This is a genomic window from Streptococcus sp. 151470009-6, from assembly GCF_053628175.1.
This window is the reverse complement of the sequence record NZ_JBSEZF010000002.1, coordinates 1-115343: the sequence shown is the minus strand read 5'-3', so window position 1 is coordinate 115343 and position 115343 is coordinate 1. Positions and strand designations below refer to the sequence as shown.

Sequence of the window (115343 nt, the reverse complement as noted above, 5' to 3'; positions counted from 1 at the left end):
TGCTTGGTGCTAGTACCTTATCTCTTCTTGCCTGTCTCTGCTTGGTGTGGTTCAGTCTCAAACGCTGGATCGCCCCTTTGAAGGACCTAAGAGAAACCATGCTGGAAATTGCTTCTGGTACACAAAATCTTCGAGCCAAAGAAGCTGGTGCCTATGAACTGAGAGAAGTGACTCGCCAGTTTAATGCTATGTTGGATCAGATTGATCAGTTGATGGCAGATGTGCGCAGGCAGGAAGAAGCAACCCGGCAGTATGAACTTCAAGCACTGTCGAGCCAGATTAACCCCCATTTCCTCTATAATACTTTGGACACTATCATCTGGATGGCTGAATTTCAGGATAGTCAGCGAGTGGTTCAGGTGACCAAGTCCTTGGCAACCTATTTCCGCTTGGCGCTCAATCAAGGAAAGGATTTGATTTCTCTTTCTGATGAAATCAATCATGTCCGCCGGTACCTCTTTATCCAGAAACAACGCTATGGTGATAAGCTGGAGTATGAGATTGATGAAGAACCTGACTTTGATAGCCTAGTCTTACCCAAGTTGGTGTTGCAACCTCTTGTAGAAAATGCTCTTTACCATGGTATTAAGGAGAAGGAAGGTCAGGGCCATATTAAAGTCTCTGTTCAGAAACAGGATACAGGGCTTGTCATCCGCATTGAGGATGATGGTGTTGGTTTCCAAGCTGCTGGCGATAGTAGTCAAAGTCAGCTCAAACGTGGGGGAGTTGGTCTTCAAAATGTCGACCAACGACTCAAACTTCATTTTGGAGACAATTACCAGATGAAGATCAATTCTGTACCCTCAAAAGGGACGACAGTTGAAATATACATAAATGGAATAGAAACTAGCTAACTCCCAGTCAATTCTGGGAGTTTTATGCGTAATTGGGCAAGCTTTCTAGGTTGTCTATCTTGCTAAAACGTAGAAAAAACGATATGATAGATAATGACAAAAGAGGTATCAAGTATGAAGGAAAAAGATATTCAAAGAGCAACAAGCCAGATTGTTGAAGATGTATTAGAAAAGGCCAATTTGAAGCAGGGATCCATCTTTGTTTTGGGCCTTTCTTCTAGTGAGGTGATAGGTGGTCAGATTGGCAAGGAATCCAGCCAAGAAATTGGGGAAATTATTGTGAAGACTATCCTAGATATCCTAGAAGAAAATGGAATTCATCTAGCCGTTCAAGGTTGTGAACATGTCAATCGGGCCCTCGTCGTTGAACGTCAGGTGGCAGAGCAGTTTGGTCTGGAAATGGTCAGCGTCCTTCCTACTCTCCATGCAGGAGGTTCAGGTCAGTTGGCAGCCTTCAAGTTTATGCAAGATCCAGTTGAAGTTGAATTTATCAAGGCTCATGCTGGATTGGATATCGGAGACACTGCAATTGGTATGCATGTCAAGCATGTTCAGGTTCCGATTCGCCCTGTACTGCGTGAAATTGGGTATGCCCATGTAACGGCTCTAGCTAGCCGTCCAAAACTCATTGGTGGTGCGCGTGCGCAGTATCCAGAAGATTCTATCAGAAAGTCATGAGAATGAAAAAAACAAAACAACAACTAGAAAAAATTACCAAATATTCCATTCGTAAGCTAACTGTTGGGGTAGGTCCTGTAGCCATTGGTGCCTTCCTTTTTGGTGCCAGTACCCTTTCAGTAGATAAGGTGCACGCCAATGAAGTCGGTGGTGCTCATAGTGTTCATTACCGTTATTTGGCGGAGCAGGAATTGACCGAGTCTGATAAAGCCTTGATTCATCATGAGGTTCCTACAGAATTTCAAGATGAAGATATTATTTATGTAGTTTATCGCAAGAAGGAGACTAACAGTCAACAACTTCCATACACAGGAAGTAAGGAGCTTGCTTTGGCAGGTCTTGGATTGGCAACAGCCTCACTAGCGGTTCTATTAGTTTCTAAGAAACACCGTAGTAAAGTACTTGGGATTCTGTTAATCAGCTCTATCGGCATCAGCAATTTTGTACCTTTTACTGCCTTTGCATTTGAAAATAAAGAATTGCTTTCTTATAACCAAACTATTTCTGCATCTACACATGAAGGTTTGGCTAAAGGTGTTATTCATATTGAAGGATATGAGTATGTTGGTTACTTTAAAGAATCAAAATCGACTATCAACACAAGCAGTAAAAAAGGCGAATCTTTAGTTCAAGAACCGCAAGCAGCATATACTGGAAAGGTTGAGGCTAAAGGCACTCAAGAACCTGGTAAAGAGGGCGAGTCTTTAGTTCAAGAACCACAGGAAGCATATACTGGAAAAGTTGAGGCTAAAGGTACTCAGGAACCAGATAAAGAAGGAGAATCCTTAGTACAAGAACCACAGGCGGAATATACAGGCAAGCTTGAAGCTAAAGGTACTCAGGAATCAGGAAAAGAGGGTGAGTCTTTAGTTCAAGAAGTACAGGCGGAATATACAGGCAAGCTTGAAGCTAAAGGTACTCAGGAACCAGGCAAAGAGGGAGAATCCCTAGTTCAAGAGTCACAGGCGGAATATACAGGTAAGCTTGAAGCTAAAGGTACTCAGGAGCTAGGAAAAGAGGGCGAGTCTTTAGTTCAAGAACCACAGGCAGAACATACAGGAAAGATTGAAGCCAAAGGTACTCAGGAAACGGGTAAAGAAGGTGAGTCGATAGTTCAAGAAAAGTTACCTGAATATAAAGTAGCTGAGGGTGCGGTTACGAAAGAAACCACTACGGAGATTGACTATAAGATAGAAATTATCGAAGATCCAACCAAGTATACGGACGAAGAAACTGTCATCCAAGATGGAGAAAAGGGTAGTCAAATTACCAAAACGACTTATAAGGCTCTCGACGGTATTGAGACCGATCAAGTTTTAAATACAACAACCATTGTCATCAAAGAACCAGTCATTAAAAAAATAAGCCGTGGTACAAAACCAATTGATGGAACTCTGGTAGAAGAAAGTCTTGAAAAGATTCCATTTAAGGAAGTTGTTAAAGAAGATGACCAACTGAAAAAAGGTGAAAGAATTACTGTCAAAGAAGGAAAAGACGGACAGAAAAAGGTTATAAAGACCTATAAGACAATTAAAGGGCTGAAGACTGAAGAAGCACCGAAAGTTGTCGAACAGGTTTTGGAGTTGGATCAAGATCGTATCGTCAAATTAGGAACTAAAAACTTTGAAAAACCAGTATTGACCATCACAGCAGTTGAGTCTAAGGATTTGAAGCGTACTTCAGATGTTAAGTATAGTCTAGAAAATCCAAGTAAAGCAGCCATTAAATCTATCACCTTAACTCTGAAAAAAGGTGATGAGATTGTCAAAACCTTGACTATTTCACCAGACAACTTAACAGCTAGCCTGACAGATTTGCAGTACTACAAGGATTATAAACTCGAAACCAAAATGGTTTATGACCGTGGTGAAGGTGATGAAGAAGAAGTTCTAAGGGAAGAACCGCTAAGAATTGACCTCAAAAAAGTTGAAGTCAAAAATATTAAAGAAACAAGCTTAATAAGTGTTGATACTGATGGTGTTGAAACGGATAGTAGCTTCTTAACTTCTGTTCCAACTGATGTAAAACCATACTATCTAAAAATCGCTACGCATGATAATAAGGTGACCCGTCTTGCTGTGGATAAAATCGAAGAAGTTACTGTCGATGGAAAAACACTATATAAGGTCACTGCTAAAGCTCCTGATCTAGTTCAGCATACTAATGGTAATGAACTCAGTGAAGAATATGTTCATTATTTTGCCAAGCCAAAATCTCATGAAGAGAATGTCTACTACGATTTCAATGAATTGGTAAAAGCAATGCATGCTAATCGTAAGGGGACGTTTAAGCTTGGTGCAGATTTGAACGCAGCAAATGTTCCAACTCCAAATAAACAATATGTACCAGGTGTATTTAATGGTCATTTAACAAGTGTTGATGGAAAACAGTATACCATTCATAATATCGCTCGACCATTGTTTGAGCGTATTGAAAATGCTTCTGTGAAGAATATCAATCTTGGCAATGTGAATATTAATATGCCTTGGGCAGAAAATATTGCACCCGTTGCAAGAATTGTTAAAAATGCTGTAATCGAAAATGTCAAAGTTACAGGCCATATTATTGCGAAAAATGATATTGCTGGTGTGGTTAATAAATTAGATGGTGAGGGCGCTAAAGTTAATAATGTTGCTTTCATTGGTAAAATTGATGGTGTTGGGGATAAAGGATGGAATCTTGCTGGTATTGTGGGTGAGATTTGGAAAGGCCATGCGAATAAAACATATGTAGAAGCTGATATTACAGCAACTAAGGCTCGGGTTGCTGGTCTTGCGTCTACTGTTGACAATAGTTCGGACCCTAATGGCATCGGTAAATATGGGACTGTACGAAATTCAGTTGCTAAAGGAACAATTAAAGTTAAATCACCTGTAGATGTTGGAGGTTTCATCAGTAAGAACTGGGTATGGGGCAAACTTGAAAATAATGTTTCAATGATGAAAGTTGAGAACGGTGAAGAATTCTATGGTTCCGGTGATATTGATTACGATGGGGGATACTTCACGAATAATGCTCTTGAAAGAAACTTTGTTGTAAAAGATGTTAGTGCGGGTAAACATTCGTTCAAATATTCTCGTTCACATAGAATTAGGGAAATTAGTCTCGAAGAAGCTAATACCAAGATTGATGCAATGGGAATCACTGCTGATAAGTTTGAAATTAAACCTCTAATTGAGGACACTCTTAACAATACGAAATCATTAGATAAGACCTATAAAGATACTCAAGACTACAGAATTGACCGGGAACTTGCTTATCGCAATATCGAAAAATTACAACCTTTCTATAATAAGGAGTGGATTGTCAATCAGGCCAATAAATTGGAAGCTAGTTCAAACTTGGTTACGAAAGAAGTTCTTTCTGTTACAGGTATGAAAGATGGGCAATTTGTAACTGACTTGTCAGATGTTGATCATATTATAATTCATTATGCTGATGGTACTAAGGAAGAAAAAGTTGTCACACGTAAAGCTGATTCTCAAGTCCAACAAGTTCGTGAATATAGTATTGAAGGATTAGGTGATGTTGTCTATACACCAAACATGGTTGTTAAAGATAGAACACAATTAATCAACGATATTAAAGCAAAATTAGTAGGTGTTGAATTGATTTCACCTGAAGTGCGTGCGTTAATGGACAAGCGGAACAAACCGCAAGAAAACACGGATGAACGAAAAAATGGTTACATTCGCGATTTATTCTTAGAAGAAAGTTTTGATGAAGTAAAACAAAATCTTGGAAACTTGGTGAAACAAATTGTTGAAAATGAAGATCATCAACTAAATGATGATGAAGCAGCTCAACGTGCTTTCATTAAGAAAGTTAAAGACAATAAGGCCAACATTATGATGGGGCTTGCTTATTTGAACCAATACTATGGCATTAAATATGATGAATTGTCGATCAAAGATATTATGATGTTTAAACCAGATTTTTATGGTAAGAACGTGAATGTCTTAGATCGCTTGATCACTATCGGCTCAAAAGAGAACAATCTTAAGGGCGACCAATCCCAAGATGCGTATAGTCGAGTGATTGCAGGTGCTACAGGTAAAGGAAGCCTTCATGAGTTTCTAACATATAACATGAAATTGTTTACAAATGAAACCGATATGAATGTTTGGTTTAAAAAGGCAATTGAAAAGAATGCTTATGTGGTAGAACAGCCATCACTGAACCCCGATTTTGCTCATAAGAAGTATCGTCTGTATGAAGGGATTAATAATGGCGTGCATGGTCGGATGATTTTGCCTCTATTAAACTTGAAGAACTCGCATCTCTTCATGATTTCGACCTATAATACCATTTCTTTTAGTGCTTTTGAAAAATATGGTAAAAATACTGAGGAGGCTCGTGAAGCCTTCAAGAGTGAAATCAATAAGAGAGCAAAAGAGCAGGTGAACTACTTAGACTTTTGGTCAAAATTAGCTGCTGATAATGTACGTAATAAGCTCCTCAAGAGTGAAAATAGTGTTCCAACACCTGTTTGGGACAATCATGATGCGCCTGGTATCGGTTGGGCAAACCGATATGGTCACAAGGATGGGAAACCAGATTATGCTCCGATTCGAGAGTTCTTTGGACGGATTCATAAATATCATGGCTATCAGTATGGATATGGTGCTTACGCATATATCTTTGCAGCTCCAAATCAGCAAGATGCTGTCTACTTTGTTATGACAGAGTTGATAAGTGATTTTGGTACATCGGCCTTCACGCATGAAACGACTCATGTTAATGATCGTATGGCTTACTATGGCGGTTGGTATCATCGTGAAGGGACGGACTTAGAGTCCTTTGCGCAAGGTATGCTCCAGTCACCATCGTTGACAAATCCAAATGGTGAATACGGCGCCTTAGGTTTGAACATGGCTTATGAACGTCAGAATGATGGCAATCAAATCTACAATTATGATCCAAATAAGTTAAAGAACCGTGAAGAAATTGATCACTATATGAAGAACTATAACGAGGCTCTGATGATGCTGGACCATCTAGAAGCAGATGCAGTTATTGGAAAACACTTGGACGACAACAGTAAGTGGTTCAAGAAGATGGACCGAGAATGGCGTACGAACGCTGAACGAAACAATCTGAAAGGCGAGCCACATCAATGGGATAAATTACGTGATTTAACGGATAATGAGAAGAAATTGACGATTACGAGCATTGATCAATTGGTTGATCATAACTTCGTTACAAAACATGGTATGCCAGGGAACGGACGTTATCGTTCGGAAGGTTTTGACAGTGCTTACCAAACCGTAAATATGATGTCGGGTATCTTTGGTGGTAATACTAGCAAGAGTACAGTTGGTTCGATTTCATTCAAACATAATGCTTTCCGTATGTGGGGATACTATGGTTATCTTAACGGATTTATTGGTTACGCTTCAAACAAATATAAGGCGGAAGCTAACAATGAAAACAAAGGGTTGTTGGGTGATGACTTCATTATCAAGAAAATCTCTAATGGGCAATTTGATACTCTTGAAGCATGGAAGAAACATTGGTATAAAGAAGTCTATGACAAAGCTCAAAACGGCTTCACTACAATCGAAATCAATGGCAGATCTATCTCTACTTATGCTGAGTTAAAGTCCTTATTTGATGAAGCTGTTCAAAAAGACCTAGATAGCTTGGAAAATCCAAATATAAAGAATCATTATAAAAATACTGAAGATCTTAAATGGAAGGTTTACAAACAGCTCCTTCAAAAATCAGATGGATTCTCTGGAAATTTATTTACCAAAACATCGTTATAAAGTCGAAATGACTAAAAAGGTAGATCAGCTTTGTCTGTATCTGCCTTTTTGTGCTATACTTAAGATATGCATAGAAAAACAGTGATTGATTTTAGGGCTTTGGGGGAGAGATACACCTTTACCCAGCCGATTAAAGAGTTAAAAACGAGAGATTTAGCAGAAGTGGCGGACTTGCTAGCACAAGTGGAAAGCTACCAAGAGCAAGGCTATTATGTCGTGGGCTATGTCAGCTATGAGGCTGCACCTGCTTTTGAGGAAAAGCTAGCAGTTCACAAGCTTCCTCTACTGGGCGAATATTTGCTTTACTTTACCGTTCACGATAGGGTGGAAACATCCCCTATTCCACTGACTTATGAGGAAGTAGATCTGCCTTCAAAGTGGCAGGAAGTAACGTCTGAAGCAGACTATGAAAAGGCTATTGGGCAGATTCACCATCATTTGCGTCAGGGGGACACCTATCAGGTCAACTACACCGTCCAACTCAAGCAAGACCTAAGTGCCAATCCTTTTGCCATCTACAATCGCATGGTGGTAGAACAGGAGGCGGGTTACAATGCCTATGTTGAACATGATGAGATGGCAGTGATTTCCATGAGTCCAGAACTCTTTTTTGAGCAAAATGACCGAGAATTAACGACTCGTCCAATGAAGGGAACAACCCAGCGGGGAGTGACTGACCAAGAAGACCTTGCCCAAGCTAGTTGGCTAGAACAGGATCCTAAAAATCGCTCTGAAAATATGATGATTGTAGACCTTTTGCGCAATGATATGAACCGTATTTCTGAAGTTGGATGTGAGCATGTAGAACGTCTGTGTCAAGTGGAGCAGTATTCAACCGTTTGGCAAATGACTTCGACCATCAAGAGTCAGTTACGACCGGATGTGGACTTGGTTGCCATTTTTCGCTCCCTCTTTCCATGTGGATCCATCACAGGAGCACCGAAAATTGCGACTATGGAAATCATCAAGGACTTGGAGCCACAACCCAGAGGAGTCTACTGTGGAACGATTGGTCTCTTACTTCCAAATGGGCGACGAATTTTCAATGTCGCCATTCGGACTATCCAACTGCATCAAGGGAAAGCCATCTATGGAGTTGGCGGAGGGATTACATGGGATAGTACTTGGGAATCTGAATACCGAGAAGTTCATCAAAAGGCGGCTGTTCTCTATCGTAAACAAGCTCGTTTCAAATTGATTACTACAGGAAGAGTTAGCCAGAAGAGCCTGCTATTTGAAGATCAACATCTGGAAAGACTGACAAAGGCGAGTCGTTATTTTGCTTATCCTTTTGATCTAGAAGAACTGAGACAAAAGATAGAGGAAGAGTGTCAAGCTTGTGATTCCCACAAAGACTACCGTTTACGAATTAGTCTCAGCAAATCTGGAGAGATAGAACTCAGTCGCCAAATCTTAGCCCCCCTCAGTCCAAGTTTCTGCAAAGCCAAACTTTGTCTGCAAGAAGCAGATTTGAATCAATCATTTACCTACTTCAAAACCACTCACAGACCGCACCTGAGCTTAGGGGAACAGGAAATCATTTACCATAATGTGGCAGGAGAGCTATTAGAAACCTCTATCGGGAATCTAGTTCTGAAAATTGCTGGAAAACTTTACACACCGCCTACCAGTCTAGGAATTTTACCAGGAACTTATCGTCAGCATTTGCTGGAAAGAGGACAGGTAGAGGAAAAAGTTTTGACTTTGGCAGACTTGAACCAAGCGGAGACTATCTATGGCTGTAATGCAGTCAGAGGCTTGTATGAGTTGGAATTAATAGTATTGTGAGTTTTATAGATTAATAGTTTTTAGTATATATTAATACATATTTGTGTTATAATGTAACCGTAAACAATAAAAATTTAAAGGAGATTTTTGATGAAAAAATCAAAAAAAATTTTAGTAACTAGCTTAGCAACTGCAACACTGGGACTTATTTCATTTGCGGATACAACTGGAGACTTTCCTTTTTCGGCTCAGCATGTTTCTGCTCAAGAAAAGGACGCATCTAAAAATGGTAAGGTTGTAAAAGAGAATACAACTTCGGCGCCAAATCAAGCTGAGAAACCGAAAACACCAGCGCCGAAATCAGCACCGAAACCAGAGCCAAAGCCAGCACCAAAACCAGCGCCAAAACCAGCTGAGAAACCGAAAACGCCAGCTCAAAAACCTGCTGAGAAACCTAAAAATATAAGTCCTAAAGAGGATAAGTCCAAATCTACAGCTCAGTCTGGTTGGGTAGGCTCATCGTACTATGAAAATGGTGCTAAAGTTACTAATAAGTGGATTTTTGATAAAAAAGCTAATTCTTATTTCTATCTAAATTCTTCGGGAAACTATGTCCAAAATGCTTGGGTAGACAATTACTATCTTAAATCAGATGGTAAAATGGCCAAGAATGAATGGATTTATGATAAAAACTATGGGTCATACTATTATCTAACAGCAGAAGGTAGCTACGCTCGCAACACATGGGTAGGTAATTACTATCTCAAATCAAATGGTAAGATGGCTAAAGGTGAGTGGGTTTATGATAAGAACTATGGTTCGTACTACTACCTAACCGCAGAAGGTAGCTATGCTCGTGACGCTTGGTCAGGCAACTACTATTTGAAATCAAATGGTAAGATGGCTAAAGGTGAGTGGATTTATGATAAGAACAATGGTTCATACTACTACCTAACAGCAGAAGGTAGCTATGCTCGCAATGCTTGGTCAGGCAACTACTATTTGAAGTCAAATGGTAAGATGGCTAAGAGTGAGTGGGTTTATGATAAGAACTATGGTTCGTACTACTACTTGACTTCAGAGGGAAGTTACGCTCGTAGTACTTGGGTAGGAAATTACTATCTTAAATCAAACGGTAAGATGGCTAAAAGTGAATGGGTAGATGGTAGTCGTTACTATGTAGGAGCTAATGGATTATGGGAAACCAAATCATCAACCAATAGTGAATATTCTGCTGCTTTAGAAAAGGCAAAGAGTTATAACTCGCTATTCCATATGTCAAAAAAACGTATGTATAGACAATTAACTTCTCAATTTGATAAATTTTCAAATGATGCAGCTCAATATGCTATTGATCATCTAAAAGCTGATTATAAGTATAATGCATTGTTTAATGCTAAGAACTATAGAAAATTATTTAATATGTCTAAATCTGGTCTTTTCAATCAATTGACTTCTTATATAGATGGCTTTACAGAAGAAGAAGCTAATTATGCCATTCAACATCTTGACGACTAATTATTTAGAATAACTATTTTAACACTGATTGACAAGTCAAGTGCAACAAAGTTGTTCCTCTAATTAAGAGAGTATCTTTAAAGCTGTTTGAGTGAACTCAAACAGCTTTTTTTGCGGACTATAGCCAAGTTCAAAATAGAAGGTTCTCCTATTGTCTTTCCACTTAGAACAGAATGGATTTTCCAATTTCAAAAAGGGGTTGGAGTTTATAGGTGTGAACAAAGGCATCTATGCTATGTCCCGTTGGTTTCTCTCCCATTACTTCTGTAAATTCTTTCAGAAAGTCGTCCGATAAACCATCTAGTTTCAAATAATAGCTGGCTTCTCTAGTATACTGATAACGGTTAGGGGTAGCATCTGCATAATGGTGTAGGTAATAGATCTTCTGCCCATTGACTTATTTCACTTGTGTTATGGAACCACGATTCATTTTACGAGTAATAGTAGAGCAGTTTCCCCCAGTCTACGAGAAAACTCAGCAGATTTGAGTCCTACGTTTAAATAAGATTCAATTTCTAGTCGCTCAGCTTCAGATAAGTGCTTGTATGAGAATAATGAGTGGACATGTTCATCTTCCTTTATACTGTTTTTCGCAACTCTAGTATATCAGATGAACATGTCTTTTGTGTTGCACTTCATTTTAAAATAGGGCTTTCATAAATAGTTATTATTTGAGTGTAAAAAAAATTAAGCATATGGTATACTATAGGTATAAATCATTAAAAACAATGGAGATTTTTATGAAAAAATCAAAAAAAGTTTTAGTAACCAGCTTAGCAACTGCAACACTGGGACTCATTTCACTTACAGATACAACTGGAGCCTTTCCTTTTTTGGCTCAGCATGTTTCTGCTCAAGAAAAGGATGTTTCTAAAAACGGTAAGGTTGTAAAAGAGAATACAACTTCGGCGCCAAATCAAGCTGAGAAACCGAAAACACCAGCTCAAAACCCTGCTGAGAAACCAAAAACACCAGCACCGAAACCAGAGCCAAAACCAGCACCAAAACCAGCACCAAAACCAGCTGAGAAACCGAAAACACCAGCTCAAAAACCTGCTGAGAAACCTAAAAATACAAGTCCTAAAGAGGATAAGTCCAAATCTACAGCTCAGTCTGGTTGGGTAGGCTCATCGTACTATGAAAATGGTACTAAAGTTACTAATAAGTGGATTTTTGATAAAAAAGCTAATTCTTATTTCTATCTAAATGCTTCGGGAAACTATGTCCAAAATGCTTGGGTAGGCAATTACTATCTTAAATCAGATGGTAAAATGGCTAAGGGTGAATGGATTTATGATAAAAATTATGGATCCTATTATTATCTAACCGCAGAAGGTAGCTACGCTCGAAACGCATGGGTAGGTAATTACTATCTCAAATCAGACGGGAAAAGAGCTAAAAATGAATGGATTTATGACAATAACTATGGGTCATACTATTATTTAACAGGAGAAGGCAGCTACGCTCGCAACACATGGGTAGGCAATTACTATCTTAAATCAGATGGTAAGATGGCTAAAGCTGAGTGGATTTATGACAAAAACTATGGATCCTATTATTATCTAACCGCAGAAGGAAGCTACGCTCGCAACAAATGGGTAGGTAATTACTATCTAAAATCAGACGGTAAGATGGCCAAAAATGAATGGGTAGATGGTGGTCGTTATTATGTAGGAGACGATGGTGTGTGGCAACCAAAGCCAGCACCAAAACCAGCTGAGAAACCGAAAACGCCAGCTCAAAAACCTGCTGAGAAACCGAAAACACCAGCACAAAGCCCTGCTGAGAAACCAAAAACCCCAGCACAAAAACCTGCTGAGAAACCGAAAACGCCAGCTCAAAAACCTGCTGAGAAACCAAAAACACCAACACAAAAACCTGCTGAGAAACCGAAAACCCCAGCACAAAAACCTGCTGATAAACCAAAAACACCAGCACAAAAACCTACTGAAAAAGCTAAAGAAACAACTCCTAAACAGGATAAATCACAATCTAAAGTTCAGTCTGGCTGGGTAGGAAATTACTACCTCAAATCAGATGGAAAGAGAGCTAAAAATGAATGGGTAGATGGTGGTCGTTATTATGTTGATTCTGATGGAAAAAAGGTTAAAAGTGACTGGATTTATGATAAAAACTATGGTTCATATTACTATCTCACAGCAGAAGGCAGCTACGCTCGCAACAAATGGGTAGGAAATTATTATCTCAAATCAGATGGTAAGATGGCCAAGAATGAATGGGTAGATGGTGGCCGTTACTATGTTAATTCTGAAGGCAAAATGGTAAGGGGTAAATGGGTAGATGGTGGTCGTTACTATGTAGGAAACGATGGTGTGCGACAACCAAAACCAGCAGCCGGGAATCCATACTCAGCAGCTTTAAAGACAGCACAAGATTATAATAGGATTCATTTGTCAAAAAAAAGAATTTATGAGATGTTAATTTATGAAGGTTTTAATAGTGACACTGCACAATATGCTATCAATCATTTGCAAGCAGACTATAAGGCGAATGCCTTAGCTCAAGCAAGAGAATACCGAAAGAATGCCAATTTATCAAAGACAGAAATTTATGAGAGGCTAACTTCTCCTTATTTTAGAAAATTTACAAAAGAAGAAGCAGACTATGCCATTCAAAAACTAGATTTAACACCAGAAGGAAGCACTGCCCGCAATAAATGGGTAGGAGACTATTATTATAAATCAGATGGAAAGGTGGCCAAGAATGAATGGGTAGATGGTGGCCGTTACTATGTTAATTCTGAAGGCAAAATGGTAAGGGGTAAATGGGTAGATGGTGGTCGTTACTATGTAGGAAACGATGGTGTGCGACAACCAAAACCAGCAGCCGGGAATCCATACTCAGCAGCTTTAAAGACAGCACAAGATTATAATAGGATTCATTTGTCAAAAAAAAGAATTTATGAGATGTTAATTTATGAAGGTTTTAATAGTGACACTGCACAATATGCTATCAATCATTTGCAAGCAGACTATAAGGCGAATGCCTTAGCTCAAGCAAGAGAATACCGAAAGAATGCCCATTTATCAAAGACAGAAATTTATGAGAGGCTAACTTCTCCTTATTTTAGAAAATTTACCAAAGAAGAAGCCAACTATGCCATTCAACATTTAGGTGACTAATTTTTACAAATAGTGAAGTAAATGAGATGTTTTAATTTTGGCTTGTAGCCTGCAAACCTTTGCACAAAAGAGACGTTTTTGTTATACTATATCTGTAAGCATTTTCAATTAAAAAGGAGAAGACGATGAGTCAAAAGATTATTGGGATTGACCTTGGTGGAACATCTGTCAAGTTCGCAATTTTAACTCAAGAGGGAGAAATCCAAGAAAAATGGTCTATTAAGACCAATATTTTGGACGAAGGAAGCCATATTGTAGATGATATGATTGAGTCTATTCAGCATCGTTTGGACTTGCTTGGATTGTCAGCTACGGATTTCCGAGGTATTGGAATGGGATCACCTGGTGTGGTTGACCGTGAAAAAGGGACTGTTATTGGTGCCTACAACCTCAACTGGAAAACCCTTCAACCGATTAAAGAAAAGATTGAAAAAGCCTTGGGGATTCCATTCTTCATTGATAATGATGCCAATGTAGCTGCTCTTGGTGAGCGCTGGATGGGTGCTGGTGACAACCAACCAGACGTTGTCTTTATGACACTTGGTACCGGTGTTGGTGGCGGTATCGTGGCAGAAGGAAAACTTCTCCACGGTGTTGCTGGAGCGGCAGGTGAGCTTGGCCACATCACTGTTGACTTTGACCAACCAATCGCATGTACCTGTGGTAAAAAAGGCTGTCTTGAGACAGTTGCTTCTGCAACAGGGATTGTCAACTTGACTCGTCGATATGCAGATGAATACGAAGGCGATGCGGCCTTGAAACGCTTGATAGACGACGGTGAAGAAGTAACTGCTAAAACTGTTTTTGACTTGGCTAAAGAAGGGGACGACCTTGCTTTGATCGTTTACCGTAACTTCTCACGTTACTTGGGAATCGCTTGTGCTAACATCGGATCAATCCTAAACCCATCAACAATCGTTATTGGTGGTGGAGTATCAGCTGCGGGAGAATTCCTTCTCCAAGGCGTGCAAAAGGTTTATGATGAAAATACCTTCCCACAAGTACGCACATCAACTAAACTAGCTCTTGCAACTCTAGGAAATGACGCTGGAGTTATCGGAGCAGCATCGCTTGTATTGCAGTAAGATCATAAAAAGGGGAAAACACTACTTTAAAGCCAGTGATTTTCCTCCTTTCTTTTTTTATGCTATACTAGTTAGGACAATAAATGAGGTGAGAGTAAATGACAAAAGCAGATACGATTTTTAAAGAAAATATTGAACGAATCCTCAAAGACGGTGTCTTTTCTGAGCAGGCTCGTCCCAAGTACAAAGATGGAACTATTGCCAATTCTAAGTATGTGACTGGTGCTTTTGCAGAGTATGACTTGGCAAAAGGGGAATTTCCCATCACAACCCTACGTCCTATTGCAATCAAATCCGCTATCAAGGAAGTACTCTGGATCTACCAAGACCAGTCTAATAGCCTAGAAGTGCTAAATAGCAAGTACAATGTTCACTACTGGAATGACTGGGAAGTGGGAGAAACGGGAACCATCGGTGAGCGCTATGGGGCAGTCGTTAAGAAACACGACATCATCAATAAGATTCTCAAACAATTGGAAGAAAATCCTTGGAACCGTCGAAATATCATCTCGCTCTGGGATTACCAAGCATTTGAGGAGACAGATGGTCTTCTTCCATGCGCCTTTCAGACCATGTTTGATGTCCGTCGGGTTGATGGGGACATCTATCTGGATGCGACCTTGACCCAGCGTTCGAATGATATGCTGGTGGCCCACCACATCAATGCTATGCAGTATGTGGCTCTTCAAATGATGATTGCCAAGCATTTTGGCTGGAAGGTTGGGAAGTTTTTCTACTTTATCAACAATCTCCATATCTATGATAATCAGTTTGAACAAGCAGAGGAATTGCTTTGTCGTGAACCGTCAAACTGCCAACCTCGTTTGGTCTTGAATGTGCCAGATGGGACCAATTTCTTTGATATCAAAGCCGAGGACTTTGAGTTGGTTGACTATGATCCGGTCAAGCCACAGCTGAAGTTTGATTTGGCTATTTAATACTCTTCGATAATCTCTTCAAACCACGTCAGCGTCGCCTTACCGTAGATATATGTAACTAACTTCGTCAGTCTTATCTACAACCTCAAAGCAGTGCTTTGAGCAACCTGCGACTAGCTTCCTAGTTTGTTCTTTGATTTTCATTGAGTATAAAAGAATAGAAAAAAGAAGTTGAGATTTCTCAACTTCTTTTACTTCTTAATGTGATACGCGTCGGCGAGCTGCTTTTTTGCGGTTTTCTTCGATGAAAGCTGCTTTTTGCTCTTCTGGCTCAATCACTTTCTTTTTAATTGCGTATACTGCACCTGCAACGGCAGCGACAGTTCCTGCGACACCTGTTACAAGACCTTTAGCGAATCCTTTAGCCATGAGTCTTCCTCCTTTATCTTCCCGATCAGCCAGGCTCCTCAAGAGGTAGCATTTTTCTGACCAACCTTTTTGTGATATAATAATAGTAACGAAAAAATGGGAATTTTTCAAGGAAAAAAGATGAAAACAAAAATAATTGTGATTGTTGGACCGACTGCTGTTGGGAAAACTGCCCTTGCTATTGAAGTGGCCAAGCGCTTTGGTGGAGAGGTAGTCAGTGGTGACAGTCAGCAAGTATACAGAAGGCTAGATATTGGGACAGCAAAGGCTAGTCCAGAGGAACAAGCTGCTGCTCCTCATCATTTGATTGATGTCAGAGAGGTGACCGAGTCTTACTCGGCTTTTGATTTTGTTTCAGAAGCTAAGAAAGCTATTGAGGATATTCAAAGCCGTGGCAAGCTAGCCATTATTGCTGGTGGAACAGGGCTTTATATCCAAAGCTTGCTGGAAGGCTACCATCTAGGTGGGGAGACACCTCATGAGGAGATTGTAGCCTACCGGGCTAGTTTGGAGCCTTACTCAGATGAGGAATTAGCCTATCTCGTGAAGCAAGCAGGTCTTGAAATTCCCCAGTTTAACCGTCGTCGTGCCATGCGTGCCTTGGAAATTGTCCATTTTGGTCAGGATTTGGAAAATCAGGAAAGTCCTTATGAACCACTGATTATCTGCTTGGATGATGAGCGAAGTCAGCTTTATGAACGTATCAACCACCGAGTGGATCTGATGTTTGAGGCCGGGCTTTTGGCCGAGGCTAAGTGGCTTTTTGACCATTATCCAGATGTGCAGGCTGCCAAAGGAATTGGCTACAAGGAACTTTTTCCTTATTTTCGTGGGGAGCAGACTCTCGAGGAAGCCAGCGAGAGTCTCAAACAGGCAACGCGTCGTTTTGCTAAGCGTCAGCTGACCTGGTTCCGTAATCGCATGCAGGTGACCTTTTATCAGATCGGAGAGTCTGGCGTGAAGGACCGCATTTTAAGTCAGATTGAGGAGTTTTTAAATGATTGAAACGGAGAAAAAAGAGGAACGAGTCCTGCTGATTGGTGTTGAGCTGCAGGGCATGGATAATTTTGACCTCTCCATGGAAGAGTTGGCCAGTCTGGCTAAGACTGCTGGAGCAGTCGTAGTAGATAGTTACAGACAAAAACGTGAAAAATATGATTCCAAGACTTTTGTTGGATCTGGTAAGTTGGAAGAAATTGCTCAAATGGTGGATGCAGAAGAAATTACGACTGTCATCGTCAACAACCGTCTGACACCTCGTCAAAATGTCAACTTAGAGGAAGTGTTGGGTGTTAAAGTTATTGACCGTATGCAGTTGATTTTGGATATCTTTGCCATGAGAGCTCGAAGCCATGAAGGAAAACTCCAAGTTCATTTGGCTCAGCTTAAATACCTCCTACCTCGTCTAGTCGGTCAAGGGATTATGCTTAGCCGTCAGGCAGGGGGAATTGGTTCCCGTGGTCCAGGTGAAAGCCAGCTGGAACTGAATCGTCGTAGTGTTCGCAACCAAATCACAGATATCGAACGCCAACTCAAAGTGGTTGAGAAAAACCGGGCGACAGTTCGAGAAAAACGCTTGGAGTCAAGCATCTTTAAGATTGGCTTGATTGGTTATACCAATGCTGGGAAATCGACCATTATGAATACTCTGACCAGTAAGACCCAGTATGAGGCAGATGAGTTGTTTGCGACTTTGGATGCGACGACTAAAAGCATCCATCTGGGAGGCAATCTTCAGGTAACCTTGACAGATACTGTTGGGTTTATCCAAGATTTGCCAACAGAATTGGTGTCCAGTTTCAAGTCAACCTTGGAAGAAAGCAAGCATGTGGACCTTCTGGTTCATGTCATTGATGCTAGCAATCCTTACCACGAAGAGCATGAAAAAACGGTTCTGTCTATTGTGAAAGACTTAGACATGGAGGATATTCCTCGCCTGACTCTTTATAATAAAGCGGATTTGGTGGAGGACTTTATGCCTACTCAAACGCCATATGCTCTGATTTCAGCAAAGTCTAAAGATAGTCGAGAACAGTTGCAGGCTTTACTGCTAGATAAAATCAAGGAAATTTTTGAATCATTTACCCTGCGCCTGCCTTTTTCTAAATCTTACAAGATTCATGATTTGGAAAGTGTTGCGATTCTTGAAGAACGTGACTACCAAGATGATGGAGAAGTCATCAGAGGCTACATTTCCGAGAAAAATAAATGGAGATTAGAAGAATTTTATGACTGATATCAAATCATTAGCTCTCAAGTATGGTGGCTATACAAGTTTAGACAAGGTCTATCTGGACCAGCTTTTAGCTGGTAGGTCTGAAGAGGAGCAACTAGTTCTCATTACACCTCCACCCAGCGTAGTGAATGCCTACTTTGCCGAGCTGTACCAGAAAAAGAGCCCAGAGGCTGCGACCGATTATTTTGCGGAAGTCAGTAAAGAACTAAATCTTTACAATGTTGAACCAAGTTTCACGGAAGAAAGCAAGCCCTTTATTCGCCTCAATCTATCTGGTAAATCCTTTGGATTTTGCTACGAGAAAGAAGGACTAGGTCGCATTTTCTCAGAGACTGAGGAAGCAATTACGGATGAATTACTCTTTGAGATAGCGCAAATTTTTCCCCATCAGCTAGTTTTTGTGGAGTCTGGTAAGATTTACATGAAGGCTTTAGGAGATGAGGAAGTTGTTAATGTAGAAAGTCTTACAGTTTTGACAGACCTGGAAACCTTAGCAGATGGTCGTAAGCGTCTAAAGGGCTACAGCCAAGAGGATTTACTACAAGAAGCTAGAGCTTTTTCTGGCAAGCTTTATTATCGCTCGGAAAACCGCACTGCTATGTTATATATTGATTAATTAGAAAGCATCGAATGGATATTCAATTTTTAGGAACGGGGGCAGGTCAGCCCTCTAAAGCCCGCAATGTTTCAAGTCTCGCCCTGAAACTCTTGGACGAGATTAACGAAGTTTGGCTCTTTGACTGCGGAGAAGGAACGCAAAATCGCATTCTGGAAACTACAATTCGACCACGAAAGATCAGCAAAATCTTTATTACTCACTTGCATGGAGACCATATCTTTGGTTTGCCAGGCTTTCTCTCTAGCCGTGCCTTTCAGGCTAATGAAGAGCAGACAGATTTGGAAATCTATGGACCGCAAGGCATTAAATCTTTTGTTTTAACCAGTCTTCGTGTGTCAGGTTCTCGTCTGCCTTACCGCATTCATTTCCATGAGTTTGACCAAAATTCTCTAGGGAAAATCCTTGAAACCGATAAATTCACTGTGTATGCAGAGGAGCTGGACCACACTATTTTCTGTGTTGGTTATCGTGTCATGCAAAAGGACCTAGATGGAACCTTGGATGCTGAAAAACTTAAGGCTGCTGGTGTTCCATTTGGCCCGCTTTTTGGAAAAATCAAAAACGGTCAGGATGTTGTTTTGGATGATGGGACTGAAATCAAGGCGGCAGACTATATCTCAGCTCCCCGTCCTGGTAAGATTATCACCATACTTGGTGACACCCGCAAAACCAATGCTAGTGTGCGTCTGGCTGTTAATGCCGATGTCCTGGTCCATGAGTCCACTTATGGCAAGGGTGATGAAAAAATTGCCCGTAATCACGGTCACTCAACCAATATGCAGGCTGCACAAGTAGCGGCAGAAGCAGGAGTCAAACGCCTCTTGCTCAACCATATCAGTGCCCGCTTCCTCTCAAAAGATATTAGTCAACTTAAGAAAGATGCTGCAACTGTTTTTGAGAATGTCCATGTGGTTAAAGACTTGGAAGAAGTGGAAATCTAAAAGATCGAAAAAGGATAAGTATGCGAACAATTCTCATTACCGGAGCTAGCGGTGGCTTAGCCCAAGAAATGGTCAAACTCTTGCCAAATGACCAACTCATCTTACTAGGTAGAAACAAGGAAAAACTAGCTCAACTCTATGGAAATCATGCCCATGTGGAATTAATTGAAATCGACATTACTGATGACTCAGCCCTAGAATCTCTGGTAGCTGACCTCTATCTCCGTTATGGCAAGATTGATGTTTTAATTAACAACGCTGGTTACGGAATTTTTGAAGATTTTGACAAGATTTCTGATCAAGACATTCATCAAATGTTTGAGGTTAATACCTTTGCTCTCATGAATTTGTCTCGTTTGGTTGCTTCTCGTATGAAGGAGATTCGAAAAGGTCATATCATCAATATCGTCAGCATGGCAGGTTTGATAGCGACTAGCAAGTCTAGTCTTTACTCAGCAACCAAGTTTGCGGCTATTGGATTTTCAAACGCTCTGCGTCTCGAACTGATGCCCTATGGTGTCTATCTAACGACGGTCAATCCAGGACCGATTCGTACTGCCTTTTTTGACCAGGCAGACCCAGATGGGACCTACCTCAAGTCGGTTGACCGCTTTCTCTTAGAACCAGATGCAGTCGCTAGAAAGATTGTCAAAACCATAGGAAAAAACAAACGCGAGCTCAATCTCCCAGCCTTGCTAAATTTAGCTCATAAATTTTATACCCTCTTTCCTAAGTTAGCAGATAAGTTGGCAGGGGGAATCTTTAATTATAAGTAAAAGAAGTTCCTTACAAAAGGAACTTTTTTATAATATTGAACTGAGTGTCAAACATTTGTTTGTTCTTGTTCTAAATCTACATTCACATTTTTTGAATCTTCTACAAATTTTAGAAAAAACAATCAAAAATATGATTTTTTGTGTTTAGGGTATTGAAATTTCCTATATTATTTTATAAAATAAGGATAAAAGGCTATGAAAAAGTAATACGCTTACAAAAGAAATGGAAGCGGTTACTAAAGGAGGATTTTATGGAAAAAGGCCATTGGAATCGTAAAAGAGTCTACAGCATTCGTAAGTTTGCCGTAGGAGCTTGCTCTGTCATGATTGGAACCTGTGCGGTTCTATTTGGAGGAAGTGTCATTGGAGAATCACCAGTTTTCGCGGATGAAACTCCAATTACTCACACTGTTGAACAAGCAAAAGAGGAAAGTCCGGCAGTGGAGGAAAAAGAAAATCAAGCTGTAGAAGAGCACAAGGATGCTGCAAGTGCCGACCAAAGTCAAGCTGCTCCAATTGAAGCAAGCAAAGCCGAGAAGAAAGAAGAGGAACCTGTAGCTCAAAAAGAGGAGAAAGCATCTCTAAAGCCTGAAGAAACAGCTCCAAAGGTAGAATCTCAAGCTTCAAGTCAAGAAAAGCCTGTCAAGGAAGAGTTGAAAGCTGCGACAAATGAAGAAGTGAATCAAATGATTGAAGATAGAAAAGTGAATTTTAATCAAAATTGGCACTTCAAAATCAATGCGAACTCTAAAGAAGCTGTGAAACCAGATGCAGATGTATCAACATGGCAAAAATTGGATTTACCACACGACTGGAGTATCTTTAACGATTTTGACCATCAATCACCTGCTCAAAACGAAGGTGGACAGCTAAATGGTGGTGAAGCTTGGTATCGCAAGACCTTTAAACTTGATGAAAAAGATCTCAAGAAGAATGTTCGTGTGACATTTGATGGTGTCTACATGGACTCTCAAGTCTATGTCAATGGCCAGTTAGTGGGACATTATCCAAATGGTTATAACCAGTTCTCATATGATATTACCAAATACCTCCACAAAGATGGTCGTGAGAATGTGATTGCTGTCCATGCTGTCAACAAACAACCAAGTAGCCGTTGGTACTCAGGTAGTGGTATCTACCGTGATGTGACCTTGCAAGTGACAGATAAGGTTCATGTTGAGAAAAATGGGACAACCATCTTAACACCAAAACTAGAACAACAGCAACATGGCAAGGTTGAGACTCATGTAACCAGCAAAATTGTCAATACAGACGATAAAGACCATGAACTTGTAGCAGAGTATCAAATCGTTGAACGAGGTGGGCAGGCTGTTACTGGATTGGTTCGTACAGCGAGTCGTACCTTGAAAGCGCATGAATCTACAAGTCTTGATGCTATTTTGGAAGTCGAACAACCAAAACTCTGGACAGTTTTAAATGACAAACCTGCCTTGTACGAATTGATTACGCGTGTATACCGTGATGGTCAGTTGGTAGATGCTAAGAAAGATTTGTTTGGTTACCGTTACTATCACTGGACGCCAAATGAAGGCTTCTCTTTGAATGGTGAACGCATTAAATTCCATGGTGTTTCTTTGCACCATGACCACGGAGCGCTTGGAGCAGAAGAAAATTATAAAGCAGAATACCGTCGTCTCAAACAAATGAAGGAGATGGGTGTTAACGCCATCCGAACAACTCATAACCCTGCAAGTCCACAGACCTTGCAAATCGCAGCAGAACTTGGTTTGCTGGTTCAGGAAGAGGCTTTTGATACGTGGTATGGTGGTAAGAAACCTTATGACTACGGACGTTTCTTTGAAAAAGATGCCACTCACCCAGAAGCTCGAAAAGGTGAAAAATGGTCTGACTACGATCTTCGTACCATGGTCGAAAGAGGCAAAAACAACCCTGCTATCTTCATGTGGTCAATTGGTAATGAAATCGGTGAAGCTAATGGGGATGCCCACTCTCTAGCAACTGTAAAACGTCTGGTCAAAGTTATCAAGGATGTTGATAAGACTCGTTACGTTACCATGGGAGCAGATAAGTTCCGTTTCGGTAATGGTAGTGGTGGACATGAGAAAATTGCTGATGAACTGGATGCGGTTGGATTCAACTATTCTGAAGACAACTACAAAGCTCTTCGTGCAAAACATCCTAACTGGTTGATTTACGGTTCTGAGACATCTTCAGCTACGCGTACACGTGGAAGTTACTATCGCCCTGAACAGGAATTGAAACATAGTAACGGACCTGAGCGTAATTACGAACAGTCCGATTATGGAAATGACCGTGTTGGTTGGGGTAAAACTGCAACCGCTTCATGGACTTTTGACCGTGACAATGCTGGTTACGCAGGACAATTTATCTGGACCGGTACAGACTATATTGGGGAGCCTACACCATGGCACAACCAAAACCATACACCAGTTAAGAGTTCTTACTTTGGTATTGTAGATACAGCGGGTATTCCAAAACATGACTTCTACCTCTACCAAAGCCAATGGGTTTCTGTCAAGAAGAAACCAATGGTTCACCTCCTTCCTCACTGGAACTGGGAGAATAGAGACTTGGCCTCTAAAGTAGAAGATGCACAAGGAAAGATTCCAGTTCGTGCTTATTCTAACGCTGCAAGTGTTGAATTGTTCTTGAACGGTCAATCTCTTGGAGTTAAGACTTTCAACAAAAAACAAACTAGCGATGGACGAACTTACCAAGAGGGTGCCAATGCCAAGGAACTCTACCTTGAGTGGAAGGTTGCTTACCAACCAGGTACTTTAGAAGCAGTAGCTCGTGATGAAGCTGGTAAAGAAATTGCACGTGATAAGATCACTACTGCAGGCCAACCAGCAGGTGTTCGTCTCGTCAAGGAAGAACACGCAATCGCAGCAGATGGAAAAGACTTGACCTACATCTACTACGAAATTGTTGACAGCCAAGGGAATGTAGTCCCAACTGCTAATAATCTGGTTCGCTTCCAATTGCATGGTCAAGGTCAACTTGTCGGTGTAGATAATGGGGAACAAGCCAGCCGTGAACGTTATAAGGCACAACCAGATGGTTCTTGGATCCGCAGAGCCTTTAACGGTAAAGGGGTTGCCATTGTTAAATCAACTGAGCAAGCAGGTAAATTCACCCTTACTGCCCATTCAGATCTCTTGAAATCTAGTCAAGTAACGGTCTTTACTGGTAAAAAAGAAGACCAAGAAAAGACTGTTCTCGGGACAGAAGTACCAAAAGTACGTACTGTTATTGAGAAAGAGCCAAAAATGCCGAAGACAGTCGGTTTTATCTACAGTGATGGCAGTCGTGAAAAACGTCCAGTAACTTGGTCTTCAGTTGATGTGAGCCAAGCAGGAGTTGTGACTGTTAAAGGTATGGCAGATGGACGCGAAGTTGAGGCTCGTGTCGAAATTCTAGCAATCGCAAATGAGCTTCCAACTGTTAAGCGTGTTGCTCCAGGAACAGACTTGAGCGCTGTTGACAAATACGTTTCTATTGCTGTTACGGATGGAAGCGTTCAAGAATACGAAGTTGATAAGTGGGAGATTGCGGAAGCAGATAAAGCTAAACTGTCAGTTGCAGGATCACGTATTCCAATGACTGGCCAACTAGGTGGTGAGACTATTCACGCTACCCTTGTAGTGGGAGACGGTGATGTTGCAGCACCTGTAGTGCCAAATGTAACTATAGGTGGCGAATCTGTCACTGGTCTTACTACTCAAAATCCAATGCAATATCGAACTCTTGCTTACGGTGCATCCTTGCCAGAAGTTGTAGCAAGTGCTGAAAATGCGGATGTTACTGTAGTCCAAGCAAGTGCAGCAAACGGCATGCGTGCAAGTATCTATGTTCAACCAAAAGATGGTGGTCCTCTTCAAACCTATGCAATTCAATTCCTTGAAGAAGCACCAAAAATTGACCATTTGAGCTTACAAGTAGAGAAAGCTGACGGTCTTAAAGAAGATCAAACAGTGAAATTGTCTGTACTCGCTCACTATCAAGACGGAACCCAAGCAGTTTTACCAGCTGATAAAGTAACCTTCTCTACAAGTGGTGAAGGGGAAGTCGCAGTTCGTAAGGGAATGCTTGAATTGCATAAGCCAGGAGCAGTCACTCTGAAAGCGGAATATGAGGGAGCTAAAGGCCAAGTTGAACTCACTATCCAAGCCAATACTGAGACGAAGGTTGCGCAATCTATCCGTCCAGTAAATGTAGTGACAGACTTGCATCAAGAACCTACTCTTCCAACAACAGTAACTGTTGAGTATGACAAAGGTTTCCCTAAAACTCATAAAGTCATTTGGCAAGCTATTCCGAAAGAAAAACTAGACTCCTATCAAACATTTGAAGTACTAGGTAAAGTTGAAGGAATTGACCTTGAAGCGCGTGCTAAAGTCTCTGTAGAAGGTATCGTTTCAGTTGAAGAAGTCAGTGTGACAACACCAATCGCAGAAGCGCCACAATTACCAGAAAGTGTTCGTACTTACGATTCAAATGGTCACGTTTCATCAGCTAAGGTTACTTGGGATACGATTCGTTCAGAGCAATACGCCAAGGAAGGTGTCTTTACAGTTAATGGTCGCCTAGAAGGTACGCAATTAACTACCAAACTTCATGTTCGTGTGTCTGCTCAAACTGAGCAAGGAGCAAATATTTCTGACCAATGGACCGGTTCAGAATTGCCACTTGCCTTTGCTTCAGACTCAAATCCAAGCGACCCTGTTTCAAATGTCAACGATAAATTGATTTCCTTTAATGACCGACCAGCCAACCGTTGGACAAACTGGAATCGTACTAATCCAGAAGCTTCAGTCGGTGTCCTATTCGGAGATTCAGGTATCTTGAGCAAACGTTCTGTTGATAATCTAAGTGTCGGATTCCACGAAGACCACGGAGTTGGTGTACCTAAGTCTTATGTGATTGAGTATTATGTTGGTAAGACTGTTCCAACAGCTCCTAAAAATCCTAGCTTTGTAGGTGAGGAAAACCATGTCTTTAACGATCCTGCAAACTGGAAAGAGGTAAGCAATCTCAAAGCACCAGCTCAATTAAAAGCTGGAGAAATGAATCATTTCAGTTTTGATAAAGTTGAGACCTATGCGGTTCGCATTCGTATGGTTCGACTTGATAGCAAGAAAGGAACATCTATCACAGAGGTACAAATCTTTGCGAAACAAGTTGCGGCAGCCAAACAAGGACAAACGAGAATCCAAGTTGACGGTAAAGACTTAGCAAACTTCAACCCTGATTTGACAGACTACTATCTTGAGTCTGTAGATGGAAAAGTTCCTGCAGTAACAGCAAGTGTTAGCAACAATGGTCTTGCGACGGTTGTTCCAAGCGTTCGTGAAGGTGAGCCAGTTCGTGTCATCGCGAAAGCTGAAAATGGTGACATCTTAGGAGAATACCGTCTACATTTCACTAAGGACAAGGACTTACTTTCTCGTAAACCTCTTGCTGCGGTTAAACAAGCACGTTTGGTACAAGTAGGTCAACCACTTGAATTTCCAACTAAGGTTCCGGTTTACTTCACAGGTAAAGATGGCTATGAAACAAAAGACTTGGCAGTTGAATGGGAAGAAGTTCCAGCAGAAAATCTGACAAAAGCAGGTCAATTTACTGTTCGAGGTCGTGTCCTTGGTAGTGACCTCGTTGCGGAATTCTCTGTACGAGTGACAGACAAACTTGGTGAGGCCCTCTCAGAAAACCCTAACTATGATGAAAATAGTAACCAAGCCTTTGCCTCAGCAACTAATGATATTGACGACAGTTCTCATGACCGTGTTGACTATATCAATGATAGAGATCATTCTGAAAATCGTCGTTGGACAAACTGGTCTCCAACACCATCTTCTAATCCAGAAGTATCAGCGGGAGTGATCTTCCGTGAAAATGGTAAGATTGTAGAACGGACTGTTGCTCAAGCTAAACTTCACTTCTTTGCAGATAGTGGTACGGATGCACCATCTAAACTCGTTTTAGAACGCTATGTCGGTCCAGAGTTTGAAGTGCCAACCTACTATTCAAACTACCAAGCCTACGACGCAGACCATCCATTCAACAATCCAGAAAATTGGGAAGCTGTTCCTTATCGTGCGGATAAAGACATTGAAGCCGGTGATGAAATTAACGTTACCTTTAAAGCTGTCAAAGCCAAAGCCATGAGATGGCGTATGGAGCGCAAAGCGGATAAGAAGGGTGTTGCGATAATTGAGATGACCTTCCTTGCTCCAAGCGAATTGCCTCAAGAAAGCACTCAATCGAAGATTCTTGTAGATGGAAAAGAACTTCCTGATTTCGCTGAAAACCGTCAAGACTATCAAGTAACTTATAGCGGACAACGTCCAAAAGTTTCAGTTGAGGAAACAGACCAAGTGGCTTCAACAGTTGTAGATAGCGGAGACGATAGCCTTCCAGTACTTGTTCGTCTTGTTTCAGAAAGTGGAAAACAAGTCAAGGAATACCGTATCCAGTTGACCAAGGAAAAACCAGTTTCTGAGAAGACAGTTGCTGCTGTACAAGAAGAACTTCCAAAACTCGAATTTGTTGAAAACGATTTGGCCTACAAGACAGTTGAGAAAAAGGATTCAACGCTGTATCTAGGAGAAACTCGTGTAGAACAAGAAGGAAAAGTTGGTAAAGAACGTATCTTTTCAGCGATTAATCCTGATGGAAGTAAAGAAGAAAAACTTCGGGAAGTGGTAGAGGCTCCGACAGACCGCATCGTCTTGGTCGGAACAAAACCAGGAACCTCTCTTCCAGAAGACGAAGTGAAGAACCTAGTCCTTAACAGACCAGAACTTGTAGTTGAAGAAGAAACCATCGACTTCAAGGTTCAGGAGCGTAAGTCTGATAAGTTGTACCTAGGAGAAACTCGTGTTGTCCAAGAAGGTCAAAAAGGTATCCGTCTTCACTTGATTGAAGTGGAAAATGGAAAACGTCAGCTTAAAGAAACTTACGATAAAGTCGCTGTTCAAGATCGTATAGTAGAAGTTGGTACTAAACCAGGAACTTCTCTTCCAGAAGACGAAGTTAAGAACCTCGTTCTTAATCTTCCTGAGCTTATCTCAGAAGAAGAAATCATTGATTTCAAAGTTCAGGAACAAAAGAATGACAAACTTCCAGCAGGTCAAACTCGCATCCTTCAAGAAGGAAGACAAGGTATCCGTGTTCACTTGATCGAAGTTGAAAATGGCAAGCGAACTGAAAAAGAAAGCTATGATAAAGTCATGGCTCAAGATCGCATCGTCGAAGTCGGTACAGCTGGTGAAATGATCAAACCAGTACCTCAAGAAATTACAAAACCACAAGTATCAGAAAAAGCAGATACAAAAGAAATTGCTTCAAGTAAAGCTAATCAAGCTCAAAAAGAGCAGTTGCCAAATACAGGAAGTGCAGCAAGCCAAGCAGCAGTAGCAGCAGGCCTAGCTCTTCTCGGTTTGGGGGCAGGATTAGTCGCCACTAAAGGCAAAAAAGAAGATTAGAGTTTAGTATTTTCAGGCTGTAGAATGCCTTATAGCTTAAAAGAGGCTGAGACAAAAAGACCAGAGATTTCCTCTGGTCTTTTTAAGTATAGGAGTAAAAGAAAAACCCGGTAATTAAATACAGGGTCAGTGATCATTTTACCATCATCAATTCGACAATCATAGCTATGTAGATGATTAAGGTAAGGAGAAAACCTGCTCTCCAGAAGAATTTGATAAATTTAGGGTAGTAAAAACTTCTTTTTTTGAGGAGAAAAAAGATAACTAAGAGGATTGCTAGGAGAGAAAGGGCAACACCAAGTCGCGGTAGAAAGTTGTGGGTAAAGGCTTTAGCAGTGATAAGGTAGTACTCGAATACCAAAAGTGGAAAAGCTAGATCCGCGAAATTAAATCCTATTTTCCTAAGTCCGAAAAGCTTGGTGACAATAAAGCAAACCACCAAGGTTAATATCAATAATAAAATAGATGCTATTTTCATTAAAATCATACCCATATTGTATCATAAAAAAACGCTAAAGGAAATGAGAAACAAGGAAATTTGTTGGAAAGTCAGGCTTTTGAGATTGTTGGTGATTTTTGTTATAATGAAATTTATGAGATCTTATAATACCTTGAATGATTATTATCGAAAACTCTTTGGAGAAAAGACTTTTAAAGTTCCTATTGATGCGGGATTTGACTGTCCCAATCGGGATGGAACTGTAGCCCATGGTGGTTGTACTTTTTGTACGGTTTCAGGTTCTGGAGATGCTATCGTGGCACCGGATGCCCCTATCCGTGAGCAATTCTATAAGGAAATTGACTTTATGCACCGCAAGTGGCCAGATGTTCAGAAGTACTTGGTTTATTTTCAAAATTTTACCAACACCCATGAAAAGGTGGAAGTGATTCGGGAGCGATATGAGCAGGCTATCAACGAGCCAGGTGTAGTAGGGATCAATATCGGAACACGGCCAGACTGTCTGCCAGACGAAACCATCGAATATTTGGCTGAGCTAGCTGAACGCATGCATGTGACGGTAGAATTGGGCTTACAGACTACTTTTGAAGCAACCTCTGACCTGATTAACCGTGCCCATTCCTACGAATTGTATGTGGAAACGGTCAAACGCTTGCGGAAATATCCTAAGATTGAGATTGTTTCCCATCTAATCAATGGACTACCTGGGGAAACTCATGAGATGATGGTCGAAAATGTCCGTCGCTGTGTCACAGATAATGATATTCAAGGTATTAAGCTACACTTACTCCATCTTATGACCAATACACGGATGCAACGAGATTACCACGAAGGACGCTTGCAACTAATGAGTCAGGACGAATATGTCAAGGTCATTTGTGATCAGCTAGAAATCATTCCCAAGCATATCGTTATTCATCGGATCACAGGAGATGCACCTAGAGATATGTTGATTGGCCCCATGTGGAGCCTCAATAAATGGGAAGTGCTAAATGCTATTGAAACTGAGATGAGACGTCGAGGAAGTGTTCAAGGATGCAAGGTTGTAAAACAGGAGTTTGGAAATGAAAAGACCACTTGAGATGGCACATGATTTTTTGGCTGAAGTCGTGACAAAAGAGGATATCGTTGTGGATGCGACCATGGGGAATGGACATGATACGCTTTTTTTAGCCAAGCTAGCCAAGCAAGTCTATGCCTTTGATATTCAAGAGCAAGCTTTGGAGAAAACCCAAGACCGTTTAAATGAAGCAGGTTTAGAAAATGTCCAGTTGATTTTGCAAGGGCATGAGACACTTGACCAGTTTGTGACAGAAGCTAAGGCAGGGATTTTTAATCTGGGTTATTTGCCTTCTGCTGACAAATCCGTCATCACCAAACCTCAGACTACCATGGAAGCACTTGAAAAGCTCTGTCATTTGCTTGTCAAGGGTGGACGGATTGCCATTATGATTTATTATGGTCATGAGGGAGGAGACACCGAGAGGGATGCTGTTTTGGACTTTGTGAGTCAGTTGAACCAACAAGAGTACACAGTTGTGATTTATCGAACCCTCAACCAAGTCAATAATCCCCCGTTTTTAGTTATGATTGAGAAATTAGAAAGATATAGACATGGATAAACAATACCTACGTGAGAAATTAGAGGCAATGCGCCAAAATTTTGTTGAGTCAACGCAGCATGAGCGAGCGGTAGGAGTACTCGACGAAGAGCATATGAGTAAGAAAATGCTCAAAATCAAGAAAAAGTTAGTAGCTCTTGAAATGGAACGGTGCCAGAAAAAAATTGAGCACAAAGACTGTTCCAAGATTGATCAGAAAATCCAAGAGCAGAAGGAGATATTTGAATCTTGCTGTAAAAAAGACTAAGGAGGAATTGCGTGGAATTACTCATTTACCTGATTCTATTTTTATTTGTCTTAATTGTTTCCAGTACGACTAATAAACTCTTGCCTTTTTTGCCCCTTCCCCTAGTACAAATCCTTTTGGGAATTGGCATTGGTCTCTTTTTGCCAAATACTGAATATCATCTCAATACCGAGCTGTTTTTGGCAGTTGTTATTGGTCCCCTACTCTTTCGTGAAGCTCAAGAAGCAGATATTACATCTGTTTTAAAACACTGGCGTATCATTGTCTACTTAATATTTCCAGTGATTTTCATCTCGACCTTGAGTTTGGGAGCCTTGGCTCATTTCCTTTGGCTCAGCCTTCCCTTAGCCGCCTGCGTGGCTGTTGGTGCAGCGCTTGGTCCGACGGATTTGGTAGCCTTTGCTTCTCTGTCTGAGCGTTTTAGTTTCCCAAAGCGGGTATCTAATATCCTCAAAGGAGAAGGACTTTTAAATGACGCTTCTGGCTTGGTAGCCTTTCGAGTGGCTCTGGCTGCCTGGACAACAGGTGCTTTTTCTCTTAGTCAGGCTGGGACTTCTTTAGCCCTGTCTATCATAGGTGGTTTTGCGGTCGGCTTTGTGACGGCAATGATCAATCGTTTCCTACATACATTTTTACTGAGTGTGCGAGCGACGGATATAGCCAGTGAACTTTTGCTTGAACTGAGTTTGCCTCTTATGACCTTTTTTATCGCCGAAGAAATCCATGTTTCAGGGATTATCGCAGTTGTAGTTGCAGGGATTTTGAAGGCCAGTCGTTTCAAGAAAATCACACTACTTGAAGCCCAAGTTGATACCGTTACTGATACTGTTTGGCATACCGTGACCTTTATGCTCAATGGATCTGTCTTTGTCATCTTGGGAATAGAATTGGAAATGATAGCAGAACCTATTCTGACTAATCCCCTTTATAATCCCCTACTTTTATTGGTATCGGTTGTTTTACTGACACTTTTACTTTTTGCCATTCGCTTTGTCATGATTTATGGCTTCTATATTTGGAGAACTCGACGGCTCAAGAAAAATCTTCGTAATTACATGAAGGATATGCTTCTTTTGACCTTCTCTGGTGTAAAAGGAACGGTATCTATTGCAACCATTCTTCTCATACCTAGTAATCTAGAGCAGGAGTATCCCCTCTTACTTTTCCTTGTAGCGGGTGTCACGCTATTAAGCTTTCTAACAGGTCTCTTAGTTCTTCCCCACCTTTCCGAGGAGCAAGAAGAAACCAAGGATTACCTCATGCACATTGCAATTTTAAATGAGGTCACAGGAGAGTTAGAAAAAGAACTGGAAGGGCATAAGAACAAACTACCCCTTTATGCGGCTATTGATAATTATCACGGTCGAATTGAAAACCTAATCCTTAGTCAAGAAAATAAAAGCGCCCAAGAAGACTGGGAGGCTTTAAAACTCCTCATCTTGAGTATCGAAAGCGATGGTTTAGAGCAGGCTTACGAGGAAGGGAAAATCGGTGAGCGTGGCTATCAAGTTTACCAACGCTATTTGAAAAATATGGAACAGAGCATCAATCGCAAGGTGGCTTCGCGCCTAACATATTACTTCCTTGTATCCCTCCGTATCTTGCGTTTTGTCTTGCATGAATTGCTGACCTTTGGCCAGACCTTCCGTAGTTGGAATGACAAGGAGCAACGTCGCCTTCGAGCTCTTGACTATGATCAAATATCCGAACTTTATCTGGAGAATACGGAGTTGATTATCGAAAGTTTGGAAAACCTAAAAGGAATCTACAAGAGTAGTCTGATTAGCTTTATGCAGGAGTCTCGCTTGCGTGAAACAGCTATTATCGGTAGTGGGGCCTTTGTCGAACGTGTTATCACTCGTATCAAACCAAACAATATCGATGAAATGCTAAGAGGTTACTACCTAGAACGTAAGTTAATCTTTGAATACGAAGAGAAGAAATTGATTACGACCAAGTATGCCAAGAAATTACGGCAAAATGTCAACAATCTTGAAAATTATTCTCTAAAAGAAGCCGCAAATACCCTACCCTATGATATGATGGAATTAGTCAGAAGAAATTAGTTTAGAAAATCAAATTGTATTAGGAGGATCGCAACATGAAAAAGTGGTGGAAAGAGCTGATGGAACGGCCCTTGTTGAAAGCTTTTTTACATTTTTATCAAGCTTCCGATAGTGAACTGACCAGTGTTGCGGTTGCCTACTATTGGTTGATTTCAATCTTTCCTTTGCTGATGATAGTGGTCAATATTTTGCCCTACTTTCAAATTCCGATTTCAAATTTTTTGCTCACCATCAAGGAATTTGTACCAGATACAGTCTATGATGTGGTTGCAAAGATTGTCCGAGAAGTCCTGACTCAACCATCGACTGGTTTGCTGAGTTTTGCAGTCTTGTCTGCACTTTGGACTTTCTCGAAATCAATGGATTTCCTCCAAAAAGCCTTTAATAAGGCTTATGGAGTGGCCAAGAGCCGAGGAATCATCTCCCATCAACTCATGAGTTTACTCGTCAGCTTTGGATTGCAAATTCTTTTTGCCTTAGCCTTATTCTTGAGTATGTTTGGGCGTATGTTGCTTAACCTCCTCAAAACTTACTGGCAATCAGACAGTCCTTTCTTTGATTATCTGCAGGACTTTACAGGCCCTTTGATTTATGCCTTGCTCTTTGCCATCTTGGTCATGCTCTACTATTTCCTTCCAAACGTTAGAGTCCCTCGTATTCGCTACGTTTTTCCTGGTAGTATCTTCGTTTTGCTGACTCTTGTCTTTCTGTTGAATATCTTTTCTGTCTATTTCAATAACTATGTCAATCATCTGGTCGATGTTCGATTCTTCAGTTCCATTATTGTGGTGGTCATGATGTTCTGGTTTATTCTCATCGCAAAGATTTTGATTATAGGAGCAGTTATCAATGCCAGTGTGCAGAGTTTGAAGGATCCAAAGTTCAGTATGGAATAATTAGAAAAATCCCTATTAGGTTTCCTAATAGGGATTTTCTTAATAGATAAACATAGCATCACCAAAGCTAAAGAAGCGGTAGTGTTCTTGTATGGCATGGTGGTAAGCATCTAGAACTAAGTCCCGACCAGCAAAGGCTGAAACTAGCATGACCAGAGTTGATTTTGGCAGATGGAAGTTGGTTGAAAATGCATCCACGACCTTCCACTCATATCCAGGCTTGATAAAGATATTGGTCCAGCCAGAATCTGCTTGGATTTGTCCGTCAAACTTGGAGCCGATAGTTTCCAGCGTGCGGATTGAAGTAGTTCCTACAGCGATGACACGGCCTCCATTTTCCTTGACAGAGCGAAGGGTGGTAGCCGCTTCCTCAGAAAGTTGGTAGAACTCTGAGTGCATTTCATGTTCGTCCAGATTGTCAACAGAAACGGGACGGAAAGTTCCGAGTCCGACGTGCAGAGTGAGATAGACTAGATGGACACCTTTGGCTTGGATTTCTGCTAGCAGTTCTTTGGTGAAGTGGAGGCCAGCAGTCGGTGCAGCAGCAGAGCCACTTTCTTTAGCGTAGACCGTTTGATAACGTTCGCGATCATCTAGTTTTTCATGGATATAAGGCGGCAGTGGCATTTCACCTAGACTTTCCAAAACTTCTAGGAAAATTCCTTGGTATTCAAAGCGGACAATACGGCCCCCGTGGGTCAATTCTTCCGTAACGACAGCGCTGAGACGACCATCTCCAAAGCTGACGCGAGTACCGACCTTGAGGCGTTTGGCAGGTTTAGCTAGGACTTCCCACTCATCACCAGCAGTATTTTTAAGAAGGAGAAGCTCCACGTGGCCACCTGTTTCTTCCTTTTGACCATAGAGGCGGGCTGGGAGAACACGGGTGTCGTTCATGACAAGGGCATCACCTGGTTCCAACATATCAATAATAGAGTGGAAGTGTTTATCCTGAAATTCTCCCGTCTCACGATTGACGATGAGGAGTTTAGAGGCATCACGTTTTTCAAGGGGTGTTTGGGCAATCAATTCCTCAGGCAAGTGGAAATCAAAATCAGCTGTATTCATTTTTTCATCATTCTTTCTAACTTCTAATCTTATCCATTATAACACGTTTCAAGTTTGGACGCTCTTTTTTTAGAAATTAAATCGTTTTCACTTGACAAGAATTGGTCTATACCATATAATAAATATAGATTAAAATGGAGGATGAAAAGATGAAAGTTATTAAAGTTGAAAACCAAATCGAAGGTGGAAAAGTAGCTTTTGAAATTTTGAAGGAAAAGTTGGCCAATGGCGCTCAAACTTTGGGACTTGCGACAGGAAGTAGTCCACTTGAGTTTTACAAAGAAATCGTTGAAAGTGACCTTGATTTTTCAAATCTAACAAGTGTCAACCTTGATGAGTATGTGGGACTTGATGGGGACAATCCACAATCTTACCGTTACTTCATGCAAGAGAACTTGTTCAACCAAAAACCATTTAAAGAAAGTTTCTTGCCTCGTGGGGTTAAGGATAATGCTGAAGCTGAAGTTGAACGCTACAACCAAATTTTGGCTGACCATCCAGTTGATTTGCAAATCTTGGGAATCGGTCGCAATGGACATATCGGCTTTAACGAGCCAGGAACTCCATTTGATAGCCAAACACATCTAGTCGAACTTGACCAGTCTACCATCGAAGCTAATGCTCGCTTCTTTGACAAGATTGAAGACGTCCCAACCCAAGCCATTTCAATGGGAATTAAAAACATCTTGGATGCCAAGTCTATCCTTCTCTTTGCTTATGGTGAGTCAAAAGCAGAAGCCATTGCTGGAACAGTGTCAGGCCCAGTAACTGAAAATCTACCAGCAAGTAGCCTACAAAACCACCCTGACGTGACCATCATTGCAGATGCAGAAGCGCTAAGCTTACTTGAAAAATAAAACTGAAGAATAATGTTAGCCATTCAATCCTTTGGGTTGGATGGTTCTTTAACACTAAATTGATGTAAATAGAACGATGGTATAGGAATAGAATCGTACTTGGTCACTTGGTAGATAAGCATTACATAAAAGTAAGTGATAGTTGACAGAAAATAATATTTTTAAAAGGATTTTTTATGAGAGAATATTCAGTAACTTATAATAATTTAACAAAAAAATTAAAAGAGCATTATAAACAACATAAATTTAAAGGCCAAACTACTAGAAATGTTACATCTTTCGTAAGAAGCCATACCATCAATATTGAGACATTTCATGATCTAATTATGGAAATAGCAGAACTCTCATATAAAAATCCTGATGTTATGTTGTTTTATCGTGGACAAAATAATAACTATATAAAAAATAAATACGCTACTTTATATCCTACAATATATCGTTTAAATAGTGAGAAAGATATCAAATTTGAATTTGATATTTTAGAACAAGCATCGAGTACCTTAATGAAGGAATTAGAAAATAATAGTAGTGTTGATAAAGAAGAGATAAAAGAAATAAAGAAAATAAAGCTACTGCAATATTCAATATTACAGCACTATGAAGTATGTAAAACCCCACTATTAGATCTAACCCAGTCCTTAAAAGTTGCTTGTTCATTTGCTATATTAGACAATGTAGATAATACTGGATATATTTATGTATTAGGAATGCCTTATGTAAACGGCAGGATTTCGGTAGATTCTGAAGATTATATTACAAACGTAAGATTACTAAGCATAAGTTCTAGCTCTTCAAAAAGACCGTTTTTTCAAGAAGGTTATTTGGTACAGACAGAATTCATTTCTGATGACGATATAGAAAAAGGGGAATTAGATTTTAATAGAAGAATAGTTGCTATTTATAAATTTGAAAATACTGAGAGCTTTTGGGGCTCTGAAAGACCTATTGAAAAGGGAAATTTATATCCAGAAGAAGATATAATGAAAGATATTTGTGATAGACTTAAGGAGAGAAAATACGACTATATAGGAAATGAGGAGAATAGCGGAAATTTAATCGGAACATTTTTAAACTTGTGGAATAGCTTAGAGGATGAGATAAGGTATAAAACCCAACTTAATGATTTCCATAAAGGCTTAAAAGTACTTGTAAGTGGAAGAGATGAATTAAATAAAGAAGACAGAACAAACATAGATGAAATTCGTAGGTTTAGAAATAACCTTGTACACAATACTAAAGCAGTTTCAGATAAAGATTTAGAAAATAAAATTGAAGATTTAAAGAAATTATTAAAAGATTTAAAAATAAGGTTTGAAGACATCAATTAAATTTTTTTTAATGTTTATTAATAGCTTTGAAAAAGAAATATTACATACTAATGGTGGTTTTTAACTAGTTTCCTCTTGACATTTATTCATTTTGCATGTAAAATAGAATAGATCTTGAACTTGAAGGGAGTGAAAAAAATGTCTAAAACAGTAGTACGTAAGAATGAATCTCTTGACGATGCACTTCGTCGTTTCAAACGTGCGGTTACTAAAGCTGGTACTCTTCAAGAAACACGCAAACGTGAATTCTATGAAAAACCTTCTGTAAAACGTAAACGTAAATCAGAAGCAGCTCGTAAACGTAAAAAATTCTAATTTGAAATGAAAGGCTAGACTTGTCTAGTCTTTTTATTTTTAAATAAATACTGTAAATCCTGCAAAAAAAGGAAACTTCCAACTACAATTTGATATAATAGTAAGGAGAACTCGATTGAAGGAGGAAATTATGTCGGTTTTAGTAAGAGAAGTAATTGAAAAGCTCAGACTAGATATTGTATACGGCGAAGGCGAATTGCTTGAAAAAGAAATCAACACAGCGGACATTACGAGACCTGGTCTTGAAATGACGGGCTATTTTGATTACTACACTCCAGAACGGATCCAACTTTTGGGGATGAAGGAGTGGTCCTATTTGGTTAGTATGCCTTCTCAAAACCGTTATCAAGTTTTGAAAAAAATGTTTCTGCCAGAAACACCAGCGGTCATCGTCGCACGTGGCTTGGTGGTTCCAGAAGAAATGTTGAAGGCTGCTAGAGAATGCAAGATTGCGATTTTAACCAGTCGGACAGCAACCAGCCGTTTGTCTGGAGAGTTATCTAGTTATCTTGATTCCCGTTTAGCTAAACGTACGAGTGTACATGGTGTTTTGATGGATATCTATGGCATGGGAGTCTTGATCCAAGGGGATAGTGGTATCGGTAAGAGTGAGACAGGTCTAGAACTCGTGAAGCGTGGCCATCGTCTAGTAGCGGATGACCGTGTCGATATTTATTCTAAGGATGAGATGACTCTTTGGGGAGAACCAGCTGAAATTTTAAGGCATCTGCTTGAGATTCGTGGAGTTGGGATTATCGATGTTATGAGTCTCTATGGAGCAAGCGCTGTAAAAGATTCTTCACAAGTTCAACTGGCTGTCTATTTGGAAAATTACGATACCCATAAGACTTTTGACCGTCTAGGAAACAATGCCGAAGAATTAGAAGTTTCTGGTGTAGCTATTCCACGTATCCGCATCCCGGTAAAAACAGGACGCAATATCTCTGTTGTTATTGAGGCGGCAGCAATGAACTATCGTGCTAAGGAAATGGGCTTTGATGCAACGCGTTTATTTGAAGAACGTTTGACAAATCTGATCGCTCAAAATGAGGTGAAACATGATTAATCCAGTTGCATTTGAAATCGGACCTTTTTCCATTCGTTGGTATGCCCTATGTATTGTGGCAGGCTTGGTCTTGGCAGTCTATCTTGCCATGAAAGAAGCTCCTAAAAAGAAGATTTTGTCAGATGACATTCTAGATTTCATCTTAATTGCCTTTCCTATTGCGATTTTAGGTGCCAGACTTTACTATGTACTCTTCCGCTTAGATTACTATCTACAAAATCCAGGTGATGTGATCGCCATCTGGAATGGTGGTTTGGCCATTTATGGTGGTTTGATAGCAGGAGCTATTGTACTTTATATCTTTGCGGATAGAAAACTCATCAATACTTGGGACTTTCTAGATATTGCGGCGCCGAGCGTTCTTATTGCCCAAAGTTTAGGCCGCTGGGGAAATTTCTTTAACCAAGAAGCCTACGGTGCAGCAGTAGATAGTCTGGATTATTTGCCAGGCTTCATTCGTGATCAGATGTACATTGACGGTAGTTACCGTCAGCCAACCTTCTTGTATGAGTCAGTTTGGAATCTGATTGGTTTTGCTTTGATTCTGATTTTTAGACGAAAATTAAAGAGAATCAGACGTGGTCATATCACTGCTTTCTACTTGATTTGGTATGGCTTTGGTCGTATGATTATCGAAGGGATGCGGACGGATAGTCTTATGTTCTTTGGTCTGCGAGTTTCCCAATGGTTATCAGTTGTCCTTATCGGACTCGGTATTTTTATCATACTTTATCAAAATCGAAAGAAAGCCCCTTTCTATCATATAGAGGAGGAAAAATAAATGTTAGAAGTTGCTTATATTCTTGTTGCCATTGCTTTGATTGTCTGTTTAGTCTATTTGACAATTACGATTCAAAAAGCAGGTCGAATGATTGATGAGACAGAGAAAACCATCAAAACGTTGAGCTCAGATGTGAACGTTACCTTGCATCAGACCAATGAATTGTTGGTTAAGGTCAATGTGTTAGCAGACGATATCAATATCAAAGTTGCGACGATTGATCCACTTTTTACAGCGGTGGCGGACTTGTCTGAGTCAGTATCTGATCTCAATCAACATGCACGTGTTTTAGGCAAAAAAGCTTCATCTGCTGGTTCAAAGACCATTAAAACAGGAGCAGGCTTGTCCGCTCTTCGTGTCGCAAGTAAATTTTTCAAAAAATAAAAAAGGAGAAATCTTATGGGAAAACTATCTTCTATCCTTTTAGGAACAGTTTCAGGTGCAGCTCTTGCTTTGTTTTTGACGAGTGACAAGGGCAAGCAAGTTTGTAGTCAAGCTCAGGATTTTCTAGATGATTTGAGAGAAGATCCAGAATATGCTAGAGAGCAAGTCTGTGAAAAACTAACAGAAGTGAAGGAACAGGCAACGGACTTTGTGCTGAAAACAAAGGAACAAGTAGAATCTGGTGAAATCACTTTTGATAGTGTCCTTGACCAAGCTAAAAACTGTGCTCGACAAGCGACGGAAGCATCGAAGGAAACCTTTAACAATCTCAAGGAGCAATGGCAAGAACAGTCAGCAACTCCAGACGTTGCTGAAGGCCAAGAAGAAATCATCATCGATATTACTGAAGTATAAGGTATCACCATCTCTGGTTTTTGGAGATGGTGATTTTTATCTGCAAGCCTGTCTTTGTGGTATAATAAATACTATGCAGAAAAAACCAACGTCCGCCTACGTGCATATTCCCTTTTGTACACAGATTTGTTATTATTGTGACTTTTCAAAAGTATTTATCAAGAATCAACCAGTAGATAGTTACCTGGAGCATCTGCTAGAGGAGTTTCGTTCTTATGATATCCAAAAGTTACGAACTCTCTATATTGGAGGTGGGACGCCAACGGCTTTGTCCGCTCCGCAATTAGAAGTGCTCTTGGATGGCTTGACTAAAAATCTAGACTTGTCAGTTTTGGAAGAGTTGACTATTGAGGCCAACCCAGGAGACTTGGACGCAGATAAGATTGCAGTTTTGAAACAGTCGCCAGTCAATCGTGTTTCCTTGGGTGTGCAGACTTTTGATGACAAAATGCTGAAAAAGATTGGGCGTAGTCACCTGGAGAAGGATATTTATGAAAATATCGATCGCCTCAAACTGGCTGGTTTTGACAATATCTCCATCGATCTAATCTACGCTCTACCAGGTCAAACTATGGCTCAGGTCAAGGACAATGTAGCTAAGGCTATCTCGCTTGATATTCCTCATATGAGCCTTTATAGCTTGATTTTGGAAAACCATACGGTCTTTATGAACCGCATGCGACGTGGGAAATTGCCCCTGCCCAAGGAGGAACTGGAAGCGGAGATGTTTGAGTACATCATCGCGGAACTGGAGCGAGCTGGTTTTGAGCATTATGAGATTTCCAATTTCTCCAAGCCTGGCTTTGAAAGTCGCCACAATCTCATGTACTGGGATAATGCCGAGTATTATGGTATCGGTGCGGGTGCTTCAGGTTATGTGGACGGAATTCGTTATAAAAACCACGGTCCTATCCGCCACTATCTCAATGCAGTAGAGACAGGAGATGCTCGGATAACAGAAGAACACCTGACTCAAAAGGAGCAGATGGAAGAAGAAATGTTCCTAGGCCTCCGGAAAAAATCCGGGGTTTCTATGGCGCGATTTGAGGAAAAATTTGGACGATCCTTTGATGGACTTTATGGCGAGATCATCAGAGATTTGGTTCAACAAGGACTCATGCAGATCGACGGTGATCGTGTCCGAATGACAAAGAGGGGTCTTTTCTTGGGAGACACTGTAGCAGAACGATTTATTTTGGAGTAGAACAATGGGCTTAACTTATCAAATGAAAATGAAAATTCCTTTTGATATGGCGGACATGAACGGTCATATCAAACTTCCAGATGTGATTTTGCTGTCCCTGCAAGTATCAGGTATGCAATCGATTGAACTGGGAGTTAGTGACAAGGATATGTTAGAACGTTACAATTTGGTCTGGATTATTACAGATTATGCGATTGACGTGGTTCGCTTGCCTCGCTTTGCTGAGGAGATTACGATTGAAACAGAAGCATTGACTTACAATCGTCTTTTTTGCTACCGCCGTTTTACTATCTATGATGAAGCAGGTCAAGAAATCATTCGCATGTTAGCAACCTTTGTTCTTATGGACAGAGACAGTCGGAAAGTTCATACTGTCGAACCGGAGATTGTTGCTCCTTATCAGTCTGAGTTTGATAAAAAACTCATCCGTGGGCCAAAGTATCCAAATCTAGAAGATCCGATCAGTAAAGACTACCATGTTCGTTTTTACGACTTGGATATGAATGGTCATGTCAATAACAGCAAATACCTGGATTGGATTTTTGAGGTTATGGGAGCAGATTTTTTGACCAAGTATATTCCAAAGAAAATCAATCTCAAATATGTCAAAGAAGTGCGACCAGGTGGCATGATTGCCTCAGCTTATGAACTCAAGGGACTAGAAAGCAAGCATCAGATTATCAGTGATGGTGAGATCAATGCCCAAGCTATGATTACTTGGCAAGAAATAAAAAGGACTAAAGAGAGATGACATATAAAGGTTATTTAATTGATTTAGACGGAACCATTTACAAGGGAAAAGACCGGATTCCGGCGGGTGAGGCTTTTGTCCATGAGTTACAAAAAAGAGAAATTCCCTATCTCTTTGTGACCAATAATACAACTCGTACTCCTGAGAGTGTTCAAGAGATGTTGGCTCAGAATTTTAATATCAACACGCCTCTATCAACTGTCTACACGGCAACTTTGGCAACCATCGACTATATGAATGACTTGGGACTGGAAAAGACGGTCTATGTCATCGGAGAAGCAGGACTCAAGGATGCCATTCAGGCAGCTGGTTATGTCGAAGACAAGGAAAACCCAGCCTATGTGGTAGTTGGACTGGACTGGCAAGTCGACTATGAAAAATTTGCGACAGCAACTCTAGCCATTCAAAAGGGTGCCCACTTTATCGGAACCAATCCAGACCTCAATATCCCGACGGAACGTGGTCTCTTGCCAGGAGCTGGTTCACTGGTAACCCTGCTTGAAGTGGCAACACGGGTCAAACCGGTTTATATCGGAAAGCCGAATGCCATCATCATGGACAAGGCGGTTGAGCACTTGGGTTTGAAAAGAGAAGAATTGCTTATGGTTGGGGACAACTACCTGACAGATATCCGAGCAGGGATTGACAATGGTATTCCAACGCTCTTGGTGACGACAGGTTTTACCAAGGCAGAAGAAGTAGCGGACCTGCCAATCGCACCAACTCATGTGGTGTCTAGCCTTGCGGAGTGGAATTTTGATGAGAACTAAACTGACTTTTTGGGGAAGTATGCTCTTTCTCCTTTCCATTTCTATTCTCTTAACCATTTATCTGGCATGGATTTTCTATCCCATGGAGATTCAGTGGCTGAACTTAGCGGATCGAGTCTATCTAAAGCCCGAAACCATTCAGTACAATTTTCATATCTTGATGAATTACCTGACCAATCCCTTTAGTCAGGTCTTAGAGATGCCAGATTTCCGTTCGTCAGCGGCTGGTTTACACCACTTTGCGGTGGTGAAGAATCTCTTCCACTTGGTTCAGCTGGTCACTTTGGTGACACTTCCAAGTTTCTATTTCTTTGTTAAAAAGATTGTCAAAAAAGGCTTTTTAGCACTATATCGTAAAAGTATCCTGACCCTAGTGCTATTGCCTCTCGCCATTGGGCTTGTAGGAGTGTTGATTGGGTTCGAGCAATTTTTTACGCTTTTCCATCAGATTCTCTTTTGGGGAGATGATACTTGGCTTTTTGATCCAGCAAAGGATCGAGTTATTCTGATTTTACCAGAGATTTTCTTTCTTCATGCCTTTGTACTTTTCTTTGTTTTGTATGAAGGAATATTCAGTTTCCTTCTTGTCAAAGCTTTAAGAAAATAGTAGATAACATTCTGTACTTTTAATAAATAATGAGAGAATCTAATCGCTTTCATTTTTATTGATAGGTTATCCTAAAGATAAATTTGTAAAGCCTTCAAATTCTATCAGAAAAAGCCTATTTTCTATGAAAAAATAGGCTTTTTTTCCCAAAATAGCTAGCCAAGCGCCTTATTTTTTTGTATAATAGAAACAGCAAAGTTTAGATAAAGAAGAGAAAAGCATGATTACACTATTTTTATCACCGAGCTGTACATCATGTCGTAAGGCAAAGGCCTGGTTAGAGACGCATAAAGTGCCCTTTCAAGAGCATAATATTATGACCAGTCCTTTAACAAGAAAAGAATTGCAACACATTCTTTCCTTGACCGAAAATGGTACTGATGACATCATTTCAACTCGTTCAAAAATTTTCCAAAAATTGGATATTGATGTAGAGAGTATTTCGGTATCGGAGTTGCTTCAGTTGATTGAGCAATATCCTAGTCTTTTGCGTCGCCCAATTATTATAGATACCAAACGCATGCAGATCGGTTTTAATGAAGATGAGATTCGTGCTTTTCTCCCTCGTAGTTACCGTAAACAAGAATTGAAAGAAGCAACATTGAGAGCTGGTATTGGATAGATGAACAAACAGTATAGTTACCCACTAGATTTGTCGTGGAGCACTGAAGAACTTGCTTCAGTGCTTTCTTTTTTTAATGATGTTGAAGCTGCCTATGAAGATAAGGTAGAAGCAAAAAAACTGCTAGATTCTTACAAGAAATTTAAGTCTGTGGTTCCGAGCAAAAGCGAAGAAAAACGCTTAGGTCGTGAATTTGAGACAGCGAGCGGTTATTCCTTCTATCATGCAGTTCAATTAGCAAAAGAAAAAAGAGAAGGGAAGATTTCTCTTGGAAACTAAATTTGAATTTGCCAAACAGATTGTGCAAGAAGCTGCAGATTACATTTTGGCCCACATGCAAGAAGATCTGAAGGTCGAGCGAAAATCTTCCCCTACCGACTTGGTGACGCGTTTGGATAAGGAAGTTCAGGATCTCTTGGTTGGTAGAATTTTAGTATCTTATCCAGAAGATTTGATTTGCGCAGAAGAGGGCTGTTTGCGTACGGCAGTCGGCCAGGGGAATGTTTGGGTGATTGATCCCATTGACGGTACCAATAATTTTGTCGCCCAGCAGGAAGATTTTGCCGTGATGTTGGCCTACTTTGAGAATGGGGTTGGGAAATTTGGTATCATTTATGATGTCATGAAAGGGGATTGTTACCATGGTGGTGGTGACTTTCCTCCATGTCGTAATAATGAGACCTTACCAACTTTTAAAAAGAAACCTCTTCAAGAATTTTTAGTGGCTGGTAACTCAGGCATGTTTGAAACCAATGAATGGGGCTTGGCGGATTTGGGTCGAGCAGCGTTGGGAGTTCGTGTCTATGGTAGTGCAGCCATTAGTTTTGCCAAGGTTTTGTCTGGTCGTCTGCTGACTTATATTACCTATTTGCAACCTTGGGATTACGCTGCTGCAAGTATCCTAGGGGAAAGTCTGGGCTATCGTCTTCTTACGGTATCGGGTGAACCTGCTGATTTTAAAACGCGTCAGCCTGTCATGATGGTGCCAATCGAGATGCAAGAAGAGATTCAGTCTTATATCTACGAAAGGAAAGAGAACTAAATGCAATTTCCAGAAGGATTTGTTGAAAAATATGAAGCGATACTAGAAGATGAGGCAAGAGATTTTCTTGCCTCTTTTAAACAGGAAGCAGTATCGGCTTTTCGGGTTAATCCCTTAAAAGAAAGTCAGCTATCGTTTGCGGATGCTATTCCTCATACACCTTGGGGGCATTATGGTAAGGTCTCTGGAAAGTCTCCAGAGCACGTGACAGGTTTCGTTTATTCGCAAGAGCCTGCAGCCCAAATGGTGGCCCAGGTAGCTCAGCCCCTTCCTGGTATGAAGGTCTTGGACTTGGCGGCAGCGCCAGGTGGGAAATCCACTCAATTGGCAGCTTATCTGGCTAATCAGGGTATCCTTGTTTCCAATGAAATTTCAAGCAAGCGGGCTAAGATTTTAGTGGAAAATATGGAGCGGTTTGGAGCTACAAACGTAGTCGTGACCAATGAATCTGCGGATCGCTTAGCCAAGGTCTTTAAAGGATACTTTGATGTGATTGTCCTTGATGCTCCTTGCTCGGGGGAAGGGATGTTCCGTAAACAACCAGATGCCATGGATTATTGGAACATCGACTATCCTAGCCAATGTGCTAGTCTCCAAAGAGAAATTTTAGAAGATGCAGTCACCATGTTGGCAGAAGGTGGCCGTCTGGTTTATTCGACCTGTACCTGGTCGCCAGAGGAAAACGAAGAGATTGTCCACTGGTTACTAGATACTTATGATTTTGATCTACTTCCAGTCGAGCATGTGAACGGTATGGTAGCAGGAATTGATCTTCCTGAAACGGCTCGGATGTACCCACACCATTTTAAGGGAGAAGGTCAGTTTGTTGCCCATTTGCAGTTTAAGGGAGAAAATCCAACACCCAAATTCAAACCCTGCAAGATCAATCTCAGTCGCGAACAGCAGAACTTGTGGCAAGAGTTTGCCCAAAAACATCTCAAAATATCACTAACTGGTCTTTTACAAACTTTTGGAGATCAGCTCTATCTTTTGCCAGAGATGCTACCTGATCTAGGGAAACTCAAAATTGCCCGAAATGGACTTCATTTGGGTACTTTTAAGAAGAAACGCTTCGAACCAAGCTTTGCTCTGGGACTAGCCTTAAAACCAAGTCAGGTGAAACAAAGGGTCGAAATCAATGGTGAGGACTTTGTAAAATATGTGGCTGGGGAAACAGTTCAGCTAGCTGAAAGTCTACCAAATGGCTGGTATCAAGTTGTGGTTCAAGGAAACGGTCTGGGCTTTGCAAAAGTTACTGGAAATGTTTTAAAAAATTATTATCCAAAAGGCCTCAGATTCAAGTGAAAAAACTAGTCAAAGAATCTATTCTATGTTATATTGGAAGTATGATTTTTTTCTGATAGTCTTTCATTTTTACTTATATTATGTGATGAACCGACTGGTCTTCAAGGGGCTTCCAGTCTATAAATCGTAAACCAAATCTTATCATCACTAATTGTCATGATAGGAACTGAAAGAAATCAGAACATTCATCATTATGTTCAAGGAGAAAAATAGTGAAAAAAAGAAAAAAGCTCGTCCTATCTCTTGCGACACTTTTGCTTGCAGGGTCTCTAGCGGGATGTGCAAGCTGGATTGATCGTGGAGAAACCATGACAGCCGTCGGTTCAACTGCCCTTCAGCCTCTGGTCGAAGCAGCAGCTGACGAATTTGGTTCAAGAAACATTGGAAAAACAGTCAACGTTCAAGGAGGAGGTTCGGGAACAGGACTTTCTCAAGTGCAGTCAGGAGCGGTTGATATTGGTAACTCTGACGTTTTTGCTGAGGAAAAAGCTGGAATTGACGCTTCAGCGCTTGTGGACCATAAGGTTGCAGTAGCTGGTCTGGCAGTAATTGTGAACAAAGAAGTGACTGTTGAAAATCTGACAATTGAGCAACTTCGTAAAATCTTTACCGGTGAAGTGACTAACTGGAAAGAGGTTGGGGGCAAAGACCTTGCAATTTCGATTATTAACCGTGCAGCAAGTTCTGGTTCGCGAGCAACCTTTGACAATGTCGTAATGAATGGTCAAGCGGCTATGCAGAGCCAAGAGCAGGATTCTAACGGGATGGTCAAGTCGATTGTATCCCAAACACCTGGAGCCATTTCTTACCTGGCTTTTGCCTATGTAGATGACTCGGTCAAGACCATGAAGCTCAATGGCTATGAGCCAACAACTGAAAATGTAACAACCAACAACTGGCCTTTGTGGTCTTATGAGCACATGTATACCCTAGGTCAGCCGAATGAGTTGGCGACTGAATTTTTAAAATTCATCCTCTCAGACGAAGCCCAGACTGGAATTGTTAAGGGAATGGGTTATATTTCCATTAATGAGATGAAAGTCCAAAAGGATGCTTCAGGTACCGTTACAGCAGTAGAAGGAGGTCAATAATGAATCAAGAAGAATTATCTAAAAAATTACTCTCTCCTTCAAAGAACTCTCGCCTTGAGAAGTTTGGTAAAGGATTGACCTTCACTTGCCTTTCTTTGATTGTTATCATTGTGGCCATGATTTTGATTTTTGTAGCCCAAAAAGGTTTGTCGACCTTCTTTGTCAATGGAGTGAACATCTTTGATTTCCTCTTTGGACAGACTTGGAATCCTTCAGGGAAACAATTTGGTGCCCTTCCGATGATTTTGGGTTCCTTTATTGTGACGATTTTATCAGCCCTCATCGCAACTCCCTTTGCTATTGGTGCTGCAGTCTTTATGACAGAAGTATCACCAAAGGGTGCAAAAATCTTGCAACCAGCCATTGAACTCCTCGTAGGTATTCCTTCAGTCGTCTATGGATTTATCGGTTTGCAAGTTGTGGTGCCTTTTGTTCGTAGCATCTTTGGTGGAACTGGTTTTGGGATCTTGTCAGGGATTTTCGTTCTTTTTGTCATGATCCTACCAACTGTTACCTTTATGACAACAGACAGCTTGCGTGCTGTGCCCCGTCACTACCGCGAAGCTAGTTTGGCTATGGGAGCGACTCGCTGGCAAACCATCTGGCGTGTGACCTTGAAAGCAGCGCGTTCAGGTATTTTTACAGCAGTGGTCTTTGGGATGGCGCGTGCCTTTGGTGAAGCCCTTGCTATTCAGATGGTGGTCGGAAACTCAGCAGTTATCCCAACCTCGCTAACAACACCAGCTGCGACTTTGACTTCTGTTTTGACTATGGGTATCGGAAATACCGTCATGGGTACAGTTGATAATAACGTACTCTGGTCACTGGCCTTAGTCTTGCTCTTGATGAGTTTGGCCTTTAACAGTGTGATTAAATTGATTACGAAAGAAAGAGGAAAGAAAAACTATGCACGCTAAGAAATTAGATAAACTTGCAACAGCTGTCCTCTATACCATCTCGGGTATCATCGTGACCATTCTGGCGTCCTTGATTCTCTATATCCTAGTTCGTGGTTTGCCCCACATCTCTTGGTCCTTCTTGACTGGGAAATCTTCTTCCTATCAAGCAGGCGGAGGTATCGGGATTCAGCTTTATAATTCCTTCTTCCTTTTGGTCATTACCTTGGTTATTTCTGTTCCTTTATCCATGGGAGCGGGGATTTTCCTTGCTGAATATGCCAAAAAGGGTCCTGTGACCAATTTCATCCGTACCTGTATCGAAATTTTGTCTTCTCTACCGTCGGTCGTTGTGGGGCTCTTTGGTTACTTGATCTTTGTAGTCCAGTTTGAGTATGGATTTTCGATTATCTCGGGTGCCTTGGCCTTGACCGTCTTTAACCTCCCTCAGATGACTCGAAATGTTGAAGACAGTTTGAGACACGTTCACCATACGCAACGTGAGGCTGGCTTGGCCCTCGGAATTTCTCGTTGGGAGACTGTGGTTCATGTTGTTATTCCGGAAGCCCTACCAGGTATCGTAACAGGTGTTGTCTTGGCATCTGGTCGTATCTTTGGTGAAGCTGCTGCTCTGATCTATACGGCAGGACAATCCGCTCCAGCCCTTGACTGGTCTAACTGGAATATCCTCAGTGTTACCAGCCCTATCTCAATCTTCCGACAAGCAGAAACCTTGGCTGTCCACATCTGGAAAGTCAATAGCGAGGGAACCATCCCAGATGGTGCCATCGTATCAGCAGGTTCTGCTGCTGTGCTCCTCATCTTTATCTTGATTTTTAACTTTGGAGCTCGCAAACTCGGAAGCTATTTACATAAGAAATTAACCGCTGCCTAAAGGAGAAGCCATGTCAAAATATAACTGGGATGAAAAGCATATCATCACCTTTCCTGAAGAAAAAGTGGCCCTCTCTACCAAGGATTTACATGTTTACTATGGTAAAAATGAATCCATCAAGGGCATCGATATGCAATTTGAAAAAAATAAAATAACGGCCTTGATTGGTCCGTCTGGATCAGGGAAATCTACTTATCTTCGCAGTCTCAATCGGATGAATGATACTATTGATATTGCCAAGGTCACAGGTCAAATCCTCTACCGAGGAATTGACGTTAATCGTCCAGAAATCAATGTCTATGAGATGCGCAAGCATATCGGAATGGTCTTCCAACGTCCAAATCCATTTGCTAAGTCTATTTACCGTAACATCACTTTTGCTCATGAACGTGCAGGTGTTAAGGATAAGAAGGTCTTGGATGAAATTGTGGAAACTTCTCTCCGTCAAGCTGCCCTTTGGGACCAGGTCAAGGATGATTTGCACAAATCAGCCTTGATGCTTTCTGGAGGTCAGCAGCAACGGCTTTGTATCGCTCGCGCTATCTCTGTCAAGCCAGATATTCTCTTGATGGATGAGCCAGCGTCAGCCTTGGATCCGATTGCGACAGCTCAACTGGAAGAAACCATGTTGGAGTTGAAGAAAGATTTTACCATCATCATCGTTACCCACAGTATGCAACAGGCTGCGCGTGCAAGTGACTACACAGGTTTTTTCTACCTGGGTGATTTGATTGAGTATGATAAGACATCCAATATTTTCCAAAATGCTAAGTTACAGTCAACCAATGACTATGTAACGGGACACTTTGGTTAGAAAGGAAACGGTATGTCAGAAGCGATTTTACAGGTGTCAGACCTGTCCGTTTATTACAATAAAAAGAAGGCCTTGAATAGTGTTTCCCTTTCTTTCCAACCTAAGGAAATAACGGCCTTGATAGGTCCATCTGGATCAGGAAAGTCCACCCTACTCAAAGCCATCAACCGCATGGGAGATTTAAATCCTGAGGTGACAACAACTGGATCAGTGGTCTATAATGGTCACAATATCTACAGTCCTCGCACTGATACGGTTGAATTGCGTAAGGAAATCGGTATGGTCTTTCAACAACCCAATCCCTTCCCTATGTCTATCTACGAAAATGTTGTCTATGGTCTACGTATCAATGGGGTTAAGGACAAGCAAGTTCTTGATGAAGCAGTAGAAACGGCTTTGCAACGTGCTTCTATCTGGGATGAAGTCAGGGACCGTTTGCATGATTCGGCTATTGGTCTCTCAGGAGGTCAACAGCAACGTGTCTGTGTTGCCCGTGTTTTGGCAACCAGCCCTAAAATTATCCTCTTGGACGAACCAACTTCAGCCTTGGATCCTATCTCGGCTGGTAAGATTGAGGAAACCTTGTATGGTCTGAAAGATAAATACACCATGCTTTTGGTAACGCGTTCCATGCAACAGGCCTCTCGTATCTCTGATAAAACAGGATTTTTCCTAGATGGGGATTTGATCGAGTTTAACGATACGAAGAAGATGTTTCTAGACCCACAAAACAAGGAAACAGAAGATTATATTACAGGAAAATTTGGATAAGGAGTTGAATGATGTTACGATCTCAATTTGAAGAAGATTTAGAGAAATTGCACAACCAGTTCTACGCAATGGGACAAGAAGTGCTTTCGCAGATCAATCGTACAGTGCGTGCCTTTGTCACTCATGACCGTGATCTAGCTAAAGAAGTTATCGACAAAGATGTGGAAGTGAATGAATATGAAATTAAGCTGGAGAAGAAATCATTTGAAATCATTGCCCTTCAGCAACCCGTTTCTCAGGACCTTCGAACAGTTTTGACCGTTCTCAAGGCGGTTTCAGACGTCGAACGCATGGGAGACCATGCAGTCTCTATCGCTGAGGCAACCATTCGTATGAAAGGGGAGCAACGTATCCCTGCCGTTGAAGAAGAAATCAAACAGATGGGTCGCGATGTGAAGAACTTCGTCGAAGCAGCTCTGGATCTCTACCTGAACGGCACTGTGGATCAAGCCTACGAAGTAGCGGCTATGGATGAAAAAATCAACCATTACTTTGACAGCATTCGTGAATTGGCTACAGAAGAAATCAAGAAAAATCCTGAAGCTATAGTTACAGGACGCGATTACTTTCAGGTTATTTCCTTTTTGGAACGTATCGGAGACTACGCAAAAAATATCTGTGAATGGGTTGTTTACTTTGAAACAGGTAAGATTGTAGAATTATAAAGTATTCAAATGATAAAATTATTGTGAAAGCTTACTTTTTAATAGTAAGCTTTCGTTGTATTGATGGTTTCTTTTATCAGAGGTGAGTAATGAACTACATACAGAATATAAGAAAAAAAGTTGGGAAAGATAAAATAATTTTAAATTTTACCTGTGGAATATTAAGTCAATCAGGAAAAATTTTATTACAAAAACGAGCAGATAAAGGAACGTGGGGATTACCAGGTGGTGCTATTGAATTAGGTGAATCGGCTTTAGAAGCTTTAGTGCGAGAGTTTTATGAAGAAACGGGAATCGAAGTGAGAGCGGAAAAACTCTTAAATGTTTATACTAAATATTCAGATAGTTATCCGAATGGCGATGAGGCTCAAGTGCTTACAATTTTGTATTTAGTTTCATCTGAAAATTCTATTTCTACAAATTTTTTTTCAAGTGATGAAACTTTAGAATTAGGATTATTTGATCATATGGACATACAAAATATTGAAATTGTAAACCAACAACATCAAGATATGATAAATGATTTTTTTGAAAATAAATTCCCAATAGATAGATAAACTAATCTCTGAATTTCTATTTTTTGTAACTATATTTTATGAAAATGCAAGAAAAACGTTGACAAGCACTTTCAAATGAGTTATAATTATTCAGAAATAACAGAAAGGATGTTTATTTATGAAATTTAAGAAATGGATATTAGTTGTGTGTAGCATGTTAGCCAGCATGATTTTAGTAGCTTGTCAATCCAGTACGGATAGTTCCCAGTCTGCTGTGGATGCTATCAAACAAAAAGGGAAGCTAGTTGTGGCGACTAGCCCAGACTATGCGCCATTTGAATTCCAAGACTTGGTTGATGGTAAAAACCAAGTGGTTGGTGCAGATATTGATATGGCTCAAGCGATTGCGGATGAACTTGGGGTTAAACTTGAAATCTCTAGTATGAGTTTTGACAATGTTTTGACCAGTCTTCAAACTGGAAAGGCTGACTTGGCTATTGCAGGAATTAGTGCCACTGATGAGAGAAAGGAAGTCTTTGATTTTTCAATTCCTTACTATGAAAACAAGATGAGTTTCTTGGTTAGAAAAGCCGATTTAGACAAGTTCAAGGATCTTTCAAACCTAGCAAGTGCCAATATCGCAGCTCAAAAGGGAACTGTTCCAGAAACCATGGTCAAGGAACAATTGCCAAATGCTCAATTGACATCCTTGACCAATATGGGTGAAGCAGTCAATGAATTGCAGGCTGGGAAAGTGGATGCTGTTCATATGGATGAACCAGTGGCTCTTAGTTACGCTGGTAAAAACTCCGACCTTGTCGTTGCAACAGCTACTTTGACGATGAAAGATGGCGAAGCCAATGCCGTTGCCATCAAGAAGAATCAATCAGACTTGAAAGCAGTAGTCGATAAGGTTATCCAAAAACTGAAAGATGACGGAACCTATCAAACCTATCTAGAAAAAGCAGCGAAACTAACAGAAGTTGAACAATAAAAAGAAAGCAGAGTTGGACTTTAATCCAATTCTGCTTTTATGTATTGTAATAGTGCTTCAAGATTTTCAAGAGAGACTTTGGCGAACTGATAAGGGCAGGCATCCAAATAAGCCTTCTCAAAGAAGTCTAGTTTGAGTGAGCCATGCTTTAAACTGGCAATTTTAGGATAGGTCCTTAAATCAAGGAGAAGGCCATCATGTAGTGGATAGTGGGGCAAGGGACAGGTGTTTTTTTCAAGTACTTCCTTTATCCGAGTCTGATAGTTCTCTTGAAGGGTCAGTCTGGCCAGTCGATTTTTTTCAAATAACTGGCTATCGATGTAAAGAGAAAGAGCCTTTTGCATGATGAGATTGCTGTCATAGTCCAGGATATTTTTGTAGGAAACAAAAGCCTCTTTTAGGGCATTTGGAAGAATGAGAGCGGTAATACGAAGGGCTGGAAAGAGACTGGTTGAGAAGGACTTGATATAAATGACTCGATCCTCAGTATCCAGATAGTGGAAGGTTTGACCCTTTCTAGGATCTAAGTCCCCTAAATAGTCATCCTCGACGATATATACACCATACTGATTTGTTAGATCCAGAATAGCCCTCTTTTCCTGATCAGAATAGGAATGGCCTAGGGGATAGTGGAAGCGAGGAATGGTATAGAAAAACTTGATTTTCCCAGATTTGAACTGTTCTTCCAGTTCTTCAAGGTCAATGCCATCAATTCGGCGTTCAATGGTCTGGTAGGCCAATCCTTGAGCGACCAAGAGACGATTCATTCGGTGGTAAGTCGGCTGTTCAACCAAAATCTCCTCTCCCTCGCTCGGAAAGTTAATCTGAGAAAGGATAAAGAGAGCTTGCTGGGTACCAGATGTTAGAACCAGTTGGTCGGGTTTGCAGTAGAGGGCTTGGTTGAAAAGAAGTTGATGGACAGATTGTCTGAGTTCCTCAAGGCCCTCTTGGTTGTCATAGTAGTTGAAGAGGTAGTTTTCTCGGCCTATCAGGGTTTCATTGACACAGAGTCGGAAGTCGTCATAAGCACTGGCGTGTTCGTCAGTGACTTCGATTTCCAAGTCCTGATGCGGTCCTTGTTCTAGAACATAGTAGCCACTTTGGGGTTTGGCATAGAGGTATTGTTCATGGCGCAATTCTAGTAGGGCTCGTTGGACGGTGTCCTTGCTACAATGAAAGTCCAGACTCAGTTGACGGATGGAGGGAAGCCGGCTACCTGTTGGAAATTTTCCTGATTCGATACCTTTTTTGAGAAAGGAAACGACTGCTTGGTATTTACTTTCTTTCTTCATTCCAGACCTCCGTTGATTTTGTTACATTGTACCTTTTTTTTGTCTACTTGGCAATGGGAAAAGCATTTCTCCCTTTCACATCTAGGAGCAAATGTGGTATACTTAGAAAGTATGATGATTCATTGAACAGAAGATAAGAAAGAGAATGGATAGAAAAGTGCAGGAACCAGTAAAATTATTTCAATACAATACTCTAGGTGCCTTAATGGCTGGTCTCTATGGCGGAACCATGACAGTGGGAGAATTGTTGGAACATGGTGACCTTGGTTTGGGAACCCTTGATTCGATTGATGGGGAGTTGATTGTCCTTGATGGCAAGGCTTATCAAGCCAAGGGTTCAGGGAAACAACCTGAAATTGTAGAAGTTTCACCTGATGCCCTTATCCCTTATGCGGCAGTTGTTCCCCATCAGGCAGAAGTGATTTTCCGTCAGCGCTTTGAGATGACAGATAAGGAATTGGAAAAGCGAATTGAGTCCTACTATGATGGGGAAAATCTCTTTCGTTCCATCAAGATTCATGGGGATTTTGCCCACATGCATGTACGAATGATTCCCAAATCAACAACAGACACCAAGTTTGTGGAGGTTGCTACCCATCAGCCTGAATATAGTCGTGAAAATGTATCGGGAACCATCGTTGGATTTTGGACACCGGAGATTTTCCATGGAGTGAGTGTTGCAGGCTACCATTTACATTTTATCTCAGATGATTTGACCTTTGGTGGGCATGTGATGGACTTTGTTATCAAAGAAGGAATGATTGAGGTTGGGGCAGTCGACCAGTTGGACCAACGTTTTCCAGTACAAGATCGCCAGTATTTATTCGCCAAATTTAACGTTGACGAGATGAAGAAAGACATTGATAAGTCAGAATAGGAGAAAAAGATGACATTACATATTATCCTCACCATGATCGCTTTAGTTCTCATTCTAGTAGGTGGAACTTGGTATGCCAAAAAACGGTTTAAAATCTCTCTTGCAGTGATGGGCTTGGGGGCAATCGCATTTTTTGTTTCTTCTCAAGTGATAGAGAAGATGGTTCACCTTCTGGTACTCCATCCGCAAAAAGATGGAACCATTCCGCTCATGCAGGAGCAGCCTTTCTTATATGTCCTTTATGGAATCGCCATGGCTGCCCTCTTTGAGGAAACAGCTCGTCTTGTTTTTTTTAAATGGTTGGAGAAAAAGAGAAAGCTAGAAGATCGAGATGCTTTGGCTTATGGTTTGGGACATGGGGGCTTGGAGATGCTCTATCTCGGAATGGGAAGCTTGATCAGTTTGTTGATTCTCTTTTCACTCATTCAGTCTTCAAATACTGATGTAGCCAATCTCCTTCCAAAGTCTACACTCGAAACGGTTCAGTCTCTATCGGTTTGGCAGGTTTATTTACTAGGAGTTGAGCGTGTGCTTGCTCTGGTTCTGCAAATTGGTCTCTCTATCTGGGTCTATCAAAGTGTTCGTCAAAAGAAATGGATCTACCTCCTTGCTGCCTATGGTTTGCATGCCTTGTTTGACTTGGCTCCGGCCTTATCTCAGGTAGGCTGGATTGCAAACCCGCTTCTAGTTGAGTTCATTCTTTTCGTAGAACTTCTAGTCTTTATCTGGCTAACAAAATCTACATTTTGGAAAAAATCATAAAAAGAGGGGTAACCTCTTTTTTTATGTAAAGATAAAACTAGCTCTTTTTATGGTCGTCAAATGTCTCTAAAAATGGTATAATGGAATGAATTTTGAAAAAGGAAGAGTGACATGTCAGTAAAAGAAAAAATGCTTGAAATCTTAGAAGGAATTGATATTCGTTTTAAGGAACCTTTGAAGACCTATACCTATACCAAGGTTGGAGGTCGAGCGGATTATCTAGTTTTGCCACGCAATCGCTATGAGATGATGCGTGTCGTCCAATTTGCAAATAAAGAGAATATTCCTTGGATGGTGCTTGGGAATGCCAGCAATATCATCGTTCGTGAAGGTGGAATCCGTGGTTTTGTCATCTTATGCGATAAGCTTAATAACGTTTCAGTTGATGGCTACACTATTGAAGCAGAAGCGGGTGCTAATTTGATCGAGACAACACGTATTGCCCTTCGTCATAGTTTGACTGGTTTTGAGTTTGCTTGTGGGATTCCTGGAAGCATCGGAGGAGCTGTCTTTATGAATGCGGGTGCTTACGGAGGAGAGATTGCCCATATCTTGCAGTCTTGTCAAATTTTGACCAAGGAAGGGGAAATCGAGACCTTGTCTGCTAAGGACTTGGCTTTTGGTTACCGCCATTCAGCTATTCAGGATTCTGGGGCCATTGTCTTGTCAGCTAAATTTGCCCTTGCACCTGGAAATCACCAGGTTATCAAGCAAGAAATGGACCGCTTGACTCACCTACGTGAACTCAAACAACCTTTAGAATACCCATCTTGTGGTTCAGTCTTTAAGCGTCCAGTCGGGCATTTTGCAGGTCAGTTGATCTCAGAGGCTGGTTTGAAGGGCTACCGTATCGGTGGTGTCGAAGTCTCAGAAAAACATGCAGGCTTTATGATTAATGTAGCCGATGGGACTGCAAGAGATTATGAAGACTTAATTGAGTCTGTCATTGAAAAAGTTAAAGAACATTCAGGTGTTACCTTAGAGCGAGAAGTTCGTATCTTGGGTGAACACGAATAACATTATTTTTACATAGCATTCAAAGATTGGGATTTTATCGCTAAATGAGGTTTAGGTCATTTTATTTCCTACGCTTCTGTCTAGCATTCTAACAAGGTCCCAATCTGTTAATTTACGAAGAAGAAGGAATTTAGAGGAATTGAAAAAACCAATTATTGAGTTCAAAAACGTCTCTAAAGTTTTTGAAGACAGCAACACCAAGGTTCTCAAAGACATTAACTTTGAGTTGGAAGAAGGAAAGTTCTATACCTTACTAGGCGCATCTGGTTCTGGGAAATCAACCATCCTGAACATCATTGCAGGTTTACTAGATGCGACGACAGGGGATATTCTACTGGATGGGGTACGGATCAACGACACCCCAACTAATAAGCGAGACGTCCATACGGTCTTCCAATCCTATGCCTTGTTTCCACATATGAATGTGTTTGAAAATGTTGCCTTTCCACTCCGCTTGCGTAAAATCTACAAGAAAGAAATCGAACAACGCGTAGCGGAAGTTCTCAAGATGGTTCAGCTAGAAGGTTATGAAAAACGTTCCATCCGTAAACTCTCTGGAGGACAACGTCAGCGTGTGGCTATTGCCCGTGCTATCATCAACCAACCTCGTGTGGTTTTGTTGGACGAGCCCTTGTCAGCGCTGGACTTGAAATTGCGGACAGACATGCAATACGAACTGCGTGAACTGCAACAACGATTGGGGATTACCTTTGTCTTTGTCACTCACGATCAGGAGGAAGCCCTGGCTATGAGTGACTGGATTTTTGTTATGAATGACGGTGAAATCGTTCAGTCTGGTACACCAGTTGATATCTACGATGAGCCAATCAACCACTTTGTTGCCACCTTTATCGGTGAGTCAAATATCTTGCCAGGTACCATGATTGAGGACTACTTAGTTGAGTTTAATGGTAAACGCTTTGAAGCGGTCGACGGTGGGATGAAGCCAAACGAGCCTGTCGAAGTCGTCATTCGACCAGAGGACTTGCGCATCACTCTTCCTGAAGAAGGCAAGCTCCAAGTTAAGGTTGATACCCAGCTTTTCCGTGGGGTTCACTACGAGATTATTGCCTATGATGAGCTTGGTAATGAATGGATGATCCACTCGACTCGTAAGGCCATCGTTGGCGAGGAAATCGGTCTGGACTTTGAACCAGAAGATATCCACATCATGCGTCTCAATGAAACAGAAGAAGAGTTCGATGCTCGTATCGAAGAATACGTAGAAATCGAAGAGCAAGAAGCAGGTCTGATTAACGCGATCGAGGAGGAAAGAGATGAAGAAAACAACCTCTAAACTCTTTGTAGTTCCCTACATGCTTTGGGTTGCCCTCTTTGTTCTCGCACCCTTGGTCTTGATTTTTGGACAATCCTTTTTCAACATCGAAGGACAATTCAGTTTAGAAAACTATAAATCCTACTTTGCGTCACAAAACTTGACCTATCTCAAAATGAGCTTCAACTCTGTGCTTTATGCAGGGATTGTGACCTTGGTAACACTGCTTATCAGCTATCCAACAGCCCTCTTTTTGACTCGTCTCAAGCATCGTCAACTCTGGCTCATGCTGATTATCTTGCCGACATGGATTAATTTGCTCCTTAAGGCCTATGCCTTTATCGGGATTTTTGGTCAAAATGGCTCCATTAACCAATTCTTGGAATTCATTGGAATCGGTTCACAGCAGTTGCTCTTTACGGATTTCTCCTTTATTTTTGTCGCAAGCTACATCGAGCTTCCATTTATGATTTTGCCCATCTTCAATGTTTTGGATGATATGGATAACAATCTCATCAATGCCAGCTATGACCTCGGTGCGACCAAGTGGGAGACCTTCCGCCACGTTATCTTCCCTCTATCAATGAATGGAGTGAGAAGTGGGGTTCAGTCGGTCTTTATCCCCAGCTTGAGTCTCTTCATGCTGACACGTTTGATTGGTGGGAACCGCGTTATCACGCTGGGGACTGCCATTGAGCAGAACTTCCTGACAAATGACAACTTCGGTATGGGTTCAACCATCGGTGTGATCCTCATCCTGACCATGTTCATCACCATGTGGGTGACCAAGGAAAGGAGAGAACGATGAAAAAATTTGCCAATCTCTACCTAGCCTTTGTCTTTATCATCCTGTATTTACCAATCTTTTACTTGATTGGCTATGCCTTTAATGCTGGCGATGATATGAACAGCTTTACTGGTTTTAGCTTGAGTCATTTTCAAACCATGTTTGGTGATGGCCGTCTCATGTTAATCCTCACTCAAACCTTTTTCTTAGCCTTTCTATCAGCCTTGATTGCGACCATTATCGGGACTTTCGGTGCCATTTACATCTACCAATCTCGTAAGAAATTCCAAGAAGCCTTTCTGTCTTTTAATAATATTTTGATGGTTGCGCCAGACGTTATGATTGGTGCCAGCTTCTTGATTCTTTTTACCCAGCTTGAGTTTTCACTTGGATTTTTGACAGTTCTATCTAGTCACGTGGCCTTCTCCATCCCTATTGTGGTCTTGATGGTCTTGCCTCGTCTCAAGGAAATGAATGATGATATGATTCGCGCGGCTTATGACTTGGGAGCCAGTCAGTTTCAGATGTTTAAGGAAATCATGCTACCGTACCTGACACCGTCTATCATTGCAGGTTATTTCATGGCCTTTACTTACTCGCTGGATGACTTTGCCGTGACCTTCTTTGTAACAGGAAATGGTTTTTCAACCCTGTCAGTCGAGATTTACTCTCGCGCTCGTAAGGGGATTTCGTTAGAGATCAATGCACTGTCTGCACTTGTCTTTCTCTTTAGTATTATCCTAGTTGTGGGTTATTACTTTATCTCACGTGAGAAGGAGGGGCAAGCATGAAAAAACTCTATTCATTTTTAGCAGGAATTGCAGCGATTATCCTTGTCTTGTGGGGGATTGCTCATCATCTAGACAGTAAAATCAACAGTCGAGATAGTCAAAAACTGGTTATCTACAACTGGGGGGATTATATCGATCCAGAACTTTTGGAGAAATTCACAGATGAAACAGGGATCCAAGTCCAGTACGAGACCTTTGACTCCAACGAAGCCATGTATACCAAGATCAAGCAGGGTGGAACAACCTATGATATTGCCATCCCAAGTGAATACATGATCAACAAGATGAAGGACGAAGACCTCTTACTCCCTCTGGATTATTCAAAAATTGAAGGAATCGAAAATATCGGACCAGAGTTTCTCAACCAGTCTTTTGACCCGGGCAATAAATTCTCCATCCCATACTTCTGGGGGACTTTGGGAATTGTCTACAATGAAACCATGGTAGATAAGGCACCTGAGCATTGGGATGACCTCTGGAAGCCAGAATACAAGGATTCCATCATGCTCTTTGATGGGGCGCGTGAGGTGCTGGGACTCGGGCTTAACTCACTTGGTTACAGCCTCAACTCCAAGGATCCTCAGCAGTTGGAAGAGACAGTGGATAAGCTCTATAAACTGACTCCAAATATCAAGGCCATTGTGGCGGACGAGATGAAGGGTTACATGATTCAGAACAATGCTGCTATCGGGGTGACCTTCTCAGGAGAAGCCAGCCAGATGTTGGAGAAAAATCCTAACCTCAAATATGTCGTTCCGACTGAGGCCAGCAACCTCTGGTTTGATAACATGGTCATTCCAAAAACCGTGAAAAACCAAGATGCAGCCTATGCCTTTATCAACTTTATGTTGAAACCTGAAAGTGCTCTGAAAAATGCGGAGTATGTGGGCTATTCAACCCCAAATCTACCAGCTAAGGAAATGCTCCCAGAGGAGACCAAGGAAGACAAATCCTTCTATCCAGACGCTGACACCATGAAACACTTGGAAGTTTATGAGAAATTTGACCATAAATGGACAGGCAAATATAGCGATCTCTTCCTACAGTTTAAAATGTATCGGAAGTAGAAGTTAGCAGACACGAAACGAATCAGTCAAGCTGGTTCGTTTTCTTAATAGAAGGCAATTTTTCTAACTGTATGTTTTTCTATGATAGTTGCTTATTTTCTTACCTGGTAGTATACTAATCTTATCTTTATAGAAAGCGGTAACAAAGATGAAAATATCTACTTTTTTCAAAAAAAGTTATTGGCCAACCTTTTTGATTGTTCAACAAACAGCTATACTTATCCATTTAAAGGATGGCTTGGATCGGCAATATCTAACAACGGATTCCATACATTTGGTGATAGGGTACTTTATATTTGTAAATATTTTCGAAGCTATCTTTAACAATTCAAAACTTTGGGATAAAAGTTGGGATAAAAAGAAAAATGGCAGTAAGAAAAAATATATCCTCAAAAAGTAATCAGGGATGTAGGGAATTGGTCTGATTCAATGGAGATGATTCCCAGTTGACGCAGACTCAAAAAAACGATATAATAAGAAAGTTGAGAATTGATTTTCAGTTGTCTTAGTCCAGAGAAATGGCGGTGCTGCGAGCCATCTAAGCTAGGAAATCATGCTACTCAATCAGACAATTGCATAAGAATAAGAGAATGACAAGTTCATTGAATGAAGGTGGTACCGCGGTTTTTCGCCCTTCGTGATATGGGCTTGTCTTTTGATTTTTGGAGGTGTTTATGAAGACATTTCTTGTGAAACAAAAGTTTCGTCTTGGAGGCGAACGCTTCGATATCAAGGATGATAGAGGAGTAGTGAACTATCAGGTGGAGGGATCATTTTTCCAAATTCCTAAGACCTTTACTATCTATGACGCCTATGGTGAGCAAGTCAGTGAGATTAGTAAAGAATTTTTCACTTTGCTTCCTCGCTTTACTATCCAGTTACGAAACGGTTCCAATTTCGTCATTCGTAAGAAGTTGACCTTCTTTCGAGATAAGTATGAGTTTGATGATCTCGGGCTTCGTATCGAGGGCAATATCTGGGATTTGAATTTCAAATTGCTAGATGATCGTGATCAGCTTGTCGCCGAGATTCGGAAAGAGATTTTCCATCTGACCTCAACTTACACCGTAACCGTCTATGAAGACTCTTATGCAGACTTAGTCGTTTCCCTCTGTGTCGCAATTGACTATGTGGAAATGCTGGAAAGCCAATCAAATTAGACAAGTAAATAAGGAGATATTATGAAACAACTATCTAGTGCTCAAGTTCGCCAAATGTGGCTAGATTTCTGGGCCAGCAAAGGCCACTCTGTAGAACCATCAGTCAGCTTGGTTCCAGTAAACGACCCAACTCTTTTGTGGATTAACTCTGGGGTAGCAACTCTTAAGAAATACTTTGACGGAACCATCATCCCTGAAAATCCGCGTATTACCAATGCGCAAAAAGCTATCCGTACCAACGATATCGAAAACGTTGGTAAGACTGCGCGTCACCATACCATGTTTGAAATGTTGGGGAACTTCTCTATCGGTGATTACTTCCGTGACGAAGCCATCACTTGGGCTTACGAGCTTTTGACAAGTCCAGAATGGTTTGATTTCCCAGCTGAAAAACTTTATATGACCTACTATCCTGAAGATAAGGATTCTTACAACCGCTGGATTGAAGTAGGAGTGGACCCAAGTCACTTGATTCCAATTGAGGACAACTTCTGGGAAATTGGTGCGGGACCTTCTGGACCAGATACTGAAATCTTCTTTGACCGTGGAGAAGCCTTTGACCCAGAAAATATCGGTATTCGCCTGCTAGCAGAAGATATCGAAAACGATCGTTATATCGAAATCTGGAACATCGTCTTGTCACAATTTAACGCTGACCCTGCTGTACCACGTAGCGAATACAAGGAATTGCCACACAAGAACATTGATACGGGTGCTGGTTTGGAGCGTTTGGTGGCAGTTATCCAAGGGGCTAAGACAAACTTTGAAACAGACCTCTTCATGCCAATCATTCGTGAAGTTGAGAAATTGTCAGGTAAGGTCTACGACCAAGATGGCGATAACATGAGCTTTAAGGTCATTGCGGACCATATTCGTTCTCTTTCATTTGCCATCGGTGATGGTGCCCTTCCAGGAAATGAAGGTCGTGGTTATGTTCTTCGTCGTTTGCTCCGTCGTGCTTCTATGCACGGTCAAAAATTGGGTATCAACGAGCCTTTCCTTTACAAACTCGTTCCAACTGTTGGAAAAATCATGGAAAGCTACTATCCAGAAGTGCTTGAAAAACGTGACTTTATCGAAAAAATCGTGAAGAGCGAAGAAGAGTCATTTGCCCGTACCCTTCACTCAGGTCAACACTTTGCAGAAACCATCGTAGCTGACTTGAAAGCCAAAGGTCAAACGGTTATTGCTGGTCAAGATGTCTTCAAACTCTACGATACATACGGATTCCCAGTAGAATTGACTGAAGAAATCGCTGAAGAAGCTGGGATGACTGTAGACCGTGAAGGTTTTGAAGCAGCCATGAAAGAGCAGCAAGAACGTGCGCGTGCATCAGCTGTCAAAGGTGGCTCAATGGGAATGCAAAATGAAACCCTCCAAAACATTACAGTGGAAAGTGTCTTGAACTACCATGCTAGTCAATTGCCTTCTAAGTTGGTCGCTATCGTAGCGGACAATGCTGAAGTTGAAACTGTTTCAGAAGGAACTGCCTCTCTTATCTTTGCGGAAACACCATTCTACGCTGAAATGGGTGGACAAGTAGCTGACCACGGTCAAATCTTGGATGCAGCAGGGAACCTTGTTGCTACTGTGACAGATGTTCAAAAAGCACCAAACGGACAAGCTCTTCATACGGTTGACGTCCTTGCACCACTTTCTTTGAATCAAGAATATACCTTGGCAATCGATATTAATCGCCGTCATCGTGTCATGAAAAACCACACAGCGACTCACTTGCTCCATGCGGCCCTTCACAATATCCTTGGTCACCATGCGACACAAGCAGGATCTCTGAACGAAGTTGAATTCCTTCGCTTTGACTTTACTCACTTCCAAGCTGTAACTCCTGAAGAGTTGCGCGCCATTGAACAGCAAGTCAACGAAAAAATCTGGGAAGCCATCGCAGTGGAAACTGTTGAGACAGATATTGACACAGCTAAGAAAATGGGAGCTATGGCCCTCTTTGGTGAGAAGTATGGCAAGGAAGTCCGTGTTGTGACTATCGGTGACTACTCTGTGGAACTCTGTGGTGGTACCCACGTAGATAATACTTCTGAGATTGGTCTCTTCAAGATTGTCAAAGAAGAAGGAATCGGTTCAGGAACTCGTCGTATCTTGGCAGTGACTGGTAAGGAAGCCTTTGAAGCCTACCGTGAACAAGAAGATGCCCTTAAAGCAGTTGCAGCAACCTTGAAAGCACCTCAACTCAAAGAAGTACCTCACAAGGTAGAAGGACTTCAAGAACAACTTCGTCAATTGCAAAAAGAGAATGCAGAATTGAAGGAAAAAGCCGCAGCAGCTGCAGCAGGTGATGTCTTCAAGGATGTGAAGGAAGTCAACGATCACCGTTACATTGCTAGTCAAGTTTCTGTATCAGATGCAGGTGCCCTTCGTACCTTTGCGGATAACTGGAAACAAAAAGACTACTCTGATGTGCTTGTCCTAGTTGCAGCTATCGGTGACAAGGTCAACATCCTTGTTGCAAGCAAGACAAAAGATATCCACGCAGGTAACTTGGTTAAAGAATTGGCTCCAATCGTCGATGGACGTGGTGGTGGTAAACCAGACATGGCCATGGCAGGAGGAAGCAACCAAGCGAAAATCCAAGACTTGTTGGATGCCGTAGCAGGTAAATTGTAAGAAAAACATTTAGGATCTATCCACTTGGATAGATCTTTTTGCATACACAAAAAAAGCCAAATCCTAGTGGACCTGGCTTAGTATTTTAGATCGTATTGGCTGCCCAGACACTGACTGCTCCCGCTGCTACTGGAAATTCTCCATAACCGTCAGCATTGATCGTAACTTGTGTTGAATGATTTTCAAGGAGGTCAACAAAGGTTTGGCCAGCCCATTCTTGACCGACAAACATGGATTTGCTGTTTTCTTGATTATTTGAGATGAGGACTGCGATTGGGGATTGATGTTCAGCGCCTGAACGGACCCATCCAATACAGTTAGCATCGTCAAAGTAGTCTGTTTGCTCTCCATAGGCCAAGTCTTTTCGGATGGCTAGGAGACGGTCAAGAACTTCTTTGAAATCTTCTTGGGCATACTGCCCTGAAATACCGTAATAGTCTCCATAAAAGACACATGGAAGACCTTGGTCACGAAGAAGGATGAGCGCATAGGCTGCTGGTTTAAACCATTCTTGGACGGTTGATTCAAGTGCCTGTCCTCTTTGAGTATCATGGTTGTCCACGAAAGTGACAGCCTTATCAGGTTTAATTTCCACTAAACTATCGTTAAAAATACTACGAAGATCGTAGTTTGCTCCAGCTTGACTGGCTTCAAAGAGGTTCTGGTGGAGGCGAACATCGACAAGGTCAAAGCGCTCCTCAATTTTTTCAAGATAGTCCAGATTAGCTTCTTTGTCTGGATTCCAAAATTCTCCAAAAACATAGAAATCTTCACCGTATTTTTCCTTCATATCACGGATGAAATTGCCCATAAAGAAGGAGTCAATGTGTTTAACGGCATCCAAGCGGAAACCAGCTACACCAGTCGTTTCCATAAACCAGTCAGCCCAGTCATAGAGGTTTTGGATGACTTCAGGATGCTTAAAGTCCAGGTCAGCGTACATGAGGTAGTCGTAGTTGCCGTTTTCGTTATCGACCAATTCCTCGTTTGCCCAACCTTTATTGTCTCCTTGGATCAGGTAAATACCAGACTTACGTCTCTTGGCATCGTAGTCTGTACCTGTAAAGTGGTACCAGTGCCATTCAAAGTCATTATAGGTTTTCTGACGTCCATCAAAAGTGAAGTGGGTCCATCCGTTGATAGTAAAGGGCTCACTTAGTTGAACTGTACGGTCTTCTGGATCGACTTCGATAACCTGAAAGGCTTCTAGTTTATCTGCTGCTGCCTTGTGATTAAGAACAATGTCAGCCATTGGTTGGATTCCGTGCTCCTTGAGAGTCTGAATCGTTTGGAGATACTCTTCCTTAAATCCATATTTAGTACGAACAGTCCCTTTTTGGTTAAATTCACCCAGATCAAAAAGATCATAAACGCCATATCCCACATCTTTTTCATTGGTTGCTTTGAAGGCAGGTGGCATCCAGACATGACTGATACCGAGATTTGCTAGGTGTTCTGCGTCATCTGCCAATCGTGTCCAGTGTTGTCCATCGTGGGGCAGATACCACTCAAAGTATTGCATAAGTGTTTGATTTTGCATGATGTTTCCTCTTACTTGTCAATCTTGTTCTTTATTCTATCATAAAGTTTAGAACTAGCCAAACGTTTGCTCAAGATTCTATACTCATTTCTAGAAATGTCTATTTTTTGAAATTTCCCACTATTTTTTCATTGGTCAGGAAAGAAGGATTAGAAAAAATGAATTGACTAAACTTTTTTTAACAAAAATGACACTTAGTAAACTAAAGTAAAAATGGACAAACGCTTTCTATTTTGAGAATTGTCACAAAATTTGCTATAATAGTAGCTATGAATAGAATTAGGGTCAGCAGACGTGTTGAAAAAAAGCTAGCTAAGGGTCTAGTTCTTTTGGAGGCAAGTGATTTAACAGATATTGATCTGACGGATCAGGAAGTCGAAGTTCTTAGTCAAGACGGGAAGTTTTTAGGGAGCGCCTATCTTTCCCAGCAGAACAAGGGAATCGGCTGGTTCATCAGCAAGGAAAAGGTTCGTTTCAATCAAGCCTTTTTTGAAATTCTGTTTCGTAAGGCCAAGGAAGCTAGAAAGCCTTATTATCAAGATGACTTTACCACTGCTTTTCGTCTTTTTAATCAAGAGGGGGATGGTTTTGGTGGTCTAACTGTTGATCTCTATGGAGATTATGCTGTCTTTTCTTGGTACAACTCCTTTGTTTACCAAATTCGTAAGTTGATTGTAAAGGCTTTTAAGGAGGTTTTTCCTGAGGTCTTGGGGGCTTATGAAAAGATTCGTTTTAAAGGTCTAGACTACGAGTCTGCCTATGTTTATGGTGAGGAAGCGCCAGACTATTTTACTGTTCTTGAGAATGGTGTACTTTATCAGGTCTTTATGAATGATGGCTTGATGACAGGTATTTTTCTGGATCAGCATGAGGTTCGTGGGAGTTTGGTGGGTGGTCTAGCCATGGGTAAATTCTTGCTCAATATGTTTTCCTATACGGCTGCCTTTTCAGTTGCTGCAGCTATGGGAGGCGCGAGTGAGACGACTTCTGTTGATTTGGCAAAACGGTCGAGAGAGTTGTCAGAAGCTCATTTTCAGGCAAATGGACTCAACACAGACAACCATCGTTTTATCGTCATGGATGTCTTTGACTACTTCAAGTATGCCAAGCGAAAAGGTTTGACCTACGATGTGATTGTCCTGGATCCGCCGAGCTTTGCTCGTAATAAAAAACAAACTTTTTCTGTAGCTAAGGACTATCACAAGCTGATTTCCCAAAGTCTAGAGATTTTAAATCCGGGAGGTATTATCATTGCCAGTACCAATGCTGCCAATGTTTCCCGTCAGAAATTTACAGAACAAATTGATAAAGGTTTTGCAGGAAGAAAATATCAGATCTTAAACCAATATGGTCTTCCAGCAGACTTTGCCTATAATAAAAAAGATGAAAGCAGTAATTACCTCAAGGTGATTAGTATGAAGGTTAGTAGATGAAATTAATCGTTTCAGTAATGCCAAAAAGTTTAGAAGAAGCCCAAGAACTGGATGCCACACGGTATGAAGATGCCGATATCATCGAGTGGCGTGCAGACTTCCTCGCCAAGGAAGCTATTTTACAGGTAGCGCCTGCAATCTTTGAGAAATTCGCAGGCCGCGAACTGGTCTTTACCCTTCGGACTCGCTCTGAGGGAGGAGAAATCGAACTGTCTTCTGAGGAGTATGTTCAAATCATCAAGGAAGTCACTCAACTCTATCAACCAGACTATGTGGATTTTGAGTACTTCAGCTACAAGGATGTATTTGAGGAAATGTTGGATTTTCCCAATCTCGTTTTGAGTTACCATAATTTCCAGGAGACACCTGAAAACATGATGGAGATCCTGTCTGAGTTGACAAGTCTTTCTCCTAAAGTGGTCAAGGTATCAGTTATGGCCCATACGGAGCAGGATGTTTTAGACCTGATGAACTACACACGAGGATTTAAAACACTCAATCCTGAGCAAGAGTACGTGACCATTTCCATGGGGAAAATGGGCAAGGTATCTCGTATCACTTCAGATGTAACGGGTTCAAGTTGGTCATTTGCTAGTCTAGATGAAGCGAGTGCCCCAGGTCAGATTTCTCTATCAAACATGAAAAAAATCAGGGAGATTTTGGATGAAGCTTGATGGCTACACACGTATGGCGGCTGTCGTTGCAAATCCCATTAAACACTCTATCTCACCTTTTATCCACAATAGTGCTTTTGAGGCGACTGCTACCAATGGTGTCTATGTGGCTTGGGAAATCGAAGCGGGGGACTTAGCGGAAACAGTCGCTAATATTCGCCGTTACCAGATGTTTGGGATCAATCTCTCCATGCCTTACAAGGAGCAAGTGATTCCCTTTTTGGATGAATTGAGTGATGAAGCTCGTTTGATTGGGGCGGTCAATACTGTTGTCAATCATAATGGCAATTTAATTGGATATAATACAGATGGCAAGGGATTTTTTAAGAGCTTGCCTTCTTTTGCAATCTCGGATAAGAAAATGACCATTCTGGGAGCAGGTGGTGCGGCCAAGTCCATTTTGGCGCAAGCTATTTTGGATGGGGTCAGTCAGGTTTCAGTCTTTGTTCGTTCAGTTTCCATGGAAAAAACAAGACCTTATCTAGACAAGTTGCAGGAGCAAACAGGTTTTAAAGTGGACTTGTATGCTTTAGAAGATCTTTCTGAGCTGCAATCAAGGATTGCCGATTCGCACTTACTAGTCAATGCGACTAGTGTGGGGATGGATGGCCAGTCGTCCCCAGTTCCAGAAAGCATTAATTTGCCAGAGGCTCTCTTGGTGGCCGATATCATTTACCAACCCTTTGAAACGCCGTTTTTGAAATGGGCTAGAAGCCAGGGCAATCCAGCTGTCAATGGTCTGGGGATGCTACTCTATCAAGCTGCTGAAGCTTTTCAACTGTGGACAGGAAAAGAAATGCCGACAGATGAGATTTGGCAGTCCTTGACAGAAAAATACCAATAATGAAAAGGAGACCCTACTATGAAAATCAGAATTGATATTCCGCATCATCCTTATGATATTCAGATTGAAAAAGGTTGTCTATCGCAAGCAGGTCAATGGTTGCGAGAACTCTGGCAACCACAAAAGGTAGTCATTGTGACAGATAATCATGTAGCTTCTCTCTATGCAGAGAAGGTTAAACTCAGCCTAGAAGATGCTGGTTTTCAGGTAGCTGTTTTTGACTTTTTGGAAGGTGAAGAACGAAAAAATTTAACAACTGTTCAGAAGGTCTATGAATTTCTAGTCAAGCAAGGTCTGACTCGTAGCGATGGAATAGTGGCTCTTGGTGGTGGTGTCGTTGGGGACTTGGTTGGCTTTGTGGCTTCGACCTATATGCGTGGGATTCGCTTTGTTCAGATTCCGACCAGTTTGACAGCCCAGGTTGATTCCTCTATCGGTGGTAAGACAGGTGTTAATACTCCTTTTGCTAAAAATATGGTGGGAACTTTTGCTCAACCAGATGGGGTTTTGATTGACCCGTTTGTTCTTGAAACACTTGGAAAGAGAGAGTTGATTGAAGGAATGGGTGAGGTCATCAAGTATGGCTTGATTGAGGATCCAGAACTATGGGCTCTCTTAACGGAGCTGGATGGTTCTGTTGAGAGCATTCTGGAACATGCAGAGACTTTGATTGAACATTCTTGTCAGGTGAAGCGCAAGATGGTGGTTGAGGATGAGTTGGATAATGGTGTTCGGCTTTACCTCAACTTTGGACACACTATTGGCCATGCCATTGAAGCGACTGCCGGTTATGGCAAGGTCATGCATGGAGAAGCTGTGGCCATGGGTATGGTGCAGATTTCCAAGGTTGCTGAGGAAAAAGGCCTCATGCCAGCTGGCATAACCCAGTCCATCACAGCTATGTGTCAGAAATTTGGTTTGCCTGTTGACTATGAAAACTGGGATGTTGATAAACTTTATCAAGCTTTGACTCATGATAAAAAAGCGCGTGGAAACACCTTGAAATTGGTCTTGGTGCCAGAGCTTGGTTCGGCGAGCATTCACCCTGTTTCCTTAGAAGAGATGAAAGACTACTTGGTAAAATAAGGAGAACCTATGAGATATTTAACTGCGGGAGAATCACACGGACCCCGTCTGACAGCTATCATTGAAGGAATTCCTGCTGGACTTCCTTTGACAGCAGAGGACATCAATGAGGATTTGAAACGTCGTCAGGGCGGATACGGACGTGGTGGTCGTATGAAGATTGAGAGTGATCAGGTTGTCTTTACTTCGGGTGTCCGCCATGGGAAGACGACTGGGGCTCCTATTACCATGGATGTCGTCAATAAAGACCACCAAAAATGGCTGGATATCATGTCTGCTGAGGACATTGAAGACCGCCTTAAAAGCAAACGAAAAATCACTCATCCTCGACCAGGTCATGCCGATTTGGTTGGGGGTATCAAGTACCGTTTTGATGATTTGCGTAATTCCTTGGAGCGCTCATCCGCCCGTGAAACCACCATGCGGGTGGCAGTTGGGGCAGTAGCCAAACGCCTCTTAGCTGAACTGGATATGGAGATTGCTAATCATGTCGTGATCTTTGGTGGCAAGGAAATCGATGTTCCCGAAAATCTAACAGTCGCTGAGATTAAGCAAAGAGCTGCCCAGTCTGAAGTTTCTATTGTCAACCAAGAACGAGAACAAGAAATCAAGGACTATATTGACCAAATCAAGCGTGACGGTGATACCATCGGTGGGGTTGTGGAGACAGTCGTCGGAGGTGTTCCAGTTGGCCTTGGATCTTATGTTCAATGGGACAGAAAATTGGATGCGCGATTGGCCCAAGCAGTTGTTTCTATCAATGCCTTTAAAGGGGTGGAATTTGGTCTTGGGTTTGAGGCGGGTTACCGAAGAGGCAGCCAAGTTATGGATGAAATTCTCTGGTCTAAAGAAGACGGATATACTCGTCGTACCAATAATCTAGGTGGGTTTGAAGGTGGTATGACCAATGGGCAACCCATCGTTGTTCGAGGTGTTATGAAACCCATTCCCACTCTTTATAAACCACTTATGAGTGTGGATATCGAGACTCACGAACCTTACAAGGCAACTGTGGAAAGAAGTGATCCGACCGCTCTTCCAGCAGCAGGTGTGGTCATGGAAGCCGTTGTGGCAACAGTTCTGGCACAAGAAATCCTTGAAAAATTCTCATCGGACAACCTAGAGGAATTAAAAGAAGTGGTAGCCAAACACCGTGAGTATACAAAGAACTATTAAGGAGTTCCTATGGCAAAAACCATCTATATCGCAGGTCTCGGTTTGATTGGTGCCTCGATGGCGCTTGGTATCAAGCGCGATCATCCCGATTACAAAATTCTAGGTTACAATCGCAGTCAGGCTTCGAGAGACATTGCCTTGGAGCGAGGGATAATTGACCGCGGAACGGATGATTTTGCCAGTTTTGCTCCTCTGGCAGATGTCATCATTCTGACCTTGCCGATCAAGCAGACCATTGCTTTTATTCAGGAGTTGGCAGATTTGAACTTGAAAGACGGCGTCATTATTTCAGATGCTGGCTCGACCAAGGCTGCCATTGTGGAAGTGGCGGAGGAATATTTGGCTGGCAAGCCTGTTCGCTTTGTCGGGGCCCATCCCATGGCTGGTAGCCACAAGACAGGGGCTGCCTCTGCGGATGTTAATCTCTTTGAAAATGCCTACTATATCTTTACTCCATCTAGTTTGACTAGTTCAGACACGCTTGAGGAAATGAAGGACCTACTTTCTGGTCTCCATGCTCGTTTCATTGAAATTGATGCCAAGGAGCACGATCGAGTGACTTCACAGATTAGCCATTTTCCCCATATCTTGGCATCAGGTCTCATGGAGCAAACAGCTGTTTATGCTCAAGAACATGAGATGACAAGGCGCTTTGCGGCGGGTGGTTTTCGAGATATGACCCGGATTGCAGAGAGTGAACCAGGTATGTGGACTTCCATTCTCTTGTCCAATCGCGAGACCATCCTAGAGCGGATTGAGGATTTCAAGAACCGCTTAGATGAGATTGGTCAGGCTATTAGCAAGGGGGAAGAAGAGCAGATTTGGAACTTTTTCAACCAAGCGCGTGAGCAACGTCAGGCCATGGAAATCCATAAACGTGGAGGCGTGGACAGTTCTTATGACCTCTATGTCGATGTTCCCGATGAAGAAGATGTTATCTTGCGGATTTTGGAATTGCTACGTGGGACTTCTTTGGTTAATATCCACATCAATGAGGAAAACCGTGAGGATGTTCACGGGATTCTCCAAATTTCCTTTAAAAATGCTCAGGATCTGGAACGAGCTGAGCGCTTAATTTCAGAAAATACGGACTACACAGTCGTCATCAAATAAGGAGAAAATCATGTCAAATATTTATGATAGTGCAAATGAACTCAGTCGCGGTTTACGCGAATTACCAGAATACAAGGCTGTCAAAGCAGCTAAAGATGCCATACAAGCTGATACGGAAGCCAGCAAGATTTTTGCAGATTACCTTGCCTTCCAGCAAGAAATCCAAGTCATGGCGCAAACTGGACAAATGCCAGATGCTTCTTTCCAAGAAAAGATGCAGTCTTTTAGCAAGCAAATCCAAGAGAACGCTCTTTTGTCAGATTTCTTTGCCAAACAGCAACAACTTTCGATTTACCTTTCTGATATTGAAAAAATTGTCTTTGAACCAATTTCAGAATTGCTAAAATAAGAAAATTATTTTGCTCATTATTTATAGGTATTTCTTTTAAGAGAATTTTTATTATTGGTAACTACTGTATCAGCTAGAGTTATTAGCATGGTCTGTTTAATAATGATTGTGGGTATGGATGTCTTTACTAATCAACAAAATACAAAACCAATTAAATAGGCTATTGAAAATCATAACTATAATACAAAACGAATTTGAAAGCTTCTAACTGTTATTTTCAACTTCAATTGATAAGTTAGGAATTTTTGATGAGATAATAAATACAAAAAAATTACGAAAAAGAATGAAATTTTTATTATCGATAAATCTTAGTTAAATGATGAACAATAGAAAATAGGAAATAATATGTCAAAAAAACTAATTGCTCTAATCGGAGTTCTTGTAGGAATTATCTTCATCAGTTTTATAGTGTTGACAAGTTCGTACAACAGTCTTGTAAGTAAAGATGAATCTGTGAAACAAGCAAACTCGAAGATTGAAGTGGCACTTCAACGTAGGGCTGACTTAATTCCAAATGTTGTAAATTCTGTAAAAGGGTACATGAAGCACGAAGAAGACATCTTTACAAAGATTGCAGATGCTCGTTCTAAGATTGGATCAGGAAATAAAGAAACAAAAAGTGAAGGAGAGAGCGAATTAACGTCTGCTATTTCTCTATTGCTAGTTGTTCAAGAAAATTATCCTGAGTTAAAAGCCGATACACAAGTGTCTTCTCTAATATCAGAGCTTGAGGGAACTGAAAATCGTTTGTTTGTTACTCGTAAAGATTACAACGATACTGCAACAGAATATAAAAAGACCATTAGACGTTTTCCTACTAATATGATAGCTGGTTTGTTTGGTTTCCAAAGAGCTGAGTTAATTGAAGCAGAGAAAGATGCAAAGGTTGTCCCTAAAGTCAATTTAACTGATTAGTCTTGTGGGGTATCTCCTATGAAAAAGTTAATTTTACTCTTAATTACTCCTTTATTCTTTTTTATGCCTCTAGTGGCGGCTAATATAGCTGTTCCAGATCGTCCTTTAAATGGTATTTACGATCCTAACGGTTATTTAACCACTAGTGTTGCAGAAACGTTAGAGAGTATGAATGCTAGAAGTGAAACCCAAGTAGGTATTTACATTGTAGATACCCTGGATGGTTCCAGTATCGAAGAGGTAGCCAATGAGGTTGCACGCAAATGGAAAATTGGGAAACAAGATTCCAACAGTGGAATTTTAATCGCTATTGCTATAAAGGATAGGAAGTTTCGTATTGAAACATCCAACGAAGCAGCAATTTGGCTTCCTGACTCGAAGGCTAGTTCTTTACTAAATGATTCGAAGCCTTACATGAAAGAAGGGAAATATACTGATGCTCTTAATAGAATTCTAGTAGGTATCTCTAAAGCCGAATCTGGGAAATCTGAAATCATAAACAAGAAAGAGAATAAGAATACTCAGCTTCCAAAAAGCTTAAAATACACAGCAATAATTATTGCATTCCTTAGGATATGCTTTAACTACATTCCGTTATTTATCTTGGTTTATGTACTTTTAGCAACTTGCTTCGATTACTTAAAAAGATGTCGCTTTTCTAAGTATGAGTATGAGGGAAAGGGGAAGCTGTATCCAGATTTTCCTAACTTTGTACCTAACGATACATGGACTGAAGAACGTAAAACGGACTATAAAAAAAATAAGCGTTTAATTAGGTCTCAGTATAACTACTCTGGATATAACAAACTATATCCAGACTCAAAAGGTTTTCTACCTAATGATACTTGGACTACATTACTGATAGAAGCATACTACGCAGAAGTTGAAAGAAAGCAACTAGATAGGCTGAACCGCTCTCAATACTCTTATAATGGGAAGGGAAAACTCTATCCAAACGATAAAGATTTTGTGAAGAATGCTTCTTGGACTTCTGAGCTCAAAAAAAGCTACTATGCTTCACAAAGAGTACAGTCAAGTTCTTATGGTAGATTAGATTCTTCCACATCTGGATATGATACTGGTAGTTCTAGTTCATCTTGGTCTCCTGATGATTGGGATGGCGGAGGATTTGATGGTGGTGGCTCTTCAGATAGCTGGTAAATTGAAAATGAAAAAAATTGCTATTAAAGATCTTTAGGTTGAAATAAATCAAAAAGGTAAAAGTTTATTAAAAAATATTTTTAACTATCATAAAGTCAGAAATTTTTAAGAAGTTTCTGACTTTTTATGATAAAATAAGAAAAGTATTGCAAGTATGAGGTCAACTATGAAACTAAAAACAAACATTCGCCACTTACATGGCAGTATCCGAATTCCAGGTGACAAGTCTATCAGCCACCGTTCGATTATTTTTGGAAGTTTGGCTGAGGGCGAGACTAAGGTTTATGATATTCTGCGTGGCGAGGATGTGCTCTCAACCATGCAGGTTTTTCGTGACCTTGGTGTTAAAATTGAGGACAAAGATGGGGTTATTACCATTCAAGGTGTAGGCATGGATGGCTTAAAAGCTCCGCAAAACGCCTTGGATATGGGAAATTCTGGCACCTCGATTCGCCTGATCTCAGGTGTCTTTGCTGGTGCAGACTTCGAAGCAGAGATGTTTGGAGATGATAGTCTTTCTAAACGCCCTATGGACCGTGTTACGATTCCTCTGAAAAAAATGGGTGTCAGCATTTCAGGGCAAACTGAGCGAGACCTGCCCCCTCTGCACTTGAAAGGTACTAAAAACCTAAAACCAATTCACTATGAGTTGCCAATCGCCTCTGCCCAAGTCAAGTCAGCCTTGATGTTTGCAGCATTGCAGGCTCAGGGGGAGTCCGTTATTATCGAGAAAGAATGTACTCGTAACCACACCGAAGATATGCTACAGCAATTTGGTGGACAATTAAGTGTGGACGGAAAGAAAATCACAGTCCAAGGGCCGCAAAAACTGACCGGACAAAAGGTAGTTGTCCCAGGAGATATTTCCAGTGCAGCCTTTTGGCTAGTCGCTGGTTTAATTGTTCCAGATTCTCGTGTGGAACTTAAGAACGTTGGTATCAATGAAACACGCACAGGGATTCTTGATGTCATTCGCGCCATGGGTGGAAAACTAGAAATAACTGAAATCGATCCAGTCGCTAAATCCGCAACTCTGACGGTTGAAACTTCAAATCTGAAAGGGACAGAAATTAGTGGAGCCTTGATTCCACGTTTGATTGATGAATTGCCCATTATTGCCCTGCTTGCTACCCAAGCAGAAGGAGTGACGGTTATCAAGGATGCAGAGGAACTTAAAGTCAAAGAAACAGACCGCATTCAAGTGGTAGCGGATGCTTTAAATAGCATGGACGCGGAAATCACACCTACAGCAGATGGAATGATTATCAAAGGGAAATCCTCCCTTCATGGTGCTAGAGTCAATACCTTTGGTGACCACCGTATCGGGATGATGACAGCCATCGCAGCCCTCTTGGTTGCTGATGGAGAGGTGGAACTTGACCGTGCAGAAGCCATCAATACCAGTTATCCTAGCTTCTTTGATGATTTGGAGAATCTGATTCATGGCTAAGGTATTACTCGGATTTATGGGGGCTGGCAAGTCGACAATCGCTAGAGGATTGGACGCAGACTACATCGATATGGATGCCTTAATCGAGGAACGTTTGGACATGTCCATTGCGGATTTCTTTGCTGAAAAAGGAGAAGCGGCATTTCGTCAAATAGAGTCAGAAGTTTTAGCGGACTTACTAAAAACAGACCGAGTTGTGTCAACTGGTGGAGGAGTAGTCGTTTCTCAGAGAAAGCGTGACTTGCTCAAACAAAATCCTGATAACATTTATCTGAAAGCAGATTTTGAAACCCTTTACCAACGTATTTCAGCTGATAAGGGCAATCAACGGCCACTATTTCTCAACAACAGCAAGGAAGAGTTGCGAGAGATTTTTCAAGAAAGACAGGCTTGGTATGAGGAAGTAGCCAGTCGTGTTCTAGATGTGACTAAGCTAAGCCCAGAGGAAATTATAGAGGAACTGAGATGAAAATTGCCTATCTAGGTCCCAAGGGATCATTTTCACACCACGTTGTGCAGACTGCTTTTCCTAATGAGGAATTGCAGGCTTTTGCCAATATCACAGATGTTATCAAGGCCTATGAACAAGGCTTGGTGGACTATTCGGTGGTGCCAGTTGAAAACTCTATCGAAGGCAGTGTGCATGAAAGCTTGGACTATCTTTTTCATCAGGCGGACATTCAGGCTGTTGCAGAAATAGTACAACCCATTCATCAGCAACTGATGGCAGTTCCTGGTCATACTAAGATTGAAAAGATTTTTTCGCACCCTCAAGCTTTGGCTCAAGGAAAAAAATTCATAGAGGAGCATTATCCAAAATCCCAGCTTGAAGTGACGGCAAGCACAGCCTATGCAGCCCGCTTTATCGCTGAACATCCAGACCAGCCTTTTGCGGCTATTGCGCCTAGAAACTCAGCTGCTGAGTATGGTTTGGAATTGATAGCAGAAGACATCCAAGAAATGGAAGCCAATTTCACACGTTTTTGGGTGTTAGGGGCAGAGATTCCCACTATCCCTTTGCAATCACAAACTGAAAAAATGAGTTTGGCCTTAACCTTACCGGATAACCTTCCCGGTGCCCTCTACAAGGCTCTGTCAACCTTTGCTTGGCGAGGGATTGATTTAACCAAGATAGAAAGTCGTCCCCTCAAAACGGCACTAGGTGAGTACTTTTTCATTATCGATGTGGATTATAGTGCCAAAGAGCTGGTTCATTTTGCCAGACAAGAACTAGAAACAATTGGGATCCAGTACAAGATACTGGGAACCTACCCTATTTTCACCATTAGGGATTTAGGAAAGGAGTGCCTATGAGCAATGAAAACCCTTTAAGTCATCATGAGCAGTTACGTTATGACTATCTCTTTAAGAATTTTCACTACCTCAATGATCGGGAGCGAAAGGAGTTTGATTACCTGCAGCAAAAGATGACAGGATCCAAGCAAGAGGTTCACCCTTCCTACCAAGAAGAAAAAGAAGAGACTTGGAGTAGCGATATTGATCTTCCGACTTATGGAAATAGAAGTCGGGCTAAGAAACGGGAGAAGGTAGCTCCTCTACCTAAAGTCAAAAAGAAAAAAAGAAGAATTCGCTTCAAACGAATACTGACTTGGTTCTTGCTGTTGATTACATGTGTGGCTGCAGGGATGATTTTCATGTTTCTTCGAGGATTCCAGTCGGCAGCCAATCCAAGCAATAAGCCAGCTGATGCCAAGGCAGCCCAAGTAGAAGTCTTTAACGGTCAGGATACCAAAGATGGTGTGAATATCCTAATCATGGGGACAGATGGCCGTATTGGTCAAAATAGTGCGGAGACCCGTACAGACACAATCATGGTGCTAAATGTCAGTGGTTCGGATAAGAAGATTAAGCTCGTTAGCTTTATGCGTGACAACTTGGTCTATATCGACGGGTATAGTAAGATTGTAAATGGACAGAAACAAACGGACAACAAACTTAATGTTGCCTATGAACTTGGGGAACAAGAAGGACAAAAAGGGGCAGAAATGGTCCGCAAGGTTCTAAAAGATAATTTTGACTTGGATATCAAGTACTACGCCCTAGTTGACTTTCAGGCTTTTGCAACAGCTATTGACACCCTTTTCCCTGAAGGAGTGACTATCGATGCTCAATTTTCAACTCTGAATGGTCAACCTCTGACAGAAGCCACAGTTGGAGACGATCTTCATGCAACAGAAACAGAGTCGCCAACTCAAACCATCAAAGTTGGAAAACAGCAGATGAATGGTTCTACCCTACTCAACTATGCTCGCTTCCGTGATGATGATGAAGGAGACTACGGACGCACAAAACGTCAGCAACAAGTCATGTCAGCTGTTCTTGAGCAAATCAAAGATCCAACCAAACTCTTTACAGGATCTGAGGCACTTGGAAAAGTCTTTGGCATGACATCAACAAATCTACCGTATAGCTTCTTGTTAACCAATGGCTTATCTGTCCTAGAAGGTGCTCAAAATGGCATTGAAAGACTCACCGTCCCAGAACTTGGTGACTGGGTGGACGCTTATGATATCTATGGTGGGCAAGGTCTTCTGGTCGATCAAAATAAATACCAGACCAAACTCTCCCAAATGGGAATGAGATAGAATACTATAAAAAAATCAAAGTTTGAATCACTAGTGAAAAAGTGGTTTAGGCTTTGATTTTTCTTACTCTCTGATGGATTTTTAAGGCTTTTTTATGGTATAATAAAACGATATAACTCGTTTTTGAAAAGAAGAGGAGAGACATGAGTGATTTGAAAGCGATTCAGGCTCGTAGTCTGGAAATGGCTGAATATTTCGTCGCATTTTGTAAAAAACATGATTTGTTGTGCTATCTCTGTGGTGGAGGAGCTATTGGTGCCCTTCGTAACAAGGGCTTTATTCCTTGGGATGATGACCTAGACTTTTTCATGCCTCGCAAGGACTATGAAAAATTAGTTGAACTATGGCCTCGTTATGCAGATGAGCGTTATTTTTTGTCAAAGAGTCACAAGGATTTTGTAGATCGTAACCTTTTTATTACCATTCGTGATAAGGAAACAACTTGTATCAAGCCTTATCAAAAGGATTTGGATTTGCCACACGGTTTAGCTTTGGATGTTTTGCCTTTGGATTATTATCCTAAAAATCCAGCTGAGCGTAAGAAACAGGTTCGTTGGGCCTTGATCTATTCACTCTTTTGCGCCCAAACTGTCCCAGAAAAGCATGGTGCAGTTATGAAATGGGGCAGTCGTATCTTACTCGGCCTGACTCCAAAATCTCTACGTTATCGCATTTGGAAAAAAGCTGAGAAAGAAATGACCAAGTACACTTTATCAGAGAGTGATGGAATCACGGAATTATGCTCAGGACCTGGCTACATGAGAAACAAGTATCCAATCGCATCCTTTGAAGATAATCTCTTCTTGCCATTTGAAGGAACTGAGATGCCTATCCCAGTCGGCTATGATGCCTATCTCAGCACTGCTTTTGGGGATTATATGACACCCCCACCAACAGACAAGCAAGTACCGCATCATGATGCCATTATAGCAGACATGGACAAGAGTTACACAGAGTACAAGGGAGAATACGGAGCATGATGGGAGAAAAAATAAGCGTTATCGTTCCAGTCTACAATGTAGAAGCCTATCTGGAGAAGTGTGTCGAATCCATTTTAAAACAGACCTATACCAACTTGGAAATTCTTCTTGTCAATGACGGCTCAACGGATTCTAGTGGAGAACTGTGTGATCAATTAGCTCAAAGAGATCAACGGATTCGTGTCATTCACAAGGAAAACGGGGGCTTGTCTGACGCTCGAAATAGAGGGATTGAAGAGGCAAGTTCTGATTTGATCGGTTTTATCGATAGTGATGACTACATTGATGAAGACATGTATGAAACCCTTTATCGTCAAATGTTAGAATCCAATGCTGATCTTTCTATGTGTGGACATTATGATGTCTACCACCAAATTCCAGAAAAGCAAGTTGCAGCGATTCAGACCTGGGAATTAACTCCCCAAGAAGCCATTAAAATGGTCATGGAAGCTAAAATTCTCTCGGTCACAGCTGTCAACAAACTTTATAAAAAAGAACTCTTTGAACACCTACGATTTGAAATTGGCAAAATAGCAGAAGATGCCTTCATCATGATTGCCTTGATTCATCACTGTCGCAAGGTTGTCGCAACAAATGAGAAGAAATACTACTATGTTCACCGTGAAAATAGTATCACGACTCAAAAATTCTCCTTGAAATTCTTAAACGTTATTGAGGCTTATGAGCAAAACGCGACTATTATAAGAGAGAATTATCCTGAACTGGCAGATGTTGCAACCATGCGTTTAAACTGGGCTTACTTCTATGTATTGGATAGGCTCTTGGTTGATGCAGATTTCAAGGACAAGGTCTTAGAAGACCGTTTGATTGCCTATCTAAAGAAAAACACAAAGAACATTCTTTTAGATAGTCGTTTTACAAGAGCAAGAAAAGTGAGCTTTTTAGCTTTGTGCCTGAGTCGAAAATTGTATACGAAAATCTTGCTTGCACAAACTAAGCGTTAGGAGAAACAATGATTTCATTTATTGAAAAAAACTATTTTAAAATCAATCTGCTGTTTTTATCAGTTATATCTTTTTACTGTATGGCAGGCTTGATTGTCCCACTTCAGCCGATTTCGGCCAATAAATTTGTCACTCTTGGCATGACCCTCATGGGCGTTTTGTTGGGACTTTATAATTTCTTTATCAAAAAAGCCTATCTGACTGTCAGAAAAATTGAGTATTTGATTCTCTTTTTTATAATGAATATCCTGACCGCGGTCTTAGTTGTAAAGTATGGATTTTCAACAAACATAAAGAACTTAGTCGTCTTTTTCATCTATTTCTTTGCACTCTACCCTGTCTTTCAGTCTTTCACAGTGAAAAAAGCGCGTCTTCTATTTGATGTCTTCTTTTCAGTCATCACTGTCGCAAATACCCTAGGTGTTCTTGTCTCAATTTGGCAATTCTTCATGTTGCAAGGTTACCGCGTATTTGATTACAAGGGCTTATTGATCCGCCAAGGATTTGTAGAGTCTCGTCTATTTGGGATCCTAGCTAGTCCCAACTATCTCTCTATTATTTCCTTGATGGTGATTATTTATTTGTGGATGCGCTTATCACTCTACAATACCGTCCTTAAAATTCTGGCTATCTCATCAATTCTGCTAAATTTTGCTTATATTGTACTGTCAGGTTCAAGAACAACCTATATCTGTTTGGTAGTCGTTGCTTTCTTTTATGCGTTAATGACGGCTAACTGGACTAAAAAAACCAAGTCACTTCTTACTGTTCTGGTAACAGTAGGATTGGTATTTGTCGGCTATAATGGTATCAAATATAGTAGCGATATTTACTTGAAAGCTCACTCAGCTCAAATCCAAAAGAACCAAGAAAATGGACAAAATGGGGACAACAATCTTTCCCTTGAGAGAACAGACACCAGCGAAGAAAATATCTCTAATAACCGTTTTGCTATTTGGCAGTCAACAGCTTCTTTTATCCCTAAACGTCCCTTATTTGGATATTCAGGTGGAAACTGGTATGAGTTAGGTAAAGAATATGATGCTTCAGCCTATATCATCAAACAACATTATCTTACTCACAACGGCTACCTTGAGTTGTTATTCTATGATGGTCTGACAGGTTTTATCCCGCTGGCTATCTTTATGCTTTCCTTCATCATTTCAAGTCTCAAGAAATATAAGAAAGACCTTCAAGAGGGTCGCCACAATCATGAATTGATCACCATTCTGTTGATGACTGTTGTTATTCTCATTTCTAACTTGTTCTTGAGTTCAACCTTCTATGGAATTTCACTACAGGGTTGTATCTTGTTTGTGATTTCAGGTTACTATTTCTCTGTTCTCTATAAAAAAAGAGATGGCTACAGAAAGCTAGACGAAGCAGAGATCAAAGAAGTTGAACTAGGTGTCATGGATTATATCCACAATCTCTGTCAAAAAGAGAACATCAACTATTCACTGGCTTATGGAACCTTGCTGGGAGCAGTGAGACACAAGGGTTACATTCCTTGGGATGACGATATTGATATCTCTTTGAAACGCGATGAATACGACAAATTGTATCAAGCTATTTTGCAAGATAATGATCCTGTCTACAAAGTGGTTTCTTGGGAAAATGATGCACGGTATCCTTACCCATTTTACCGAGTTTATGACGCGCGAACAGTCTATGATAACAACTATATCGAAAATGATATCGATTTAGGAATTTGTGTGGATGTTTTCCCATTTGACTATTATGCTGATGTTAACAAAGACATGGTAAAACTAGATACTTACCGTCGTTTATCAGTCTATACTCTTTATGGCATCCATAATAAGAATGCAAAACTCAAGAATATCGTCCGATATCTACTTGTCCTTGTATTTCGTCTGACTCGTGTCAAAACTTGGAATAGAAAGATGAACATCCTATCTATGCAAGGAAAAGATGGAGACTTCATTGACTACCTCATGGAGAACAAAAGAGTTTCTACCAAGTTTGACAAGTCCTTCTTGGATACAACGATTGACAGTCCATTTGAAGATAGAGTTTACAAAATTCCTGTGGCCTATCAGCAAATCCTTTCTGCCATCTACGGGGATGATTTTATGGAAATTCCTCCCCTAGAAAAACGAGTGAAGCACGATGACTTCCTGGCATACATAAAGGAGGGATAGAAGGTGTTACAATGGTTAAAAAGAAGTTTAGCCAGCCTCTTAGGAGATAAGAAAGATCTGGTTAAAAACCTACCTATTATCAAGAGTTTAAATAAAAAAGCCAATATAGACTTGGATTCAAAGAGAAGCAATTTGCTCAAAGAAAACTTTGAAGATATTCTAAAGGCCATCTACCAATCGAATCTGAAATCCTATGATATCTGGTTAGACTTTGGGACTTTACTTGGTTTCTATAGAGAAAATGATTTGATTCCGCATGATTTAGATATGGACTTTGGGATTATTATCCCAGACTATGAAGCCTTTTTAAGGGATGAGAAAGTTCTTTTGGAGAAAGGCTTCGTTAGAACCAAAGAGTTCTATTACAATGATAAACTTGTAGAATTATCCTATAGTTACAAGGGCCTCAATGTGGATTTTATTGTCTATGATAAAAAGGAAGGTACCATCTCCTCAGATACTATTTTCTACATGACAAATGCCTTGGGAAATCCTACAAGATATGAAGTCTACCACTATGAATTGCCCTTTACAGCACTAAGTGAATGCAGTTTTAAAGAGATTCTAGTAAAAGTTCCAGAAAATACAAGAGAATACATTAGTCACTTGTATGGGGAGGATTTTGAAATCCCTAATACCCACTATAACTGGAAAGAAAATCCAATTTACAAACAAAGAGATGCTAATTTGGCTAAGGTACTTTTGAAAAAGTAAACTTGGAAATACAAGAAAAGAGGGGATATTGAAGTTCTTCCTTGTTAACTCTAGTCCCTATTCTAGTGTAACAAACGGGCTTTTCCTTCCCTCTTTTTGTCTTATAATGACGGAAAGAAGCTAGAAAAGTTGCTACCAGGATGAATCTTCCATCCTAGCTTCCGCTATCAAAGAAAGAAGTGGTTTATATGAAAAAGAAAGTGGAACCATGTTGGTCGGTCTTCATACGGTGAATGCTCAGACCTACTATTTTGGTCCGAACGGAGCTATGCAAACAGGTTGGAAACAGCTTGATGGCAATTGGTACTATTTCCAAGCTGATGGTTCTTTGTTAAAGAACGCAACAACACCTGATGGCTACAAGGTAAACGAAGAAGGTATCTGGAAACAGGCTGTTGCTGTTGTAAATAGCGAGGCAGTCAAGCCAGAACAGAAACAAGAAGCATATTCTAATCTTGTTGAACATGAAAAACAAGATTCAAATCTAGAAGCCAATGCTTCTGATAAGCAAGAGTAAAGAAGAAAACACCCTGCTGATAGACATTATCTATCAGTAGGGTGTTCTTTTAATTTCTTTTAAGCTTAGCAAGTACTAAGTCTAGAGCATAGTGGAGTGTTTTATCTTTGGCGATAAAGAGGGTCAAGAGGTAATAAATACCACAAGCTGCAACAGTCGAGAGAACCATGAGAATCATGTTGAAGTTGACTGTATAAGAGTTGACTTGGAAAAGGAATTTAAACACAAAATAAATTGGGATGAAACCAAGGGATACAATAGTATAGCGTGTTAGAGTAGCAAAGATTTCTTTCAAATCAATCAGTTGGTGTTTCTGGATAAAGCGAATTTCCAAGAGAACGACGATAGTCTCCGCAAGAATGGTCGTAGCGATATAGTACTCTGGTGCGAAAATATTATTGAAATACAAGAGGCAGTTGAAGAGGATATTGGCTCCGCCACCAAGGAAGTAAAAGGCAGTCAAGCGATTTTCGTGGTCATTGATAAAGATAATTTGTTTACCAAGGATCAACTCGATGGCCCAGATGATGGTACGAAAGGCAAAGACACTTGTCACAATACCTGCTTCGAGGTATTTTTCAGAAGAGTAGATAACTGCCGCGTAGTTCCCTAATACCATAATCCCAATGCTGGTTGGAACGATGAGGAAGTAAAAGAGGGCAGCCCCTTGATTCAGAAGACTTTTATAAGAGGTGTAATCTTTCTTACCGAGATAGTAGCCGAGACGTGGGATACTCACATTGAGAGCCCCACTTAAGACACTGGCTATCAGCATGACAATACTGGAAGCAATAGTGTAGTAAGAAATGTAGTTTTCATCGGGTCCCTTGGTGATAAACATTCTATCAAGCAAGGTATAGAGCATGTTGGCGTTCGCTAAGAGAAGCATAGTCAAGAGCGGTTTAGATGCTTTGATTAATTCCACAAGACCAATTTTGACAAAGGAAACTTCTCTCTTGATCCAAAGAAAACTGAGCAGGTAGTTGAGGATGGTGGTTGCACTCATGACGATGGCATAAGGAACGATATCATCTGCAGTTTTAACAAAGGTAAAGATAGCAACCAGCATGGCAATCCGAATAATCAATGTCTTGTAGAGGATGAAGGCATAGTTTTCATAAGCCTCGTTCATCCATTCGATATTGAGGAATTGGAAGAGTGCCTGAGCTCCTAGGATATAGTAAAGGACTTTCAGGTTCACAATGCTGGTATCAAAGAAGATAAAGAGGAAGTAGATACCAGTCGTCAGTAGAGAAGTGAAAACCGAAATATAAAACAACTTAGAAAAGACATAGTTGATTTTATTCTTGTCGTCCTTAACCTTACTGATAGCACGAATCCCGTAGTTGTATATTCCAAAGGCTGCTAGTGGAATGACAAAGCTGGCCCAGGTATTGGCGGTATTGAAGTAACCGTAGTTGGATTTGCTGAGAATCCGCGTCAGATAAGGGTTGGTTATCAGAGGAAAAACGATATTGAGAATATTGACCAGCAAGCTGGCCAAGGCATTGACTTTTATATTTTTCATTGAACTTTCTTTCTTAAATCTAAAATCATATCTAGTATTATATCACATTCTCGCTTCATTCTTTTGATAAAATCGTAAAAATCTAGTATAATAGATAGACTGAAAGTATGAGGTTACTAGATATGAAGATGAAACAAATTAGTGATACAACACTGAAAATCACGATGACTTTAGATGATTTGATGGATCGGGGGATGGAGATTGCAGACTTTCTCGTTCCTCAGGAAAAAACTGAAGAGTTTTTCTATGCGATTTTAGATGAATTAGAGATGCCAGACAATTTCTTGGATAGTGGCATGTTGAGTTTTCGTGTAACACCAAAACCAGATAAGGTGGATGTCTTTGTGACCAAGTCTAAGATTGACCAAAACCTAGATTTTGATGATTTGGCGGATCTACCTGACATGGAAGAATTGGCCCAAATGTCACCAGATGAATTTCTCAAGACCCTAGAAAAGAGTATCGCAGAGAAAACCAAGGATGATATTGAGGCCATCCAATCTCTAGAACAGGTCGAAGCAAAGGAAGAAGAGCAAGAGCAGGTAGACAAGGAGACGGAGAGCAAGAAAGAACCTTATATCTACTATATCTTGCGTTTCGCTAATCTTGCTGACCTAGTTGCTTTTGCCAAGACGGTTAACTACCAGATGGAAACATCTGAACTCTATAAGATGAATGGACACTATTATTTGACAATCTTAGTTGATGTGGAAAACCATCCTAGTCCATATCCAGCCTGGCTCTTGGCTCGTATGCGTGAATTTGCTGACGACAGTGATATCAGTCGTTCGGTTTTACAAGAGTATGGTCACATCTTAATCAATCACGACGCGGTGTTTGGACTTCAAAAAATTAATTCATAGTTTTTAGAAATCAATTTTTACTTATCAGAAAAGGCGAATCAGATGGTTCGTTTTTTTCTTTTCTATCTATAAATAGTGGTTTTCTTGGATAGGAATTTTCACAAAATTCTGTTATAATGGCTATATCAGAAAATTTCTAGGAGACAAACATGACAGTTAAAATTGCTTTACTTGGATTTGGTACCGTTGCAAGTGGCGTACCTTTCCTCCTAAAGGAAAACGGAGAAAAAATTATCCAGTCAGCTCATTCAGAGATTGAAGTAGCCAAGGTATTGGTCAAGGATGAAGATGAAAAGAATCGCTTGCTTGCTGCAGGGAATGACTTTAACTTTGTAACCAATGTAGATGATATTTTATCAGATCAAGACATTACGATTGTAGTGGAACTGATGGGGCGTATTGAGCCTGCTAAGACCTTTATCACTCGTGCCTTGGAAGCTGGGAAACACGTTGTTACTGCTAACAAGGACCTTTTGGCTGTCCATGGCGCAGAATTGCTAGAAATCGCTAAAGAGCACAATGTAGCACTATACTACGAAGCAGCAGTAGCTGGTGGGATTCCAATTCTTCGTACTTTAGCAAATTCGTTGGCTTCTGATAAAATCACGCGCGTTCTTGGTGTCGTAAACGGAACTTCTAACTTTATGATGACCAAGATGGTGGAAGAAGGCTGGTCTTACGATGACGCTCTGGCCGAAGCTCAAAGACTAGGATTTGCAGAAAGCGACCCTACTAATGATGTGGATGGGATTGATGCAGCCTATAAGATGGTGATTTTGAGCCAATTTGCCTTTGGGATGAAGGTTGCCTTTGACAATGTAGCCCACAAGGGAATCCGTAACATCACACCAGAAGATGTAGCTGTGGCTCAAGAGCTTGGTTATGTTGTGAAATTGGTTGGTTCTATCGAAGAAACTCCTTCAGGTATTGCCGCAGAAGTGACCCCAACCTTCCTTCCTAAAGCACATCCACTTGCTAGTGTGAATGGTGTAATGAACGCAGTCTTTGTGGAGTCTATCGGCATCGGTGAATCTATGTACTACGGACCAGGTGCGGGCCAAAAACCAACTGCAACAAGTGTTGTAGCAGATATTGTCCGTATCGTTCGTCGTTTGAATGATGGTACCATTGGTAAAGACTTCAACGAATATAGCCGTGACTTGGTGTTGGCAAATCCAGAAGATGTCAAAGCAAACTACTACTTCTCAATCCTGGCTCCAGACTCAAAAGGTCAGGTTTTGAAACTTGCTGAAATCTTTAATGCTCAAGATATTTCCTTCAAGCAAATCCTCCAAGATGGCAAAGAGGGGGACAAGGCGCGTGTAGTGATTATCACTCATAAGATTAATAAAGCACAACTTGAGAATGTTTCAGCTGAGTTGGCCAAAGCTTCAGAATTTGACCTCTTGAATACCTTCAAGGTGTTAGGAGAATAGGATGAAGATTATTGTACCTGCAACCAGTGCCAATATTGGGCCAGGTTTTGATTCGGTCGGTGTAGCTGTAACCAAGTATCTTCAAATTGAGGTCTGTGAAGAACGAGATGAGTGGTTGATTGAACACCAGATTGGCAAATGGATTCCCCACGATGAGCGTAATCTCTTGCTTAAGATTGCTTTGCAAATTGTGCCAGACTTGCAACCGAGACGCTTGAAAATGACCAGTGATGTTCCCTTGGCGCGTGGCTTGGGTTCTTCTAGCTCGGTTATTGTTGCTGGGATTGAACTAGCTAACCAACTGGGCAAACTCAACTTATCTGACCATGACAAATTGCAGTTGGCGACCAAGATTGAAGGGCATCCTGACAATGTAGCTCCAGCTATCTATGGAAATCTCGTTGTTGCGAGCTCTGTTGACGGAGAAGTTTCTGCTATCGTAGCAGACTTCCCAGAATGTGATTTCCTAGCCTACATTCCAAACTATGAATTGCGTACCCGAGATAGCCGTGGTGTCTTGCCTAAGAAATTGTCTTACAAGGAAGCTGTTGCAGCAAGTTCGATTGCCAATGTTGCTGTTGCAGCCTTGTTGGCAGGAGACATGGTGACTGCTGGACAAGCAATCGAGGGAGACCTCTTCCACGAGCGCTATCGTCAGGACTTGGTGAGAGAATTTGCGACGATTAAGCAAGTAGCCAAAGAAAATGGTGCCTATGCAACCTACCTCTCTGGTGCCGGGCCGACAGTTATGGTTTTGGCTTCTCATGACAAGATGCCAACGATTAAGGCTGAATTGGGAAAGCAACCTTTCAAAGGGAAATTGCATGACCTAAAAGTTGATACCCAAGGTGTTCGTGTCCAAGCAAAATAAAGAATAGAAGATAGGATGGGGAAAGTCTCGACTAGAGGGTTTCCTATCCTTTTTTTGAAAAGAAGTTTATACTCAATGAAAATCAAAGAGCAAACTAGGAAGCTAGACGCAGGCTGCTCAAAACAGTGTTTTGAGGTTGTGGATAGAACTGACGAAGTTAGCTCAAAATACTGTTTTGAGGTTGCAGATGTAAGCTGACGTGGTTTGAAGAGTTTTTCGAAGAGTATTAGTTAAAAACTTGATAAAGGAGAAATAAAGATGGCAGAAATTTATCTAGCAGGTGGTTGTTTTTGGGGTTTAGAGGAGTATTTTTCCCGAATTTCGGGAGTGCTAGCGACCAGTGTTGGCTACGCTAATGGGCAAGTCGAAACAACCAATTACCAGCTGCTCAAGGAAACAGACCATGCAGAGACTGTTCAAGTGATTTATGATGAGAAAGCAGTGTCACTCAGAGAGATTTTACTCTATTATTTCCGAGTCATCGATCCCTTATCTATCAACCAGCAAGGGAATGACCGTGGTCGCCAATATCGAACGGGGATCTATTATCAGGATGAAGCAGACTTGCCAGCTATCTACACTGTGGTGCAGGAGCAGGAACGCATGCTAGGTCGAAAGATTGCAGTAGAAGTGGAGAAACTTCGCCACTATATCCTGGCAGAAGACTACCATCAAGACTATCTCAAGAAAAATCCTTCCGGTTACTGTCATATCGATGTGACAGATGCTGAGAAGCCATTGATTGACGCCTCAAATTATGAAAAACCTAGTCAAGAGGTGTTGAAGGAAAGTTTATCTGAAGAGTCTTACCGTGTTACGCAAGAAGCTGCAACAGAGGCTCCATTTAGCAATGCTTATGACCAAATCTTTGAAGAGGGGATATATGTAGACATCACGACGGGTGAGCCACTCTTTTTTGCCAAGGATAAGTTTGCTTCAGGTTGTGGTTGGCCAAGTTTTAGTCGTCCGATTTCTAAGGAATTGATTCATTACTACAAGGACCTGAGTCATGGGATGGAGCGAATCGAAGTTCGTTCTCGGTCAGGCAATGCTCACTTGGGTCATGTTTTCACAGATGGACCTCGTGAGTTAGGTGGCCTCCGTTACTGTATCAATTCGGCTTCCTTGCGTTTTGTAGCCAAGGATGAGATGGAAGAAGCAGGATATGGCTATTTATTGCCTTATTTAAACAAATAAAACAGAGAAGGTGGGGGCTTCCCATTTTCTTCATTTCCAGAATAAGAATAGAAAGGATCTATGAAACACTTACTATCTTACTTCAAATCCTATATCAAAGAATCCATTTTAGCTCCCTTATTCAAGTTACTTGAAGCTGTTTTTGAGCTCTTGGTTCCCATGGTAATTGCTGGGATTGTTGACCAATCTTTGCCTCAGAGAGATCAAGGACATCTTTGGATGCAGATTGCCCTGCTCCTTATCTTTGCAGTGATTGGCGTTTTAGTGGCATTGGTAGCTCAGTTTTACTCAGCCAAGGCTGCGGTAGGTTTTGCCAAAGAACTGACAGACGACCTTTATCGTCATATTCTTTCCCTACCCAAGGATAGCAGAGATCGTCTGACAACTTCTAGCTTGGTCACTCGCTTGACTTCGGATACTTACCAGATTCAGACTGGTATCAATCAATTCCTGCGCCTCTTTTTGAGAGCGCCTATTATCGTTTTTGGAGCCATTTTTATGGCCTATAGAATCTCAGCTGAGCTGACTTTCTGGTTTTTAGTTATGGTTGTCATTTTGACGATTGTTATTGTAGGCCTCTCTCGACTTGTCAATCCTCTCTACAGCAGTCTCAGAAAGAAAACGGACCAACTGGTTCAGGAAACGCGCCAACAATTACAAGGTATGCGGGTTATTCGTGCTTTTGGGCAAGAAAAACGAGAGTTACAGATTTTTCAAACCCTTAACCAAGTTTATGCCAGATTGCAAGAAAAGACGGGTTTCTGGTCTAGTTTGTTAACACCTCTGACCTATCTGATTGTTAATGGAACTCTTCTCGTCATCATCTGGCAGGGATATATTTCAATTCAAGGAGGTTTACTCAGTCAAGGTGCCCTCATTGCCCTTATCAACTATCTCTTGCAGATCTTGGTGGAATTGGTCAAGCTAGCCATGCTGATTAATTCCCTCAACCAGTCCTACATCTCAGCTAAACGAATCGAGGAAGTCTTTGCTGAGGTTCCAGAAGACATCTATTCAGAGTTAGAACAAAAGCAAGCTGCCCGTAATCAGGTTTTACAAGTTCAAGAATTGACTTTTACCTATCCTGATGCGGCCCAGCCTTCTCTGAGAGACATTTCCTTTGATATGACTCAAGGACAAATCCTTGGTATCATTGGAGGAACAGGTTCTGGTAAGTCAAGTTTGGTGCAAGTCTTACTTGGACTTTATCCAGCAGATAAGGGAAGCATTGACCTTTATCGAGATGGACGTAGTCCTCTTAATTTGGAACAGTGGCGGTCTTGGATTGCCTATGTGCCTCAAAAAGTCGAGCTCTTTAAAGGAACTATTCGTTCCAACTTGACGCTGGGTTTCAATCAAGAAGTAACTGACCAAGAACTCTGGAAGGCCTTGGAGATTGCCCAAGCTAAGGATTTTGTCAGTGACAAGGAAGGACTCTTAGATGCCCTAGTTGGGGCAGGAGGTCGAAATTTCTCAGGCGGGCAAAAACAAAGGTTGTCTATCGCCCGAGCAGTCTTGCGCCGAGCACCTTTTCTCATCCTAGATGATGCAACCTCGGCCCTCGACACCATTACCGAGTCTAAGCTCTTGAAAGCTATCCGAGAAAATCTGCCAAATACAAGTTTAATCTTGATCTCTCAACGAACTTCGACTTTACAGATGGCTGACCAGATTCTCCTCTTGGAAAAAGGCGAGCTCCTAGCTATCGGCAAGCACGAGAACTTGATGAAGTCCAGTCAAGTCTATCGTGAAATCAATGCTTCCCAACATGGAAAGGAGGACTAGAATGAGACGACAAACTGCAAACCAGACGCTCACACGTTTGGCTAAAGACCTTGCAAGTCACCCTTTCCTCCTTTTCCTAGCCTTCCTAGGAACTATTGCCCAAGTTGGTTTATCAATTTACCTACCTATTCTGATTGGGCAGGTCATTGACCAGGTCCTATTGGCTGGTTCTTCGCTAGTTTTTTGGCAGATTTTCATTCAGATGATATTGGTGGTCATAGGGAATACCCTAGTTCAATGGGCCAATCCTCTCCTCTATAATCGCCTAATCTTTTCTTATACCAAAGACTTGCGAGAGCGAATCATCCATAAACTCCATCGTTTACCGATTTCCTTTGTAGATAGACAAGGTAGTGGGGAGATGGTTAGTCGTGTAACCACGGATATCGAACAGTTGGCAGCTGGCTTGACCATGATTTTTAACCAATTTTTCATTGGTGTCTTGATGATTTTGGTTAGTATTCTAGCCATGCTCCAAATTCATCTCCTCATGACTCTCTTGGTCTTGCTGTTGACGCCCCTATCCATGGTGATTTCACGCTTTATTGCCAAGAGATCTTATCATCTCTTCCAAAAGCAAACGGAGACAAGAGGGATTCAGACCCAGTTGATTGAAGAATCGCTTAGTCAGCAGACTATTATCCAGTCCTTCAATGCTCAAGGAGAGTTTATCCAAAGATTGCATGAGGCTAATGATAACTACGCAGACTATTCTCAGTCAGCCATCTTTTATTCATCAACGGTCAATCCTTCAACTCGTTTTGTCAATGCACTCATTTATGCGCTTTTAGCTGGAGTGGGAGCTTATCGTATTATGATGGGTTCAACCTTGACCATTGGACGTTTAGTGACTTTTTTGAACTATGTCCAACAGTACACCAAGCCCTTTAATGATATTTCTTCTGTTTTAGCCGAGTTGCAAAGTGCTCTCGCTTGCGCAGAGCGTGTCTATGCAGTCTTAGAAAGTCCTGAGATTGCTGAAACAGGTAAGGAAGTATTGACCAGCGACCAGGTCAAGGGGGCTATTTCCTTTAAACATGTCTCTTTTGGCTATCATACTGAAAAGGTTATGATTAAGGATTTATCCATTGATATTCCAGCTGGTAGCAAGGTTGCTATTGTTGGTCCTACGGGTGCTGGAAAATCAACCCTCATCAATCTCCTCATGCGTTTTTATCCCATTAAATCGGGAGATATCTTGCTAGATGGTCGTTCCATTTATGACTATACCCGAGCATCATTGAGACAACAATTTGGCATGGTGCTCCAAGAAACCTGGCTCAAGCAAGGGACCATTCATGACAATATTGCCTTTGGAAATCCTGAAGCCAGTCGGGAGCAGGTGATTGCTGCTGCCAAAGCAGCCAATGCAGATTTCTTTATCCAACAACTGCCGCAGGGCTATGATACCAAACTGGAAAATGCGGGTGAATCTCTCTCTGTCGGTCAGGCTCAGCTCTTGACTATTGCCCGTGTCTTTCTAGCCATTCCAAAGATTCTTATCTTAGACGAGGCGACTTCCTCCATCGATACGCGGACAGAGATGCTGGTACAGGATGCCTTTGCCAAACTCATGAAGGGACGAACAAGTTTTATCATTGCCCACCGCTTGTCAACCATTCAGGATGCGGATCTGATTCTAGTCTTGGTGGATGGTGACATTGTGGAGCATGGTACCCATCATGACCTCATGGCTAGAAAGGGCAAGTATTACCAAATGCAAAAAGCTGCGGCTTTTAGCTCTGAATAATCCTTTCTATTTTGAAATCTTATGGACAAAAAAAGTTGCCTTCGGGTGACTTTTTTGTTACAATAGCTAGAAAAAATCAGGGTCTTAGAAGGAGAAAACAATGAAAGTCTATCAGCATGTAAATATCGTGACTTGTGACCAAGATTTCCATGTCTATCTGGATGGTATCTTGGCTGTTAAGGATTCTCAAATCATCTATGTCGGTCAAGAGAAGCAAGAGATTTTAGATCAAGCTGAGCAGATTATAGACTATCAAGGGGCTTGGATCATGCCTGGATTGGTCAATTGCCATACCCATTCTGCTATGACAGGCTTGCGAGGGATTCGGGATGACAGCAATCTCCATGAATGGCTTAATGACTATATCTGGCCAGCAGAAGCAGACTTCACTCCCGACATGACTACCAAGGCGGTCAAAGAAGCTCTGACGGAGATGCTCCAGTCAGGAACAACAAGCTTCAACGATATGTATAATCCCAATGGTGTGGATATTGAGCGGATTTATCAGGCAGTGAAAGCTTCCAAGATGCGTTGTTACTTTTCTCCGACTCTCTTTTCTTCAGAAGGTGAAACAACCGATGAGACTATAAGTAGAACACGTGCCATCATTGAGGAAATATTAAAATATAAAAATCCAAATTTCAAAGTCATGGTAGCACCTCATTCTCCTTACAGCTGTAGCAGAGACTTGCTGGAAGCGAGTTTAGAAATGGCAAAAGAGCTAAAACTTCCTCTCCATATCCATGTGGCGGAGACCAAGGAGGAGTCAGGAATTATTCTGAAACGATACGGCAAACGCCCCCTCGCCTTTCTAGACGAACTAGGTTACTTAGATCATCCGTCCGTCTTTGCTCACGGGGTCGAGTTAAACGAGCGAGAAATTGAACGCTTGGCAACTTCTCATGTGGCTATCGCCCATAATCCTATTAGTAACCTCAAACTAGCCTCAGGGATTGCTCCCATCATCCAACTTCAAAAAGCGGGAGTAGCAGTCGGAATTGCGACAGATTCGGTTGCTTCCAATAACAATCTTGATATGTTTGAGGAAGGTCGTACCGCAGCTCTCTTACAGAAAATGAAGAGTGGAGATGCCAGCCAGTTTCCAATTGAAACAGCCCTCAAAGCTCTAACGATAGAAGGTGCTAAGGTTCTTGGAATGGAAAACTTGATTGGAAGTCTTGAAGTTGGCAAGCAAGCGGATTTTCTGGTCGTTCAACCACAAGGGAAAATCCATCTCCAACCTCAGGAAAATATGCTCTCTCACCTCGTTTATGCAGTCAAATCTAGTGATGTTGATGATGTCTACATTGCAGGAGAACAGGTTGTCAAGCAAGGACAAGTTTTGACAGTGGAGATTTAAAAAAATATTTCAAAAAAAGTCTGCAAAAATCTTGCATTCTTTTTTTGTCTATGCTATACTTATATACGGTTTGAAAAAACTGCCTAAGACAGTAGGGGAGCTCGACTCATAAGTATCCTACCGAGGACAAAACGTATCATGTAAAAAGAAGCGTATTGTACTTTCGTGTCTAGGTTTGGGCGCGTTTTTCTTTTGGAGAAATTCCCCAAGCAAAATAATTACGGAGGTGAACACACTAATGAGTGAAGCAATTATTGCTAAAAAAGCGGAACTAGTTGACGTAGTAGCTGAAAAAATGAAAGCTGCTGCATCTATCGTCGTTGTAGACGCTCGTGGTTTGACAGTTGAGCAAGATACAGTTCTTCGTCGTGAGCTTCGTGGAAGCGAAGTTGAGTATAAAGTCATTAAAAACTCAATCTTGCGTCGTGCAGCTGAAAAAGCTGGTCTTGAAGATCTTGCATCAGTATTTGTTGGACCATCTGCAGTAGCATTTTCTAACGAAGATGTTATCGCACCAGCGAAAATCTTGAACGATTTTGCTAAAAACGCTGAAGCACTTGAAATCAAAGGTGGTGCAATCGAAGGCGCTGTCGCATCTAAAGAAGAAATCGTTGCTCTTGCAACTCTTCCAAACCGCGAAGGACTTCTTTCTATGCTCCTTTCTGTACTTCAAGCGCCAGTGCGCAACGTTGCTCTTGCAGTCAAAGCGGTTGCAGACAACAAAGAAGACGCAGCTTAATCTTAAGCTACGCAGCGTAGCCTAGCTACGAAAAAACTATTATAAAATTTAAAACTTATTTGGAGGAAATAACAATGGCATTGAACATTGAAAACATTATTGCTGAAATTAAAGAAGCTTCAATCCTTGAATTGAACGACCTTGTAAAAGCTATCGAAGAAGAATTTGGTGTAACTGCAGCTGCTCCTGTAGCTGTTGCTGCAGCTGGTGCTGCTGACGCTGGTGCTGCTAAAGATTCATTTGACGTTGAGTTGACAGCTGCTGGTGACAAAAAAGTTGGCGTTATCAAAGTTGTACGTGAAATCACTGGTCTTGGACTTAAAGAAGCTAAAGAACTTGTTGATGGTGCACCAGGTGTCATCAAAGAAGGCGTTCCAACTGCAGAAGCCGAAGAAATCAAAGCTAAATTGGAAGAAGCTGGAGCTTCAGTTACTCTTAAATAATAGAGCGACTACTTTTGTAGCTTAAAAACATGATTAAACCGCTATTCTTAGGACTAGCGGTTTTTTATATTTTCTATAAATTATTATCTAGAGATAGTAATTTATAAGTATGAGTTGCCTTTTCAATAAAGGGGTTATATAATAGTAATATAGTTAGGGAAGATTGGTCTTTAAAATTATAATTTTTATTAAAAAGGAGAAAAGATGGCATTAAATTTGTTTGATGTTATTCGTTATGAAGGTGAAGATACAAGGAATATACTTGCTTGGAGACATCCTAAAACGAATATTAAGATGGGGGCAACTGTAATTGTAAATCCTGGTCAGCGTGCTGTGTTTTTTTCAAATGGAAGAGCAGTAGCTAGTTATGATGCTGGTAAACATAAGATTGAAGGAAATGATATTCAGCTAGGTTCAGGAATAAAAAGTTTTCTAAGCGGAGCTATTTCATCTGACTCATCATTTTTGTGGTTTGTAAACATGTATGATTTACAACCGATTGGGTGGGGAACTTCTTCTCCTATAATGGTTCGAGATCCAGAAAGTGATATTCCTGTTGAATTGAAAATACATGGGAATTTTATTCCTCGAATTGTAGATTTGGAAGCATTTATACTAGAATTTATGCCAAGTCACCCTGATCTTATAACAGCTGCTATTTTACAAAAACGATTTAGACAAACTGCCAGTGGACTGATTAGTTCAGCTATTTCACAGGTAATATATAACTTTAAGATTCCAATTATTGATATTGAGATGCACAGTTTTGATATAGCTGTTGGTTTGTCAGAAATTTTATCTAGCCATTTTGCTAAGTATGGAATTAGTATTGAAGAATTTAACATTGAGGCTTTAAAGGTAAATCAGAATAGCAATGGATATAGAGAAATCTTTAACTTCTACAAGCAAATTTTAGAAGCCAAAAGCAAGCAGGCTAGTCGAGATATTGAAGAGTATACGTATCAAGAAGAGAGACAATTTGATATTTTAGAAGAGGCAGCTAAGAATAATGATTCTACAGGGAACCTAATGGGAACAGGCATGAAAATCGCTATGGGACTTGGTTTAGGAGCTAAATTCGGCAACTTGGTGGATCAGATTGAAGATAGGAATTCATTTGACAAAGATGTTAATCAGCATCAAACTGACATCAAAGGAGAAACGGGCTTAGCTAATTTTTGTAGCCAATGCGGGACTGCTTTTTTGGGAGGAGCAAACTTTTGTTCTAATTGTGGGCACGAAAGATAGTTCGAACCTTAGGAAAAAATAATTTTTTATACCATTCTAGTTTGAATATTATCTTTAACTTTTGTTTTTTGTATTGTCACATTTATTTTTGATTTTATTTGGGAAATCTGGGGTTGCCAGAATTTCCCTTTTTCTTAGAAATCTGAAAACTAAGGTTTCTTTGTTTGTATCTTTAGATCATTCAAATTATGTAATTCCAAGTATGAAAATGTATGAATAAATACAAAGAACTATGAAAAGTACTTGGAAAGTTTTTAATAAAGTAAGGGATTTACTTAGACAAGTTCTATGACAGGAGGATATTTTGGATGTACCAAGTATTTCGTTTATTAAGTATACTTTTTATGGGATTAACAAGTGCAACATTTTTTATTTCACTATGGACAGTAACCCTATTTCTAGAACATGGTGAGCCAATTTTCTCAATAGTGATTCCTATTATTTTTTCTTTATCAGGTTTCTTTTTGTCTTCCTTTGCATTTTATAGCTTTGGTGTTTTAGAAAATATAAAAATTAAAGTCAAAGCTTTGGATGAAATATATAATGGGAAAGCCCTTTATAGAGAATATATAGCAACTAGAGGAGAAGATAGGTGAAGCAGTATATTAAGAATAATTGGAAAAAAGGCTTTCATTGGTTAATTTCAAATATAGTAATACTCTGTTTTGTAGTTTTATCACTTGCTATCTTTTCTATAGATGATGGACCAACTATCTTTATATTGAAAAATCTTGCTTTTATAATTTTGGCAAAATCTATTGGAATTCCCATTGTTATCAGTTTTTTATTTTTATCATTTCAAAATGTTACCTTTCTACCGATTGCTTTAATTATTTTATATTTATTTCGAGAAAAAATTAAAGATTCCTTTTCCTTGAAGAAATTAAAACAGAAGAATTTACTTCAAATGCTTGTTTTAATCATTTTATCATCACTTTTTGAAATTGAAAAATCTAGGGAATGGTCTATTCGATTTCTATTTCTTTTAGCTCCGTGGTATTTATTTAGTCTATTCTCAATATTGGTAATGACTTATTGTGAGTCTAAGAGACAAGAAGAAGTCAAGAAGCGAAATCAAATACAAGCTTTATTCACCTTATTTGAAAAGCACCAGATTAACAAAAATACCTATCCTGTTATTTGTCCATCATGTAGTGGTGAGAATCTGCTTGACCTAGGGCAAGGTAAATCATGTGATTATTGTGGTGCATGGTTATCTAGAAAGGAAATATAAATGAGACGCTATCGTTTAATCATTTCCAAGGTTGTTTATCCTGTAGTATCTTTCATATGTATTATTTCGGGATTGAAATTTTATCAGTCCATAGATAAGGAAATAAGATGGTTATTAGGAAAAAAAGAAGGATTACTTCACGATTTCTACTTTATGTGGCTTTTAATAGTTACAATTTTGTTTGTTTTATTTTTCCTATTTTTGATTCTATCTGCTTTTTTATTTTTAAAACAGCCACGGATGAAACAATATGACAAAGCTTTGATAACAGTCCTTAAGTTTGAAGAACAAGAAGAGGATGTTATTGAAATTAAGGGGAAAGAATTACGAGATGAGTTATCTTATCGACTATCAGCAAAACGTGTTTATTGTCCTACTTGTCATAAGCCAACAGATGGAGTAATTGGAACTGAATTGACCTGTGCAACTTGCGGTAAAACTTTTATAGTTTCTTGATTTTAGGATAATCGAAATGATGTTATCTTTTTTCTGTTCTAAATGGGTAAACCTACTTGAAATTATGGTCTGATACGAAAGTTCTAGTTTTTTTACTGATAATTACTAGAATCTTGATATAATTTCAATTTTCTTCTTGACTCTGACCTTAGGTAAGGGATTATACTAATAGTAGATAAGAAAGGAGATTACCATGCAAATCAATATGATTCGTTCAGATAAAGTTTACCAAGAGATGCTCGAGCTTCCTTTAGAAAAGAGAGAAGGTTGCTTTCGAGCTAAAATATTAGCACCTTTTGCAATCAAATACCAAACTCAACACATCCCTTTGAAAGCAAAGTATCCTGGAGGATTTGATGCTCTATTCCTACTTGGCTTTATGAATCTGTTGCCCGGAACTCTATCAGAAAAGGATAGACCATCTATTGACGCTCTGAGCTCTGATCAACTCTGGCAAAATTGTCAAGATACCATCAAGAGGAGTATTAGTCTTTTTGAGCAGGCTGGCTATGACTTAGAGGTTGAGGATTATCATTTTACTATTTTATTGGGCAACCCTGAAAAGCCCATGTTACAGCTCAATAAGGGTTATAGTGGAGATGGCGGAATTCCAGGCTACATCATGCTTAGTCTGCTACCAAATGACTATACTTTACCACGTGTGCAGGCTGCGTTGGCTCACGAGTGCAATCACAATGTCCGTTTCCAATTTATCAAATGGAATCAGCAGACGACATTAGCAGACTGGGTAGTCAGTGAAGGATTGGCAGAGTCTTTTGCAGCCGAGCTTTATGGTAAAGAGCTCATCGGACCCTGGGTCACTTCAACCAGTCCAGAGCAGTTAGAAGAGATTAAGCCCATCATCTCAAGTCAGCTTCAGCTAATGGGGATGGCGGAAATGGCTCCTTATCTTTACGGTGATGAAATTGCAGAGATACAGGGTCAAATTCCGGTTGGTATGCCCTATGCTGCAGGCTATGCTTATGGCTATCATCTGATACAAGCCTATCTGAAAAAGACTGGCAAGAACATTATTGAGGCTACAGTGACGCCTACAGAAGAGATTTTAGAGGCGACGAAAGACTTTTGGAAATGACACTTTTGCTTGCAAATCTGCCAGAGTTTGATATAATGTAGGTAATTTCTGGAGGTAACTATATGCACTATAAAAGAGTTGAATTAAAAGTCACAAATCAAGGTATCCATGAGCGCAAGATTTTTCAAGGTGTCAAGATTTTCAGTCGCAGCAAACTATCCAAAGATCAGAAAAACATTCTAACACAGAAGCTTTACCTGACTCCGAAGCAGAATATCGTTTACTATCAGCGAACAGATGTCAACTATGACCAGAACTGGCATCATAATAAGGACTATTATGAATTAGCTTATGGTCAGATAGACAAAGAGACGGTTTTTAAGGTTTGTCAAGATTTTGACGAACTAAGTCCTTTTCTGGAGAATGATCTGCTTGAGAAGCTAAAAGAAAAGCAGTCAGCAGGCAAATTTTTTGAAAAATTAGATATATAAAAATCCGGCTGCTTTTATAAGCAGTCGGATTTCTTCTAGTGTGATAGTGCTGAAACAATACCTTTACTATCATAGCCTTGGCTACATTTTTAAAAGTTGTTTTAGCTGTGTTGAGGAGCTTGATACTGATGTCATCGAGTCGACCATAGTATACTGCCATCTATTCATCTGATGAGAGGGATTTTATCATCCAGATATTCATAGCAGGGTGGCCGGCGGCGTTAGAAAGTGGTTGTTGTAGTGCTGTAAAACCATAGTGTTGATAGATGGCCACAGCCGTAGCCAGTTCAGTAGAGGTTTCTAGATAAAGCTGTTCATAACCAGCTAGACGGGCTTCCTGGAATATCCGCTTTATCAACCTGCTGGAATAACCTTTGCCACGGCTATTTTTAGTGACATACAGTTTTTGTAATTCAGCAATCTTATCAGACACAGGTGCAAAGCCACCACAGCCAACTAGCTGCCCTTCATCTTCCAGAACAAAGTAAGCTGCTCTCTCTTGCTGTTGATAATAGTCGGCCAAATGATCTAGATGAGAATCAAAGTAGACAGTTCCTGGTTTGTCAAGCCCGAATTCTTCTAGGCTGGCTCGAATAAGCTGCGCTACAGCTAGATTGTCTCTCACTTCCATTGGCCGTAAGTTCATCATTTGTCCTCCGATAGGATGTATCGACTAATTAAACAATACCTTGTGCAATCATAGCGTTTGCTACGTTTTCGAAGGCAGCGATATTTGCTCCTGCAAGGTAGTCAGTACCAAGACCGTATGTTTCAGCAGTTGTTTTAGCTGTGTTAAAGATATTGGTCATGATGTCTTTGAGGCGTCCATCAACTTCTTCACGTGTCCATGAAAGGCGAAGGCTGTTTTGGCTCATTTCAAGTGCTGATACAGCTACACCACCAGCGTTGGCAGCTTTGGCAGGTCCGTAAAGGATTCCGTTTTCTTTGTAGACTTTAATCGCATCAAGGTCACTAGGCATGTTGGCACCTTCAGACACACAGATAACGCCTTGAGCAACTAAGCGTTTTGCCGCATCACCATTGATTTCATTTTGAGTTGCACATGGAAGAGCGATGTCGTAGTTACCAGTGTAAGTCCATACAGAACCTTCATGGTAAGTAGCAGTTGCTTTCTCAGCTGCATACTCAGTCAAACGTGCACGACGGTTATTCTTCACATCTGCTAGAAGGTCGAAGTCAATACCATTTTCATCGATGACATAACCGTTTGAGTCAGATACAGAGATAACAGTTGCACCAAGTTCAGTCGCTTTTTGAAGAGCGTATTGAGCTACGTTACCAGAACCTGAAATAACAACTTTCTTACCAGCAAAACTGTTACCATTAGCTTTGAGCATTTCTTCAGTGTAGTAGACCAATCCATAACCAGTTGCTTCTGGACGAATCAAGCTACCACCAAATCCAAGAGGTTTACCAGTCAAGACACCCGCATCAAATTGGTTAAGACGTTTGTATTGTCCGTAAAGGTAACCAATTTCGCGTCCTCCAACACCGATATCACCAGCAGGTACGTCAAGAGATGGTCCGATGTATTTTTGCAATTCAGTCATGAAGCTTTGGCAGAAGCGCATCACTTCAGCGTCAGTCTTCCCTTTAGGATCGAAGTCTGATCCCCCTTTACCTCCACCGATTGGAAGTCCAGTCAAGACGTTTTTAAAGATTTGTTCAAATCCGAGGAATTTTAAGATTCCTTGGTTTACAGTTGGGTGGAAACGAAGTCCGCCTTTATATGGTCCAACAGCTGAGTTAAATTGAACACGGTAACCACGGTTAACTTGAACTTTTCCATCACGGTCAACCCAAGGAACACGGAAAGAAATTACGCGCTCAGGTTCAGTGATACGTGCCAAGATGTTTTCTTCGATATACTCAGGGTGTTTTTCAAATACAGGTTCCAAAGTGCTGAAGAATTCTTCAACCGCCTGGAGAAATTCAGCCTCGTGCCCATTACGAGCTGTTACAGTTTCAAACACGCTTTGGATATAGTCTTTAGCAGATGTCATATCGTTCTCCTTTATTCTTGTCCTATTTTATTACGTGAGACATTATAGCAGAATTTTTTTTCAGTGTAAAGAAAAAAACGGAAATTTTCTAAAAATTCTCTCAATTTGCAAAACCGAACGTTTTATATTGAAATTAGTTTCTCAAAGAGAAAATCTGAAAGTATGGTATAATATTAGAAATAAAAGGAATCTGGAGGATTAGAATCATGGTATCAACGAAAACACAAATAGCTGGCTTTGAGTTTGACAATTGCTTGATGAATGCGGCGGGTGTTGCTTGTATGACGATAGAAGAGCTTGAAGGGGTTAAAAACTCAGCAGCAGGTACTTTTGTCACGAAGACAGCGACCTTGGACTTTCGTCAGGGCAATCCTGAGCCACGTTACCAGGATGTTCCACTTGGTTCTATCAACTCCATGGGCTTGCCAAACAATGGTTTAGACTATTATCTGGACTATCTTTTGGACCTGCAGGAAAAAGAACCAAACCGAACGTTTTTCCTTTCCCTAGTCGGCATGTCTCCAGAGGAAACACATACCATCTTGAAAAAAGTCCAAGAGAGTGAGTTTAAAGGATTGACAGAGCTCAATCTCTCTTGTCCAAATGTTCCAGGGAAGCCTCAGATTGCTTATGATTTCGAGACAACAGACCGTATCTTGTCAGAGGTATTTGCCTACTTTACTAAACCTCTTGGAATTAAGTTGCCACCTTATTTTGATATTGTCCACTTTGACCAAGCAGCAGCTATTTTCAACAAGTATCCACTCAAGTTTGTCAACTGTGTCAATTCTATCGGAAATGGCCTTTATATAGAAGGCGAGTCGGTCGTTATTCGTCCTAAAAACGGTTTTGGTGGAATTGGTGGAGAATACATTAAACCAACAGCCCTTGCTAATGTTCATGCCTTTTATCAACGTTTAAATCCTCAAATTCAAATCATTGGGACTGGTGGAGTATTAACTGGTCGTGATGCCTTTGAACATATCCTCTGCGGTGCGAGTATGGTGCAAGTAGGGACCACTCTTCACAAAGAAGGTATCAGTGCTTTTGAACGCATTACCAATGAACTGAAAGCTATTATGGCGGAAAAAGGGTACGAGAACCTAGAAGATTTCCGTGGGAAATTGCGCTATATTGATTAAAGTTAGAAAAAAATCAGAAGAAAGGAGAGAAGATGCTAGCCATAGAAGAGAGTCAAAAGGTATCTCTATCAAATTTATCTAGCTTGATTCTATTTACAGGGACAGACCAGGGCCAGTTTGAAGTTATGAAGAGTCAAGTGTTGAAACAGATTGGTTATGATCCAGCTGATCTCAATTTTGCTTACTTTGATATGAAAGAAGTAGCCTATAAAGACTTAGAGTTGGAGTTGGTCAGTCTCCCTTTCTTTGCGGATGAAAAAATCGTGATATTAGACCATTTTGTCGATATTACAACAGCCAAGAAACGTTTTTTAACAGATGATGAGCTCAAGTCGTTTGAGGCATACCTTGATAACCCTTCACCGACGACTAAACTCTTGATTTTTGTGGAAGGAAAGTTGGATAGTAAAAGACGGTTGGCCAAATTGCTCAAACGAGATGCGACTGTATTTGATGCTATTGAACCCAAGGAACAAGAACTCCGCCAGTATTTCCAAAAATGGAGTCAGACACAAGGTCTGCAGTTTGTGGGGCAGTCCTTTGAAAATCTACTTCTCAAATCTGGTTTTCAATTTAGTGAAATCCAGAAAAATCTCCTTTTTTTGCAGTCTTATAAGTCAGACGGCGTGATTGAGGAGAAGGATATTGTCGAGGCTATACCAAAGACCCTGCAGGACAATATTTTTGATTTGACTCAGCTTATTTTAGCTAAGAAGATTGACCTGGCCCGTGACCTGGTTAGAGACTTGACCTTGCAAGGGGAGGATGAAATCAAGCTCATAGCTGTCATGTTAGGACAGTTTCGTACCTTTACCCAAGTGAAGATTTTATCAGAGACTGGTCAGACGGAATCGCAGATTGCAAGCAGTCTGGGAACTTATTTGGGGCGCAATCCTAATCCTTATCAAATGAAGTTTGCATTAAGAGATTCGAGAGGGATTTCCTTGGCTTTTCTCAAGCGAGCGATTTCTTATTTGATTGAAACAGACTATCAGATTAAGACAGGTATCTATGAAAAAGGTTACTTGTTTGAAAAGGCACTTTTGCAGATCGCGGCAGAAGCAAATTGAGCAAAAAACTTGAAAAAAGAGGATGATTGCGTTATAATTTTCATATAGAAAGAAAAAGAGGTATTACAGATGGCTATTATCTTACCAGACCTTCCATACGCATACGACGCTTTGGAACCATACATTGATGCAGAAACAATGCACTTGCACCATGACAAACACCACCAAACTTATGTAAACAATGCAAATGCAGCTCTTGAAAAACACCCTGAAATTGGTGAAGACCTTGAAGCCTTGCTTGCTGATGTAGACTCTATCCCAGCTGATATCCGTCAAGCACTTATCAACAATGGTGGTGGACACTTGAACCACGCTCTTTTCTGGGAATTGATGACTCCTGAAAAGACTGCTCCTTCAGCAGAACTTGCAGCAGCAATCGATGCAACATTTGGTTCATTTGAAGAGTTCCAAGCAGCCTTTACAGCAGCAGCTACAACTCGCTTCGGTTCTGGATGGGCTTGGTTGGTTGTCAACAAAGAAGGAAAACTTGAAGTAACTTCAACAGCAAACCAAGATACACCAATCTCAGAAGGAAAAAAACCAATCTTGGGCTTGGACGTTTGGGAACATGCTTACTACGTGAAATACCGCAACGTGCGTCCTGACTACATCAAAGCTTTCTTCTCAGTCATCAACTGGAATAAGGTAGACGAGCTTTACGCAGCAGCTAAATAATAAAATATGGAGGGAAGAATTGTTCTTCTCTTTTTAAAGTTATAAAGCAGAAGTCTGACAGAATCGTCAGACTTTTTTCATTTTCAGGATATTCGTGCCAACTTGTAGAAAATATGGTAAAATAGAGTGTTAAGTAATCGTGGAAAAGGAAGACTATGCGTAAAGAAATTGCACCTGAATTATACAATTATAACAAGTTTCCTGGCCCAGAATTTCATGTGAATGGGGATAAGGTTGAGACTGAAGGGATTGCTTTTACCTTGGTTGAAAATATCAAGGATGCTTTCGATGTGACCGTCTTTAATCAACGCTTCTCAGAAGTGTTGACCAAGTTTGATTATGTCGTGGGGGACTGGAGCAATGAACAGCTCCGTCTACGTGGCTTTTATAAAGACGACCGAACAGAGGAAAAAATTGAAAAAATCAGTCGCTTACAGGATTATCTTTTAGAGTATTGTAGTTATGGTTGTGCTTATTTTGTCCTAGAAAACCAAGCACCGAAGCGTGCGTCGTTTGACAAGAAAATGCGTAAAAAGGAAGAGGAGAATCTTCCTAGAAGAGGAAAGAAACCTTCTCAAAACAAGAGAAAACCAAATGCGGATAAGCGAAATAGACGTCGTCATAAGGATCAAAAGTCTCAGAAAGAGGACAAGGGACAGCGCCATTTTATCATTCGTCAGAAATAGATAGAGAAATAAGGAGAAGAGATGAAACCGTCTATTTATAGTTTAACACGTCAAGCCATGCAAGAATGGGTATTAGAACAAGGGGAAAAGAAATTCCGTGCAGATCAAATCTGGGAATGGCTCTACCGTAAACGTGTCCAGTCATTTGAAGAAATGACCAACCTTTCCAAGGATTTGATTGCCAGGCTCAATGACCAGTTTGTGGTCAATCCTTTGAAACAGCGGATCGTACAAGAGTCAGCTGACGGTACTGTTAAGTATCTTTTCGAGTTGCCAGATGGCATGTTGATTGAGACAGTACTCATGCGTCAACACTACGGTTTGTCAGTCTGTGTGACCACTCAGGTTGGCTGTAATATTGGTTGTACCTTCTGTGCGTCAGGCTTGATTAAGAAGCAACGTGACCTTAATAACGGTGAAATTGTAGCGCAGATCATGCTGGTTCAGAAATACTTTGATGAGCGTGGTCAGGACGAACGTGTCAGCCATATCGTTGTCATGGGAATTGGTGAACCATTTGATAACTACAACAATGTATTGAATTTTGTCCGTACCATCAATGATGACAAGGGGATGGCAATCGGTGCTCGTCATATCACGGTTTCAACCTCAGGTTTGGCCCATAAAATTCGTGACTTTGCTAATGAAGGCGTACAGGTCAATCTGGCTGTTTCCCTTCACGCACCAAACAATGAATTGCGTTCAAGCATCATGAAAATTAACCGTGCCTTTCCGATTGAAAAGCTTTTCGCAGCTATTGAGTATTATATCGAAACAACCAATCGCCGTGTGACCTTTGAATATATCATGCTCAATGAAGTCAACGATGGCGTTGAACAAGCCTTGGAATTGGCTGAGTTGCTCAAGAACATCAAGAAATTGTCTTATGTCAACTTGATTCCTTATAACCCAGTTAGTGAACATGACCAATATAGCCGTAGTCCCAAAGAGCGTGTGATGGCCTTCTACGATACCCTCAAGAAGAAAGGGATTAACTGCGTTGTCCGTCAAGAGCATGGTACAGATATTGATGCAGCTTGTGGACAATTGCGCTCCAATACAATGAAACGTGACCGCCAGAAGGCAGTCGCAGCGGTAAATCCATAAAATGACAAGAAAAAGAGAATTAATCTTGAGATTGGGAGTGGCTATTTACAGTCTTTGCATTGTCTGTTTTTGCTTCACTCCCCAACCTCAGCTTCCTACAGGAGTGGAAACTCCAGGTATTCAAACTTTTGGACGCCTGGTTTTTCTTTTAACTCCCTTAAACTCCCTTTGGAATCTGGGTGAAGTGACCAGTTTGGGACAAGTCCTTTGGATCTTTTTGCAGAACATTTTAAATGTCTTCTTGCTTTTCCCGCTAGTCTTTCAACTGATCTATCTCTGTCCAAACTTGCGACAAACCAAAAAAATCATCCTTCTCAGCTTTCTACTGAGCCTAGGAATCGAGTGTACGCAGCTGGTCTTAGACTTTTTCTTTGATTTTAATCGGGTCTTTGAGATTGATGATTTGTGGACCAATACCCTGGGAGGCTATTTGGCTTGGCTCCTCTATAAAGGACTGCATAAAAACAAGATAAGGAATTAGAATGAGTATTTTAGAAGTTAAAAATTTAAGTCACGGTTTTGGTGACCGTGCAATTTTTGAAGATGTGTCCTTCCGTCTCCTCAAGGGAGAACATATCGGTCTAGTCGGCGCCAATGGTGAAGGGAAATCAACCTTTATGAGCATCGTGACTGGTAAGATGTTACCAGATGAAGGGAAGGTGGAGTGGTCCAAATATGTGACTGCTGGCTATCTGGATCAGCACGCTGTACTAAAGGAAGGTCAAACCGTGCGTGATGTCTTGCGTACAGCCTTTGATGAGCTATTTAAAGCAGAAGCTCGTATCAATGACCTCTATATGGAAATGGCTGAAGACGGAGCGGATATCGACGCGCTCATGGAAGAAGTTGGCGAACTACAAGACCGTTTGGAGAGTCGTGACTTCTATACTTTGGATGCTAAGATTGATGAAGTAGCGCGTGCTCTGGGTGTCATGGACTATGGCATGGATACAGACGTAACAGCCTTGTCAGGTGGACAAAGAACCAAGGTCCTCTTGGCTAAACTCCTCCTTGAAAAACCAGATATTTTGTTGCTTGACGAGCCAACCAACTACTTGGATGCTGAGCATATTGACTGGCTCAAACGTTATCTCCAAAACTATGAGAATGCCTTTGTCCTTATTTCGCACGATATTCCTTTCCTCAACGACGTAATCAATATCGTCTACCATGTGGAAAATCAACAGCTGACGCGTTACTCTGGTGACTATTACCAGTTCCAAGAAGTCTATGCTATGAAGAAATCTCAACTGGAGGCAGCCTACGAACGCCAACAGAAAGAGATTGCAGACCTCAAGGATTTCGTGGCTCGAAACAAAGCGCGTGTTGCAACGCGTAATATGGCCATGTCTCGTCAAAAGAAATTGGATAAGATGGATATTATCGAACTCCAAAGCGAGAAACCAAAGCCATCCTTTGATTTCAAACCAGCTCGTACGCCAGGGCGCTTTATCTTCCAAGCCAAGGACTTGCAGATTGGTTATGACCGTCCCCTTACCAAACCCTTAAACCTCACCTTTGAACGCAATCAAAAGGTTGCCATTATTGGGGCCAATGGTATTGGGAAAACAACCCTCTTGAAGTCTCTCTTGGGCATTATTCCTCCCATTGCTGGGGAAGTTGAACGCGGAGATTACCTAGAACTTGGTTATTTTGAGCAAGAAGTAGAAGGTGGCAATCGCCAGACGCCTCTAGAAGCGGTCTGGAACGCCTTTCCAGCACTTAACCAAGCAGAAGTTCGGGCAGCCCTTGCTCGTTGTGGTTTGACGACTAAGCACATCGAAAGTCAGATTCAGGTCTTATCAGGTGGAGAACAAGCCAAGGTGCGTTTCTGTCTCTTGATGAATCGTGAAAACAACGTTTTAGTACTTGACGAGCCGACCAACCACTTGGATGTGGATGCCAAGGATGAACTCAAACGGGCGCTTAAAGAATACAAAGGAAGCATTCTTATGGTTTGCCACGAACCAGACTTTTATGAAGGCTGGATGGACCAAATATGGGACTTTAACAAGCTAACTTAAAGGCGCTAAAAAGCCAAGTCGAAATGACTTGGCTTTTTTGACTAGTAATTTAAAAAGCTTTCAACTTCAGATTTCTCAATTTCTTTACCGTAGTGGCAAATCGGACAAGAAACGAAATAACTTTTACCATAAGGGAAAAGTGGAATCCAGTAGAGGGTGAACTTGCGTCCAGTTTCTACAATCTCCCAAGTGTCAACATTGTTACAGTGACCACATTCGATCGCAGTTTGCGTATGTCCCAATTCTTTCTGATAACCTTTAGAACCCCAAAATAAAATCATATCATCGTCTCCTTATCTGTTGATGGCTTATTTTTTGCTGAAGTCGTAGTCCTTGACCACTTCGATACTGTCAATGGTGATAGCAGTAGTTGGTTTATCTTTTTCATCTTTTTCAGCCTTAGCAATCTTGTCAACAACATCCATGCCATCGATGACTTGACCAAAAACAGGGTGTTTGCCATCTAGGCTAGGATTTCCACCCTCTTTATAGGCTTCGATGATTTTCTTTGGATACTTGCTGGTAGGGAGTTTAGCAGAAATATCTGTTGAGTTTTGGTTGATGAAGAACTGGCTACCGTTGGTGTTTGGTTGACCTGTGTTAGCCATAGCAAGGGCTCCTCGGATATTGTATAGGTAAGGAGAGATTTCATTTTTGAAACCAGTTCCCTTGTCCTTCGTTTTGTCCTTATCATGCCAGATGGATTGGCCACCTGTACCATCTCCCTTAGGATCTCCAGTTTGGACCAAAGAAATCTATCGTGTCAGCTTTAATGGTGCACCGGCGAAGTTTGACATTCGTAGCGGGAGTCCTGACCACACCAAGATGGGGAAAGGATTTACCCTCTTAAATGAAGAATTTCAAATCATGGTGGATGCTTTTAAGGGAGATAAGTAAACAATAAGGAGTGGGATTATCCCACTTCTTTTTTTCATCAAAATTGAAACTATAATTACACCGAAAAAGCTAATTTGAAATAATTTAGTATAGAATTTCCACAATATTTTACAAAGGAGTTTTAAGAAAATGTGTGTTAAAATCAAAATAATTAGATAAATTTTGTTTTTAAAAATCAATTGCTTGATAAATCAAAGAAAAACGAATATAATAATATAAATTAGTTTAGTAAAATTAGTTAAGTAATGCACAAAGTTTTAAATCTGTTTTTAGAAGATTAAGATTAAAGTGTAATATTTATATAGATAAAATTAACCTTTAGGAGGAGTTTTATATGGGAGGACTTAAGAAATCCCTGTTTTTGGGTTATTCTCAGTCGTCTGTTTATGAGGTAGTGAATGAACTCAAGTCTCAAGTAAATGAGTTGGAAATCCGTAATTCACAGTTGCTTAAACCATTGAGGAACTTAAAGATAAAGAACTGTTTGTTTCGGAGGCTATTGTTGAGGCTAAACGTTTATCTATTGATATAATTTCAGAAGCTGAGGTTCAGTCTGAACAGTTAGTTAATGAGATGAAAACTCGCATCGAGCAATCAGTAGAAGAGCTCAAGCAGTTAAAGATTTGACTGCTGCAATTACTGCAGTCGAGTCAACAAAATCTAAGCTTATAGAGAAACCAAAACCGATTGTTGTTGAAAAAGATGAGACCAAGGTAGAAGTTAAAGCATATAATACTATTCATCGCGATAATGCAGACCTTGACAAAGGAACTGAAAAGATTGTTCAAGAAGGTAAAGATGGTAGTATCACTACGGTTGAACACATTGTCTTAGTTAATGGTGTGGAAACTGAACGCAAAGTTGTTTCAACTAATAAAATTGATGCAGTTAATCAAATTATTGAAGTAGGAACAAAAGAAGTAGTCACTCCAGTTAAACCGGTAGATCCAGTTAAACCAGCTGATAAAACTATTAATAATTTGGAAGTTTCTGAAAAAGTACAATTACCAAAGACTGGTACTGAATCAAATATTTGCTCAGCCCTAGGGATTTCACTTATGGCTGTTACAGTTCTTGGTTTATTCTTAAGAGAAAAAAAATATAGTAAGAAATAAAAGGGATAATTATGAAATTTGACAAACGAAAACGATTTGCTATTCGTAAAATTAGTGTAGGAGTAGCTTCGGTGCTTGTTGGGCTGTTTTTCGTCGGTTCGATGGTTAATGCACCTCAAGTAAATGCAAGTGAATTAAAAAGTGAAGAGGGGGTAGAGGTCAATAAGGGAGTTGAAGAAAGATCTACTAAGGAAGTAACCTCTGAGGAAATTAGTGTTCCAGAACCATATCGTGCCCCTGCGACTTTTGTAGCACCAACTACAGAAAATGATTCGACTGTAGTTTCAACCACTGAGTCAACTACGGAAGTAACTGTAAAAGAAACGGAAAAAACAACTGTTGCGATAGCTCCATCAACTGCACCATTAGCAGAAAAAAAGGCAGAACTTAAAGTTGATGAAAAAGAAGTTCCAGAAACTGAAGCTAAACCAGAGGTAGACGCTATTCTTCAACCTCTTAAAGAACAGTTGAACAATAGCATTCTTGAAGCAAAAGCTGTTAATCAAGAAGCTGAAAAACAAGAAGCTAAACTAGACGATAGTGAATCTAAAAAAGTTCTTTCAGATGCACTTCAAGCTTCAAAAGCAGAGTTGGTAGTAGCTCAACAACTTTCTGAAAAGGCTCAATTAACTAAAGCTGATTTAGAACTTAGCATTGGACGCCTTCAATCTGCCATCGAGTCCGTCTACACAGAAATGAAACGATCAGGTCACTCAGGTTTCGTATCATATATGCTTGCTGATAATGCGAGTACTCCGTCAGATGGTAAGACACCGTATATGACCATCGAGAACTATAGTGGTTTCCATACTCTCATACATAACGGTACAACTGTTGAAGTTAGATATAAGATGGGTCTTACTCGTATTACTTCTGATGAGGTTGAACTATCACAAGGTGCAAAAGATCTAGGCCTTACTTATGATCCAGTTGGAGAATATGTCTACGGGACTCTTAATCTTAATGGTGGAATCCCAAGCGGAACCTATGACATTGGTTTGGTTTCTAAAACCAATCCTAATGTGAAGGCAACTCTTCCTTTAACAATAACTAAACCACACTCATATGCCTTGTCTACTCTCTCTAACGACCGATTTGACTTATCTGCATCAAAAGCTAATGATTATTATGACCAAGCAACAGGCGATATGGGGGAAAATAATACTCGTGTTAATAAGTATACGATTCCAACAACACCATTTGGATATTACCTGACGCCTGGTTATAGTGATAATACACCTGTTACAGTAGCAGATGCTAAGCCTGATACACCAAAGTACAATACTGAGCTTGGGCTCTATGTTGCGGACGATTCTAGAGTAACTGCTTTCCCATCAACACCAGTTTTATTGGAGCGTATCGAACGTTTGGATACAACGCCAGAAGTAGAATATGAATTGGCAGTTACCGGAGATCCGTATGGTAAGTTTTATAGTGATGAAAATTGGATGGTTCATGACCCAAATCGCACGCCGTATCGACTACGCTTTACCAAACTCCCTGCTCAACAGGGTACATTTACGATTAAGTTTAAAACTATCGATAAACTGGGACAAGAACGTATCTTTAATGTAGAGTTAACTACAGAAGAACGTTCAAAAGCTACAACTGATGATGCCAACGGATTTTATCTTACAAATGCGGATGTCAAATTTACTCCAAATACTAAAACTGCAGTCTTAAATAAAGAGGGAATCGTATCAGTTCCTCGTTCAGATAAAGAACAAACTATTGGTAAGATTGAACTAAACAAGGTCAACGCTAAAGTTAAACCTGTTCGTTTCCCTGATGGTACTGAGTATGACGAAGCCACTCAAACCATTAAGAAAAAGGCCGGTGTTAAGCTAGCACCTGGTAAGTATAACTTTGAAGTACGTGCCATTGATGGTCACTTTGGAGATAATGCGCCAAACCGTGTCTTCCAGTTTGAGGTAACAGATGTTATCAGCCCAATTGACCACCAAGTCTGGAAAGAGGGAGAAAAGTTCCCAAGCATTCCAGTAACTCTTGAAGGTGGATCGACAATCGCGAATATTCGTGTAACGACTAATAGCGGAGACACCTACGCTACAGTAAGCTCTGATAATATCACTAAAACACTAGAAGGTTACGGGGTTCTTCAAACTACTGAAAACAAAACTGCACGTGTAGAAGTTGACTACTATAATGCCGATGGTGGTATCTCAACTACCTTTACAACCTTCACTTTTGAAGTTAAGCCACGTGATGGAATTGGAGTTGACCTTGATGTAACCAACCATGAACAAACCATCAAAGAAGGTGAAAAGTTCAAGGATATGGTCATCACTCACACTGATGGAGCAACTTTAAAAGTTGATACAGCAGCTCTTCCTAAGGGCACTCGCTATAATAAAGCAACAAAAACGATTGCTGGTAAAGGTTTAGTCGAAGGGACATACCGCATCAAAGTTATAGCAGAAAAAGATGGTCAAGCTGTACAAAAATATGTTACTTTAACAGTATTGCCTGGTCCATTGCATGCTGAAAACTATACTCGTGAAGTTACAGTCGGCGATGAAATCGATCCAATTGAAATTGCGATTCCAAATAGAGCAGAATTTTCTGGAGATATTCGTGGTGAACTTGGTCTTAACTATGATTATAATACAAAAATTCTTTCTGGAACTACAAATTCAGTTGGTACTAAAACATATACCTATAAATTAAAACGTGGTTTAGAAGAAGCTACTGGTACAATCACTATCACAGTTAAACCAAGACCAATTACGGTAAATAGTGGTGAACAAACGGTTGAAGTCGGAACTCCTATCACTAACTTTGTAATTCAACCGAGTGAACGTGCGGATATTGGATATATTCGCTATGGTACATTTGAAGCAGGAATCCAAAATCTACCTAGTGGTCTGACTTACGATCCTGATACAAAGACAATTTCTGGTACTCCAACTTCAGTGGGTGAGTTTACTGTTAACTATATAGCATACTATAAAGGCTTGGAAAATGATACTGCCCAAGGTACCTTTAAGCTTACTGTTACGAAGAAACCTATCCAAGTAACTGGTGGCGAGACTGAAGTTCAAGTATTGACTAAGATGACTCCTGTGAAGGTTGAGGCTTCAGAAGGAGCAACTATTTCAGTTGACCTTAATGACTATAGCAAACCTTCTAATCCTTTAACTGGCAAATATCCAAGTATTTTACCAGAAGGGGTCACTTATGATGAGTCAACTCATACCTTCTCGGGTACTCCTAAGAAACTTGGTATCTATCGTATCCCTGTTAAAGCTCGGTACGAAAATTTTTATGGTAATGACCAAGCTGATGGAGAGGTAGTTATTAAAGTTACCGAATCACCTGTTGCTATCGAGATTTCTAACAAAGAGCAAACTGTAACAGTTGGTGATGCTATTACTCCTGCAGTAGTAACTCACAATAATCTTTCAACTGTCACTATGAAGACACCATACGGCTTAGTAGAAGAATCTGAGATTAACGCTATTATCGCAGAATATGGTTTGACATATGATCCTGCTACTAAGACATTTACTGGCACACCTACAAAAGCTGGTACTTTCACAATTCGTATGCAGGCTACTAACGCTGCTGAAGTGGGAGGAGCTTCAGCTATCGATACATTTACTCTTACAGTAAATCCTAAAGCTGAGAAAGGTCTTGATCTTAAAGTTTCTGGTGGTCGTCAACTTGTTCAACTAGGTAAAGCGATCACTGATATCACTTTAACTCACACTCCTGGTTCTGAGCTTACACTTGATGAAACAAGTCTTCCTGCTGGTGTGACATTCGACGCTGCTACTAAGACAATCTCTGGTACTCCAACGGCAGTAGGTAGTTACACAGCTAAAGCTACAGCAACCCTTGATGGCAAATCTGTATCTAAAGATGTCATCATCGATGTTGTGGATATCAAAGATGGTAAAGACGGAAAAGATGGAAAATCACCAGTCGTAACTGTTAAAGATAACGAAGACGGTACTCACACAGTTAAAGTTGTGAATCCAGATGGAACAACAACCGAGACAGTTATCAAGAATGGTAAAGATGGTAAGACACCAACTGTAACCGTTAAAGATAACCAAGACGGTACTCACACAGTTAAAGTTGTGAACCCAAATGGAACAACAACCGAGACAGTTATCAAGAATGGTAAAGATGGTAAGACACCAACTGTAACCGTTAAAGATAACCAAGATGGTACTCATACAGTTAAAGTTGTAAACCCAGATGGTGAAACAACAGAA

Annotated in this window: 102 protein-coding genes, 4 pseudogenes and 1 other annotated feature (1 of these 107 running past the window's edge); of the genes and pseudogenes, 95 read left to right on the top strand and 11 right to left on the bottom strand. The window is 40.8% G+C overall.

Going from position 1 to position 115343, the window contains the following annotated elements:
* From ACUW6H_RS04030 to ACUW6H_RS04010, 5 genes are all read left to right on the top strand, one after another.
* Positions 1–854: the 3' portion of a cache domain-containing sensor histidine kinase gene (locus ACUW6H_RS04030; protein ID WP_454361451.1), read on the top strand. 838 nt of this gene lie to the left of the window's left edge; 854 of the gene's 1692 nt are visible here — the last part of the coding sequence; its start codon lies off the left edge, out of view; its stop codon occupies positions 852–854.
* 114 nt (positions 855–968) lie between these two features.
* Complete coding sequence (locus ACUW6H_RS04025; RefSeq protein WP_454361449.1) at positions 969–1532, top strand: TIGR01440 family protein; 564 nt, start codon at positions 969–971, stop codon at positions 1530–1532.
* Positions 1533–1534: 2 nt separating this feature from the next.
* On the top strand, positions 1535–7300 hold the full coding sequence (locus tag ACUW6H_RS04020) for a ZmpA/ZmpB/ZmpC family metallo-endopeptidase (protein WP_454361447.1): 5766 nt from the start codon (positions 1535–1537) through the stop codon (positions 7298–7300).
* Between the two features lie 66 nt (positions 7301–7366).
* Positions 7367–9088 (top strand): aminodeoxychorismate synthase component I, encoded by a 1722-nt coding sequence (gene pabB / locus ACUW6H_RS04015; protein ID WP_454361445.1) that lies wholly within the window; start codon positions 7367–7369, stop codon positions 9086–9088.
* Positions 9089–9178: 90 nt separating this feature from the next.
* On the top strand, positions 9179–10546 hold the full coding sequence (locus ACUW6H_RS04010; RefSeq protein ID WP_454361443.1) for an Ltp family lipoprotein: 1368 nt from the start codon (positions 9179–9181) through the stop codon (positions 10544–10546).
* Positions 10547–10745: 199 nt separating this feature from the next.
* Here the strand turns inward: ACUW6H_RS04010 and ACUW6H_RS04005 are convergent.
* Positions 10746–11128 (bottom strand): annotated as a pseudogene (locus ACUW6H_RS04005) (IS30 family transposase); the annotation flags it as partial.
* Positions 11129–11286: 158 nt separating this feature from the next.
* On the opposite strand from ACUW6H_RS04005, the gene ACUW6H_RS04000 reads away from it, so the two are divergent.
* The 3 genes from ACUW6H_RS04000 to ACUW6H_RS03990 all read left to right on the top strand — a co-directional run bounded on the left by ACUW6H_RS04000 (position 11287) and on the right by ACUW6H_RS03990 (position 15712).
* Positions 11287–13689, top strand: coding sequence for an Ltp family lipoprotein (locus ACUW6H_RS04000; protein ID WP_454361441.1), 2403 nt, complete (start codon positions 11287–11289; stop codon positions 13687–13689).
* A 125-nt stretch (positions 13690–13814) separates the two neighbouring features.
* Positions 13815–14774 (top strand): ROK family glucokinase, encoded by a 960-nt coding sequence (locus ACUW6H_RS03995; RefSeq protein ID WP_000078588.1) that lies wholly within the window; start codon positions 13815–13817, stop codon positions 14772–14774.
* 98 nt (positions 14775–14872) lie between these two features.
* The gene (locus ACUW6H_RS03990) at positions 14873–15712 is read left to right on the top strand and encodes a thymidylate synthase (protein WP_454361438.1); all 840 of its coding nucleotides are present in this window, start codon (positions 14873–14875) and stop codon (positions 15710–15712) included.
* Positions 15713–15910: 198 nt separating this feature from the next.
* Here ACUW6H_RS03990 and ACUW6H_RS03985 read toward each other — a convergent pair whose 3' ends face one another.
* A complete protein-coding gene (locus ACUW6H_RS03985; protein WP_001051782.1) occupies positions 15911–16081 on the bottom strand; it encodes a DUF3042 family protein in 171 nt (56 codons plus the stop codon).
* Positions 16082–16201: 120 nt separating this feature from the next.
* On the opposite strand from ACUW6H_RS03985, the gene miaA reads away from it, so the two are divergent.
* The 6 genes from miaA to bgaA all read left to right on the top strand — a co-directional run bounded on the left by miaA (position 16202) and on the right by bgaA (position 28143).
* A complete protein-coding gene (gene miaA / locus ACUW6H_RS03980) occupies positions 16202–17086 on the top strand; it encodes a tRNA (adenosine(37)-N6)-dimethylallyltransferase MiaA (protein WP_454361435.1) in 885 nt (294 codons plus the stop codon).
* On the top strand, positions 17079–18317 hold the full coding sequence (gene hflX, locus ACUW6H_RS03975) for a GTPase HflX (protein ID WP_000573172.1): 1239 nt from the start codon (positions 17079–17081) through the stop codon (positions 18315–18317). Before miaA ends, hflX begins: the two co-directional genes overlap by 8 nt.
* Complete coding sequence (locus ACUW6H_RS03970; protein WP_409002854.1) at positions 18310–18933, top strand: cystathionine beta-lyase; 624 nt, start codon at positions 18310–18312, stop codon at positions 18931–18933. Before hflX ends, ACUW6H_RS03970 begins: the two co-directional genes overlap by 8 nt.
* A 14-nt stretch (positions 18934–18947) precedes the next feature.
* Positions 18948–19877 carry a ribonuclease Z gene (gene rnz / locus ACUW6H_RS03965; protein ID WP_409002855.1) on the top strand — a complete coding sequence of 310 codons (930 nt, stop codon included), beginning with the start codon at positions 18948–18950 and terminating at the stop codon, positions 19875–19877.
* 20 nt (positions 19878–19897) lie between these two features.
* Positions 19898–20653, top strand: coding sequence for an SDR family NAD(P)-dependent oxidoreductase (locus tag ACUW6H_RS03960; RefSeq protein WP_409002856.1), 756 nt, complete (start codon positions 19898–19900; stop codon positions 20651–20653).
* Positions 20654–20904: 251 nt separating this feature from the next.
* Positions 20905–28143 (top strand): LPXTG-anchored adhesin/beta-galactosidase BgaA, encoded by a 7239-nt coding sequence (gene bgaA, locus ACUW6H_RS03955; protein WP_454361431.1) that lies wholly within the window; start codon positions 20905–20907, stop codon positions 28141–28143.
* A gap of 133 nt (positions 28144–28276) precedes the next feature.
* Here bgaA and ACUW6H_RS03950 read toward each other — a convergent pair whose 3' ends face one another.
* Positions 28277–28636, bottom strand: coding sequence for a DUF3397 domain-containing protein (locus ACUW6H_RS03950; protein WP_454361429.1), 360 nt, complete (start codon positions 28634–28636; stop codon positions 28277–28279).
* Between the two features lie 91 nt (positions 28637–28727).
* On the opposite strand from ACUW6H_RS03950, the gene ACUW6H_RS03945 reads away from it, so the two are divergent.
* From ACUW6H_RS03945 to ACUW6H_RS03925, 5 genes are read left to right on the top strand one after another with little or no spacing between them, the layout of a single operon-like run.
* Positions 28728–29684, top strand: coding sequence for a TIGR01212 family radical SAM protein (locus ACUW6H_RS03945; RefSeq protein ID WP_454361427.1), 957 nt, complete (start codon positions 28728–28730; stop codon positions 29682–29684).
* Positions 29668–30225: a tRNA (mnm(5)s(2)U34)-methyltransferase gene (locus tag ACUW6H_RS03940; RefSeq protein WP_061406793.1), complete on the top strand. Its 558-nt coding sequence runs from the start codon at positions 29668–29670 to the stop codon at positions 30223–30225. Before ACUW6H_RS03945 ends, ACUW6H_RS03940 begins: the two co-directional genes overlap by 17 nt.
* Positions 30218–30472, top strand: coding sequence for a hypothetical protein (locus tag ACUW6H_RS03935; protein WP_000361099.1), 255 nt, complete (start codon positions 30218–30220; stop codon positions 30470–30472). Before ACUW6H_RS03940 ends, ACUW6H_RS03935 begins: the two co-directional genes overlap by 8 nt.
* Positions 30473–30483: 11 nt before the next feature.
* The gene (locus ACUW6H_RS03930) at positions 30484–32538 is read left to right on the top strand and encodes a cation:proton antiporter (protein ID WP_096406555.1); all 2055 of its coding nucleotides are present in this window, start codon (positions 30484–30486) and stop codon (positions 32536–32538) included.
* A gap of 35 nt (positions 32539–32573) precedes the next feature.
* Positions 32574–33434, top strand: a complete 861-nt coding sequence (locus ACUW6H_RS03925) for a YihY/virulence factor BrkB family protein (RefSeq protein WP_268705038.1) — start codon at positions 32574–32576, stop codon at positions 33432–33434.
* A gap of 39 nt (positions 33435–33473) precedes the next feature.
* Here the strand turns inward: ACUW6H_RS03925 and queA are convergent, their stop codons facing one another.
* Entirely contained in the window at positions 33474–34502 is a 1029-nt protein-coding gene (queA, locus tag ACUW6H_RS03920) for a tRNA preQ1(34) S-adenosylmethionine ribosyltransferase-isomerase QueA (protein WP_096406560.1), read from the bottom strand.
* A 149-nt stretch (positions 34503–34651) separates the two neighbouring features.
* Between queA and ACUW6H_RS03915 the strand changes: the two genes are divergently transcribed.
* From ACUW6H_RS03915 to ACUW6H_RS03805, 23 genes are all read left to right on the top strand, one after another.
* Positions 34652–35359: a glucosamine-6-phosphate deaminase gene (locus ACUW6H_RS03915; protein ID WP_000864591.1), complete on the top strand. Its 708-nt coding sequence runs from the start codon at positions 34652–34654 to the stop codon at positions 35357–35359.
* 176 nt (positions 35360–35535) lie between these two features.
* Complete coding sequence (locus tag ACUW6H_RS03910) at positions 35536–36687, top strand: FRG domain-containing protein (RefSeq protein ID WP_197702782.1); 1152 nt, start codon at positions 35536–35538, stop codon at positions 36685–36687.
* Positions 36688–36825: 138 nt separating this feature from the next.
* Positions 36826–37002 carry a 30S ribosomal protein S21 gene (gene rpsU, locus ACUW6H_RS03905; protein WP_000048054.1) on the top strand — a complete coding sequence of 59 codons (177 nt, stop codon included), beginning with the start codon at positions 36826–36828 and terminating at the stop codon, positions 37000–37002.
* A 130-nt stretch (positions 37003–37132) separates the two neighbouring features.
* On the top strand, positions 37133–38068 hold the full coding sequence (hprK, locus tag ACUW6H_RS03900; RefSeq protein ID WP_000115193.1) for an HPr(Ser) kinase/phosphatase: 936 nt from the start codon (positions 37133–37135) through the stop codon (positions 38066–38068).
* Positions 38061–38849 (top strand): prolipoprotein diacylglyceryl transferase, encoded by a 789-nt coding sequence (gene lgt, locus ACUW6H_RS03895; RefSeq protein ID WP_454361405.1) that lies wholly within the window; start codon positions 38061–38063, stop codon positions 38847–38849. The genes hprK and lgt overlap by 8 nt, the downstream gene beginning before the upstream one ends.
* Entirely contained in the window at positions 38850–39233 is a 384-nt protein-coding gene (locus ACUW6H_RS03890; protein WP_000895033.1) for a DUF948 domain-containing protein, read from the top strand.
* A 15-nt stretch (positions 39234–39248) separates the two neighbouring features.
* Entirely contained in the window at positions 39249–39647 is a 399-nt protein-coding gene (locus ACUW6H_RS03885; RefSeq protein ID WP_061420694.1) for a YtxH domain-containing protein, read from the top strand.
* 73 nt (positions 39648–39720) lie between these two features.
* Positions 39721–40851, top strand: a complete 1131-nt coding sequence (gene hemW, locus ACUW6H_RS03880; RefSeq protein WP_454361402.1) for a radical SAM family heme chaperone HemW — start codon at positions 39721–39723, stop codon at positions 40849–40851.
* Between the two features lie 4 nt (positions 40852–40855).
* The gene (locus ACUW6H_RS03875; protein ID WP_454361400.1) at positions 40856–41602 is read left to right on the top strand and encodes an acyl-ACP thioesterase domain-containing protein; all 747 of its coding nucleotides are present in this window, start codon (positions 40856–40858) and stop codon (positions 41600–41602) included.
* Positions 41599–42372: a TIGR01457 family HAD-type hydrolase gene (locus ACUW6H_RS03870; protein WP_278276185.1), complete on the top strand. Its 774-nt coding sequence runs from the start codon at positions 41599–41601 to the stop codon at positions 42370–42372. Before ACUW6H_RS03875 ends, ACUW6H_RS03870 begins: the two co-directional genes overlap by 4 nt.
* On the top strand, positions 42362–42979 hold the full coding sequence (locus tag ACUW6H_RS03865) for a TIGR01906 family membrane protein (protein ID WP_278276184.1): 618 nt from the start codon (positions 42362–42364) through the stop codon (positions 42977–42979). Before ACUW6H_RS03870 ends, ACUW6H_RS03865 begins: the two co-directional genes overlap by 11 nt.
* 220 nt (positions 42980–43199) lie before the next feature.
* On the top strand, positions 43200–43601 hold the full coding sequence (locus ACUW6H_RS03860; RefSeq protein ID WP_000631261.1) for a Spx/MgsR family RNA polymerase-binding regulatory protein: 402 nt from the start codon (positions 43200–43202) through the stop codon (positions 43599–43601).
* Positions 43602–43880, top strand: a complete 279-nt coding sequence (locus ACUW6H_RS03855; RefSeq protein WP_001041963.1) for a UPF0223 family protein — start codon at positions 43602–43604, stop codon at positions 43878–43880. It abuts the gene before it with no gap.
* Positions 43870–44643 carry an inositol monophosphatase family protein gene (locus tag ACUW6H_RS03850; RefSeq protein WP_454361397.1) on the top strand — a complete coding sequence of 258 codons (774 nt, stop codon included), beginning with the start codon at positions 43870–43872 and terminating at the stop codon, positions 44641–44643. The genes ACUW6H_RS03855 and ACUW6H_RS03850 overlap by 11 nt, the downstream gene beginning before the upstream one ends.
* Complete coding sequence (locus tag ACUW6H_RS03845) at positions 44644–45948, top strand: RsmF rRNA methyltransferase first C-terminal domain-containing protein (RefSeq protein ID WP_454361395.1); 1305 nt, start codon at positions 44644–44646, stop codon at positions 45946–45948.
* 212 nt (positions 45949–46160) lie between these two features.
* On the top strand, positions 46161–47039 hold the full coding sequence (locus ACUW6H_RS03840; protein ID WP_096406576.1) for a phosphate ABC transporter substrate-binding protein PstS: 879 nt from the start codon (positions 46161–46163) through the stop codon (positions 47037–47039).
* Positions 47039–47956 (top strand): phosphate ABC transporter permease subunit PstC, encoded by a 918-nt coding sequence (gene pstC, locus ACUW6H_RS03835; RefSeq protein WP_001070950.1) that lies wholly within the window; start codon positions 47039–47041, stop codon positions 47954–47956. The genes ACUW6H_RS03840 and pstC overlap by 1 nt, the downstream gene beginning before the upstream one ends.
* Complete coding sequence (gene pstA / locus ACUW6H_RS03830; protein ID WP_049538312.1) at positions 47946–48830, top strand: phosphate ABC transporter permease PstA; 885 nt, start codon at positions 47946–47948, stop codon at positions 48828–48830. The genes pstC and pstA overlap by 11 nt, the downstream gene beginning before the upstream one ends.
* Before the next feature lie 10 nt (positions 48831–48840).
* Positions 48841–49644, top strand: a complete 804-nt coding sequence (gene pstB / locus ACUW6H_RS03825) for a phosphate ABC transporter ATP-binding protein PstB (RefSeq protein WP_000049851.1) — start codon at positions 48841–48843, stop codon at positions 49642–49644.
* A gap of 12 nt (positions 49645–49656) precedes the next feature.
* The gene (pstB, locus tag ACUW6H_RS03820) at positions 49657–50415 is read left to right on the top strand and encodes a phosphate ABC transporter ATP-binding protein PstB (RefSeq protein ID WP_454361391.1); all 759 of its coding nucleotides are present in this window, start codon (positions 49657–49659) and stop codon (positions 50413–50415) included.
* A gap of 11 nt (positions 50416–50426) precedes the next feature.
* On the top strand, positions 50427–51080 hold the full coding sequence (gene phoU / locus ACUW6H_RS03815; RefSeq protein WP_454361389.1) for a phosphate signaling complex protein PhoU: 654 nt from the start codon (positions 50427–50429) through the stop codon (positions 51078–51080).
* 89 nt (positions 51081–51169) lie between these two features.
* Positions 51170–51637 carry an NUDIX hydrolase gene (locus tag ACUW6H_RS03810; protein ID WP_454361387.1) on the top strand — a complete coding sequence of 156 codons (468 nt, stop codon included), beginning with the start codon at positions 51170–51172 and terminating at the stop codon, positions 51635–51637.
* A gap of 118 nt (positions 51638–51755) precedes the next feature.
* Positions 51756–52571 (top strand): ABC transporter substrate-binding protein, encoded by an 816-nt coding sequence (locus ACUW6H_RS03805; protein WP_454361385.1) that lies wholly within the window; start codon positions 51756–51758, stop codon positions 52569–52571.
* A 20-nt stretch (positions 52572–52591) separates the two neighbouring features.
* Here the strand turns inward: ACUW6H_RS03805 and ACUW6H_RS03800 are convergent, their stop codons facing one another.
* Positions 52592–53863: an aminotransferase-like domain-containing protein gene (locus ACUW6H_RS03800; RefSeq protein ID WP_454361383.1), complete on the bottom strand. Its 1272-nt coding sequence runs from the start codon at positions 53861–53863 to the stop codon at positions 52592–52594.
* Positions 53864–54008: 145 nt separating this feature from the next.
* On the opposite strand from ACUW6H_RS03800, the gene budA reads away from it, so the two are divergent.
* The 10 genes from budA to alaS all read left to right on the top strand — a co-directional run bounded on the left by budA (position 54009) and on the right by alaS (position 64240).
* Entirely contained in the window at positions 54009–54740 is a 732-nt protein-coding gene (gene budA, locus ACUW6H_RS03795; protein ID WP_454361381.1) for an acetolactate decarboxylase, read from the top strand.
* A gap of 9 nt (positions 54741–54749) precedes the next feature.
* Complete coding sequence (locus ACUW6H_RS03790) at positions 54750–55502, top strand: YhfC family intramembrane metalloprotease (protein ID WP_454361379.1); 753 nt, start codon at positions 54750–54752, stop codon at positions 55500–55502.
* A 111-nt stretch (positions 55503–55613) separates the two neighbouring features.
* A complete protein-coding gene (gene murB, locus ACUW6H_RS03785) occupies positions 55614–56519 on the top strand; it encodes a UDP-N-acetylmuramate dehydrogenase (protein ID WP_454361377.1) in 906 nt (301 codons plus the stop codon).
* A gap of 139 nt (positions 56520–56658) precedes the next feature.
* Positions 56659–57816, top strand: a complete 1158-nt coding sequence (locus tag ACUW6H_RS03780; protein ID WP_454361375.1) for an ABC transporter ATP-binding protein — start codon at positions 56659–56661, stop codon at positions 57814–57816.
* Positions 57797–58603 (top strand): ABC transporter permease, encoded by an 807-nt coding sequence (locus ACUW6H_RS03775; RefSeq protein WP_454361373.1) that lies wholly within the window; start codon positions 57797–57799, stop codon positions 58601–58603. The genes ACUW6H_RS03780 and ACUW6H_RS03775 overlap by 20 nt, the downstream gene beginning before the upstream one ends.
* Complete coding sequence (locus tag ACUW6H_RS03770; protein WP_454361371.1) at positions 58600–59373, top strand: ABC transporter permease; 774 nt, start codon at positions 58600–58602, stop codon at positions 59371–59373. The genes ACUW6H_RS03775 and ACUW6H_RS03770 overlap by 4 nt, the downstream gene beginning before the upstream one ends.
* Positions 59370–60440, top strand: coding sequence for an ABC transporter substrate-binding protein (locus ACUW6H_RS03765; protein ID WP_454361369.1), 1071 nt, complete (start codon positions 59370–59372; stop codon positions 60438–60440). Before ACUW6H_RS03770 ends, ACUW6H_RS03765 begins: the two co-directional genes overlap by 4 nt.
* A 148-nt stretch (positions 60441–60588) precedes the next feature.
* Complete coding sequence (locus ACUW6H_RS03760) at positions 60589–60840, top strand: hypothetical protein (protein ID WP_454361367.1); 252 nt, start codon at positions 60589–60591, stop codon at positions 60838–60840.
* Positions 60841–61114: 274 nt separating this feature from the next.
* Positions 61115–61600, top strand: coding sequence for an LURP-one-related/scramblase family protein (locus ACUW6H_RS03755; RefSeq protein WP_454361365.1), 486 nt, complete (start codon positions 61115–61117; stop codon positions 61598–61600).
* A gap of 21 nt (positions 61601–61621) precedes the next feature.
* Entirely contained in the window at positions 61622–64240 is a 2619-nt protein-coding gene (gene alaS / locus ACUW6H_RS03750) for an alanine--tRNA ligase (protein ID WP_454361363.1), read from the top strand.
* An 85-nt stretch (positions 64241–64325) separates the two neighbouring features.
* On the opposite strand, the gene ACUW6H_RS03745 is transcribed toward alaS, so the two are convergent.
* Positions 64326–65780 (bottom strand): alpha-amylase, encoded by a 1455-nt coding sequence (locus tag ACUW6H_RS03745; protein ID WP_454361361.1) that lies wholly within the window; start codon positions 65778–65780, stop codon positions 64326–64328.
* A 269-nt stretch (positions 65781–66049) separates the two neighbouring features.
* Here ACUW6H_RS03745 and ACUW6H_RS03740 point away from each other — a divergent pair, with 269 nt between their 5' ends.
* The 18 genes and pseudogenes from ACUW6H_RS03740 to ACUW6H_RS03655 all read left to right on the top strand — a co-directional run.
* Complete coding sequence (locus ACUW6H_RS03740; RefSeq protein WP_454361359.1) at positions 66050–67213, top strand: class I SAM-dependent rRNA methyltransferase; 1164 nt, start codon at positions 66050–66052, stop codon at positions 67211–67213.
* Positions 67210–67887: a type I 3-dehydroquinate dehydratase gene (aroD, locus tag ACUW6H_RS03735; RefSeq protein ID WP_454361357.1), complete on the top strand. Its 678-nt coding sequence runs from the start codon at positions 67210–67212 to the stop codon at positions 67885–67887. The genes ACUW6H_RS03740 and aroD overlap by 4 nt, the downstream gene beginning before the upstream one ends.
* Entirely contained in the window at positions 67877–68731 is an 855-nt protein-coding gene (locus ACUW6H_RS03730) for a shikimate dehydrogenase (RefSeq protein ID WP_454361355.1), read from the top strand. Before aroD ends, ACUW6H_RS03730 begins: the two co-directional genes overlap by 11 nt.
* A gap of 18 nt (positions 68732–68749) precedes the next feature.
* Complete coding sequence (aroB, locus tag ACUW6H_RS03725) at positions 68750–69817, top strand: 3-dehydroquinate synthase (RefSeq protein WP_454361353.1); 1068 nt, start codon at positions 68750–68752, stop codon at positions 69815–69817.
* Between the two features lie 9 nt (positions 69818–69826).
* Positions 69827–70993 (top strand): chorismate synthase, encoded by a 1167-nt coding sequence (aroC, locus tag ACUW6H_RS03720; RefSeq protein WP_454361351.1) that lies wholly within the window; start codon positions 69827–69829, stop codon positions 70991–70993.
* A gap of 9 nt (positions 70994–71002) precedes the next feature.
* A complete protein-coding gene (locus tag ACUW6H_RS03715; RefSeq protein ID WP_454361349.1) occupies positions 71003–72106 on the top strand; it encodes a prephenate dehydrogenase in 1104 nt (367 codons plus the stop codon).
* A gap of 10 nt (positions 72107–72116) precedes the next feature.
* Positions 72117–72455, top strand: coding sequence for a YlbF/YmcA family competence regulator (locus tag ACUW6H_RS03710; protein WP_454361347.1), 339 nt, complete (start codon positions 72117–72119; stop codon positions 72453–72455).
* A gap of 345 nt (positions 72456–72800) precedes the next feature.
* Positions 72801–73370, top strand: a complete 570-nt coding sequence (locus ACUW6H_RS03705) for a LemA family protein (RefSeq protein WP_454361345.1) — start codon at positions 72801–72803, stop codon at positions 73368–73370.
* Positions 73371–73388: 18 nt separating this feature from the next.
* Positions 73389–74531 (top strand): TPM domain-containing protein, encoded by a 1143-nt coding sequence (locus ACUW6H_RS03700; protein WP_454361343.1) that lies wholly within the window; start codon positions 73389–73391, stop codon positions 74529–74531.
* 166 nt (positions 74532–74697) lie between these two features.
* Positions 74698–75981, top strand: a complete 1284-nt coding sequence (aroA, locus tag ACUW6H_RS03695; protein WP_454361341.1) for a 3-phosphoshikimate 1-carboxyvinyltransferase — start codon at positions 74698–74700, stop codon at positions 75979–75981.
* Positions 75974–76450: a shikimate kinase gene (locus ACUW6H_RS03690; RefSeq protein WP_454361339.1), complete on the top strand. Its 477-nt coding sequence runs from the start codon at positions 75974–75976 to the stop codon at positions 76448–76450. Before aroA ends, ACUW6H_RS03690 begins: the two co-directional genes overlap by 8 nt.
* Positions 76447–77295 carry a prephenate dehydratase gene (gene pheA, locus ACUW6H_RS03685; RefSeq protein ID WP_454361337.1) on the top strand — a complete coding sequence of 283 codons (849 nt, stop codon included), beginning with the start codon at positions 76447–76449 and terminating at the stop codon, positions 77293–77295. The genes ACUW6H_RS03690 and pheA overlap by 4 nt, the downstream gene beginning before the upstream one ends.
* Positions 77292–78587: an LCP family protein gene (locus ACUW6H_RS03680; RefSeq protein WP_454361335.1), complete on the top strand. Its 1296-nt coding sequence runs from the start codon at positions 77292–77294 to the stop codon at positions 78585–78587. The genes pheA and ACUW6H_RS03680 overlap by 4 nt, the downstream gene beginning before the upstream one ends.
* 143 nt (positions 78588–78730) lie before the next feature.
* Positions 78731–79567, top strand: coding sequence for a LicD family protein (locus tag ACUW6H_RS03675; RefSeq protein WP_454361333.1), 837 nt, complete (start codon positions 78731–78733; stop codon positions 79565–79567).
* On the top strand, positions 79564–80532 hold the full coding sequence (locus tag ACUW6H_RS03670; protein ID WP_454361331.1) for a glycosyltransferase family 2 protein: 969 nt from the start codon (positions 79564–79566) through the stop codon (positions 80530–80532). Before ACUW6H_RS03675 ends, ACUW6H_RS03670 begins: the two co-directional genes overlap by 4 nt.
* Positions 80533–80540: 8 nt before the next feature.
* Positions 80541–82694, top strand: a complete 2154-nt coding sequence (locus tag ACUW6H_RS03665) for a LicD family protein (RefSeq protein WP_454361329.1) — start codon at positions 80541–80543, stop codon at positions 82692–82694.
* Between the two features lie 3 nt (positions 82695–82697).
* The gene (locus tag ACUW6H_RS03660; protein ID WP_454361327.1) at positions 82698–83408 is read left to right on the top strand and encodes a LicD family protein; all 711 of its coding nucleotides are present in this window, start codon (positions 82698–82700) and stop codon (positions 83406–83408) included.
* A gap of 196 nt (positions 83409–83604) precedes the next feature.
* Positions 83605–83925 (top strand): annotated as a pseudogene (locus ACUW6H_RS03655) (MBL fold metallo-hydrolase); the annotation flags it as partial.
* Positions 83926–83974: 49 nt separating this feature from the next.
* Here the strand turns inward: ACUW6H_RS03655 and ACUW6H_RS03650 are convergent.
* Complete coding sequence (locus ACUW6H_RS03650) at positions 83975–85453, bottom strand: oligosaccharide flippase family protein (protein ID WP_096406665.1); 1479 nt, start codon at positions 85451–85453, stop codon at positions 83975–83977.
* Positions 85454–85575: 122 nt separating this feature from the next.
* Here ACUW6H_RS03650 and mecA point away from each other — a divergent pair, with 122 nt between their 5' ends.
* The 15 genes from mecA (at position 85576) to ACUW6H_RS03575 (ending at position 100362) form a co-directional block, all read left to right on the top strand.
* Positions 85576–86316, top strand: a complete 741-nt coding sequence (gene mecA, locus ACUW6H_RS03645) for an adaptor protein MecA (protein ID WP_454361324.1) — start codon at positions 85576–85578, stop codon at positions 86314–86316.
* A 149-nt stretch (positions 86317–86465) separates the two neighbouring features.
* Positions 86466–87752, top strand: coding sequence for a homoserine dehydrogenase (locus ACUW6H_RS03640; protein WP_454361322.1), 1287 nt, complete (start codon positions 86466–86468; stop codon positions 87750–87752).
* A gap of 1 nt (position 87753) precedes the next feature.
* Positions 87754–88623: a homoserine kinase gene (gene thrB / locus ACUW6H_RS03635; RefSeq protein ID WP_454361320.1), complete on the top strand. Its 870-nt coding sequence runs from the start codon at positions 87754–87756 to the stop codon at positions 88621–88623.
* Between the two features lie 258 nt (positions 88624–88881).
* Positions 88882–89820 carry a peptide-methionine (R)-S-oxide reductase MsrB gene (gene msrB, locus ACUW6H_RS03630; protein WP_454361318.1) on the top strand — a complete coding sequence of 313 codons (939 nt, stop codon included), beginning with the start codon at positions 88882–88884 and terminating at the stop codon, positions 89818–89820.
* Between the two features lie 60 nt (positions 89821–89880).
* A complete protein-coding gene (locus ACUW6H_RS03625; protein ID WP_454361316.1) occupies positions 89881–91605 on the top strand; it encodes an ABC transporter ATP-binding protein in 1725 nt (574 codons plus the stop codon).
* 1 nt (position 91606) lies between these two features.
* Positions 91607–93355 (top strand): ABC transporter ATP-binding protein, encoded by a 1749-nt coding sequence (locus tag ACUW6H_RS03620; protein ID WP_454361314.1) that lies wholly within the window; start codon positions 91607–91609, stop codon positions 93353–93355.
* A gap of 100 nt (positions 93356–93455) precedes the next feature.
* Positions 93456–94715, top strand: a complete 1260-nt coding sequence (locus ACUW6H_RS03615) for a TRZ/ATZ family protein (RefSeq protein ID WP_454361312.1) — start codon at positions 93456–93458, stop codon at positions 94713–94715.
* 64 nt (positions 94716–94779) lie between these two features.
* Positions 94780–94915: a sequence feature (ribosomal protein L10 leader region), on the top strand.
* A gap of 38 nt (positions 94916–94953) precedes the next feature.
* Positions 94954–95454, top strand: coding sequence for a 50S ribosomal protein L10 (gene rplJ, locus ACUW6H_RS03610; RefSeq protein WP_001287274.1), 501 nt, complete (start codon positions 94954–94956; stop codon positions 95452–95454).
* Between the two features lie 74 nt (positions 95455–95528).
* Positions 95529–95897 (top strand): 50S ribosomal protein L7/L12, encoded by a 369-nt coding sequence (gene rplL, locus ACUW6H_RS03605; protein WP_001196964.1) that lies wholly within the window; start codon positions 95529–95531, stop codon positions 95895–95897.
* Between the two features lie 204 nt (positions 95898–96101).
* Positions 96102–97145, top strand: a complete 1044-nt coding sequence (locus tag ACUW6H_RS03600) for an SPFH domain-containing protein (RefSeq protein WP_454361309.1) — start codon at positions 96102–96104, stop codon at positions 97143–97145.
* 308 nt (positions 97146–97453) lie between these two features.
* On the top strand, positions 97454–97741 hold the full coding sequence (locus tag ACUW6H_RS03595; RefSeq protein WP_049536404.1) for a hypothetical protein: 288 nt from the start codon (positions 97454–97456) through the stop codon (positions 97739–97741).
* Complete coding sequence (locus tag ACUW6H_RS03590) at positions 97738–98379, top strand: hypothetical protein (RefSeq protein WP_454361307.1); 642 nt, start codon at positions 97738–97740, stop codon at positions 98377–98379. The genes ACUW6H_RS03595 and ACUW6H_RS03590 overlap by 4 nt, the downstream gene beginning before the upstream one ends.
* Positions 98380–98835, top strand: a complete 456-nt coding sequence (locus ACUW6H_RS03585; protein WP_213988043.1) for a hypothetical protein — start codon at positions 98380–98382, stop codon at positions 98833–98835. It abuts the gene before it with no gap.
* A gap of 193 nt (positions 98836–99028) precedes the next feature.
* Positions 99029–99931, top strand: a complete 903-nt coding sequence (locus ACUW6H_RS03580) for a DUF2268 domain-containing protein (protein WP_454361304.1) — start codon at positions 99029–99031, stop codon at positions 99929–99931.
* A 62-nt stretch (positions 99932–99993) separates the two neighbouring features.
* Positions 99994–100362, top strand: coding sequence for an EXLDI protein (locus ACUW6H_RS03575; protein WP_454361302.1), 369 nt, complete (start codon positions 99994–99996; stop codon positions 100360–100362).
* Positions 100363–100522: 160 nt separating this feature from the next.
* Here the strand turns inward: ACUW6H_RS03575 and ACUW6H_RS03570 are convergent, their stop codons facing one another.
* Both ACUW6H_RS03570 and gdhA read right to left on the bottom strand, forming a co-directional pair.
* A complete protein-coding gene (locus tag ACUW6H_RS03570) occupies positions 100523–101008 on the bottom strand; it encodes a GNAT family N-acetyltransferase (protein ID WP_454361300.1) in 486 nt (161 codons plus the stop codon).
* 31 nt (positions 101009–101039) lie between these two features.
* The gene (gene gdhA, locus ACUW6H_RS03565) at positions 101040–102386 is read right to left on the bottom strand and encodes an NADP-specific glutamate dehydrogenase (RefSeq protein ID WP_454361298.1); all 1347 of its coding nucleotides are present in this window, start codon (positions 102384–102386) and stop codon (positions 101040–101042) included.
* Between the two features lie 206 nt (positions 102387–102592).
* On the opposite strand from gdhA, the gene ACUW6H_RS03560 reads away from it, so the two are divergent.
* From ACUW6H_RS03560 to ACUW6H_RS03530, 7 genes are all read left to right on the top strand, one after another.
* Positions 102593–103528, top strand: coding sequence for a dihydroorotate oxidase (locus tag ACUW6H_RS03560; protein WP_454361296.1), 936 nt, complete (start codon positions 102593–102595; stop codon positions 103526–103528).
* Positions 103529–103560: 32 nt separating this feature from the next.
* Positions 103561–104598: a DNA polymerase III subunit delta gene (gene holA, locus ACUW6H_RS03555; RefSeq protein ID WP_247924212.1), complete on the top strand. Its 1038-nt coding sequence runs from the start codon at positions 103561–103563 to the stop codon at positions 104596–104598.
* Positions 104599–104667: 69 nt separating this feature from the next.
* Positions 104668–105273, top strand: a complete 606-nt coding sequence (gene sodA / locus ACUW6H_RS03550; RefSeq protein WP_000974728.1) for a superoxide dismutase SodA — start codon at positions 104668–104670, stop codon at positions 105271–105273.
* Positions 105274–105428: 155 nt separating this feature from the next.
* Positions 105429–105959 (top strand): YutD family protein, encoded by a 531-nt coding sequence (locus ACUW6H_RS03545; RefSeq protein WP_084944613.1) that lies wholly within the window; start codon positions 105429–105431, stop codon positions 105957–105959.
* 21 nt (positions 105960–105980) lie between these two features.
* Positions 105981–107066 (top strand): 23S rRNA (adenine(2503)-C(2))-methyltransferase RlmN, encoded by a 1086-nt coding sequence (gene rlmN, locus ACUW6H_RS03540; protein ID WP_247924211.1) that lies wholly within the window; start codon positions 105981–105983, stop codon positions 107064–107066.
* A 1-nt stretch (position 107067) separates the two neighbouring features.
* Positions 107068–107547 carry a VanZ family protein gene (locus tag ACUW6H_RS03535; RefSeq protein ID WP_247929763.1) on the top strand — a complete coding sequence of 160 codons (480 nt, stop codon included), beginning with the start codon at positions 107068–107070 and terminating at the stop codon, positions 107545–107547.
* 1 nt (position 107548) lies between these two features.
* A complete protein-coding gene (locus ACUW6H_RS03530) occupies positions 107549–109090 on the top strand; it encodes an ABC-F family ATP-binding cassette domain-containing protein (protein WP_000025359.1) in 1542 nt (513 codons plus the stop codon).
* Between the two features lie 41 nt (positions 109091–109131).
* On the opposite strand, the gene ACUW6H_RS03525 is transcribed toward ACUW6H_RS03530, so the two are convergent.
* A complete protein-coding gene (locus ACUW6H_RS03525) occupies positions 109132–109371 on the bottom strand; it encodes a zinc-ribbon domain-containing protein (RefSeq protein WP_096406815.1) in 240 nt (79 codons plus the stop codon).
* A gap of 27 nt (positions 109372–109398) precedes the next feature.
* Positions 109399–109839, bottom strand: a pseudogene (locus ACUW6H_RS03520) (peptidylprolyl isomerase); the annotation flags it as partial.
* On the opposite strand from ACUW6H_RS03520, the pseudogene ACUW6H_RS03515 reads away from it, so the two are divergent.
* The 3 genes and pseudogenes from ACUW6H_RS03515 to ACUW6H_RS03505 all read left to right on the top strand — a co-directional run.
* Positions 109832–109987, top strand: a pseudogene (locus tag ACUW6H_RS03515) (YdbC family protein); the annotation flags it as partial. The pseudogenes ACUW6H_RS03520 and ACUW6H_RS03515 overlap by 8 nt on opposite strands.
* A gap of 623 nt (positions 109988–110610) precedes the next feature.
* A complete protein-coding gene (locus ACUW6H_RS03510) occupies positions 110611–111102 on the top strand; it encodes a G5 domain-containing protein (RefSeq protein ID WP_096406820.1) in 492 nt (163 codons plus the stop codon).
* Positions 111103–111113: 11 nt separating this feature from the next.
* On the top strand, positions 111114–115343 hold a 4230-nt coding region (locus ACUW6H_RS03505; RefSeq protein WP_454361291.1), incomplete at its 3' end, for a collagen-flanked surface repeat-containing protein.

Bases quoted from the DNA above. Each gene is read 5' to 3' on its own strand.
- ACUW6H_RS03995 (WP_000078588.1), top strand. From the start codon at position 13,815: ATGAGTCAAAAGATTATTGGGATTGACCTTGGTGGAACATCTGTCAAG.
- ACUW6H_RS03745 (WP_454361361.1), bottom strand. From the start codon at position 65,780: ATGCAAAATCAAACACTTATGCAATACTTTGAGTGGTATCTGCCCCAC.
- ACUW6H_RS03570 (WP_454361300.1), bottom strand. From the start codon at position 101,008: ATGAACTTACGGCCAATGGAAGTGAGAGACAATCTAGCTGTAGCGCAG.
- hprK (WP_000115193.1), top strand. From the start codon at position 37,133: ATGTCGGTTTTAGTAAGAGAAGTAATTGAAAAGCTCAGACTAGATATT.
- budA (WP_454361381.1), top strand. From the start codon at position 54,009: ATGGATAGAAAAGTGCAGGAACCAGTAAAATTATTTCAATACAATACT.
- ACUW6H_RS03675 (WP_454361333.1), top strand. From the start codon at position 78,731: ATGAGTGATTTGAAAGCGATTCAGGCTCGTAGTCTGGAAATGGCTGAA.
- hemW (WP_454361402.1), top strand. From the start codon at position 39,721: ATGCAGAAAAAACCAACGTCCGCCTACGTGCATATTCCCTTTTGTACA.
- ACUW6H_RS03885 (WP_061420694.1), top strand. From the start codon at position 39,249: ATGGGAAAACTATCTTCTATCCTTTTAGGAACAGTTTCAGGTGCAGCT.
- ACUW6H_RS03860 (WP_000631261.1), top strand. From the start codon at position 43,200: ATGATTACACTATTTTTATCACCGAGCTGTACATCATGTCGTAAGGCA.
- ACUW6H_RS03790 (WP_454361379.1), top strand. From the start codon at position 54,750: ATGACATTACATATTATCCTCACCATGATCGCTTTAGTTCTCATTCTA.
- ACUW6H_RS03950 (WP_454361429.1), bottom strand. From the start codon at position 28,636: ATGGGTATGATTTTAATGAAAATAGCATCTATTTTATTATTGATATTA.
- ACUW6H_RS04000 (WP_454361441.1), top strand. From the start codon at position 11,287: ATGAAAAAATCAAAAAAAGTTTTAGTAACCAGCTTAGCAACTGCAACA.
- ACUW6H_RS04025 (WP_454361449.1), top strand. From the start codon at position 969: ATGAAGGAAAAAGATATTCAAAGAGCAACAAGCCAGATTGTTGAAGAT.
- rplL (WP_001196964.1), top strand. From the start codon at position 95,529: ATGGCATTGAACATTGAAAACATTATTGCTGAAATTAAAGAAGCTTCA.
- rnz (WP_409002855.1), top strand. From the start codon at position 18,948: ATGGATATTCAATTTTTAGGAACGGGGGCAGGTCAGCCCTCTAAAGCC.
- ACUW6H_RS03875 (WP_454361400.1), top strand. From the start codon at position 40,856: ATGGGCTTAACTTATCAAATGAAAATGAAAATTCCTTTTGATATGGCG.
- ACUW6H_RS03910 (WP_197702782.1), top strand. From the start codon at position 35,536: ATGAGAGAATATTCAGTAACTTATAATAATTTAACAAAAAAATTAAAA.
- aroD (WP_454361357.1), top strand. From the start codon at position 67,210: ATGAAATTAATCGTTTCAGTAATGCCAAAAAGTTTAGAAGAAGCCCAA.
- holA (WP_247924212.1), top strand. From the start codon at position 103,561: ATGCTAGCCATAGAAGAGAGTCAAAAGGTATCTCTATCAAATTTATCT.
- ACUW6H_RS03775 (WP_454361373.1), top strand. From the start codon at position 57,797: ATGAAGAAAACAACCTCTAAACTCTTTGTAGTTCCCTACATGCTTTGG.
- pabB (WP_454361445.1), top strand. From the start codon at position 7,367: ATGCATAGAAAAACAGTGATTGATTTTAGGGCTTTGGGGGAGAGATAC.
- ACUW6H_RS03800 (WP_454361383.1), bottom strand. From the start codon at position 53,863: ATGAAGAAAGAAAGTAAATACCAAGCAGTCGTTTCCTTTCTCAAAAAA.
- ACUW6H_RS03855 (WP_001041963.1), top strand. From the start codon at position 43,602: ATGAACAAACAGTATAGTTACCCACTAGATTTGTCGTGGAGCACTGAA.
- ACUW6H_RS03525 (WP_096406815.1), bottom strand. From the start codon at position 109,371: ATGATTTTATTTTGGGGTTCTAAAGGTTATCAGAAAGAATTGGGACAT.
- ACUW6H_RS03600 (WP_454361309.1), top strand. From the start codon at position 96,102: ATGGCATTAAATTTGTTTGATGTTATTCGTTATGAAGGTGAAGATACA.
- ACUW6H_RS03670 (WP_454361331.1), top strand. From the start codon at position 79,564: ATGATGGGAGAAAAAATAAGCGTTATCGTTCCAGTCTACAATGTAGAA.
- ACUW6H_RS03810 (WP_454361387.1), top strand. From the start codon at position 51,170: ATGAACTACATACAGAATATAAGAAAAAAAGTTGGGAAAGATAAAATA.
- ACUW6H_RS03730 (WP_454361355.1), top strand. From the start codon at position 67,877: ATGAAGCTTGATGGCTACACACGTATGGCGGCTGTCGTTGCAAATCCC.
- ACUW6H_RS03740 (WP_454361359.1), top strand. From the start codon at position 66,050: ATGAATAGAATTAGGGTCAGCAGACGTGTTGAAAAAAAGCTAGCTAAG.
- ACUW6H_RS03715 (WP_454361349.1), top strand. From the start codon at position 71,003: ATGGCAAAAACCATCTATATCGCAGGTCTCGGTTTGATTGGTGCCTCG.
- ACUW6H_RS03700 (WP_454361343.1), top strand. From the start codon at position 73,389: ATGAAAAAGTTAATTTTACTCTTAATTACTCCTTTATTCTTTTTTATG.
- ACUW6H_RS04010 (WP_454361443.1), top strand. From the start codon at position 9,179: ATGAAAAAATCAAAAAAAATTTTAGTAACTAGCTTAGCAACTGCAACA.
- ACUW6H_RS03940 (WP_061406793.1), top strand. From the start codon at position 29,668: ATGAAAAGACCACTTGAGATGGCACATGATTTTTTGGCTGAAGTCGTG.
- rlmN (WP_247924211.1), top strand. From the start codon at position 105,981: ATGAAACCGTCTATTTATAGTTTAACACGTCAAGCCATGCAAGAATGG.
- miaA (WP_454361435.1), top strand. From the start codon at position 16,202: ATGAAAACAAAAATAATTGTGATTGTTGGACCGACTGCTGTTGGGAAA.
- ACUW6H_RS03960 (WP_409002856.1), top strand. From the start codon at position 19,898: ATGCGAACAATTCTCATTACCGGAGCTAGCGGTGGCTTAGCCCAAGAA.
- ACUW6H_RS03560 (WP_454361296.1), top strand. From the start codon at position 102,593: ATGGTATCAACGAAAACACAAATAGCTGGCTTTGAGTTTGACAATTGC.
- ACUW6H_RS03535 (WP_247929763.1), top strand. From the start codon at position 107,068: ATGACAAGAAAAAGAGAATTAATCTTGAGATTGGGAGTGGCTATTTAC.
- ACUW6H_RS03760 (WP_454361367.1), top strand. From the start codon at position 60,589: ATGAAAATATCTACTTTTTTCAAAAAAAGTTATTGGCCAACCTTTTTG.
- ACUW6H_RS03690 (WP_454361339.1), top strand. From the start codon at position 75,974: ATGGCTAAGGTATTACTCGGATTTATGGGGGCTGGCAAGTCGACAATC.
- ACUW6H_RS03870 (WP_278276185.1), top strand. From the start codon at position 41,599: ATGACATATAAAGGTTATTTAATTGATTTAGACGGAACCATTTACAAG.
- bgaA (WP_454361431.1), top strand. From the start codon at position 20,905: ATGGAAAAAGGCCATTGGAATCGTAAAAGAGTCTACAGCATTCGTAAG.
- ACUW6H_RS03620 (WP_454361314.1), top strand. From the start codon at position 91,607: ATGAGACGACAAACTGCAAACCAGACGCTCACACGTTTGGCTAAAGAC.
- ACUW6H_RS03640 (WP_454361322.1), top strand. From the start codon at position 86,466: ATGACAGTTAAAATTGCTTTACTTGGATTTGGTACCGTTGCAAGTGGC.
- mecA (WP_454361324.1), top strand. From the start codon at position 85,576: ATGAAGATGAAACAAATTAGTGATACAACACTGAAAATCACGATGACT.
- aroA (WP_454361341.1), top strand. From the start codon at position 74,698: ATGAAACTAAAAACAAACATTCGCCACTTACATGGCAGTATCCGAATT.
- aroC (WP_454361351.1), top strand. From the start codon at position 69,827: ATGAGATATTTAACTGCGGGAGAATCACACGGACCCCGTCTGACAGCT.
- alaS (WP_454361363.1), top strand. From the start codon at position 61,622: ATGAAACAACTATCTAGTGCTCAAGTTCGCCAAATGTGGCTAGATTTC.
- pheA (WP_454361337.1), top strand. From the start codon at position 76,447: ATGAAAATTGCCTATCTAGGTCCCAAGGGATCATTTTCACACCACGTT.
- ACUW6H_RS03705 (WP_454361345.1), top strand. From the start codon at position 72,801: ATGTCAAAAAAACTAATTGCTCTAATCGGAGTTCTTGTAGGAATTATC.
- ACUW6H_RS03765 (WP_454361369.1), top strand. From the start codon at position 59,370: ATGAAAAAACTCTATTCATTTTTAGCAGGAATTGCAGCGATTATCCTT.
- pstB (WP_000049851.1), top strand. From the start codon at position 48,841: ATGTCAAAATATAACTGGGATGAAAAGCATATCATCACCTTTCCTGAA.
- ACUW6H_RS03915 (WP_000864591.1), top strand. From the start codon at position 34,652: ATGAAAGTTATTAAAGTTGAAAACCAAATCGAAGGTGGAAAAGTAGCT.
- sodA (WP_000974728.1), top strand. From the start codon at position 104,668: ATGGCTATTATCTTACCAGACCTTCCATACGCATACGACGCTTTGGAA.
- lgt (WP_454361405.1), top strand. From the start codon at position 38,061: ATGATTAATCCAGTTGCATTTGAAATCGGACCTTTTTCCATTCGTTGG.
- ACUW6H_RS03990 (WP_454361438.1), top strand. From the start codon at position 14,873: ATGACAAAAGCAGATACGATTTTTAAAGAAAATATTGAACGAATCCTC.
- ACUW6H_RS03805 (WP_454361385.1), top strand. From the start codon at position 51,756: ATGAAATTTAAGAAATGGATATTAGTTGTGTGTAGCATGTTAGCCAGC.
- ACUW6H_RS03575 (WP_454361302.1), top strand. From the start codon at position 99,994: ATGCACTATAAAAGAGTTGAATTAAAAGTCACAAATCAAGGTATCCAT.
- pstA (WP_049538312.1), top strand. From the start codon at position 47,946: ATGCACGCTAAGAAATTAGATAAACTTGCAACAGCTGTCCTCTATACC.
- rpsU (WP_000048054.1), top strand. From the start codon at position 36,826: ATGTCTAAAACAGTAGTACGTAAGAATGAATCTCTTGACGATGCACTT.
- msrB (WP_454361318.1), top strand. From the start codon at position 88,882: ATGGCAGAAATTTATCTAGCAGGTGGTTGTTTTTGGGGTTTAGAGGAG.
- hflX (WP_000573172.1), top strand. From the start codon at position 17,079: ATGATTGAAACGGAGAAAAAAGAGGAACGAGTCCTGCTGATTGGTGTT.
- ACUW6H_RS03945 (WP_454361427.1), top strand. From the start codon at position 28,728: ATGAAATTTATGAGATCTTATAATACCTTGAATGATTATTATCGAAAA.
- ACUW6H_RS03890 (WP_000895033.1), top strand. From the start codon at position 38,850: ATGTTAGAAGTTGCTTATATTCTTGTTGCCATTGCTTTGATTGTCTGT.
- ACUW6H_RS03865 (WP_278276184.1), top strand. From the start codon at position 42,362: ATGAGAACTAAACTGACTTTTTGGGGAAGTATGCTCTTTCTCCTTTCC.
- ACUW6H_RS03925 (WP_268705038.1), top strand. From the start codon at position 32,574: ATGAAAAAGTGGTGGAAAGAGCTGATGGAACGGCCCTTGTTGAAAGCT.
- ACUW6H_RS03710 (WP_454361347.1), top strand. From the start codon at position 72,117: ATGTCAAATATTTATGATAGTGCAAATGAACTCAGTCGCGGTTTACGC.
- phoU (WP_454361389.1), top strand. From the start codon at position 50,427: ATGTTACGATCTCAATTTGAAGAAGATTTAGAGAAATTGCACAACCAG.
- pstB (WP_454361391.1), top strand. From the start codon at position 49,657: ATGTCAGAAGCGATTTTACAGGTGTCAGACCTGTCCGTTTATTACAAT.
- rplJ (WP_001287274.1), top strand. From the start codon at position 94,954: ATGAGTGAAGCAATTATTGCTAAAAAAGCGGAACTAGTTGACGTAGTA.
- pstC (WP_001070950.1), top strand. From the start codon at position 47,039: ATGAATCAAGAAGAATTATCTAAAAAATTACTCTCTCCTTCAAAGAAC.
- thrB (WP_454361320.1), top strand. From the start codon at position 87,754: ATGAAGATTATTGTACCTGCAACCAGTGCCAATATTGGGCCAGGTTTT.
- ACUW6H_RS03680 (WP_454361335.1), top strand. From the start codon at position 77,292: ATGAGCAATGAAAACCCTTTAAGTCATCATGAGCAGTTACGTTATGAC.
- ACUW6H_RS04020 (WP_454361447.1), top strand. From the start codon at position 1,535: ATGAAAAAAACAAAACAACAACTAGAAAAAATTACCAAATATTCCATT.
- ACUW6H_RS03845 (WP_454361395.1), top strand. From the start codon at position 44,644: ATGCAATTTCCAGAAGGATTTGTTGAAAAATATGAAGCGATACTAGAA.
- ACUW6H_RS03650 (WP_096406665.1), bottom strand. From the start codon at position 85,453: ATGAAAAATATAAAAGTCAATGCCTTGGCCAGCTTGCTGGTCAATATT.
- ACUW6H_RS03665 (WP_454361329.1), top strand. From the start codon at position 80,541: ATGATTTCATTTATTGAAAAAAACTATTTTAAAATCAATCTGCTGTTT.
- aroB (WP_454361353.1), top strand. From the start codon at position 68,750: ATGAAAATCAGAATTGATATTCCGCATCATCCTTATGATATTCAGATT.
- ACUW6H_RS03545 (WP_084944613.1), top strand. From the start codon at position 105,429: ATGCGTAAAGAAATTGCACCTGAATTATACAATTATAACAAGTTTCCT.
- ACUW6H_RS03585 (WP_213988043.1), top strand. From the start codon at position 98,380: ATGAGACGCTATCGTTTAATCATTTCCAAGGTTGTTTATCCTGTAGTA.
- ACUW6H_RS03935 (WP_000361099.1), top strand. From the start codon at position 30,218: ATGGATAAACAATACCTACGTGAGAAATTAGAGGCAATGCGCCAAAAT.
- gdhA (WP_454361298.1), bottom strand. From the start codon at position 102,386: ATGACATCTGCTAAAGACTATATCCAAAGCGTGTTTGAAACTGTAACA.
- ACUW6H_RS03625 (WP_454361316.1), top strand. From the start codon at position 89,881: ATGAAACACTTACTATCTTACTTCAAATCCTATATCAAAGAATCCATT.
- ACUW6H_RS03770 (WP_454361371.1), top strand. From the start codon at position 58,600: ATGAAAAAATTTGCCAATCTCTACCTAGCCTTTGTCTTTATCATCCTG.
- ACUW6H_RS03755 (WP_454361365.1), top strand. From the start codon at position 61,115: ATGAAGACATTTCTTGTGAAACAAAAGTTTCGTCTTGGAGGCGAACGC.
- murB (WP_454361377.1), top strand. From the start codon at position 55,614: ATGTCAGTAAAAGAAAAAATGCTTGAAATCTTAGAAGGAATTGATATT.
- ACUW6H_RS03595 (WP_049536404.1), top strand. From the start codon at position 97,454: ATGTACCAAGTATTTCGTTTATTAAGTATACTTTTTATGGGATTAACA.
- ACUW6H_RS03530 (WP_000025359.1), top strand. From the start codon at position 107,549: ATGAGTATTTTAGAAGTTAAAAATTTAAGTCACGGTTTTGGTGACCGT.
- ACUW6H_RS03615 (WP_454361312.1), top strand. From the start codon at position 93,456: ATGAAAGTCTATCAGCATGTAAATATCGTGACTTGTGACCAAGATTTC.
- ACUW6H_RS03970 (WP_409002854.1), top strand. From the start codon at position 18,310: ATGACTGATATCAAATCATTAGCTCTCAAGTATGGTGGCTATACAAGT.
- ACUW6H_RS03985 (WP_001051782.1), bottom strand. From the start codon at position 16,081: ATGGCTAAAGGATTCGCTAAAGGTCTTGTAACAGGTGTCGCAGGAACT.
- queA (WP_096406560.1), bottom strand. From the start codon at position 34,502: ATGAATACAGCTGATTTTGATTTCCACTTGCCTGAGGAATTGATTGCC.
- ACUW6H_RS03580 (WP_454361304.1), top strand. From the start codon at position 99,029: ATGCAAATCAATATGATTCGTTCAGATAAAGTTTACCAAGAGATGCTC.